Consider the following 115,343-nt stretch of genomic DNA (forward strand, 5'->3'; position numbering starts at 1 on the left):
GATGGTATGGGGCTTAGGTTGCTTATTTTATTTTTACGAATGCCTTTTACAAGTTTCACCTAGCGTTATGAGTAACGAATTAATGAGAGATTTCTCAGTTACTAGCCAAACATTAGGAATTTTATCCGGTGTCTATTTTTATTCTTATGCGGCCATGCAATTACCGGGCGGGGTATTAATGGATTATTTTGGGCCCCATCGGTTGCTTACTTTGGCAACAGTTGTATGTGCGGTAAGTACTATTGCATTTGGAATGACGGATAATTTTTTTATGGCCTGTGTGGCTCGTTTGATGATAGGCTTTGGCTCCGCATTTGCCGCGGTAGGCACTATGAAACTTGCAGCGAATTGGTTTCCAGCTCAACGTTTTGCCTTACTTACTGGTCTCATGGTCACAATAGGGATGCTCGGAGCTATTGGTGGAGAAGCGCCTCTTGCTTTATTAATTGAGAATTTTGGATGGCGCCACAGTATGCTCATTATGGGTACTATTGGACTTATTCTTGCAGTCTTACTTATTGTTATAGCCAAAGATACTCCTAAAAATCACGAAATAGTTCACTCACATCATCCTATTGAAGAAGAACATCTCATTCCCAGCCTATTAGCACTGATGAAGAATAAACAACTTTGGTTAGTGGCATGCTATGGCGGTCTGATGTATATGGCAACTCCAGTTTTTTGTGGCCTCTGGGGAGTCCCTTTTTTGATGAATAAAATGATGATTACTAAGACGACTGCGGCAAACTATATTTCGCTAGTTTTCATTGGCTGGGCAATTGCTAGCCCCTTATGGGGATTACTTTCCAATCGTATTGGATTGCGCAAACCACCTATGTACATTGGATGTATTGGCGCACTTATATGCTCTCTACTCTTTATTTTTGTTCCAATTAGTACCGCAATTTATATGGAACTTTTATTATTTGCATTTGGTATTTTTTCAGCGGGGTTTCTACCTGCATTTACCGTGGCCAAAGAATTATGTAATAAAAAATATGTTGCTACAGGTTTAAGCTTTATGAACATGATGAACATGGTAGGTATAGCAATTGCACAACCGCTCATTGGTTATATTCTTGACAAGATGTGGGAAGGTGAAATGAATGGAAATGTTAGAGTTTATCCCTTGGAGGCTTATCATACAGGACTAGCGATTCTCCCGCTAGGAATGCTCGTTGCCTTAATTATTTTACCGAAAATTAAAGAAACTTATTGCCAAAGTGTACATTAATGAAATAATACGGAACTTCCTAGAATATAGTAGCCTGGGTGCAGCAATGGAACCCGCGTCCCCTGTCACGGATTGCGCCCCTCACTCAGGCACGTTTTTAAAGTAGATTTGATATGGCTAAAAAATTATACATCAAAACCAACGGCTGCCAGATGAATGAATATGATTCAACTAAAATGGCAGAAGTTTTGTTGCAATCACATGGCTTAGTCAAAACTGAACGTGTTGAAGAAGCCGATGTAATATTGCTCAACACCTGTTCTATTCGTGAAAAAGCACAAGAGAAGGTCTTTTCTCAATTAGGTCAATGGCGAGAATATAAAGCTAAAAATCCCCATGTGGTTATAGGTGTAGGTGGTTGTGTTGCTAGCCAAGAAGGTGAAGATATTATTAAACGCGCACCTTTTGTTGATATCGTGTTTGGTCCACAAACCTTACATCGACTTCCAGCATTACTAAACCAACGAATGGAAAAGAAAAAGCCTGTTGTTGATATCAGTTTCCCTGAAATCGAAAAGTTTGATCATTTACCAGCACCCAAAGCTGAAGGACCAACTGCATTTGTTTCGATAATGGAAGGCTGTAGCAAATACTGTAGTTTCTGTGTTGTACCCTATACACGTGGTACGGAGATTAGCCGTCCATTCGATGATGTGCTTGCTGAGTGTTATCAATTAGCAACTCAAGGCGTCAGAGAAATCAATTTATTAGGACAAAACGTTAACGATTATCGTGGGAAAATGGAACAGGGTGATATCGCCGATTTGGCCCTTTTAATTCATTATCTTGCTGCCATAGAAGGAATAGGTAGAATCCGTTTTACAACATCGCACCCTTTGGCATTCTCAGATAATTTAATTAATGCCTATGCAGAAGTACCTGAATTAGCAAATCATCTACATTTACCGGTACAAAGCGGTTCTGACCGTATTTTAGGTCTAATGAAACGAGGGTATACGGCATTAGAATTCAAATCCAAGATTAGAAAACTGCGTAAAGTACGCCCAGATATTCGTTTATCTACGGATATTATTGTTGGTTTTCCAGGTGAAACAGATAAAGATTTTCAGGACACCATGGATTTAGTTCATGAAATAGGGTTTGATACCTCATTTAGTTTTATTTACAGTCCAAGACCAGGTACCCCTGCAGCGAATTTACCCGATGACACCCCTCTCGAGGTAAAAAAACAAAGATTACAGATCTTACAAAATAGACTGCTATTACAAGCATCTCGTTACAGTCAATCAATGACTGGCAGCATCCAGAAAATATTAGTTACCGGTCATGCTAAAAAAGACTCTCAACAACTTTCGGGTCGTACCGAATGCAATCGAGTGGTAAATTTTGACGGTCCAGCTCATTTAATAGGGCAATTTGTTGATGTCCAAATCAGTGAGGCATTACCTAACTCCTTACGAGGTCGTCTCACCGCAGTTGAGACTGAAACGATTTGATGATAGAACATATTCATAAACAATTAACTGTACCTCGCGAGTATCACAATCAAAGAATTGACAGTGTGCTCGCGCATCTACTTCCAGATTACTCTCGTTCGCAACTCAGTAATTGGATTAAAAGCGGAACAATAATACTCAATCAAAGACCATGCAAACCCAAAGACAAGGTTTTAGATGGCGATGTGATTGAAATTAACGTTGATTTTACCTTTACAGAGCAGGATTTTAATCAATGTGCGGCCGAAGAAATTCCTTTAAACATAGTTTATGAGGACGAAGAGATTTTAGTACTCAATAAACCAGAGAATATGGTAGTTCATCCTGGAGCTGGGAATAGAGAGCATACCTTAGTGAATGCTCTGCTGCATCATGCCCCCTCCTTACACCATTTACCGAGGGCGGGCATTATTCATCGATTAGATAAAGATACAACAGGTTTATTGGTCGTAGCAAAAACTTTACCAGCACATACCTCTTTAATACGACAAATGCAAGCTCGCGAAATTCAGCGTCATTATGTTACTTTAGTCCAAGGTCATATTATTTCTGGCGGGACAATTGATACTGGTTTTGGACGACACCCAAGAAATCGATTAAAAATGGCTGTTCAGGAGCAAGGACGACAAGCAATCACCCATTATTCGGTAAAAAAACAATATCAGGATTTTACTTTATTAGACGTCAATTTAATGACTGGGCGAACCCATCAAATAAGAGTTCATTTAGCTTACATCCACCACCCCGTAGTCGGTGATCCATTGTATGGTGGTCGCATGCGATTTCCAACTCATGCCACCGAAGAGTTACGTACCCTACTCCAAGATTTTAAAAGACAAGCCCTGCATGCCGCCACACTCTCATTTTATCATCCCAAAACGGAAAATGAGTTGACGTTTAAGGCTCCCCTGCCTGATGATTTTACCCTTCTTCTTAACACATTGGACGCGCATTATGAAGACTAACTTAGCAAATTGGCCAGCGCCAAAAAATGTCATGGCTTTGAGTACAACACGTTTATCAGGATATAGCCAAGCTCCTTATGACAGCAATAACATGGGATTGGGTGTGGGGGATCGTGAGGAACATGTGCTAAAAAATAGACAACAACTTGTGGAGATGTTACATCTTCCAGGTGAACCTCAGTGGTTATCCCAAACTCATAGCACTCGCTGTGTTATTGTTGAAGACGACTCCAATAGAAATGTAGATGCCTCCATAACTCGTTCAGCAAAATTCCCTTTAGTGATCCTTACTGCCGATTGCCTTCCTATTATGCTTTGTAATGTGCAAGGCACTGAGATTGCAGCAATTCATGCAGGCTGGAAAGGCCTGGCTCAAGGTATTGTTGAAAATACACTTGATAAAATGAAGAGCACTCCATCTGATGTATTGGCTTGGATAGGGCCATCAATTTGTCAAAAGTGTTATGAAATTGGAGAGGAGGTATACCAAACATTTACCAACCATTACCCTTTAAGTAAGCAAGCTTTTAAACCTGCTAACGGAAAATGGCTGGCTAATTTACCTCTAATTGCTGAAATTGTTCTGATCTCTAAAGGGATTAAAGCGGTTTATCAGTCTGGTTTATGTACTTTTGAGTTAAAAAATGAGTTGTATTCCTATCGAAGAACGTCACAAACAGGTAGAATAGCTACCTTAATCTGGTTTAATGATCAACCTCAGGACTAATAATATGATTAAACATATCAAATTCATTATAAGTACCCTGCTTCTTTTGACAGCCACATTCACCTATGCGGCTAACGAAGCAGCTCCCGCTCCTATACCGAGTTTAGCTCCGGTCTTAAAAAATATTATGCCCGCAATAGTCAATGTTGCGGTACAGGGTTATTTACCCCCTAATGCTACGTCACCCGGTTCTGCTGGCAATGATGAGGAAGCGCAGAATAGTAGACAGCCTAATCAAACTGCTCCTGAAAAAGGGCGTAAATTTGAAAGTATAGGCTCTGGTGTTATCGTAGACGCGCAAAACGGAATTATTATTACTAACGATCATGTAATTCGCAATGCGAACCTTGTTACCATTACGCTACAAGATGGTCGACGTTTAAAAGCGAAGCTGATTGGTAGTGATAGCGAAACAGACTTAGCTATCTTAAAAATCAGCGCAACAAACTTAAAATCATTGCCTATAGGGGATTCAGATCAATTACAAGTAGGTGATTTTGTAGTTGCTATTGGTAACCCTTTCGGCTTAAACAGTTTTGGTAACAGTCAGTCTGCGACCTTTGGTATTGTTAGTGCATTAAAACGTAGTGACCTAAATATCGAGGGAGTAGAAAACTTTATTCAAACTGATGCAGCAATTAATCCAGGTAACTCTGGGGGTGCATTGGTTAATACAAAAGGAGAATTGATTGGAATTAATACTGCAATTCTTTCTCCTTATGGCGGTAATGTCGGAATTGGTTTTGCTATACCCATTAATATGGCAAAAGATGTAGCGCAACAAATTATTAAGTTCGGCTCAATTCATCGGGGCTTAATGGGTATATTTGTTCAACATTTGACACCTGAACTTGCCCATTCTTTAGGATATCCCGAAGATTTCCAAGGTGCATTGGTATCACAAGTTAATCCAAATTCACCCGCAGAACGAGCTGGGTTGAAATCAGGTGATATTATTACTCAAATTAACAATACAAAAATAACCCAAGCAACTCAGGTAAAAACAACCATTAGCCTCTTACGTGTCGGTTCTAATGTTAAAATGGTTGTTCTACGTGACGGCAAAACAATCTCCCTTGATGCAGTGGTAACTGACATTAAATCACACGAACAAAAACTCCAATCAGAAAACCCTTTTCTTTATGGGCTTGCATTAAGAAACTTTGAGCAAGAAACACCACCTCATGGTAATGTCATTGGTGTACAAGTCGTGGGGGCTTCAGAAACAAGTGCTGGATGGCGTGCTGGTTTAAGACCCGGAGACATCATTATCTCTGCAAATAAGTCACCTATTAAAGACGTTAAATCACTACAGCAAGTTGCTCAACAGAAAAAGCAAGAATTGTTAGTTCAAATATTACGTGGACCCGGAGCCATGTATTTATTGATTATTTAAACCTTCTGCACATTAGCCTGGGTGAATGTGATACACCCAGGCTCTTCCAATATCCTCCTCTCCTCGAGTAACCTTCTTAAGAATTTAATGCCGTCTTTCTTAGATTCTAGTAACGAGATTCTAATTATTGAAGAACTAAAATGAGCAAAAAGGAAATATTAAATATATTATGGATTATGTAAATTAATGCTTTTTTTGCTGCATCTTTTAGCAACCTAGGTATTCTCCTCTTAAGAGTTTGAAAAAATCTTTATTGGAATTGCATAAGGCATCAGAATTAATGAATCCTGATGGGATAGACTATTATGGAATAATGAACTATCTAAATTTAATCTATTAATTAACAAATTAAATTTGGCATAAAATGTGAAGACGAGTTTAATGATTTCAGACGTTAATTTGATAATTTTTCCTCCAATGATGAATTCACCAAACGGTATCAAAAAAACCCTACGTCAAGCTGATGACCAAACGTACAATTAAACTTATCAATTTGAATGCTGAAAGATGTTATGCCACCAGGATGAGTAATTTATTTATCCTGGTAGCATGGTGAATTTAAGGAAGAAATTAACGATGTAATCGTCTAGTCTGAGTATAGTCGCTAGGAAGACCTTTGATGTAATTAACTTTTTCTACATGATCGGTCTTACCGTAGGTTACTTCTACTTGTACATTGCGACCATTTGCAATCCCTTCCAGAGGGGTGCCCGCAACTTCCCATAAACCTAAAGTGAAAACATCAGCTACACCATGTCCAATTGCTCTAGCCGCTTTATTGCCCTTAGAATATCCTTGTACAAAACTGTAAATATCTGTTCTTTTTCCATTATGAATTTGAGTATTCACTGGCTTACCCAACTCTGCAATAACATGAGAACGAGGTGTATGAAGCCGTAAAACAGATAAATCTTTTTTTCCAGGTTGATTAGTCGCCTTTACTACAGCGCAAGATGACAAACTCACTAATACAATTACGCCACACACAAGTTTTAAAATACACTTCTGTAACATTAAATCTCCTTTCTGAATAAAATTTCGGCGCATTATACTCTAGAATACCAGCCAAAGAAACATTTTTTGCGCTAGTTGTTTAAATGTTAGATAACGACCTGCAGAATATTGAAAATATGGTTCACTTATCCCTAAGTTTCAAATTTCGAAATTACAAACACAAGGCAAGTAAAATCATCTATCCATAGAAAAAAAATCAAAAAAAACACGCTACAGACTTGACATCTTTCCCTTAAAAAGACAAAATCACGCGTCTTGTGGCTATGTAGCTCAGCCGGTTAGAGCGCGGCACTCATAATGCTGAGGTCGGTGGTTCGAGTCCACCCATAGCCACCATCAAATCAATAAGTTACAATAAAAAACCAAAAATACTTTTGGACACAAAAATGAATAAAATTTCATTTATGTCCCCAAAAACCTCCTCATGTTGGCTTAAATAATAACTCAAAATGAATCAGACTCAGTCTTTTATCTTTAAACCATTGAGCGAAAATGACCTCACATTGTTATATCACTGGTTCCAAGAACCCCTCATCAATCAGTGGTACGCTCGAGATCAATCCTGGTCATTTGAGAAGATTCAACAAAAATATCTCCCTCGAATTTTAGGCGAAGATAAAGTACCAAGTTTTATTATTTATTCTGGAGATCTTCCTCTTGGCTTTATCCAATATTATTATCTAAGTGATCATCTTCCAGAAGGTGTACATCACAATAATCATCCATTGTTTCATTGTTATTCACCTCATAAATTAGCAGGTATTGACCTCTTTATCGCGTCCAGTAATCAACGTGGAAAAGGATTAGGTAAACAGATTTTAGATTCGTTCGTAACAAAGCTTCCAAATACCATTGATGCCATTCTTGTTGATCCACAAGTGTATAATCATCAAGCAATTCATTGTTATGAAAAAGCAGGTTTTACGCGTACCGATTATAGTGAAGACAACGCTTATTTAATCCTAATTAAACCTCTATCTTAAAAGGTTGAATAGCATGACAGTACATGAACAAAAAATTAATCCCAATGTTTTACAAAAAGCGATTCAAATACTTCAACACCATTTTAAAACGGTTTTAGAAATAAGTTCTCTTCACTTTTTAAGTGAACAAGAACGGCGAAATATAATCGTGCGCATCTTCCTTAGAAGCAACTCGGACTCTGTACCTAAAAGCATCATTCTCAAACAGTCTCTACCTGAAAAATCAGATTGTGATGACGAAAATGCTAACGCCCGATTTGCTCGTGATTGGGCTGGTCTTGAGTTTGCAAATCAAATTCATCAAAGCATGCATAATGTTCCCTACTTTTACGGCGGTAACAAAGAGCACCGATTTATTCTTGTTGAAGATTTAGGAGAATTACATATAAGTTTAGTCGACTCATTGACCAGTTCAAATAAAAAACAAGCGATTGGGGCATTAAGTCGTTTTATGAAGGCATTAGGAAGTTTCCATGCGGCAAGCTTTGGTAAAACGGCTATATATGAAACGATTTTAAAAAAAATTCATAAAAGTGCCGCAACCTTGCAAGAAGATCTAGATTCTACTCAAGCTGATTTACTTGAAAAATTACAATCTGCTAATAAAAAATTAAAACTATCTCTCACAACTGAATGTATTGATGAGGCAATGTTATTAATTCATTCTCTTTTCAAGCCAGGTCCATTTACTGTTCTAACTCATGGTGATATTTGCCCAGATAATGTTTTCGATCATGAAAAAACATTTGAGTTACAACTTATTGATTTTGAGTGGTCTTTTATTCGAAATGCGCTATTGGATGGTACCTATCTGAGGATGAGCATGCCCACGTGTTGGTGCGCCAAGGCCATCCCAGAAGAAGTCATCGATTCTTTAGAAATTATTTATCGAGAAGAACTCAAACTAACCATTCCTGCGGCATCAAATGATTTAGCTTATGCCAAAGCCTATACTGAAGCCTGTGGTTTTTGGTTATTACAACAAACGCTCCCTTTCCTTGATTCAACTTTTGAAAAAGACAGACTAGGTCCTTCAGGTCCTGTTCCAGAGGATTCATTGTGGAAGGCTGAAGAAAATTGGGTACGACCGAGAGTTTTATCGCGTTTACAAGCATTTATTCATATTGCATCCAGAAACAATTTATTGCCTCACTTAAGAAAAATGGCAGAAGACATGCTCTTTGAAATCAAACAACTCTGGACTGATGCAAAACTCTTAGAATTCTACCCTGCCTTTAAAACATCAATTGCAAATCAAAAATTTTATATTAGAGCTTATGAACAGGGAGATGAGGCAGAAATTTATCAACTCTTTTATGATACCGTCCATTATGTCAACTGTAGGGATTATAACAAAGAACAACTCGATGTATGGGCACCAAAAAATCCCGATCTATCCCAATGGAGAAAATCTCTAGCTGAAAACTATACCTTTGTTGCTATTGATAAGAAAAATGGCAAAATCCTTGGATTTTCCGACTTAGAAAAAAACGGTTATCTCAATCGAGGTTATGTGCATAAAGACTATCAAAATCAAGGTATTGGTAAAGCATTGTTAGAAGTTCGCGAACATTTAGCCATAGCATTAGGAATTCCAAAACTCTTCGCTGACGTGAGCATTACCGCCAAAGCATTTTTCGAACATTGTGGGTATTTTACTGAAGCGAAACAAAATAAGGAGTTGTATGGTATTCAATTTAAAAACTATCGTATGATAAAAATATTAACCTTTGAGTAACCAATCGGCACAATGGTTAATGAATGGAGTCTGTGCAAATGATTGATTGAGCAAGACTCAGAGAGCGGTCATTAATTACAATAACCCTAGATACTTTAAATTGATTTTTTGTTATGTTTAGTAGGACAATTACTTAGGGCCCACAATCATAAGATTGCCAGTGCCTTTAAATTTTCTTTTAAATACGAGAATAGAATACTATGGAACGGTTAAAGTCCTATTTTCTCAAAGACACTACCTTGAGAACTGAAATCATTGCGGGAATTACCACTTTTTTAACCATGGTATATATCGCCTTCATTAATCCAAGCATACTTCATGATGCTGGGATGGATCAGGGAGCCGTCTTTACAGCCACTTGTCTGATTACTGCTTTCGCTTGTCTCATTGCAGGAATATTTGCCAACACTCCTATAGGGATTGCGCCTGGTATGGCATTAAATATTTTCTTTTCTTATACGGTAGTTCAAGGCATGGGAATACCTTGGCAACAAGCCTTAGCCATTGTATTTCTTTCAGGTGTCTTATTTTTTATAATGTCACTTACCAGTCTGAGACGTCTTTTAATCGAAGCAATTCCCCATAATTTACAAATTGCTATCTTAATAGGAATCAGTTTATTAATTGCTTTAATTACCTTGCAAAACAATCAAATTATTATTGAGGATCAGCACAATTTAATGCGTCTTGGTGAACTCAATCGTCCGGAAAGCGGCTTATTTTTCTTAGGTTTTTTACTCATATTGATTTTAGATTATTTTCAAATTCCAGGAGCAATAATTCTTGGAATACTCAGTATTTCTCTCTTAAGTTTATTGCTGGGTTTATCGACCTGGCAAGGATTAATTTCCATGCCCCCTTCCATGGAACCTACTTTTTTAAAACTTGATTTTTCTGGCCTAAATACCGCTCTTGCTTTAAAAGCCACATTTACCTTTTTTTTAATTGCTGTGTTCGATGCTACTGGGACGTTGATTGGTTTATTAAATCCATCTGTATTTAAACAACAAGAAAATTATTCAAAACGTCTTAGCAATTGTTTAACTGCAGATGCAGCTGCTTCTGCTGTAGCAGGATTATTAGGCTCTGCGAGTACCTCTCCCTACATCGAGTCTGCTGCAGGAATTGAAGCCGGTGGACGCGGCGGAATAACAGCTATAGTGATTGCTATCGGATTTCTTCTTATGTTGTTTTTCTCACCATTGGCACGGATGATTCCTAACTATGCAGTAGGTCCCGCCCTTTTGTATGTGGCTTGCTGTATGATGAAACATCTCACCGATATGAAGTTGCATGATGTCAGTGAAACCGCTCCATGTATGGTAACGATTATGATGATCCCTTTTACTGCTTCTATTGCTGATGGAATTGGTGGAGGTATTATTCTATATACTTTATTAAAGCTTTTAACACGACAAAAAATTAATCTTTTACTCTTATTATTAAGTATTGTTTTTGTAATATTTTTCCTAGTAAGTTAAGCCTAGATTCAATGACTCAGTTCACAAGTCAAAATTATTTCACAAGGAATTTTCGCATGTCCATGAAGTGCTCCGTATTTATTGCCACAACTGTGGATGGATTTATCGCTCGAGAGAATGGTTCTATTGATTGGCTTAACCACTTTAATTCTCTAGTGCCCCCAGGTGAAGATGGCGGTTATCAATCATTTATTTCTACAGTCGATGGATTGGTTATGGGAAGAAACTCCTTTGAACAGGTCCTATCATTTGATGAATGGCCATATGGGGATCTTCCCGTAGTGGTCCTGAGTAGCAAAACAATAAATATTCCCAGACATTTGCAAAAATGCGTTTCTTTATCTGCTGAAAAACCATCCGTCCTTGTTGAACGCTTGGCAGAAAAAGGAATGAAACATCTTTATATTGATGGAGGAATCACCATTCAAAGATTTATTTCTGAAAATCTTATCGATGAATTAACAATTACATTAATTCCTATACTACTTGGTTCTGGGCGTTCATTATTTGGTCCGCTAAAACAGGATATCGATCTCGAATTGATGGAAACGAAAAATATAGGTTGTGGAATTGTTCAATTGAAATATCAGGTCGTGACTAAAAAAGTTTGAATAATAAAGTAGCACCTCTATAGGATTGTTGACGCAGTAATCGGGTTCGTGTAGAAAAGTTATTGACTGGACTTTTTGCATCAGTCCAATTGATGTTGTATGTAATCACCACAAAACCTATTCATCTGGAGATTATCATGACAAAATTTTTTGATAAGAAAACTAAAACGTTGTTTATTACCGGAGGAAAAACTGCCGTAACGGATCTATCAGACAATCCGTTAATTCAATTACCTGATCCTGAAGAAATGCCTCCAACTCCTCAACTTCACAGACAAAATGCGTCAGCAGGAAAATATTTTCAAAGGCATTATATAAGCGCATTAGGAGAAGAATATCACGGCAATTTTGATTTAAAGCATCCAACTAATAAGGATCTGGAAGAAGTTCAAGATACAATTTATTGCCCTTAATCCCCCAAAAATAAAATTTCTACAAAGCCTTCTGCATAATGAAATCGAATAAAAGTCGAAGGCTACTCTCTGCCATTCCAGTTAAAGGTTCAGGAAAATCATATACATTTACCAAACCATCTGTTTATAATGCGTTAAGATGATATTTAAAATGTACAACTGTGCATTATCATCTAGGACACGAATTAATAAATAAAATCGATTTCTTTTATTTAGCGAGGACGAACATATGAAAAGAACAGGACATCAGCACCACAATCACCAACATAATCATCCAACAACTACCCAGCCGCAAACTGTAGTGGTTGTTACGCCTCCATTGCAAGGTGCACACCCTAATGGGTTCTTTCAACCACATTTTCATGCCCATCCCCCGTACCCACAAGTACAACATTTACATCAGCCACACGTTCATCATCATGATCACGAGACTCAGACAAATACGCATCATCACTTCTAACAAAAATACCCGGATTAACCTCATGGAATCCGGGTCGAAACTACAATGTTTATAATGTAAACCCATCTATTAATTATGTCTAATAGTGGATGCACTTGTTATAGTGAGCGCACTTGTTAATGATTCTTTACCTTGTGATGGTTTTTCAGCCCTAAAAAATGTAAGGTTTGAAGGATTTGTTCTAGCATACACAGGGGCTCGACTTTCTTCCTGTCCTACCACATCTCCTGAAGGAGTATTTTTTAATATAGCTTCCACTTGATCATTAAATTGTTCTAATCCAATGACATTATCGGATGATAACAATGAATCCAGGCTCATTAGCTGCAATCCATCAATCGTTTCATCTTCTTTTCCATATGAAATATTGCTTTCAGCATACTGATCCTGCGAGGCAGTTTGTTCCTTAATTTGCATGCATTGTGGAAGTTCAGATAATGATTCCTCTAAGGATTGCCCGGAGGGTGTATTCTCCTCAGCGATAAAAAGAGAACTATCCTCATCATCAGAGTCCTCAAGTACAAGGGGTTCTATCATTTTGTCTAATGCTTCACCTTTGGTAAATCCAACAATCGAGATACGATGCCATCTTGAATCAGAGGTTCCATTAGTAGGAATCAATTTTGTGTTGCAATGGAAATATTTATCAAAATCCCATAACAATATATCCCCCTCTTTTAAGTCAAAATATATGCCTTCAAAATAAGACTGAGAGTTATTTGCCAAAATACCCTTTACGCCAGGAAAAAAAGTGTATGCCCCTTCATAAGTTCGTTGAGGAGCACCCTGCTCGCCATGATTAGTGGGGTAGATAATAAAGAGTGGATTCAGACTGTGGATAGGAAACTTATTGCTGTCCAAGTGAGCACTGGTTTGTTTGTCATAATTTGCTTCGGCGGACAAAAGATAACTCGAGCCCTTGAGGGTAAAATAAGATGCATAATCCATCATCCGACGGCGGGTTGCATATTCAACTGGAGCACATTCTGCATAGAGCTTTTCAACCATTTTAAAAAGAGGCGCTAGCCCTTCTTCAATTTCAAATTTTGTCTCTGAAAATTGAGTAGGTCTAATTCTTCCCGTTTTTTTTCCTAGCACACCAAACGGAGCTGAACGGATCCTTGCGTGGGTTTTTTCTTTATTTTGCTTTTTTGTAACAGCTTCTTCTGAAGATACAGCGCCCATCCTACTTAACTGTGTTTCGTTTATCGAAGAAAGTTCTTTACGAAATTTATCCGCTATCATCTCGGGTTGAATCGCACCAATACGATATACACCTATTAATCTTCCTTTGTTATCATAAAAATTAGTATCTTGAGTAATTTTCGTGGAATTAGGAAAAGGTTCATCGAACCTATCATTTATTTTAACTGTTTTTAGAGGATTATCGTGCAATACTAATGTAGCAATCTTAGTCCCATCAGGAGTTCTATCCTGAGGTCTTTCCGCAGGAAGTTCAACTTGAAGCATAGGTGTTCGCATAACAAGATTATCAAAAGGCTTCTTGCGTTTAATAAGAGCGTAACTCGAATTGATAGCCGATTTTAATCTTTTTATTTCTGCTTTTTCTAAATTTAAACCCAATTTTTGCAAATGATAAATTAGGATTTCACCTAAATTTTCTCCTGATTTACGTTGTAAATAAATGCTGTACATCAAATGATGCTGATATAAATAAATTAAATTCTGGGCAGCCATTGAGGGAGACGTTTTTATATAGGGAGTAATTTCTTTAGAAACAAATTCTCGTCTTGATTGTTCATTTTGGTAGAGAGCTGATCGTTTCAGGCTATGGTCGCTTTTTTTTACAGTAAAAGGAAAACTGACATGATGGCTATAGATAAATTTATTTCTAAGCTCATCAGGATATTTTGCTTTAATTTCGTTTTTTAAATCCGATCGCCGTCCTATAGACGATATGTGCTTCATTGAAATCTGTTGATTATAACGCTCATTTCTTTGCATCATTTCACGTTGCACTTGATAATATTCTTTAGGATCGCCTTCCGCCATTTGTTTAATATATTCATTTAAAAAAGGTGAAATTAATTTTCGTTCTATTTTAGCTGGCTTTGATTTAATTCGATTTACCGTCATAGCCTGAGGAATTTCTTTTTCTTTTCCTTTTTCTTCTGGAGTATGCTTTTTCTCTGCATGAGGATGTGTCGTTTTAGATCTTTTAATTAAACCAGAAGTGTCTTGTGGTTTCATCGTGGGTTGGGGGATGAACCGCTCTCCATTTCCAATATCTGTTCTGGGATCAACTATTTCGGAGTGCTTTCTTTTTTTCACAGGAATAATATCGATGATAGCTGTCTTTGACGGGGTTATTGTTGAGGTTGCCATTGGTGTATCAGGATCATTAACAGATGTTTGCATCGTATCCATCCTGATAATCTCACTTCCCATAGAAAGCATTTTCTGACATTCCCCAAGACAATGCGCAATAAATGCTGGATCTGCAGTGGCCTTAATATCATCTAGAATGGAATAAAATTTTCCCTGAAGGGAACGAATAAGATTGAAATCCGGCCCATATTTTATTGTATTTTCATCAAATTTTTGTTGCATGTGTTAAGCTCCTTTGTTGTTTAAAATATTTGAATGCTCTAACGGGGCGGAAGTATTATCAAGAAAGACAAAAAAAGTCGAACTATTTTTGCGCTAGTCAGTATAAAATCTGTAAGCAAAGAGAATACGATGCACAATGGAGATTCGTGACAAAAATCAACACATTCTAGATTTTTTTACCAATTAAGATAATCTTGAAGCAGAATTGCAAAATGCTTCAAAATACATTCAGATACTCGCCAAAAAAGCTATGGTAAGTTTATAAATTTAGTTATTATGTTATTTACCTAAGATTTTACGATTTTTTGATGCGCTCGATAGTCATTATAATTTTAACATTTATTTGCTCAGCATTAACTTATGCAAACGAAATTAATATTTCCACGACCACTAAAAATGGGAATACTACTTTTTATCTGCAAGCTGGCGCATTTAATTTGGAAAAAGATGCAAAGCAACGTCAAAAAGAATTATCTGCACTGGTCAGCGAACCTGTTGAAATTAAGAATCTATCCGATAAAAAACTTTATTTGATACAAATAGGACCAATTAGCGATTACCTCACAGCACGAGAATTACAAAATAAGCTATCCCAAAAGATCAGTTCAAAGAAAAATGAGCCCAACGAGAATCAACATCCTTACATAAACCAATCCACTCCGCCTGAAAGCTCCAGCAATCCAATTGAAACTCCGCCAATAAATGGCAAACTATGGAATTTAAGGAATGCTGATATTAGAGCGGTTATCGCTGAGGTGTCACGAGTTACTGGTAAAAATTTTGTCATTGACCCCCGAGTGCAAGGGAAAATATCAATCGTATCGGCAACACCAATGAACAATAACGAGCTTTATCAAGTATTTCTTTCAGTCTTACAAGTCTCAGGCTATGCTGCAATACCCAGTGGTGCAATCATTAAAATTATTCCCAATATTGATGCAAAAACACAATCTCCTGATATTTTAAGCGGCATAAAACAACCTCCTAGAGGCGACGACATGATGGTGGCTGTAGTCCCTGTTCATTATGTTCCATCAGAGCAATTAGTTCCGGTTTTACGCCCCTTAATGCCACAATGGAGTAGCATTTCTGCTTACGCTCCTTCAAATATGCTTATTTTATCAGGAAGAGCAAATAACATTCGTAGTCTTGCAGACATCATAAAGCAAGTGGATAACTCATCTGCAAATGGCATTGATATAGTTCATTTAAGACACTCATTAGCAATGGATATTGCTGCCACCTTAAAAGATCTTGTTAAAACCCAGCCCAACATGGGGGGGACACGCACTCAACTCACTGTAGCGGCAGATGACCGCTCCAATTCTCTATTAGTCAGCGGCTCTAAAACCGACAGAATACGCCTTAGAATGTTGATATTAAAGTTAGATAGGGAAAGTTCCGAAGGCCTTAACTCAAACACGCAGGTAGTCTATCTAAATTACCTTAGAGCTGAAGACTTGGTCCCCATCCTGGCCGGAATTGCCCAGGCAAATTTTAGTGGGAATGTTGGAACAACCATTGGTACCATTACTCGCCCTATTTTGGATAGTACTAATCCCGCTTCCAATCTTGCCAGTAACTCAAATATACAAGGCTCTACCACCACTTCCACTTCTCTTTACTCAACCGGATCAGGTGGCGGTGGGGGTGGTTCTTCATTAACTGCTTCAGGAGCTACTGCAAATACTACGACTACCACGACACAAAATGAAGGAACGACCAAACCCTCAGTACAAATTATTGCTGAACCCAATACGAACTCTATCATCCTTAATGCGCCAGCATCGGTAATCCGTATTCTGAAAAGGGTAATTGCCCAACTGGACATCAAACCAGCCCAATTACTAATTGAAGCGTTAGTTGCCGAAATTAATCAATCGGATGTTAATGACTTAGGTATTGAATGGGGAAGTGATCAACAAACAGGAAGACCTGACACCTTTAGACCAGGATTTGCTATAATTAACAGCAGTACAAGACTTGATGATTTTCAAGCACAAATATATGCTTTAGCAAGAGAAAATAAAGCGAATATTTTATCAACACCTTCAGTTGTAGTTCTTGATAACCGCCAAGCTAAGATATTAGTGGGTAAACAGGTTTCGATAGCGTCCACCACTCAACCTGCAAATGCCGGAGGTACAACAAATAATGGGGTCCCATTTACCACATTTGATCGGGTCAATGTTGCATTACATCTCTATGTCAGACCACAAATTACACGCGGAAATGGAATCCAACTGCAAATTGATCAAGGAAATGACACGTTGGATCCCCCCGTTGTTGCACCAAACTCAACCACACCGACATTTAGAATTAGTAGTATCGTTACCTCGGTTCATGTTGAGAGCGGTGATATAGTTGTTTTAGGAGGTTTGACGCAAGATAGTTTAGGTAATGACAATAATCGTTTACCTGTTTTGGGAGATATACCGGGTGTGGGTCGTTTATTCAAACGAAATATAAATTCTCGGGAAAAACGAGTACTTATGGTCTTCATAAAGCCAATTATTTTGCGTAATGAACGAGAAAATATGCTTATGACCAGTCAAAAATACAATAATGTACGCCAATTCGAACTGGATTGGTTAAAATCGCAAGATGCTTTTGTACAAAGCAATAACGCAACGGTATTACCCGCTTTGAAACGCGCCGAATTACCAAAACCGTTTAATCGTCCACCTTTGTTAGTCACGAAATAAACCATGGACAGCGAAGAAAAATTACTAAAAATCCCCTACAGTTTTGCAAAAAACCATGGGATTGTTGTTGCCAATGAAAAGAGTGACAACCAAGCTCTCGTTTATCATTTACCCAATACTTCATTGCAATCTCTTGCCGAAATAAAACGTTTATTACAATGTGAATTTACTTTAAAACAGGTTGATGAATCAGCGTTTCAACAACATTTAGCTCATGTGTATCAATCAAAATCATCGATACTCGAAGCTGCTGGAGGTATGGAGGAAGATATGGATCTTTCACTACTAGCGAGTCAATTGCCAGTCAGTGAAGACCTATTGGAAAATCAAGATGATGCACCAATAATTCGCTTATTGAATGCATTGTTTACTCAAGCAATTAAACAAAAAGCATCTGATATTCATATTGAAACTTATGAAGATAGAGTACTGGTACGTAATCGAATTGACGGCGTTTTACATGAAGTTTTAGAGATTCAGCGCGCTATCGCTCCTTTAGTTATATCTAGGGTCAAAGTGATGGCTAAACTAGATATCGCAGAAAAACGTATTCCACAAGATGGCCGTATTTCTCTACGTATTGGTGGGCATAATATTGACGTCAGGGTATCAACCCTTCCCTCTAATCATGGTGAGCGCGTGGTGTTAAGGATTTTAGACAAACAAGCGGCTCAATTGGATTTAAACCTGTTGGGAATGCCTAAATCCACAGTCAAAAATATGCGAAAAATGATCGCAGAGCCACATGGCATTATTTTAGTTACTGGGCCCACCGGCTCCGGAAAAACTACTTCCCTATATGCTATGTTAACTGAATTAAATCAAGTCACACGTAATATTCTAACCATTGAAGATCCTATAGAATATGATCTGGAGGGTATTGGTCAGACCCAGGTTAATACCAAAGTTCAAATGACCTTTGCTAAAGGGTTAAGGGCAATTCTAAGGCAAGATCCGGATGTAGTTATGATTGGAGAAATTCGTGACCTGGAAACTGCAGAAATTGCAGTTCAAGCCAGTCTTACAGGACACTTAGTACTATCCACCTTACATACCAATAGCGCACTAGGAGCCCTGACTCGTTTGCGTGATATGGGAGTAGAATCTTTTCTTCTATCCTCAAGTATTGTGGGACTTATTGCCCAGCGTCTCGTTAGAAGATTATGCCCTCAATGCAAAACTCCCCATCAATTACGAGATGATGAAAAGGAACTTATGGGGCTTACAGCAGACACAGATATCTCAAAAGTTTTTGAGCCTAAAGGTTGTGACTTCTGCAATCACTTAGGCTATAAAGGAAGAACAGGAATTTATGAGCTCATTACGGTCGATGAAGTACTTAGAGGAATGATTCATCGACAGGAAAATTCACAGACAATGGAAAATTATTTACGGCCCACCACACCCAGTATTCGAGATGATGGATTTAAAAGAGTTCTTGCCGGTGATACATCCCTTGCAGAAATTCTTCGAGTAACCACTCAAAATTAATCCTTAATAGCGTTATAATTTAAATCACTGCCTAATAGCTCATTACTTCCTAAACCTTTATAGTAAGTACACTCGAGCTATAAAACTTTAGATACTAGAACGAAGTTTGTTAAGTACTAGATATGCTAGGAACTTTCCACCTATAAACACCATAAAATTCCTTTGAAAATCAAACGTTAATGGTTACTATATAAGGTAGCTTAGAAGCCTGCCAACAGCTTATGTTAATACGGAATTAAAGTTTACTTTTAAAGATGTCTTGGAAAATAAAATGGGATTATTATGCGGCTTTGGATCAGAGGATTTATTTTTTTTAGTTTATATCCATTAGTATCCTGTACTATTTCGCTACCGCATCAAAGCCAGATTAAAAATATAAAAACAGTTCCAAGCATGAAGCACTCCATTGAAAAAAGTTTACAAAAAAAAGAAATTTTCTCTAGAGGTAATTGGCCAAATAACCACTGGTGGTTGTCTTATAATACCCCGGAACTCAATGTGCTAGTAACAGAAGCTTTAGCAAATAATCCTTCCATTCATGAAATCAAAAAGCGTATTGAAGTTGCTCAGCAGCAAGCCATCGTTACCCGTTCATTATTATCACCTTTAGTTTTTTTTAATGCCCATGAAAATCGACAATATGTCAGTGAAAACGGTTTATATCGTGCATTCAATCATAACTTTCCTTTAAACGTTAGACTCTTAGATCTTTCGCTTTCGTTTACTTATGAGTTTGATTTTTGGGGAAAAAACCGTAATCTTTTTTATGCTGCATTAGGAGAAGCAAAAGTTCGAGAGGCTGAAGCTGCAGAGGTTGAGTTAATTACTAGCACTGCACTGGCTCAAACTTTTTTTGCCTATAAAACAAATCTAATTAGAAAAAAATTATTTTCCCAACTCATCGAAGTACGACAAAAAATAGCTAAATTACAAAACTTAATGGTACGAAAGGGACTTTCGTCGAAATTGCCCGCCTTAGAAACCTCAGAGAAATTACTCGAATCCCAAAAATTACTTTCAAGTATTACCGATGAATTAACTGCCAACAAACATTTAATCAATATATTAGCTGGCCGTGGACCAGACGAACACCTATCAATTAAACCCACATTACCCTCATTACCTAAAACACTAAATATCCCCCAAATACTCCCATTGGATTTTTTAGCTCGAAGGCCTGATCTAATGGCACAAATATGGCGAGCTAAAGCTTTAGCCTACAGAGCAGGGGCAGCAATGGCAGAATATTATCCTGATATTAACCTCGCTGGTCTGATTGGGCTGGAAAGCACAAGTTGGAGAAAGTTCTTTGATTTATCGAGTGGGACGGCAGCAATTAGACCTGCTTTACAATTACCTATTTTCACGGCAGGTGCAATAAAAGCAAACATCAATTCGACTAAGGCACAATTTGATGCAGCAATCGAAGCATACAATAGTTTACTCTTATTCAGTACCCAAGAAGTACTTGATGTATTGGCTTTCGCTGAGAATATCTATCAACAAAAAATAGAACAAAAACAAGTTGTAGAGTATGCAAAACAACGTTATCAATTAAGTTCCCTGCGTCAAAAAAAGGGCTTGGATAGTTTATTTGATCTTTACTTTTTACAAGAAGAAGTGATTCAAAAAGAACTTGTAGATGTTACTCTACTTTATAACCAGTACTTAGCCTCTATAAAATTAACCAGAGCTTTGGGAGGAGGCTACTATCAAAATACGATTCCGTTGGTGAACAACTCATGAAAGAACGATCCGCCTCTTTTTATTTTACAGTCATTCTTATTGTTCTATTTATTTTCTTTTTTGTGTATTGGCTTATTGTATGGAGCCGGCAAGTTTATACCAATGATGCCTACGTACAAGGGAATCAGGTCTATATCAAATCGTTACGCCCAGGATTTGTTACAGGGATCTATACTGACGATAGTTTTCTGGTAAGAAAAGGACAGCTCCTTGTTACATTAAATGAAACCGATTCACATATCGCTTTGGAAAAAGCGAAAAAGAAACTTGCCAGTACGGTACGTGATATATCCCAGGCATTTCATGATGTGTTTATACTGGCAGCAGACATTGAAATGAGAAAAGCGCAACTTTTAAAAGCACAACAAAACCTTAAACATCGCCGTGATCTCATTGGGGCTAAAGGTGTTTCTTTAGAGGATTATCAAAATGCACAAGATGATCTAAAGGCTTCCATTGCTTCATTAAAAAGCACTCAAAATAAATATCAAAAGATGCTCGCCTTCGTACAAGGCACATCCATAACCGAGCATCCATCGGTGCAGGCAGTGGCGCAAGAAGTACGTGATGCATGGGTCCAATTATATCGAACTAAAATTTATGCGCCCGTAGATGGATTGGTAGCACAAAGAACAATTCAAGTCGGGATGTGGATTTCACCAAAAGAACCACTTATGTCTATTATCCCTCTCGATCAAATATGGGTAAATGCTAATTATAAAGAAACCCAACTGAACAAAGTGCGCATTGGACAAAACGTTAAGATAACTTCTGATCTTTACGGTTCTGGGGTGGTATTTCATGGAAAAATTGTGGGTTTACCAGGAGGGGCAGGTAATGTTTTTTCACTATTACCCCCCGAAAACCTTTCAGGGAACTGGATTAAAATCGTTCAAAGGTTACCTGTTCGGATTGCTCTAGTACAAGATGAATTAATAAAACATCCTCTGCGAATCGGCCTTTCTTTGGAGGTTACGACAGATCTCTCTGATCAAAATGGCCCCTTAGTGCCCACCACAACCTCAGAGTCTCCCCATTATGTTACTGATATTTTCCAAAAAGAAGAGATAGGCAATGAAAAGTTAATCGCTGAAATTATTAAGAGTAATTTGGACCCTAATCTTAAGCACTATGCAAAATCCCCCCTCATCATAAATAAAATCAACCTAAAAGAGATGAATAAATAATGATTCTCTATATCTTACTTTTATCACTTGCCGCAGTAATCTTTAATCTTACTTTACCCATAATGGCAGGTTTATATATTGTGAGTGATCTGGGTGGCAGTTCTTATATGACTTCGTATACAGTCAGTTTTTTCTGCATTGGAAATCTTCTAGGGGTACCTTTAGGAAAACCCGCCGTAACATGCTTAAGTCCTATTCAACTTTTTGTTGTCTGTTTCAGTCTTACTGCATTTTGTTCATGGGGATGTGCGACAGCGGAGGATTTCTTTACGTTTATCTTATTCAGATTTTTAGAAGGGTTTGCTTCAGGACCGATGTTTCTTCTGATCGCATGTACGCTTATCCCTTTGCTCTCCCCTAATAAAGATAAAGTCTATATTGTCTCCTTGGTTTTAATGTGTCTTTCAATAATCCCTGTAATCGGCGCTTCATATGGTGCCTGGATTGCGTACAACTACCATTGGCGATTCCTTTTTTTCTCAAACATTCCTTTATGTATTTTTTTAATTTTGTATGTTGGTTTTGGATATAGAAGATATCATGAGCCTGTAAAAAAGATATATTTTGATAAAATTGGATATTTTTACTATTGCATCAGCATGGTGTTTATTGGAACCGCTTTAACTACTGGCCAAGAGTTAGATTGGTTTCGCTCTTCTTTAATTACTTTTTTATTGATTTTCGGTGTAATCAGTCTTGTATTCTTTATTTTACGCAGCTGGTCAGCTCAGCATCCTGTCATTGATTTGAAATTACTTAAAAATTTTTATTTTTGCTTTGCAATGATTTATATCGCCCTATTTTTCGGACTCTATTTTGGAATGGTTATCTTATTGTCTTTGTGGTTAAAACTTTATGTTAATTATACTCCTGATTGGATCGCGCTGATCATAGGAACAATGGCATTTTGTGGATGGATTCCAGTACTTATTAATAAAAGAAAATATGAACCATTTTATCCTTTATTCATTGCTTTACTGTTCTTTGCCTTATCCTGTTTTTATACTGCCTACTTTAATGTGGATATAAATTTTAATCGCATTGCATTTTCACGAGGTTTAGCAGGTATAGGCCTAGCATTATTTTTATCTCCCCTCTTTCATTTATCAGTAGCCACTTGTCATGAAACAAAGTTCGCTGAATGCCTTTGCTTGTTTCATATTTCACGTTTGCTTGGAAGTGGGCTAGGAGTCTCTTTATTTCTTATTTTATGGCATAGACGCGAAGTTTTTTTTCATCTTCGATTAGGAAGCAGTCTGACTCCATTTTCCCATGAAACTCAAAATTTTTTACAACAAGCAAAACTATTCCATATTTCAGGAAAGCATGCTTTCGCTCAGTTAAATGACTACCTTACACGTAAGTCTATTGCTTTGGCACTTGATGATTGTTTTTATCTTATGGGATATATGGCTCTTTCAATGCTTTTTGTATTGGTTTTCATTTACCTAATGCGTACAAAGAAACTTCGCACTCGTAGAGGCTTTATATTTAATCAGAATAAAGAGGGAATCTAAAACAATTTTGGGACCTATCTTCAAATCGCTTAATCCTTCGGAACAATTAGAAAATTTTGTCCATTAATTACTCTCTTGAATTGATAGTTTATAGTTTTCACAAAATCCACATATTCCTGAAAGCTTAAATTTAATTCCTCCTCAAATAAATATTCATACTCAAAAACAATTGGCATTTTATGTTGCGCTATTGTTTTTACCGCCCCTTGCATTGCAAATAAATCTCCTCCTTGAATATCGATTTTTATAAAGCTAACTGGTTTTTCAAACTCAAGATCATCAATCATTAGGGATTTGACCGGTCGCCCTTTCCCATGGACATAATCTATTCCGTAAGAACCGTAGGTAGAAAATCGCTCAAAATCTTGTACTGGAAAAAATAGAATCTCATCACTACGATTATGGACTGCACCAAAATGACTTATTATATTTTGGGCATTTACTGATATATTTTTAACCAATAAAGCATGAACGAAATCATCTGCTTCAAACGCATGTACCACACCTTCATCACCTACTAATTTAGAAAACAAAACTGCCATTTGACCAAAGTTAGAACCTATATCTAATACGGTAGTCCCTGGTTTAATATAAGACTTTGCCACGTCATAAATAGGCTTATCAAAAATGGTTCCAGCAATGATGGCATTCGCAATAATATCTTCATGCGCATCGGTTGGCAAAAAATAATTTCCGGTAGCAGTGATATGGTAGGTAAGACTATCCGTTTTTTGACTTTTCTTAACAACTGACTTTTTTATTGATTCTATTCTTTTTTGGAACTCACCACAGTGCCAAAATGAATTCAACATTTCAATTAAGGAGTGATACAAGGCATAATGATAATCTAATACTTCCATATTTTCCGGTTCACGTCCTAAAAAAATATGGTACATAGTGCATATATCTTCTTTAGTAAAATCTTTCACTGTCTTTCCCTAGATCAGTGGAGCCCAGATCGTATCCCCGACCAAATTGAGTTAAAATTTGAAATCAATGACCTGGTTTCCGCTCACATGTTTAAAGCTAAAGAGAAGCTAACTCTAACTTGCTCCACTAAAAATATTAGGAATTAATGTTAATTCCTCTGAAAAAAATGGACCGTCCATTAATCTTTCGGGCCATTTAAAAAGCATCACTGTAAGAATATTTCGATGTTCACCAAATATAAAATCTACTGAATTAGTGCGGGCAGGAATCATCTGATGTTGCGGGTTATACACTGTTTCTAAATGCTCCCTTATTTTTTTAATCCCTGGAGAGTCTTTTTTATTTAATAACAATAAACAAACCCCTACTTCAGCAATAACATCATTTTCAGCCCGCTCCATTATTTGTTCCATATTACGCTCAAAATAATCGCTTATCCAGAAAAAGGAATCGTCGTTAACAAAGTTTTGATAATAATGACTCGCCGCAGTTATGAAATGCGTCATTCCATAAAGTTTTGCTTCATATTCCCATTCAGATAGTTGACTATCCATAGAGTCTGGAAAAGTTTGCTGGAAAAGTTTGGTATAGGATTTTCTTAAATCAACAATATTTAAATCATATAAATAATAAACATAATTAACTAATTGAGCCCCATAAATTCTAATATTTTCCTCATTAACGATAAACTCCTCCAAGCGAGGGACTTGAGTTTTTAAAACGTCAATAACTGTATTTGTTTGTGGGAATAACGAAGTATTTTCCAAATGGTATGAAAAAATCTTATTAGTTGTCTCTAATAAATAAAGATAAAAAAACAAATCACCATATTCTGATATCTTTTTGATCCGTAACTTATGCTTATGTGCAAGCTTTTCGTTAGCATCTAATAATAAATTCTTTGATTTTTGGAGAGTGAGCTCCGGTTGGTCAAGACCTGAAAATAGATATTGATATTTGTTGCTTAAAAAATACACATAATCGACAACAGAATTCAAATGCTTTTTGTCGCCTGTTATGCGATACATTCGGATTGAAAAGTGTTCTTGTCTTATTATAGGCAATTTATCTAAATTGGTTTGATAATTATCTAAGATCGAATCAGCAATTTCTGCATAACTTACAGCAGAACAAAATAATATTAAACAAATTAAAAATTTCACAGGTACACTATACAAAAATAAGTTCCAAAAACAGTCATTAAAAATAATCGGGGTGATTATAAAGTAATCAAGAGTTAATTCAAAATAGCAATTGGAAAGAGGTTCCCATCCGTTGAAACTTTATAATTTTGATGAACTATCGTGAAGCGAAACCTGGGAGTTCTATTTCATAACCCCCGGTTTCTCTATTTTGAACTCTAAACCTATTCGACTCGACGCCAGGTGGTCCCGTTAACTCCATCCTCTAGCTCAATGCCACGATGTAGTAAGTCTGCTCTTATCTGGTCAGCACGTTCCCAGTTCCGATCAGCACGTGCTTGAAGCCGCTCAGCAATTAATTGCTCTATTTCTACCCTATCCTCTTCAGCAAATCCAGACTGTAAAAACGAAGCAGGATCGGCCTGTAATAGCCCCATGATCCCAGCTAAATACTTCAATGTGGCCCCTAAAACAGCTGAGTTATTCTTATTTACTTCATGACTAAGTTGAAACAAAACAGATAATGCAACGGGGGTATTAAAGTCATCATTCATTGCCTGGTTAAATTCATTAATCCAATGATTATCTAATTCACCGTCAGCAATATCATGGATGTCTTTTATGGTTTGATACAAACGAGTTAGTGCTTTTTTTGCATTCCCCAAGTTTTCTTCAGAGTAATTCAATGAACTACGATAATGACTACTTAGAAGAAAATAACGGACAACTTCAGGATGATGTTGGGCCAAAACATCAGCTATAGTGAAAAAATTACCCAATGATTTTGACATTTTTTCATTATTAACTTGCAACATTCCTACATGCAACCAGTAATTTGCAAATTGTTTTTCAGTAGCTGCTTCACTCTGAGCGATCTCGTTTTCATGATGAGGAAATTGTAAATCCAATCCTCCTCCATGAATGTCGAATTGCTCGCCTAGTTCACTCATAGCCATTGCAGAGCATTCAACATGCCAGCCTGGACGTCCTTCCCCCCACGGAGATGGCCAGCTAGGCTCACCTTGTTTTGCTTTTTTCCATAAAACAAAATCCAATGGAGAACGTTTTTCTTTCACAATTTCCACCCGCGCTCCAGCGACTAATCCCTCTAAATCCTTGTGGGATAATTTTCCATAGTCAGCGAATGAGTCGACTTGATAACATACATCACCATTATCACTGAGGTACGCATTTCCTTTCGCAAGCAATCGTTCAATTAATCGAATAATACTGTCTATATGTTCTGTAGCCCGAGGCTCTACATCCGGTGCTAAAATATTTAAAGCTTGTGTATCTTCATTCATTGCAGCAATATATTGAGCAGTCAGTTCATCTATTGGTATTGCACGCTCATGTGCCCGGGCAATAATTTTGTCATCAATGTCGGTAATATTACGCACATACTTCACCTCATACCCTTGAGACCGCAAATAACGAACAATAACGTCAAAAGCTACCATAGAGCGAGCATGACCTATATGGCAATGATCATATACAGTAATGCCACAAACATAGATCCCAATTTTTCCCGGTGAAATGGAAACAAATGGTTCTTTTGTTCTAGTTAAAGAATTATATAAATGCAACATATCTGCCCCTCTAGCTTACCCTAGTTTTCCCCAAGTATCTTTCAAGTCAACGACACGATGAAATGTGCTTACACGTCCATCTTTTAATTCATTAACACCATAGTATCCTAATCGCTCAAACTGAAACACCTCACCTAGTTGCTGGTTTGCTAAAGCGGGTTCACAATAAGCTTGTTTTATTTGCAATGAATTATGGTTTAAAAATTGGAAAAAATCGTCCTCTCGACCTGGGTTTGGATCATTAAATAGACGGTCATATTCCAATACGGTCACAGGGTAAGCATGCGCACACGATACCCAATGGATGACGCCTTTTACTTTCCTATCTTCAGGATTTTTTCCTAAAGTTTTTTCATCATAGGTACAGCGCAATTCAATAATATTACCCTGTTCATCATGAATCACTTCATTACATTTAATTACATAAGCATGACGTAAACGAACTTCAGCTCCGGGAGATAAACGAAAGTATTTTTTAGGCGGCTCTTCCATAAAATCTGAACGTTCAATAAAAAGCTCTCGAGTAAACGGTAAATCACGACGCTCCGAATCAGGATCGTGCTGATTATAAGCGGGTTTTAGTATTTCTACCTTATCTTCAGGATAATTTTCTAAAACTACTTTTATAGGGTCCATTACGCATAAAGCTCTTTTCGCTGTTTTATTTAACTCGTCACGAACACATTCCTCAAGTATGGACATATCAATTACAGAATCACTACGAGATATTCCTATGACTTCACAAAACTGACGAATTGCAGCCGCTGGATAACCCCGTTTTCGCATTCCACGTATAGTAGGCATTCTTGGATCATCCCATCCATTGACAGCCTTTTGTTCAACCAGCTCACGTAATTTTCGCTTGGAAGTAACTGTGTGAGATAAATTTAACCGAGCAAACTCCGTTTGGACTGGTTTTGCAGGTAACGGCAAATTATCAACACACCAATCATATAGCGGTCGGTGATCTTGAAACTCTAAAGTACATAAAGAATGAGTAATTTTTTCTAAAGCATCAGAAATAGGATGTGCATAATCATACATCGGATAAATACACCATTCGTCACCTGTACGTTGATGATGTGCATGTCGGATGCGATAGATGACTGGATCACGCATGTTTAGATTACCGGACTGCATATCAATTTTTGCTCTCAATACATGGGCACCATCAGCAAACTCCCCTGCCTTCATGCGTGCGAATAAATCCAAACTTTCTTCGATGGGTCGATTTCTGTATGGACTTTCCCGCCCAGGCACTTGTAGGGTTCCGCGATAAGCACGAATTTCTTCCATACTTAAACTATCTACATAAGCCAAATCTTTTTTAATGAGTAACACGGCAAAATCATACAACTCATGGTAGTAGTCTGAAGAATGTGTCATGTCATGCCATTCAAATCCTAACCAGCGTACATCATCAATAATAGCGTTGACATACTCTTCCTCTTCTTTAATTGGATTCGTATCATCAAAACGTAGGTAACAGATCCCACCAAACTCTTGTGCCAAACCAAAATTCAAACAAATCGATTTAGCATGCCCTACGTGCAAATATCCATTAGGTTCAGGAGGAAAACGAGTCACTACAGATTTATGTTTGCCACTCGCCAGTTCATCAGTAATCAGTTGTCTTATAAAATGAGCTCGTTTTTCAGTTAATTCTATCATTGGGATTTTTCCGTCACTGTTATTACTAAGTAGCTTCAGTAAAATAAGCTATAACTCGATTAAACTTATATTCCGGTTATGGAACCGGATTCCTAGGGTACGCTTGGAAGTTCATTCAAGCCCACCCCATAATGCATTTTTTTACAACTCAATAAACTGGAACAAATTTAAAGTAGCCTTTTGTTACTATTTTAATTCTTATTCATTGCATGCCGCATAGAGTAAATTAAATCCGCTCCCGCTTCCAACATATCTTTGTTCAGGTTATAAGCTTCCAAAACTCGCGTAATCAGGGCAGCACCCACGATAACCCCATCTGCAAATCTTGCAACTTCTGCAGCCATTTCCGGTGTTTTAATGCCAAAACCTACCATTAATGGAAGCTTAGTTTGTGCTTTTCGGTGTTGATACTGTGCTTGTAACGAGGATAAATCCAACGTATCTGAACCCGTAACACCTTTTAAAGACACATAGTATAAATATCCTTTTGCGAATTGGTTTATTAATGACATTCGCTCATCTGAGGTCGTAGGAGAACAAAGAAAGATACTGTATAAACCATATTTTTGCCAGATTTTAGCTACTTCTCCACTTTCCTCTGGGGGTAAATCTACCAGGATTGTTCCATCCACCCCGGATTCTATTGCTTGTTGCGCAAAACGTTCATAACCAAAATGTTCAATAGGATTTAAATAACCCATTATAACAACGGGCGTCTCTTGATCCTGAAAGCGAAATTCTTTCACCATATTCAATACAGTCTGACAGTGCACGTCCTGAGCAAGCGCTCGTTCCATGGCTCTTTGAATAACTGGTCCTTCCGCCATAGGATCAGAAAAAGGAATACCTAGTTCTAAAATATCAGCCCCGGCTCTAACTAGCTCATGCATAAGTTTCACCGTGATTTCAGGATAAGGATCTCCGGCAGTAATGTACGGGCTAAGCATTTTTTTATCATTAGCATTAAGGCGCATTAATGTTTTGTCGATTCGATTCATACGGTAATCCCATCAATTTGTGCCACAGTGTGCATATCCTTATCACCGCGACCTGATAAATTCACGATGATACTTTGATCCACTGACATCTTCTTGGCAAGTTTCATTGCATAAGCCACTGCATGACTGGACTCAAGAGCAGGAATAATTCCCTCAACCCGTGTTAAAGTACGAAAAGCATTCAATGCCTCATCATCATTAATTGCTTCATAAATTACACGCCCAGTATCTTTTAAATAAGCATGTTCAGGACCTACCCCAGGATAATCAAGACCAGCTGAGACCGAGTGAGTATCTTTAATTTGACCGTATTCATCACAGAGTAAATAAGTCCGGTTACCATGCAACACACCTGGTTTTCCGGCAATCAACGAGGCCGAGTGTTCTCCACTTTCTAAACCTTTTCCTCCTGCTTCAACTCCATAGATAGCAACCGTTGAGTCACTTAGGAAGGGATAAAATAAACCGATTGCATTAGAACCACCCCCTACGCAAGCAACTAAAGCATCGGGTAAACGTCCAGTTTTTTCCATAAATTGAGCTTTTGCTTCAATGCCAATAACCGATTGAAAATCTCTAACCATCTGCGGATAAGGATGAGGCCCGGCAACTGTCCCGATAATATAAAAAGTATCATCCACATGGCTAACCCAATCACGCATCGCTTCATTTAATGCATCTTTTAATGTTTGAGAGCCTGATGTAACTGGGACAACTTCCGCCCCTAACAATTTCATGCGATAAACATTGGATGACTGCCGTTTTATATCCTCAGCCCCCATATAGACCACACATTCCAAACCCAATTTAGCCGCTACTGTAGCAGAAGCCACCCCATGTTGACCGGCGCCTGTTTCGGCAATTACCCGAGTTTTTCCCATACGTGTAGCAAGTAGGGCTTGGCCTACTGTATTATTAATCTTGTGGGCTCCGGTATGGTTTAAATCCTCACGTTTTAAATAGATTTGTGCACCTCCAATTTCCTTACTTAAGCGTTGTGCATGATAAAGTGGATTGGGTCGTCCTACATAATCTTTTAATTCAGCATTCAACTCGGCTAAAAAATTGGGATCTTTCCGATATTTTGCATAAGCTTCTTCTAATTGCTTGAGTGCATACATCAAAGTATCTGCTACAAAAATACCACCATAAGGACCGAAGTGTCCGTGCTCGTCAGGAAGTTCTTTTTTGTTCATGTCTACCTTCATTAACTTCTAAAATATAGCCTGGGTGAAGCGCAGCGTAACCCGAGATCAACGATCCAAATTTCCCAAGTTACGCTGCGCTTCACTCAGGTTACTATACTACCAATGTAACAATTTCTGCATAAATCGGCTCATTTTGTTATGATCTTTAATCCCAGGTGATACCTCAATACCACTGCACAGATCTACGGCATAAGGATGACATGATTTAATTGCTTCGAGTACATTAAACTCATCCAATCCACCCGCCAATATATATGGTTTTTCTACCCTTTGTGGAATAATGTTCCAATCAAACGTACATCCAGTCCCACCCCGCGCATTCTTTGAAGGTGTATCTAACAATAGCGCCTTCGCCATTGCAAAATCTTGTGCGGCCTGATGAATATATGCTTCTGAATTACACTGTATGGCTTTAATAAAAGGCTTATTAAATTGAGCGCAAAACTCAGAAGATTCATCACCATGAAACTGCAATAATTGAATAGGTAATTCTTCTACTATTTGATGGACGAAATCTCGCTCAGGATTCACCAAAACAGCAACAGAGTCTATAAATGCAGGCACATCTTTTAATAAAGCTTTTGCTTTATCTATTGAAATGTGACGTGCACTTTTCGGGTAAAAAATCAAACCTATAGCATCAACCCCTAGATTAATCGCATGTGCGACATCTTGGCTACGCGTCATACCACACATTTTGACTCGTATTCGTGCCAAATTCATTATTTCTCCACAAGAAAAGAAGGCCCCGGATTATTCTGTAATATAGAAAATGTCTGAGGATAAGTCACTTGTACTAAATACAATCCATAAGCAGGTGCTGTTTCAGCACCTAGTCTTCTGTCTTTTGCTTGTAGTACTTCATTTACCCAAGATACAGGATGTTTTCCTGACCCTACTGCTATGAGTACACCAGCAATATTTCGTACCATATGATGTAAAAAAGCATTAGCAGTAATATCTATTATCACTAAATCACCAGAGCGACTAACCTGTAATTTATGGATATTTCGCATAGGCGTATTCGACTGACATTCAACAGAACGGAATGAAGTAAAATCATTCTCGCCTAACAAAACCTGGGCTGCTTGATGCATCAGGCGATGATCTAATTGCCGATATTGCCAAGTTATATTACTTCTAAATAAAGCGGGGCGAATGGCGCCATTATAAATAACATAACGATACCTTCTCGCTGTAGCAGAATATCTTGCATGAAATTCTTCGGTTAATTCTTTTCCCCATTTAACACAAATATCTTTGGGCAAAAAAGAGTTCACACCATGAATCCATGCACGAATACTGCGCACTTTATCACAGTCAAAATGAATAACTTGGTTGGTAGCATGTACTCCAGTATCTGTCCTACCTGCACACACTACAGAAATAGGGCCATCCGCTACCTTTGATAAAGCATGTTCTACGGCTTGTTGCACAGTATGCAAGCCTGTTTGTGCTTGCCAGCCATGATACTGGCTACCATCGTACTCAAGCACTAAGGCGATACGCATGAATATTCCTGATAAAAGGGTCAATTTATAATACAGTATATGTTTTGTCTATACCTTAATATAATTGATTTACAAGTTTATTAAATATTATAGTAATTTCTTTTGTCTCAATTCTGTTTTATTAATTAAAGATGTTGCTTAATATAAATTTACAGCTGTAATCCCTTTTACAAAGTGTGTTCGACTATTTTATTGATTTGATTCATTCAATTATGATACTTTCTCATGCCGCAATTAATTGGCGCCATTAATTTTGCATAACATTATAATCATTAATTGAGACCTATATATGAAAAGGAATTTATTTTACTTTGGCATTACTACTTTATTATTTGTCTGCCAAAGCCCCTCTTTCTCTAAAAATATCGATAATATACAAAATTCCTTACATCACTCCCTTTCCAATGCACAAGGTAGTTGGTTTATATCGCTTGGAGGCGGCGCACAATTTCCTGAATTAAATTCCCATACGAAAGTAAATAATGGATCTGGGTTTCCAGCTCCTTATGGTGCTGATCGTTATTCAATTAGGGATAATAATGGAGGAGTTGTTGCTGTATCTGCTGGCCGGCGTTGGCAAAATGAGAGTATCTGGTTCCCTTCTTATTCATTAAGCATCTTTTGGCAGTATTTTTTTACAACACATATTAGTGGCGAAATTACACAGTATTCTTTACCTCAATTTACAAATTACAAATATAATCTCGACTTTACTTCCAATCTCTTATTAGCCTCGGGAAAAATAAATGTAATGCGATATGGAATATTTTCACCGTTTGTTAACGGAGGAATAGGTAGTTCTTTTAACAATGCTTCTAACTATAATGAATCAGCTTTCGCAGGAGTTAACCCCAGAGTTAGTCCTGAATTTAGAAACTCTAATACAAGTGAGTTCGCATACAATATAGGTGCCGGGGTGGATGTGCAACTCCTTCCACAATTGTTTCTTTCAGTGGGTTATATTTTTCAGGATTTAGGGCCACTCGCCTCTGGTAACGGGGTTAATACTTGGACGGGGGAATCATTAACTCTGGGTTCCTATCGTACAAATGAAGTCCTAATTACAGCCACCTATCTTTTCGGCAAAGAAAAGAACTTTATTAAATGAAGAAATAAAGCATCGTCGCCTGGATTTCCAGGTTACGGCTGTGTATGCAACTAGGCAACCAGTAAATTTAAGATTTTCCTTTGATTTCATCAATTAAGCGTTGTGCTTCTTCTTTTTGAGACTTAGTCCCATGCTCCATAACTTCATTTAATGAATGCAATGCGGATTCTATATCTTCCATTCCTATATAAGTTTTTGCCAGTGCTAAAAGGGTATCTAAAGCCTTTTTATTTTTTAACAGCGAGAGATCATTATTCTCTTCTTTCTTCGGGGTTTGAATTTCATCATCAGAGGATGAAAGAGTAAAATCTAAACCATTGTCTTCATCAATATGTTCTTGAGAATTCTCTTCTTTAGCAGGCGACTTGGATGTAAGTTCATGATGTAAGCCCGATTCAAACTCAAGTAAATTATCCTCTTGCGGTTTATTTTTTGTGCCCTCATCAGTTTGCTTAGATGATTCAAGTTTCTTTTCCGTAGGTATAATTTCCAACAAGTGCTCTTCATCTGTTGCCAATAATTGAGACTTAGTAGCATTCTCTACATTAGGCGAAGTTTTTATCTCTGTTTCAAATTTTAACTCAGGCTCAGGCTTTAACTCAGGCTCAGACTTTAACTCAGACTCAGGCTTTAACTCAGGCTCAGACTTTAACTCAGGCTCAGACTTGAACTCAGGCTCAGGATTTAACTCAGGCTCAGTATTTAACTCAGGCTCAGGATTTAACTCAGGCTCAGGATTTAACTCAGGCTCAGGATTTAACTCAGGCTCAGGATTTAACTCAGGCTCAGGATTTAACTCAGGCTCAGGATTTAAGTCAGGCTCAGCCTTTAACTCAGGCTCAGGATTTAAGTCAGGCTCAGCCTTTAACTCAGGCTCATGATTTAACTCAGGCTCAGACTTTAACTCAGGCTCAGCCTTTAACTCAGGCTCAGACTTTAACTCAGGCTCAGACTTTAACTCAGGCTCAGGCTTTAACTCAGGCTTTAACTCAGACTTTAACTCAGGCTCAGGCTTTAACTCAGGCTCAGCCTTTAATTCAGACTTAGGCTTTAATTTAGGCTCAGGCTTCAATTCTGTCTCAGGCCCAGATTTTAATTGAGATTCAGCTTTAAATTCCTGTAAGGGTTCTTTCGTAATGAGTTGCTCATCTGCACCAATAGTTGGTTGAGTTGGAGTAGAATGTATGATGGGTGGAGTATTAGTGACTGAACTCTTGGCTTTTTTTCCTTGATCACGCCATTTAAAATAAAAATATGCAGCAGCACCACTTGTCCCTCCCGCTACAAACAATAAAAGGAATAACATCCAAAACTCATAGGATGGATCTGAATTGTTCATGGAGCTGCTTTGTCCTGCAATGGCTATCCGCTCTTTCATCATAGTTTGAATTTGATTACGAATTAATTGAAGCTCATGATCCCGTATATCTAATTGTTTTTGTAATTTTTTATTTTGTGTTTGTAATAAACTAAGTTGTTCTGTTAATAGTGCATTAGATTCCCTCAAAGAATCTACTGCAGCAGATGTAATTGATATTTCAGCCTTCAATGTTCTATTCTGCTCGGGACTTACTTGTTTTTTAGTATCCAAGGACGGAATGGAACTGGGCACAGTAAATCGAGACAATGTTTGACTGGGCATCAAAGTTGAAACATCAGAAAACTTTGGCACCGGAGGTATTTGTGAGTACTCAGAGGCTGCACTGGAGGCTTGTCCTGTTATATAAGGCGGAGCTAATACATGATTAATTGATGTTTTTTCGTTCCATGCTTTGTCATGAGCCATTACTTCAACTGTAGCTAAGTCAGCAGGAACTTCCTGAAAATCTTTATCAGAAGGAACTTTAAGGCGAACTCCCGTTTTTAATCCGTTTAAATTTCCATCCGTAAAGGCATCTGGATTTGCACCCACAATTGCAAGAACAATTTGCGGTAAAATAGCATCAGAAGTTTTATATCTTTGTGCAATTTGCCAGACATTTTCATTAGATACTGTCGGGCCATATACTGCTTTTTTCTTCTGTACAACATGACTTACTTCACGATATTTTTTAGTCGAACTCGTTGCATTTTGATGATAACTTGTAAATTTTCTCTGATAGGTTAAACCGCTTTGTGCAGTGGTACTTGCTAGTTTATAGCCAGGTGGATCCAACAATACTGTATAAACTTTATTAATTTGCCCTTTAGACCAGATCAAATCAACCACAAGTTGCATATAAGGGTCCGTCATTCGGTCGGTTGAATGAACCACCACCACGAATTTTCCCTGTTTATTTTTTCTAATATCAAAGAAAAGAGAACCAATTATTTCAGATTGCTCAATACCTAGACTTCGATAGCTTTGTGGATCCGCAAGTCCTACTTTGATACCTGACAAAGAAACATCGTGTACATCAAGTAATTCAATCTCAGCCAGAAAAGGCTGGTCTAACGCTGATTCTACTTTCATTTCACCCAAACCTAAAGTGTACGCACTTATTGGCAAAGTAAGGGAAAATAGAGATGAGAATAAAACCGTTTTTTTCAATCAGAGCTCCATGCCCTTTGGGGTTGAAGACAGGAAATTAGTTTAAAAAAAATTAACATTCTTTACTAATCCATTCAAGTAATTAGCGTTCTTATGAGCATCTTACATAGAATTCTTCCATTTTAAAATATTCTACTTGGCTCACGAAGCAAAGCTCTATTAAAATGCATTATTAATTTGATAACTCTACTTGTAATGCAGACAAGAGTCCATGGCTATCTCTATAAAATTTCTAATAAAATTGAGCTTCCCATCTCAAAAGGAATAATTAATAATAGCATGAATTATTATTAAAAATAGGATAAAAATCATGGAATTCAGCAAAATAAACCCACTTGCTTTAAGTATTTCTATTAGTATTCTATCAGCACTTGCTTCATTTTTTATGGGTTTGGCGGCTTTTGTTTTTTATACAGGTAAACCCTTTGTAGCCATGGTTGGAAGTATATATCTTTCATATACTCCTTCCGTGGCTAATGCGGGTCTAGGTGCAGGCATAGTACTTATGAACACTTTTGTTAGTAGTTATATTGCTGCTTGGGTATATAACTTTTTACTCGATTACATTAGATAAGGGTGGGTTCCTGAGTGTAATCTTGTATCCCATGATAATGGGATGCAGTATAACAGTCTTCAATGGAAATAAAATCAAACCAACAGGTTTGAAGTAGCATTAAAGTCTTGTATCCCATTTCAACATTAGTTTCAATCAATTGATCTATAAGTAACTCTAATTGTTCATGCTGATGCGATGGTTGTTTTGATTTAGGCTTTTCCTTGCACATTTTAGCAAACATAGCCTGGAACCTTTCTTCAACCATTTTAGGTACGGTCGAATTACCATCAAAAATACGATGATCAGCGCTGATTGATACAGGCAACATATCCTTAGGTACAAATGACTCAGTTTCATGTTGCCAAATAGGTCTTCGATCAACTTCCATTATAGTAAAGCGCATGGACTCAGTTTTACGAAGGGGGGCCATAGATTGGGTATAGCCAAAAACGCCAATATTACTTAACGAAATATACGGTGTTCCTGCTAGAGGATAGGGATAAGTGTTATATGCATATTCATAAACCATATCTTTCATAAGTTGCTGTACACGTGGATTTGTTTTTTCTAATTGTTCACGTTTTTTATAGCAATAAACCATCATGCCGACTATGGCGCGAATTTTTGCAGATAACTCATAAAAGCTAAGATTATGACAATTTTCGAAAACAATTGTACCTAAATGATCCCCACATCCCGGTAGCAAGACAACAAGACCGACATAAGCTTCTTTCGTTTGAAAAATTTTTCTAAAACTCAAATAATTTCTAAATGAATCCGATAAAGTCATCCAGGAACTAACTGCCTGCAACATTAAAGTAGTTAATGTCTCTGAGGCAAATTTTTTATTAAAAAAATCAAGACATGAGACATCGATACTAAACTGCCCAGTCATAGTTGGATCGCTAGGATTATCCCACTGCGTCATGAGTGCTTTGCGAATTGGAGTCATCTCAACTTCGCGATTTGACTCAGTATAATTTCGAACTCTGGGCAAAAGTTCATCTGCAAATTCCATGAAATTTTTCCAATTTTCACTGGGTTCAAGATTGACTTTATTTAGCTGCTGAGTATGTTTGTTATTCAATGATTCTTTAAAATGCATCACTCCATCAACACCCAACAAAGCACAAACAGAAGACATATATTTATATTGCATAAAAATATTGGTGATTAATTGTTCTTCCAGATAAGCAATTTTCGGTTTTATTTGCTCAACATCTGGCATGCCAATATCACGATATAAATCTGCTTCACACACATGACGATGCTCATCTTCGAGAATTGTGGTGAACACTTTTGGTGCAACACCATAGCGGTGTAAACTTTCAAAAATTTCCTCAATCCATCCTTCACCAATGAGGTTAAGCAACATAATTGCTACTTTAGGGCAGCTTTCTGCTCGAATAAAGTTGCAAATGATTTCAATATGTGGGCTGTAAGGAGGTGGCGAAGCATATGGAGCACAAAGCATGTAAACGATTTTAGTGAATACTAAGCCATGAAATATTTCGTCAAGCAATTGTTGACGCATACGCTCTCTGTATTCAACGGTTGACATTTTTGATTCAAATTTCAGGGGAATTTGAACTGCCAATACTTCGAGCTGTGCTAAAAGTGAAAACGTGTAAATATAAAATAGCTTGTCAGATTGAAGTTCAAAAGGTAAACCATCGCAAAATAACTCATCTATTCTATTTTTAATGAGTTGTTTCTCATCTGCGGTAATCTTGTTCCATCCTTCTAAAATCCATTTTTCTGCACCCCAAGATGGTCTAAGTAATTCACTAAGTTCTTCCACGATATTTACCTTAAAATCAAAGGGATTTCAGTATAGAGATAGCAAGCTTATGAGTCAATCATGCTCTCTAGCAAAACTTTTAGTAATTTAACCATGGCTTTCCTGAACAAAATATACTCAATTTTTAATCCTTCTTGCATAAAGTAAGATGCTTCACATAACAATCATAATAATGAATAATGGTACGAATTATTTGGAAAATAATAGGTAACTATATGAAATTCGGCAAAATAGATCCAATTGCTTTAGGAGTATCTCTTGGCGCTCTATCGGGAATCTCTACATTCTTCATGGGATTGATGATTTTAATTTTTAATAAAGGCAAACCCTTTACTGGGGTAATGGGGACAGTATACATGACCTATGATCTTTCCTTACTTCAATGCGTTCTTGGTGCAGTCGGAGTATTTATTAGTACATTTATTAGTAGCTTTCTAATCGCTTGGCTCTACAACACGTTAAGGACAAAGGTTTGAACTAGGACCTAAAATATTAAATTAAAAACGGGGTAAGTATCTTTAAAATTCTGGATAATTACTTCAGACATCATTAATCTATTGCATTACCCCTACCTCTAATTCATAATTTATTACCTTGCTTTTCTTATGGGTAACTATGTCAGCATCATTGATTGAAGGAAAGGTTGTCGCCTCTCTTCGTCGAGAAGAACTAAAACACCATGTGCATGATTATGTACAAAGATATCATCGCGCCCCCGGTCTTGCTGTAGTTCTCATTGGCAACGATCCTGCTTCTACTGTCTACGTTGCCAATAAGCGTAAAGCATGTTTGGAAGTAGGTATAATTTCCCATTCCTACGATCTGCCAGAAAAAACAACCCAGAAAGAACTTATCAAACTAATTGATGAATTAAACGGCTCTGATCAAATTGATGGGATCCTCATCCAGCTGCCTTTACCGAAGCATATAAACGAAAGTGTGATTATTGAACATATCAAACCAGAAAAAGATGTTGATGGCTTTCATCCTTATAATTTGGGCCGACTGGCACAACGTAACCCATTATTACGTCCATGTACGCCTCTTGGCATAATGCACCTCTTACAACATTACCAAATTGAAGTGAAAAGGAAACATGCTCTGATTATTGGTGCGTCTAATATTGTCGGACGCCCTATGAGTTTAGAATTACTCCTTGCTGGAGCGACAGTAACTATCGCCCATAAATTCACTCAAGAATTAGAAAAATTTGTGCGTATTGCTGATATTGTCATTATAGCCACAGGAAAAATGGATGTTATTGATTGTGAATGGCTTAGTAAAAAACAGATCATCATTGATGTAGGCATCCATAGACTCGCAGATGGCAGCATTAGAGGTGATATAGATTTTAAAAATGCCGTAAACAAAGTCTCATGGATAACCCCCGTACCAGGTGGCGTAGGACCAATGACCATAGTCACATTACTCGAAAATACCCTAAAAGCAGCCACATTAGTTCATCAATAGACGACTTTTCTTGTGATAATAAGATACACCGCATGTTGTTTCAAAGCGTTTTTCATTTGAGCATCAGTAAGAGAGGCTCAATTACTTATCTAAAATATCCCAGTCAAAATCTCCGCTCAACTCATCGAAATCATCTTTAAATTCCTCTTTTAAACGTTTACGCTCCAATTTCTCCTCAAGCATACGTCTAACATTTTTTCGATGAGCTGTAGATTCGATATCATCATCGTAATTATAATCAGAGAATGATTGGTCATCATAGTCTTCGTGAAGATCCATAGATTTCCCCTTTTATACTCTCTTAAAAAGAGTATAGTAGACAATTATAAAAATGTTTTAGGAACACCATGCTCAGTTATCAACACGGATATCATGCAGGAAATTTTGCGGATGTCATCAAACATATCGTTTTAACCCATCTTTTGGATTACTTAACGCGTAAAGATAAACCTCTATTTTATCTTGAAACTCATTCCGGGAAAGGGTTGTATGATTTAAAGAATAAGCAAGCTGAAAAAACTCAGGAATACAAACAAGGCATTCAATTAATTTGGCATGACCGACAATCCCTGCCCTCTGTTTTTCAAAACTATTTTCAATCGCTCAATCAAATCAACTCTACTCATTCATTGCGATATTATCCGGGTTCACCGTTCCTCGCGATTAACATGCTCCGCATGCAGGACAGGATGTATTTTTGTGAGCTTCATCCTAGAGAGTTCGAAGCTCTAAGTCAGCTTAAGTGCATGAATAAAAAAGTACATTTCAGCAATACTGACGGTATCGCAGCGATGAAAGCACTACTTCCCCCCCCAGAAAAGAGAGGATTAATTTTTATTGATCCTTCATTTGAAATAAAAGAAGAATATAAAGAGATTCCTCTTGCAATTAAACATGCTTATTCTCGTTTTGCTACAGGTGTATTTTGTCTTTGGTATCCATTGGTCGATAAAAAACTAAATGATAGACTTAATAGAGGGATGAAAGAAATCAATCCCACAAATGCGCTACGTATTGAATTCAATCTGACTTCAACACCAATGAACGGTATGGGGGGTTGTGGTCTATGGATAATTAATCCACCCTTCACTTTAGCAGAAGAAATGAAAACAGTCTTAAATACCCTTAAAACTTATTTTAATTCAGGTAGTTCCTCTTTTCTCATTGAGGCTTATTCATGAATATCTACCCTATTCCTGCTTTTTCCGATAATTACATTTGGGCAATTATTGATAAAGCTGCAGGAACATTTGATTGTGTCGATCCTGGTGATGCAGAACCAGTAGTGCAATTTGCTCATACACACCAACTGCAATTGGATTCTATTCTGCTAACTCACCATCATCATGATCATATTGGAGGAGTAAGTCAATTACTCAAAGTCTATCCCTCATGTGTTGTTTATGGTCCAAACGATCCTCGCATTCCGAATGTAAATAATAGGCTATGTGAACATCAATCCCTTCGAATCGGACAATGTTTTTTCACAATTTTATTCAATCCGGGACATACCTCAAGTCATATTAGTTATTATGAGTCAAGTAAGGGATTATTATTTTGTGGGGATACCCTTTTTTCTGCGGGCTGTGGCCGTGTTTTTGACGGAACAATGGAACAATTACATCAATCATTGCATCTTTTCAAAACCTTACCACCTACCACAAAAATATTTTGCGCCCATGAGTACACAGAACAGAATTTACGCTTCGCTCAAACAGTGGAACCTAATAACCAGGTGATTCAACAATACTTAAACAACATACATAATTCACCCCGAGCCTGCACCCTTCCATCGACATTAGAACTCGAATTATTAATTAATCCTTTTTTACGTACCGATGAACCTGAAGTACATAAATATGCACTCGCACATGGAGCAGCATCAAAAAATTCGTTTGAAATATTTAGAATCTTAAGAGAAGAAAAAAACGTATTTTAATAAACTTTGAATGGTTTATCGAGATGACAACGAAGCATGCCCTATCAATTGCTGTACTTGTAATTCTTGATCGATAGATGTGGGAGGTAATTTATTCTCCATTATTCCTTTTTCATTTTTTTGTATTTTTCCTCTAAAAAAACCTAATTTTGCCTCTCCAATACCAGAGAGTGTGCTTTCTTTCACTTCACGTACAATATTATTTGTTTTACCTGTTATTAACTGTGATTTAAGGTCTTCCTTTAAGATAAATGAAGGAACATCTTCCGAAGATAAGGAATTTTCCGATGATTTTACAAGTTCATTTTCTTGTTGTGAAAAATGATTGAGAACGGTGGGAGCGAGTATCCACGCAGCAAGAGCCAAACTTACTAATGCAATGGGAATAGAAAAATATAAAACACTATAACTTATAAATGCTGCTACTGCCAATAGAAAGACCAAGTTCTTCATGTCAAAAGGTTTAGAAGAATCTTTAACCTCTGGCTCTGGCTTTAATCCCCCTGGTTTGAACACAGGCTTCAATTTTTCAAGTTCGTCTTTAAACTTACTAAGTGTTAAATAACTTTTTTTACGTAAATTTAGTATATTTTGCTTATTTTCTTCAGCAATTCGTTCATGATTTCTTTGGTAATCCAGGAGCTCTTGAATCGTTTGTCGAGTCTCATTGGGCAGATCCTCTGGGATGGATTCTAACCATTGGGCCAATTCTACAAAGGTAGTTTTTTCCGGGAGTTTTTCCATTAATATAAAGAAATTGGGATGAGCGGCAATCCTGATTAATTTGATAAAATCAGTAAAAGAAAGGGTACTCATTTGGTTTACAAATCTTGAGTCTAACTGACTTAATCGCTGGAAACTTTCGTGATACGAGCTATTTTTAAGTACTTTTAAAATCAACTTTGAACTTGCGGCCTGTTTTAAAAACAACATTACAGTATTAACTTTCAGCAACTCATCAGGTTTATTGTTTCGATAACGTTCAAACATAGCCAGTACATCCGGAATAGCTTCCAACCATGGAATGTATTGCGGCTTTTCAATAAGCTCCAAATATTTTGATAAAGCCAACAGAAGTGCTTTATTTCTTAACAACGGGCCAAACTTATCTAATAAGAGTCCTACTGTAATATTTTTTTCTTTATCTAAAGTAGTAAGGGCATTAATTGCTTCCGATAAATCATTGCCTATGTCATCGATACCAATAAGTATTTGTGCAACCAGTGATTCTGAATTTGCAAAACTACGTTTAAGCGCTTTTTTTATCCATCCCAATATAGTGGGTATGATAAAACGTTTTATAACAAAAGACATTGGTCCTCCAATTAAAATGGAGCCCACGGAAAGTATTTGACTTACTCCTTGAAACCAATTAGTGATACTAGAAATATCTATGGTCGGAGGACTTATCTCATCCCATTTTTTTTCTCGAATTTGATTTTTAGTTACATCAAGGTACTGCTCCACATATGTTCTGATACTTACGACAGGAACTAATTTACCAATTACAGGAATGGATTGGGCAAACTCCAGCATTTCATCAATACTTTCTTTAATAACAGTAAATTGAGCGTTTATTTTTTCTGTTTCAAGAAGCTCCTTTTGATTCAATGCATGCCCCAGTGCAAACTTAAAGCTACATCTCTTTTTAAAATAAGGCTCAAACAGCTCCGCTAATTCATCCAAACTATCCAAGTGTTGTTTGGTTTGTTTATGTCCATCTAATTTCCATTTGCGGTGAAAAATTTCGGCAAAATTCCGTAATTGCCCCACTGAAGTTTTTTGCAACTTTAGTGAAAGCATTTTCAAGGATTCAAGTGGAATCGATGGTTGGACGAATTGCATCTGACTAAATTGATCTTCTGGAAGCCAATTGTCCAAGACCTGCTGGTAATCATTAATTAGTGTGAAAAGAAATTCATTGGTTGTTTCATCATCTATTTCAGAGTGTTGCTCCAATAACTTTGCATAATGTTTTTCTGCTCTCCGATTCAATGAACTCAAGGAACGCATTAATTGTTGATGATCCGCAATAGAATGCTCTTCCCCAAATTGAGATGCTAATATTTTGTCAGCAGCTTCACGTAGTTTGAGAAGATGACTCACTATACAATAACGAGACTCCTCCAATAAGCGACTTTTTGCACGCATTTTTTGTTGAGATATACTAATATCGAGTTGATGTCTTTTATAAGCAGCCGCCAAAGATTCGGCGGAGTCAGAAGGAGAACCTAGGTTCTGTGCATCAATGATCGAAATGAATTGTCCAGGTTTTCCATTACGAGCAGCTCTTCCTTGAATTTGACGCAATTCGCTCGGTGTTAAATCAGTACATGTATTGATGGCTAATAAACCATACTCATAGTCAGGATCAATATCTGCACCCCGAGCCAGGCTTTGATTTGCAGCAGTGAGAACATCATCTTTTCCAGCTGTATAAATAATGTTTTCTTCTGATTTTCCTGCATCTTCGAGGCCATGATAACTCTGAATTTTCCAGTCCGTTTGAGACATAATAAAATTCTTGAATTGCTCAGTAGCTTGCGGTGAACGCGTAATTAACAAAATAGGTTGAGTGGGATTTTGTTGTTTGTGTTGTTTAATCCATTCGAATGTTTTTTGAAGAAGTGGCTCTTTTCCAAATACCGTTATTAATCCCAAATCTGTAGACCGATCTGGGTAAAAGGAAGGATAACTGTATGCTACTAAACCCTGTTGTTCAAAAAACTCAGCACGTTCTACACAGGCTCCTGCGGTTGCAGTCAAACCAATTATAGGGCCTTCATGTAATCGATAATAGTCAAAAAAATTTTTGGAACTAGTGGCAAGGATCGTTTCTGTATTTGGTTCTATTTTGAATGGATAAGCTGGAGGTGGTTGTTTATTATTGAGTAAGGTATGCAACAACTGTTGAACATAATCAGAATAGTTTACATAGGGAGCTGGTCTTTTAGTGCTGGCAATAATTGGGGCGGCATAGAAGTATTCATTTTTGCTATCCTTCTTTTTAACAATATAATAATCTTCATTTTCTTCCAGCTCCTGAGCTATCATCGCTGATTCAATTAATATCCCTAAAATCTCATCAGAAACTTTTTGGGTAAAATCAAGAAATTCTTTACTAGGATTCTTGGCAATAAAATAATTTTTTAAATTAAGGATATCGTCCGTTTGGCTGCATGGGTTATTTAAATAGATCTCCTTTTCTTTGACAAAATCAAGGACCAATTGATTCATTTGGTGGCAAAATTTCGTATCATTAGATATAAAATCTATTGGTGCTGCCAAACGAAATTGCACTGTTGAAGTTAAGGTTGCATCAATCTCATCCCCAATTAGGGAGGGATTGGTTGGCATTGCTCTTTTCTCCAAAGCCATCCGCATACGAAATAAAGACAAATCAGATGCCGTCGAATAGTTGATCCCATTAGGGATATATTCCGAATGGGTGCTTTGCGCTGATATAATGCTCGTTCCATGAGGTATTCCCAAATACTGATAAAATGGCGCAAATTTCTCCAGAGCATTTTTAGCTAATTGCTCATTTTCGGTGACAATATCAACCGTCCGACCATTCCCACATAATAGAACAGCATGCATTGCAGCAACGATACTCTTCCCTTCTCCAGTTTTAATTTCATGTATGATGTTACCTGGATGGTGAAGATGTTTGAGAAGAGTTAATATTTGAGTATGACGAGGAAACTTGTTTGTAGTTCTATAAAGAGCTTCAGCGCTTAAAGCAATTAAGAGTAATTGGTTACGATGGACATTTAGTCCATTTTTAATTTGTTCTTGGAGTTCCTTAAATAAAAGCTGAAACTCTTTCTCAGTCAACTCATTAATAGTGACTTCTTTATTGGATCCCCGAAAATTAATTTTGATAGTCTTCTTTGCCAGAAAGGACATTAAAAATTGATAGTCATGCCATAACTCTTCTTGTTCCTGATGGCTCAATGGTAAATCGGCATCACTTTCCGGAGATTTTAATTTAATTTGGGCTATGTGTTCTCTTACTCTTTCAGAATGGTAGTCGTATCGCTCGAGATTGTGTTGATATTTTTTACGCAAAAATAATGCAATTCCTTCCTCTAAGGAAGATGTGCTCAATAATTCGACTACTTCTTCTGCATTTGCAGTTTTTAGCTGATAAAGAGATACAATCTTCTTTAAAACCTGTATGGGTTTATTATTTAACTTATGCAATTGAGTCAGTAGCGATTTATCTTTTTTCTGATAAAGGATTTGACCAAGAAGCAATAAGCAACGGATATCTTCCTCATCCTTTTGCTCAAACAATGAAGTCATTCCAGTCAATTCTTTGGAAAGACCCTGTTGAAAAAGCCATTCCAGGGCACTCAAGGCAAGTGCAGTGGATTTCACTTTTTGTGCAAATAGTATTATTTCTTTGAGTTGAGTTGTATTTAAATCAGAGTGAAACTTTAGAAATTTCCTCCCTTCTTCACTAGCAACCATAGGAAGAAGCTTTTTAAAAAGTTGCTGAGCTTCGTCCATCCCTAATGGCAATAAAATTTCCATTAGAGTGAACAGTAATTTAGGGCTTTCTGTAATCTCCATTTTGAAAAAAGTATCCAGGAGAAGACTTATTAAATCCTTTGTTTGTGGGAGTCCTTGGTAAAGTTGTGAACTATTCCTAAGAATCAGTAAGAAACTGTTGGTTAACTTATCTTTTGACGCTGGATTCTGATGTTTCGCCATCTCATTCATTACAAGTTCACTGAGAGAAAAGAAGGCTTCTTTGTTCGGGGTTTTATCAAGAAATTGATCAAAGACAAGATAAATTAAACTTCTCGAGTTCATTTGGTAAACTGAAGTAATGGAATGTAAAAACACAGCAATCTTATCAATATCCCTCAATAAAATTCCCATATCCATCTCTGGATAAAGCGTCATTAGGTAATGCCTAACAATTTTTTTATATTCTGGGGAGCTATTTAATTCATCACACCAAACATTGATGAGTGACCAGGCATTCTCACCAACATCATTTATATCAGGGAGTGACTGAATTAAATTTTCTTTTTGCGTTAATAAAAAATGCTCTATGTTGTTTCTTGAAAATTTCCTTAGGAAAATTTCGGGAATTGGTTTTGTTATCTTATGAGAAAAATTTTGCTGTTCTCGCCAGAGACACCATATGCTGACAGTTCCTTTTAGTTTGTCGGTTGTTGATTGACTTAATGAAAGAAATAAATCGTCTATGAGTGAATAAACTTTCTGAGTTGGAAATAAATGGTATAAATTTTGGTTCTTTAAAAAGAGAATTAATTGGTTTGTGAATTTTTCTTTATCAATATCCCGATAATATCCTTTCCCAGTAAACTGAATAACATAGAAGCTGAATAACAGTTCTGCAATATCCATCTCGTTCGGCTCTATCGCTTTTTGAGTCAGTGACTGGTATAGGTTTCTATAAAAACTAAGATGTTCACGTAAGTTTTGCGTACCCAAATATCGAAAGACAGCTACTTTAAGATCATCCTTCCCTCGTTGATGAGAGGACATAATTTGTAAGAGTTCATCCGGGGAAATTGAATAAGCTTTATTTTCAGGGTTGATTGCTGAGGAATAAATCTGCATTTCAGAAGATACAAGACGAAATCCATTCCATTCACAAGCATAAGGTGCATCCATGGGTAACAGGGAAATCCCTTTAATTTCTTCAATTTGTTCTTCCAACATCTGCTTTGACATGGCATGGTCAAGTAAATATTCTAAACCCGTACAAAATGTGTCGAGTTTACTTACTGGAGCAATGCATAAGCTGTGCTCATCTATTAAATTTAATGTGAGCTGGGATAATAATTTTTGTGCCTCTGTTTCTTTGTTTCCGCTATATGCTAAAAATTTTGCATATAAACGATGCCATAAGTTTTCGACCGTACGTAAATCATTCGCATCAAGTTGGAAATTATTCTGCGCTGCAAATAAACTTAAGTGCAAGCAAAATCGTTCAAAATCAGGCCACGATTCTTTTGATTTTGCTGTAGGAATTCGTGCCGCTAATCTTAAAAAAATAGATCTTAGGGGAGAGTTAAGGAGCTCTTTGAGTACTGAAGTATCAACTGCATACTGGAAATAAATTTTATAAAAATAAGCTAATAACCCTCTATCGTTTAAAAATGATAACAATTTTAATAATGAGTCCAGTCCTTTTTTGTGATTGCAAGTAAGTACATGTAATAGAATTTTTAGATTGTCTTCATTATGGGTGGGAAAACATTTTATAAAATCTTCTATTTGCTCAATTTCCTCATTACGGTTCATACAATAAAAACGTATCAAAACGAGCATTTGCTGTTCAAGAATACGAATCTCATCAGGATTGCAAGGGGGATGCGGTTTGAACAGTTTTAGCAGGGATTCAACACACTCAATGAGCTCTAGTTTTTTTCCGCTCTCTACAGAAGCCAGTTCTTCTTCACTAAGCAATATATTATATGAAAGAGAGGGTACGAAGGGTCTCGCAAGGTGCTCCTCTTGACTTGTTGTAGACATATTCCACAATTGAGAAAGAGCAAGACGGGGTATTATATGGCTTCGGTAAGAGACTAGTGTGTAATTATCAATCGTCTGCCCAAATAGATAGTAATTCTTAACTTCTCGATATTTTTCAAACAGTCCATCTCGTACTGATTCAATATTAGTGATTAACGAATTAGCTACCACAACTTCAATATTATCAACGGCATAATGAGGTAATTTAATTTTAACTAAGGAGGATGAATCATGCTTAGAGACCAATGCGGTACCAAATAATTTAGCAGCCATTTGCAAACGGAAGCCTTTATCATTGGCAAGTTGATTGTAAAATTGACTTCGGCTGTGGTGCTTAAGATAAAACTCTGTAAGACAACCGGCTTGCTTTAATAATTGTTCTTCATCAGTTACTTGCGATAAATATTTTTTGGCACAACTTTCCAATCTTTTACAAAAACTATCTAAATTAACTTTTAAATCCCACGAAGATTTTGAAGTCATTTGGGTAGAAATGGCTACATTTTGCATGGTTTGCTGGTTTAAGGTCTGCTGATGTGTCTCTTGTACTTGTTGATTAACCACTTGGGTCTGCGCAACAGATTGTTGTTGGGTTACTGATAATCGTGCTTTTGACTTGAGTTGGCTAATAGTCATTGTCTTTGATTTGCGTATATTATTGCTCACTTCTTTCGCATAAATATAAGCTCCTGGTTTTTTTTTGGCTCTACCCTCATAAACTTTATCCAACACTCGTAGCTCTTTATCAAACAACTCAGAAGATAATGCTAATGATTGGATGTTTCTGTAGGTCAAAGATAGAAGTTTGCTTGAAGAGAGGTAATATCCCGCATCTTGAGGAAGTGACTCATAGAGTGAGTTTTTTTCCTGGGATTCAGGTTTAAGTGAAAGTAGATTCGCATCGATATCATCTTTTGTTATTAAAAAGAGGTGTATCATTGAAGTACACTTGCTTTCTTTTATTAACTGAGCAATCTCTTCATAAACACTTTGTCGTATGGATTTATCTTTATATTGACTCCCTTTAAGAACAATGGTGAATTCTTGATTACCGTACGCTGTACTATTTTGAAAAAAAGGCAACAGTTCGGTAACCTGCACCGGATATGTCAGTGCAACAACTTTAGAGATGGGACGAGACGCTGATAAGTACTCATAGGAGAGAGGCATTTTGTAAGCAATAAAACAGGCAAAAGCAGAATCAAAGAAATGATAATTTTTCAGAGAGGTGGTGTAATCAATATAAGGTTTATTCCAAGTTGAGCAAAAAGGATTATTGGAGTAATAGTCAATAATGGTTTGATTTACAGAATCTTTTGTACGATCCGAGGAAATGAACGGTTTATAGCGATAAAATATCGCCTTGCCGAGTTGATAAGATAGTCGTCCCGTCATTTCTTTGTATTCGACATGGCTTCTTACACACAGATCGATACCCGGCCGAAAGTGAGAAGGTGGCTCTTCACCCTCCGGCACAAGAAATATTTCACGAAAATTTATACCAATTGTAAAACCTTCTTGGAGATAAAGATTAAATTCATCAAGAAGGATATTGATTAAAAAAGATTTATCCCGCCAATTTCCAATATCATCAAGTTCGGCAATAGTTTCTAAAGAAATATATCCTTTTCTACTTTTCCAAAATTGCTTATTGTCATTTTTTTTTATGGCTTGAGTATCTTTAGGTACTAGAGCAGAAATTTTTTCGGTAAATGGATTTTTATACCAGCTTAAAACACTTTTCAGCAAAGTAAAACTTACATCATTTATTACCCCAGACTCAGAAGAACTCCACATATATTTTGGTTTATCAGAGCCAGAAAAAAAAGAAGTAGGCTGTTTTTTTATGTAAAGAAAAGGAACAACTGAATCATGCATCCACAAATCACTTTTATTTTAATATCTAAATTTGAGTAATTATTCTAATTTGAGTATTTATGCCATGTTATAACAAGAGCTATCAATTCAAGCACTGATTATTCAATGAGCAAGGTGATATTATATTTTTCTTGAGTGTTACACAATAAAGAAGGTATTAAAATTGCAGCGAAACAGGCTCGATTGTTTCATGCATCTAAATAATTATCAAAAGGATTAGTTGCGTTCTCAGTGAAGGGTTTAATCCTGAGGTTTATTTTAGTAAACTCAGTAACCAATTTATTCATCGGTAATTATCATTGATATTTAAGCTTTTCAAAACAAAAGTTTTTTTATTCTGCCTACTCATTTTTTTTGGTATTACTAATGATACTCTAGCGTTTGCAGCGGCTGATTCATGGGAAGTGTTGCGCGCCCAATTTAGCTTAAACCATGAAACATCGCGGCCTGAAGTACAGGAGCAAATCCGTTGGTTTTTAGCTCATCCGGGCTTTCTTACTAAAGTATGTCGTCAATCTGAACCCTATCTTTATCATATTATTTATGAAGTAAAAAAGAGAAATCTCCCTGGAGAGTTGGCCCTGTTACCTATGATTGAAAGTGCTTATGACCCGTTTGCTTATTCTGTTGCAGGTGCCGCTGGACTATGGCAATTAATGCCTCAAACCGGTGCAGGCTTAGGATTAAAACAAGATTGGTGGTTTGATGCGCGACGTAGTGTTAGTTCCTCAACCGATGCTGCGCTCAACTATCTTCTCTATCTTAATAAATTCTTCAATGGTAATTGGGTATTGGCCATAGCAGCTTATGATGCAGGTGAAGGAACTATAGACCGAGCCATAAAAGCTACAGGGGGGCGCGCTTTAAGTTTTTGGGATTTGAGTGTGCCTAGAGAAACTCAAGTTTATGTTCCTCGTCTTCTCGCCTTGGCTGAACTAATTCAAAGTCCAGCACAATATAAATTGACGCTACCTGAGATACCCTACCTCCCTTACTTCGTGGAAGTAAATATTGGAAGTCCAATTGATTTAAACCATGCGGCCAAAATGGCAGGGATCAGCTATAAAGAATTAATCAAATTAAATCCTGGTTTTAACCGTTGGACTACCGATCCAAACAAACCGATTAAATTACTTATCCCTGCGGAAAAAGTGCATCAATTTAATTTTAACTTAGCTAATCTGCCTGCAGAAAAACGGGTTAGCTGGGAAAAACACATAGTACAACCCGGTGACAACTTGGATAATATCGCTGTTCGCTATCATACGACCGTGAATTTAATAAAACAATTGAATCAACTCAGGAGCAATCATGTAGCGCCCAATCAATTCCTTTTAATTCCGAGCACTCGAAACGCTCCTGTTATAGTTAGAAAAGAGCCCTCTACTCCTGTCCAACAAGTGCCGCATCAAATAGCTATGCCGCAAAATCAACGTGTAATTCACATTGTTCAAGAAAATGAGACCTATCAAACCCTGATAAAAGCTTATAACGTCAGTGCTAAAGACATTCAAATTTGGAATAAATTAGCAAACAACCAATCATTGCAAAAAGGCCAACAACTTATAATTTGGAAAAAAGTAGTCCAACCCATTCAGTACATTGTAAAAAAGGGCGATAGCCTCAGCACTATAGCTCAACAACATAGAACCAAAATAGAACGTATTATGGCATTAAACCCTGGCCTCAACCGGAATGAGCCTTTATATAGTGGACAAAAGATATTAGTGGGTTAATTAATTTATAAATTCAAAAGGAATTTATGACTTCTCATCGATATCTGTTCTTGTACTGAACTAATCGTTTTAATCAATACATAATGTCCTTCTGCTAACAATTATTTTGCATTTCTAGTATAAAGCAAGGAGGTGAGCACAAAAACTTGTGTTATACTGAAAGTAACTTATTTTATTGCATTAAATTATATGAAATTACTATTTGATTTTTTTCCTATAGTTTTATTCTTTATAGTATACAAATTTTTTGGTATCTATACTGCGACGGCTATTGCAATGATAGCCTCTGTGAGTCAGGTCGCTTTTTACAGATTAAAATTCCAGCATTATGAAAAAATGCATATTATCAGCCTTGCAATAATTATGATTTTGGGAGGAGCTACTCTCTTTTTCCATAATCCCTGGTTTATTAAGTGGAAGCCAACCGGTATTTATTGGCTCTCAGCTTTAGTCTTTTTTAGTTCAGGTTACATTGGCAGCAAACCATTGATCCAAAAAATGATGGAAGCGAATGTAACGCTACCTGGACGGATCTGGTATAGACTGAATACAGCGTGGGTATTGTTTTTTATTTTAATGGGAGCCGTAAATATTTACGTTGCCTATAATTTTAATACGGATGCCTGGGTGAACTTTAAGTTATTTGGTGGGGTTGGTTTTACTCTGCTTTTTGTACTAATTCAAGCTTTTTATCTAACAAAACACATGGATGAGACTGGCCTTGAAAAACAATAGGAGCAAGAATGAGACTATTGCTAGTAGAAGACGACGAATTACTGGGTGATGCGGTAAAAACCGGATTAACCCAATTTGGTTATATTGTCGATTGGCTTAAAGATGGGGAAGCAGCTCGAGCTGCTTTAAAATCTGAATCATTTGAGCTAATTATTCTAGATTTGGGATTACCCAAGCTATCTGGACTCGCATTATTACAAAGTATACGTCATGATGGCAATCCGACCCCGGTTATTATTTTAACTGCCCGAGAATCAGTTGAAGATCGTGTGAAAGGATTGGATAGCGGAGCAGATGATTACTTAATTAAGCCCTTCGATCTCAATGAACTTAGCGCGAGAATCAGAGCACTGGTCAGACGCTCACAAGGTCGGGCTGACTCCGTTCTGCAATACAGAAATATAACTCTGGATCCCGCAGCACACTCGGTATTCGTTGATGATGTTTTAGTTAATGTCCCACGTAGAGAATTTGCATTACTCCAGAAACTTCTGGAAAACAGCGGTCAGGTTTTATCACGCGAACAGCTCATGCAAAGTATATATGGTTGGGAAGAAGATGTAGATAGTAATGCACTGGAAGTTCATATACATAATTTACGTAAAAAACTTAATGCCAATTTTATTCGAACAATTAGAGGTGTAGGATATATGGCAGAAAAAAATGATGGTATTGCTGTATCGTGAAATCTTCTATAAGAAAGTTTCTTCTAATCAATCTATTGTTGGCCATTACTATAACGACCACATTAACTGCTATAGGTAACTATTATCTTGATCAAAAGGATATTCAAGATCACTTGGATAGTTTAATGGCCGTTTCGGCACTTTCGTATCAAGCATTACTAGGTGATGATCTCCATCAACGCCCTCTCGCGAAAATTCAAGAAGCCCTTGAAACAATTCCTCAAAAGATTGACACCTACTATCAAAAAAGATTTCTAAATGAAGAGCCCCCGGAAAATTATCTGGATAAGTTTAATTTTCAGGTTTGGACCAATGGTGGAAAACTCTTATTGCATTCCTCATCAGCCCCCAAAATTCCTTTAACTTCTGAAATTGACGGCTTTAGTGATAAAAAAATATCCACTCAAGATTGGCGTGTCTTCACTACGTACAATGATAAAGCAGGAATTCGTACGGTTCTAGCTGAGCGCTACGATACACGAAATGAACTAGGTCATAGAATTGCTCAAGATGACCTCTATATTATGCTTTTAACATTCCCATTATCTGGCTTATTAATATGGATTATTATTGGACGAGGCTTGGATAGTCTGGATAAGGTTGCAGAGGAAGTAGCTAACCGCGCCCCCAGCCATCTTGAACCGGTTGATTTGCATGAAGTTCCAGAAGAAATTAAACCCGTAATTGATGAATTAAATAAATTGTTTTTCAGGTTAAAAGAAGGATTTGAACGGGAAAAACGGTTTGCTGCAGATGCAGCGCATGAACTACGTACCCCACTTGCCGCCCTGAAAACACAAGCTCAGGTTGCGTTGCACTCTAATGATATTGAAGAAAAAAATCAGGCACTACAAAAGCTTATTGCAAGTGTTAATCGCAGTACCCACATCGTTCAACAGTTACTTACAATGAGCCGACTTGTACCAGAAGCAGCGCACATGGACGAGAAAGATGAAGTTAACTTAAGCCGATTAACTCGCGAAATACTTGCTATGCTTGCACCAGCTGCAGTAGAAAAACAAATCGATCTTGAATTTGAAAGTGACGCAGAAAATTTAACTGTTTATGGTAATTCCACTGCCTTAGGGATATTAATTCGTAACCTTGTTGATAACGCCATACGCTACTGTAATGCGCATGGAAGAATCATCGTACGTTTGGCAAAATTGAATAATGAAATAATGCTTGAGGTCTGTGATAACGGACCAGGTATTCCAGCTGAATTACAATCACGTGTGTTTGAGCGTTTTTTCCGTGTCTTAGGAAACAAAAGTCCAGGAAGTGGTCTTGGCTTAGCAATAGTCCAGCAAATTTCCGAATTGCATGGGGGAAGACTTATGCTTGACACCCCTAAAGAGGGAACAGGCTTAATTGTAAGATTCTTTATACCTGTCCAAGAAAATAAATAAGGTTTAATCGGGTGCGTATCGCATCAGAATGAATAAAATGTCGTTCCAATTCATGCAATTAGTTAGCGGGCTGCTAAAACTTGCAATGCGTCTCGGATAAGTTGCTCACAACTTTTAGAGCTATCATTGACTTTATTAACTGCTTTTAATGCTTCCTGAGGCTTATAACCCAATGCTTCTAAAGCACACACTGCCTCATCTTGACCACTCATTATAGGAATTGATTTATTTGGGGAAACCGAAGTGGATCCAGAAAACTGCTTCATGCTATCGCGCATTTCAACTACCAAACGCTCCGCGGTTTTTTTGCCTATGCCAGGTAACTTCATCAAAATGGAAGCATTTTCTTGTTGAATGCATTGAACAAACTCATGCGGAGTAATACTGGAAAGAATTGACATAGCAAGTTTTGGACCAATACCATTGACTTTAATTAACGCTCTAAATAGCTCTCTCTCTTGTCTCTCCAAAAAACCATACAAAAGCAAGGCATCTTCACGAACTACAGTGTGTATATGTAACCCGACTGAGCCATTTAAACTATCCAGCTGAAAAAAGGTATTTAATGAGGTTTCGACATCATATCCTACACCATGGACATTAAGAACCAATTTCCCTGGTTGATGTTTATCAATAATTTGTCCATCCAACCAACCAATCATCTCTTTCTTCTCCTTAATCCTCGACGTCCAATTACTGAGGACAAATTATGACGCATATGACTATGGCAAATCGCTATGGCCAATGCATCGGCAGCATCTTTCTGTGGCGCCTTATTAAGGGCAAGCAAATGCACAACCATATGACTTACTTGTGCTTTTTCTGCAGCTCCGTAACCGACCACCATTTGCTTTATTTCTCGAGCCGAATATTCACTCACTTTAACACGATGAGATGCAGCAGCAACCATAGCAACCCCACGTGCATGCCCTAATTTTAGAGCTGAGTTTGGATTTTCATGCATAAATATTTGTTCGATAGCTACTTCAGTAGGCGAGTAATGATCCATTAATTGACAAATACCATTATATATTTGCAATAATTTTTGGCTTAGCTCACCCTCCGGAGTTGTACGGATGCACCCACTATCAACGTACTCGATTTTACGGTCTGATTCTTTTATCAGACCGTAACCCGTAATCCTTGATCCGGGATCTATCCCTAAAATAATAGTCATTAGTTCATGGATTCTAAGAGTTTTGTTGAGAATTCAGCATTACTGTATACTTCTTGAACATCATCTAAGTCTTCCAACATATCGATTAATTTCAAGAGGCTTTCTGCTGATTCATCATCGATAGAAACTAAAGTTTGTGCACGCATGGTTAAATGAGATTGCTCAATATCCACACCTGCTTCTGTTAGCGCATTCAATACACTATGATACGCTTCTACAGGAGTAATTACTTCAATCTGACCCTCATCCACAGAAACATCATTGGCGCCAGCATCTAGAGCAATTTCCATAATCTGTTCTTCAGACTGTCCCGGGGCCATAAGAATCTCTCCTTGATTATTAAAGAGATAAGATACTGAACCATCGGTCCCCAAATTGCCGCCGCACTTAGTGAAAGCATGACGAACTTCGGATACAGTTCGATTTTTATTATCAGATAAACAATCCACGAGGACTGCAACTCCTCCTGGCCCATAGCCTTCATAACGCATAGCCATCATTGTTTCGCCTTCTAGTCCGCCTACACCGCGCTTGATGGCATTATCAATTGTGTCGCGCTTCATATTTGCAGCAAGCGCTTTTTTAACTGCATCCCTTAATCTTGGATTAGAAGACTCCTCTCCTCCCCCCATACGAGCCGCAACGGTAATTTCACGAATTAACTTAGTGAATATTTTTCCACGTTTTGCGTCTTGAACTCCTTTACGGAATTTAATATTTGCCCACTTACTATGACCTGCCATACACTACCTCAAAACCATATTTAATTTTGTATAAATTATACATGCTCTTTTGTTAAAAAGAATAACTTAACTTACATTTGGACTCGACATTTTTAACTTTTTTAGACTATAGTAGCCACCATCATTACGTTTTTAAGCTATCGAAAATAAATGCAGCCTGGGTGAAGCACGTGAACCCTAGGTTAACGCTAGAGTTATGTTTCCCTGGTTTCTGCTGCGCTCCACCAAGGCTACTCAATGAACCATAAATACTAAAGGAGATCACAGTGTATTTGCAGGGATTTGGTAATCATCATCAAACTGAAGCAGTTCCAGGCGCTTTACCCAGTAGCCAAAATTCACCACAACACTGTAGCTTAGGTCTTTATGCGGAACAATTAAGTGGAACTGCCTTTACTCGTCCAAGACAGAATAACTTACATAGCTGGCTTTATCGCATATTACCTTCTGTGGCTCAAGGTACTTATCAAGCCTATGAAATGGAGCTGTTTAAACCCTATTATGCGGAACAATCTCCAAATCCCTTACGGTGGTCCCCAATTGAACTATTTAATGAAGAAGATTTTGATTTTGTTGACGGCATGTTTCATCTTGCCGGAAGCCCACATGTGAATGCATACGTTTATCACTGTACTCGATCTATGCAGAATAAATACTTTGCCAATAATGACGGAGAAATGCTTTTTGTTCCTTATCTTGGGGAAGTAAACCTACACACTGAGTTTGGAAAATTAAATATATGCCCTGGCATGATAGCTGTTATCCCTCGAGGTGTTAAATTCAAAATGGAAGTCATTGGTAGCGAAACAAAGGGATATTTATGCGAAAATAGTGGTAGCCCACTTACTCTGCCGCCGTTAGGAGTTATAGGTGCAAATGGTTTAGCTAATCCACGGCATTTTCAATATCCCGTTGCAGCGTTTGAACAAGGGATTACGCAAGCAACTCTTATTTGCAAATACCAAAATAAATTATGGATAGCTAAATGTGATCACTCCCCTCTTAATGTAGTTGCCTGGCACGGTACTTATGCCCCTTATTGTTATGATCTAAGCTTGTTTAATACTATAAATACAGTAAGTTTTGACCATCCGGATCCTTCCATTTTCACCGTATTAACTTCCGAAAGTGATACACCCGGTGTAGCGAATTTAGACTTTGTCATTTTTCCTCCTCGTTGGATGGTTGCCGAACATACATTTAGACCTCCCTATTACCATCGAAATTATATGAATGAGCTCATGGGTCTTGTCCGTGGTGAATACGATGCTAAAAAGGAAGGGTTCTTGCCCGGCGGAGTAAGTATTCATAATTGCATGACACCCCATGGACCCGACCAAGTAAGTTATGAACAAGCGATAGCACAAAAATTAGAGCCTGAATTGTACTTGAATACCTTGGCTTTTATGTTTGAAACCAGAGATGCATGGAAGGTTACTGAGCTAGCAATGCGTATTCCTCAAATGCAAAAAGATTATACTGATTGCTGGAAAGGACTTAAAGCAAATTTTAAATACCCCTAATTTTGTAGCCTGGGTGAAAGGCCAAAGCCTTAACCCAGGGTAATAGTATAAACAAACTTTCACGAGGCAATTGTTTCTCAACTAAAAACTTTAAATCCTTTATTTAAAGTACAATTAAGCTGATACGTTGCAAGTTGTTTAAAATTCCCAGCGTCCATTACAGTATTTTTTATAGAAATGCTTCCATCTGAATGAATATTATATTTAACAAATTCAAAGATGGGATTACCGCGCGCAATAGGATTATCCAAAGTAAAATGCTTTATTGAAGTAGTAATTCGATCGTTATCAATAATAAGAAAAGAAGCTGGTTGTACTGAGGCGATTACAGAGTTCACTGGCATTTTTTGTGAGCTGCATTCTTGAATATTCATAACTAAAGTAATTTTTTTCCCTTGGGAGATTGTATCAGCGATATCCATAAATGTGGTTAATTGTTCTGCACGAACACTTGATGTTAAAACAACTAAAATCAATAAAATCATTTTCTTCATTACAACTACTCCTTATCTTTTTGTTATGACATAAAAAATTAGCCTGGTAAAAATGAAGCAGTTCCTTCATTTTTACCAGGCTAAAATAGTAGCTTTGAGATTTTTCATTAAAATTTAAAACAAATCTTCCTGCGTTAATCCCATTTTTTCCAATAAGCCACGCAATGTTTTCAATGCTTCAACTTGGATTTGACGAACGCGCTCTCGAGTCAAATCAATTTCTTTACCTACATCTTCAAGCGTGGCTTTTTCAAACCCTCTTAAACCAAATCTTCTTGCAATAACTTGTTGTTGATTTTCAGTCAGCTTATCCAATAAAGATTCTATATGTAAACGTAAATTTTCGTTAGTTAGAAGCTCTGCGGGATTCACGCTGTTTTCATCAGCAATAGTATCCAATAATGATTTATTTTCATCAAAGCCAATGGGTGTATCAACAGAAGTTACTTTATCATTTAAACCCAACAGCTTTTGTACATCTTCCAATGGTTTATCTACCATTTCTGCAATTTCTTCAGGTGAGGGTTCATGATCTAGTTTTTGCGTGAGCTGTCTTGCAGCCCTAAGATATACATTCAATTCTTTTACCACGTGTATGGGTAAACGGATTGTGCGCGTCTGATTCATAATAGCACGCTCAATGGTTTGTCTAATCCACCATGTAGCATAAGTTGAAAATCGAAAACCACGTTTAGGATCAAACTTCTCGACTGATTTCATTAGGCCTAAATTTCCCTCTTCAATTAAATCAAGAAGAGGTAGACCCCGGTTAAGATAGCGACGTGAAATTTTAACTACGAGACGCAAATTGGATTCGATCATCTTTTTACGAGCAGCAACATCTCCTTTTAAAGCAAGAGTTGCATAATGCACCTCTTCTTCGGCGCTGAGCAAAGGAGAAAATCCAATTTCACTTAAATAAAGCTGGGTCGCATCCATCATTTTTTGTGCATTTTTGCCCCGAAATGAAGGGAACGCGATATCATCTGAAAAATCAGGAAACTCGGAGACTTCTTCTTCGCCTTTTTCAATAAGCGAATCAATGTCCTCCTCTATTAAGAGCGATTCATCGTCTGGTTCAGACCAATCTTCATCCTTAAGTTCCGGTTCTTTAATTGACTCATCGTCCTCGTGCATTGTTTTTCACCTATAGTGTTTCGTTATGTTGAAATATTTAATCCATAACTACATTATACTTCATAAAAATATCATTGTTGCTATAACTATAAGTTATCTGTCAACCTTTTGGTAGATAATTCAAAGGATTGACGGGTACACCCGACCTTCTGATTTCAAAATGTACACCTGTATACTTGCGATCTATAACACCCGCTATTGCAATAATTTGTCCTGCTCTTACATGTTGTCCTTCAGAAACCATAATTCGTGAGTTATTACCATACGCAGTTAAATATCCCTGATTATGTTTAATAATAATCAAATTACCATAACCAGCTAAACCACTTCCAGCATAAGCGACCACACCACTCGCCGCAGCAATTACTCGCTCACCTTTTTTACATGCAATATTTATGCCTTTCTTACCTTGCTCAGGAACAAATGATGCAACAACACGTCCGCTCACAGGCCAAATCCAACCCGAAGCAGAGCGAGCATATCGATTTGCGGGAGAATAAATTACAGCAGGCCGTGCTGGTGTTTTGGGTGCAATATAATAGTTTCTCTTTTGAGTTGGCCGACGGGCCATTTGTCTATGTCTTGGAGTAATGCCTCGCAAATTAATGACTTGCCCTACTCTCAAAGAATAAGGGGGATTAATACGATTCAAGCGAGCTAGAGTTATATAATCAGTATCATAGCGAAATGCAATAGAAAACAGGGTGTCTCCCCGTTTCACGACATACACTTTTTGATGGCGCCAATATGGATTCCATCTAGATTCCATAACGGGAGCTAAATTATTTCCGCAACCTACTAAAGTTATAATGAGGAAAAGACATAAAAATCTTTTGCAAAATGTGACTATCATTTATTACCTCAAGCAAATTGAATGTTGATCCCATCGAGCCAGTTAGCTAATTGATCGAACAATTTGTAATTCGTCATATCCAAATGAAGTGGGGTAATTGAAACATACCCTTCGCTTATTGCATAAAAATCAGTTCCAGGTCCGGCATCAGCTTCCGCCCCAGGCAAACCTATCCAATAGATTGGGCGTCCTCTGGGATCCTGATCTTTTACTACAGGCTCAGCGCCATGTCTCGTTCCCAAACGAGTTACTTGCATCCCTTTAATTTTGTCCAAGGGCAGATTAGGAACATTAACATTTAAAATGGTTTGGGAAGGCAAGCGATGTTTACTTAACTTCATCACCAACTGTTTCGCAATTGTCGCTGCCGTATCATAATGCTGGATATTCTCCCCTACCATGGATATCGCCAGGGCAGGCAATCCTAGATAACGACCTTCCATGGCTGCAGCTACTGTGCCTGAATAAAGAATATCATCGCCTAAGTTAGCCCCATCATTAATCCCAGAAACAACCATATCGAACTCAGTATCCAAAAAACCAGTTACTGCTAGGTGCACACAGTCAGTTGGGGTTCCTTCAACACTATAATAGCCATTATCCAATTTTTTGACTTTGATTGGACGTGACAAAGTTAAAGAATTACTCGCGCCACTTCTGTTTCTATCTGGAGCAACTACTTCAATTGATACGAAAGTCGATAGTTCATTGGCTAGTTTATTAATTCCAGGTGCATAAACCCCATCATCATTACTTATTAGTACTTTCATTTTTAACTCGTAGGTGATTCAAACCATCTAACCACTGCTAAATGGTCAGCTAAGTCGCGTTTATTTTGGTTTAAATTGGCTTGTAAATTTGCATTGTTATTTTCAGCTTTTAATTGTGCTTGTTCTTTAATAATCGTCTCTTGTAAGGCCATAATTTTTTTCCCAAAACCCTGGGGACTGAGTTGCAACTGGTATGCTAGTTTATTCATACGATTGGCAAGCACTTCTAATTCTTTACACGTCATACCCTGTGGTTGTCGTTCAGGACAAGCTTTGATCGCTTGTTGCAATTCATTAGGATGTGATTTGTAATAATGTTCATTTTTCGCTGAGCAAGAGGTTAATCCGAAAATGACCCATAGTGCTATCAAACATTTATTCATAAGCAACCTATTGTAAACTACAAAAAACCGATATTATCATTACACAACTGCTAACGCCATCTTATGAGAGACCCATGCTTGATTTTAAATTGCTACGTGATCCCCAAACAGGAGAACAATATATAGAAACTTCTCTTTGCGGCAAACCACTTCTTACCACTCCTCAGTTGAACAAAGGTACGGCGTTCACAAACGAAGAAAGAAAAGAGTTTGGCCTATTAGGAAAGCTACCACATCGGGTTGAAACATTGGATGAACAAGTCAAGCGCGCTTATTTACAATACTCCAGTTATACAACACGTCTACAACAAAATATCTATTTAAATAATTTGCACGATAAGAATCAGATCTTATTCTACAAATTAATCAATCGTCATTTAGGTGAAATGTTACCTACAATATATACCCCTATAGTAGGGACTGCGGTAAAACGATTCAGTCATGAATACCGCCAACCCCGCGGCTTATATATTTCGCATTCAGATAAAAATCAACTCGAAGAAATATTAAAAAATCGTTCTAATCCAGAAATTGATGTGATTGTTGTTACTGATGGCGAAGGAGTTTTGGGTATTGGTGATCAAGGGATCGGAGGGATGGATATTCCAGTTGCCAAACTGATGGTCTACTGTTTATGCGGCGGTATTGAACCAACTCGCACCTTACCGATATTTCTTGATGTAGGTACAAACAACCAAGATCTCCTCAATGACCCTATGTATTTAGGTTGTCGTCATCCTCGCATCAGTCCAGCAGCATATGATGAGTTTATCTCCACTTTCGTTCATGAGATACACAAACAATTTCCCAATGCTTTTTTACACTGGGAGGATTTTGGTCGAGGTAATGCCCGACGCATCTTGGAAAAATTCCAAGATCAATTGTGTACTTTCAATGATGATATCCAAGGTACTGGTGCTGTAACATTAGCTGCTTTATTAGCTGCCTGTGATGTAACGGGTTCAAAGCTTCATGAGCAGCGTATTGTAGTTTTTGGTGCTGGATCAGCAGGAACTGGTATAAGCGATCAAATTATTGATGCGATGGTACGGGAGGGGATTAGCCCAGATGAAGCCTATAAACGATTTTGGCTAATTGATCGTCAAGGTTTATTGCTCAATACTGATCCCGAGCTTACCGAAGCACAAAAATGCTATGCGCGGGATCCCAAAGAAATAAATAAATGGGCTATTAATGAAAAACAACATCCCTCTCTTACGGATACTGTACGACATGTAAAACCCACAGTACTTATTGGTTGTTCTGCGCAACCAGGAGCGTTCTCGCAAGACATCGTTGAAACTATGTCAGTCAATTGTGAGCGCCCTATTATTTTTCCTTTGTCTAACCCAGATGAAAAATGCGAAGCTAAACCTTCAGACATACTAAACTGGAGTCAAGGTAGAGCTCTAATTGCTACCGGTACAGCTTTTCCTGCAGTTGAATATCATAATCGCATGGTACAAATTGCCCAATGCAATAATGCATTGGTGTTTCCTGGAATAGGATTGGGAGTCCTCGCGGTAAACGCTACAAAACTAACAAAAGAAATGATCCTGGCCGCAGCACATGCTTTATGTAAATTTGCGCCCAGTAAAAAAGAAAGTTATTTACCTTTATTACCCTCTTTAGATGATGCACAAACCGTAGCTAAAGAAATTGCCGTTGCGGTTGCACGTTGCGCTATCGATTCAGGGCTTGCGCAAAAAAATAAGGATGCTGATTTAGAAAAACTTATCGAAGATATGTTTTGGGAACCAAGATATTTACCATTTAAATATAAAAAAGGATAACATTAGTAGGCTGGTGCGGCGCAGAGTAACCCTGGTTTTTATTATGCTAGACCGTGCTGCGCCAGGATATCTAATTCCCATTAGACTTAACAAAATTTACTTGAATACTTTTCAACGTAGCCGTATCCGGTTCCCAAGAACGCGCGTATTTAAGAACAATAACCGTACTTTCGGGATAGCTTTTACCCTTCTGTCGAGTAAAGGTAAAATGCATCTGTCCACCCGCACCAATTAGGTTAGTTTTCGGTCTTTCATAATTGCTACTACGTAGTGTTAATAAATTTTTATCGAAGCGTACAATCGACCATTGAAATCCGGTGGTTGGGTTTGCGGGTAACGTTACTACAAAACTCGGATCATTCACATCAACGTTCATGGACGAGTTATTATCTGCATAAATCAACGTGGAAGAACTAAGAAGCAATAAATAGAGTACGGTTTTCATGAACAACTCCCTTTGGATATTCTACAATCAGTTTAGCCTATTTCGTTGGGTTCTGTTATCTTAAGTTCTTCATTCTGCCCAAAAGATTGTCAAATGCGATTGCGCAGAAACTTATCAAATTGCAACTGCACGAATAAATTTTAACTATTTGACTCTATTAAAAAAATTGGATACTCTGCCCGAAGCTCAATCACCGAGAGGATTTTATGTTAAATTTAATTGGCTGGGATGAAATTTGTGAAATACTGGATTTAAAAAATGAAGCAGGAGATGAAAATTACCTTTCAGGAATTATTGAGCGAACAACAAGTAAATATCGAGAACGTCCTGGTTTTTTTACTCCGTATCAAAATGGCCAGGAGTTTGCGGGAGAATTATTAGCACCGGTTTGGTATCCTTTAATTTCTTCACTGGGTAGTGCACTTATGGCATTTACTGCAGTTGTGGCTGCGTGCTACTTCGTTGGATGCATGTTACTCGCGCTTTTATCAATTATAATGATGAGTGCCGAATACCGTAACACTGCTTTAGAAGGAGCTACAGACAGTCTTGCCCTAACGGGTTTAATGCTTCTTGGGACGGGAGCAGGTGTGTTGGTTGCCCTTCTCAGTATTCCACATAGCATTTTTTCGCTTTTTAGCCGTCCAGTCGCCACAGCAGTTTCAGCAACAACCGATGGTTGTGATGATGGTTATCAATATACTCTTTAACGTATGGTTTAAGCTAGGCTGACGCGTTATGCACACCCTAAAAATGCAATATAAACCATCCCGCATTTTCAATACGCGTCTCCCCACTCCAAAGTACATTAATTTTAAATATAAATCTTGATATTAGCGCATAGAAAAGCGATTATTTTATCTTTTTATAATCACAGTAGGAGCGCGTGTGGAACACGAGACCATGGAATTTGATGTAATCATCGTCGGTGCAGGACCGGCGGGACTATCTGCCGCGATTAAATTAAAACAGCTGGCTTTAGCTGAAAAAAAGGAATTATCTGTTTGTATACTAGAAAAAGGGGCACAAGTTGGGGCTCATATTCTTTCCGGGGCGGTTCTGGAACCGAGAAGCCTAAAAGAATTACTTCCTAATGTCTGGCAAGAGGCACCACTTGATACTCCTGTAAGCGAAGATCTGTTTTATTTTCTAACTCAAAAAAACTACTATAAGCTCCCTACTCCTAAGCCCATGCATAATGATGGCAATTACATCATTAGTCTGGGTGAACTTTGCATGTTTCTTGCCCAACATGCAGAGTCTCTGGGTTGCGAAATTTACCCTGGATTTGCTGCAGTTCAAGCGCTTTACAATGATCACGATCAAGTGATTGGCGTTGCAACTGGGAGTGTAGGTCTCGATAAAAATAAAGAGAAAACAAACAATTATCAACCCGGGATGCATTTACTAGCTAAGCAAACTCTGCTTGCTGAAGGATGTCGTGGACAACTTAGCCAAAGCCTAATGACACGTTACCACCTGAGGGATAAAGCAAATCCCCAGACCTATGGGTTGGGTATTAAGGAAATATGGCAGGTCAAAGCAGAACACCATAAGCCCGGGCAAGTGATTCATACTGTGGGATGGCCAATGGATTATTCAACCTACGGTGGTTCATTTATCTATCACTTATCAAAACAACGTATTGCCCTTGGCTTTGTAGTGGGTTTGGACTATAAAAATCCATGGTTAAATCCATTTGCAGAGCTTCAACGTTTCAAAACCCATCCTTTGGTGCAACCTATTTTAACTGGAGGCGAACGAATCAGTTATGGGGCACGCGCACTTAATGAAGGGGGATGGCAATCTTTACCCAAACTCACCTTCCCGGGAGGAGCATTAATTGGTGATGCAGCAGGATTCCTTAATGTCCCTAAAATTAAAGGGATACATACAGCAATGCAATCAGGAATGCTTGCAGCAGAAGCATGCTTCGAAGCTTTACAACAAGAAAGTAAAGTACAATTTGAATTAACCCGCTATTCAGAAAAAATCAAAAAATCCTGGTTAGAGAAAGAACTCTATTCGGTACGCAATATAAGACCAGGGTTTAAATATGGTTTAATTCCTGGCTTGATCAATGCCGCCTTTGAAACATATATTACCCGTGGACATTCCCCTTGGACACTGACAAATCATGCCGATCACACGACTTTACTTCCAGCAAAAAAAGCAAAGAAAATAGAGTATCCTAAACCTGATGGTGTGCTTACTTTTGATAGGTTGTCCTCTGTTTTTTTATCGAATACTTATCATGAAGAAAATCAACCTTGCCATCTCGTATTGAAAAAACCACAATTGGCAATAGAGATTAATTTAAAGACTTATGCATTTTCAGAGGGCCGATATTGTCCTGCAGGGGTATATGAAATTATTGAGGAAGAGCAAGGCCCAAGATTGCAAATTAATGCTCAAAACTGCATCCACTGTAAAACGTGCGATATCAAAGACCCTCGACAAAATATTGTTTGGCATGCCCCGGAAGGAGGGGGCGGACCCAATTACTCAGGAATGTAACCATCGAAACAGGTTGGGTTTAAAATTCAACCTGAATTTATTCATTTATTGCACACTCTTTCAAAAAAATGCCATTTTTTTAGTGTTTTTTTAATCATTCTCAATCATAATTCGCCACGAAAAATTAATAGTAAAAGCCTCGTGCTGTTTTTTACATTAAAACATATTAAGGTGTACCCATGTCCAGACTTACAAAAATACATAAAAAGATACTTACTAATTTTAACAATTTTGTTTCCGACACAAATCAAATTCAGTTATTAGCTAACAATATTGAACTATTCGAAGCCATACCCAATAAATATCTAGATAAACTCTATAAAACTATCACAACCTTTGAGTTTGCGAAAAACAATGATGCTTTATTAATTATGGCCTACAGCTATATCCATTATGCTTATGAAAATAAAGAAGCAACCAACCTTAATGACGCGCTTATTATGTTAAACAAAGCGAATCATTGTTTTCAAAGAATTATTGATTCCTATTTATTGCTCCACCCTTCTCAATTAAATGAAATACACTCAGAGCACATACTAAAAGCTAATTTTCATCTCCATAAGATTAAATTACTTAAAGCGGAGATGCAGCTCTTTTATATTCAAAAAGAAGAAGTAAATAATATGTCAAATGTTGCTTCAATCAGAAAAGAGCTAACAAATATTATTGATGAATACATTAAGTTTAAAAGAATTTTAGAAAGTAAATATAAAGATAGGACTCACCAAGCTCAACTTTCAATAAACAACCACCTCTACTCATCAATTGAAATGGGACTCCAGCAGGCAAGGGATTTATTAGAGAAACTACCACGAAATCCAACCGCAAAACGTCAGCTTTCTGAAACTGTTTCGGAACCTTCTCAAGAGAAAAGTCCGGTAGTTACACCATTAAGAAAGAAAATGAGGCAAACCGTAGCAAACAAGAATGAATCTAGCCCAGCAGATCAAATTCCATTACAACCGGGTTCAAATAGTGAATACTTCAAGCCTGAATGGGATGGTTTAGCTGCATTAATTGTAGCGGCGTCGAATTCAGCTCCCATGGAAACTCCTCAAAAACCTGAGATGATGATCCCTAGCGCTCCCCAACCTTCCTTACGCTATATTGAAGACAGCAAAACATTCCTGGATAAGTTTCAAGTATGGTCTAAGATGTATTTTGATCGACATGACCATTACTCAAAACTGAAACAAACTGAAAAATCTTTAGAGAAAATCGCTCATTCCTTATTATTAGCAGCTGTTCGATTAAAAAAAGAAAGCCCTGTATTTAAAGACAAACAATTTAATCCAGTGGTTAAGGTGGCAGTGCAGTTTCTTTTATTTATATGTGGAGTAGGAACACAATCAAATTTTGAAGCATTAGAAAAACAAAATTTATTATCAAAAACCTATGCTCCACTTCTGAAACCGTTTATTCGTTCATTTCTTGATGTTCCTCATGAAAGATTGATTGGACATCTAAGAATGCAATTTGCTTCTGAGGCGCCCTCTAATATTTCATTTCGTGGCTTAGAAATTCAAGAAATTATTGAACAATTATTTAAACTATTTGATACCCAATTAAGTTTTGATGATTATCAAAGAGTAACAGAAGATTGTCTCAAGGGTTTAATGCAAGCAAATGAGCGATTAGTTGAACAAAATGAAGTTGAATCTCATTTCACAGTATAGCCATATAACTAATAATGAAATGGGTGAAGCGAAGTTTTAAATTGACTCTCGAGCTAAATTCAATGAGTCACGTCGCTTCACCCGGTTACTAAGGTGTTATCCCTCATCGATATAAATGAGACTGATCAGGAACAAAAACTTTGCATGAACACCATTGACTGTTCAATTGTTTTACATTAAGATGTAAATTTAGTTTAAAAGGCCAATAAAAATTAGGTTTAGAGCGTCATAAACACTACATCTTAAAACGTTCATCCATAGGAGAATGTGAACATAGTCTTTTTTGACTTTTTATTTTACTGCCCTGAAGGGCAAACTTAAGAGTAAATCATAAACTATAAACTGAACTCAACTTCGATGTTTAAGTCTTGTCTATTCTCCTAGATCCGATTTTGAACCCTTTATTTGTAACCTATGTCTATGAATTTGGTTGAACTAATTATCCGTAGTGAAACAGATAAGTCGATACTACTGAACGTTCACTGCGACCGTTGGTATGCTGTGGGAGTTAGCAAATGAACAACACCAATTTACCGAACCATTTAGGATCTTTTATAGGACATTTTTTAAAACCGTATCGTAAAATGGTTGTTTTATTTATCTTCATAGCCATCTTAGCTGGATTTTGGGGTCCATTTAATAGTCTATTGATTAAATCCTTCATTAACGCGTTAGCATCTGAGCAAAGCATTGATACCTCCTATCTTTATTGGATAGCAGGATTATTGGTTTTGAACTTTATCGTGTTTGATAATATCACCTGGAGAACAATTGGTTATCTAAATTACAAGTTTGAAACGCTCATCAAAAATGAAGTTATTAGCCAAACTTTTAATTATGTCTTAGGTTCTTCTCATCAATTTTTTCAAGATAACTTATCAGGGCGAATTACGGATCAAATTACAACACTTGCAGATAATCTTGAAATTATACTTCATAGAGTAACTGTGGATTTCATTCGGGGAGCCTCGTTACTGATCGTTTCGTTTATCACAGCTTATTATGTCAACCCCCTGTTTTTTTATATTTTGTTGATTTGGTTCATTGCCTTTGCATCATTTAGCATTTGGATGTCAACACGACTAGTGCTCTTGTCTGATAAACATGCAAGCAGTGAGTCTCAGCTTTCTGGCCAGTTGGTCGATGCATTAAGTAACCAATCAAATATCCGCATCTTTTCACAAAAGACTTATGAAATAAATCGCATGAACACCTACTCTGAGCGGGTCCAAGAGGCCTTTCAGAAAAAAGAACGTTTCATTATGTTATTAGGAAGTGTTCAAGGCGCCATGATTGCAGTGATGATGGGAGTGGCAGGATTTACATTAATCCATTTATACAGCAAAAAACTAATAAGTATTGGAGATTTTGCTTTAATTATCGGACTATCAATGGAGTTGGGGCATATGATGTGGTACACCATGTTCCAAGTGGATTTATTTAACCAAGCTCAGGGTAAATGTAAGCAAAGTTTAAAATCCTTGGTTATACCTCATGAAATTAAGGATAAAAACAACCCATTGGAATTAATTGTACCTCAGGGGGAAATAAAGTTTTCTAAGGTTAAGTTTCATTATCATGGCACATATTCGCTATTTCAAAATAAGTCAGTGACTATCAAAGCGGGTCAGAAAGTTGGATTAGTTGGATATTCAGGAAGTGGCAAATCAACCTTTATTAATCTGATATTAAGACTTTACGATGTAGTGGATGGTCAAATTCTCATCGATGGCCAGAATATCACAGAGGTCACCCAAGAAAGTTTAAGACGAGCCATTGCTATGATTCCACAAGATCCAACGCTTTTTCATCGAAGCTTGACGGATAACATCCGCTATGGAAAGATTGATGCGACCGAGGCGGAAGTTATTGATGCCGCCCAAAAAGCTCATGCTCATGAGTTTATTAAAAAATTGCCAGAAGGCTACAGTGCATTAGTAGGAGAGCGGGGAATTAAGCTTTCCGGCGGTCAGCGCCAGCGCATTGCAATTGCAAGAGCCATATTAAAAAATGCCCCGATCTTAATGCTTGATGAAGCCACTTCGCAGCTTGACTCCATTACCGAAACGAATATTCAAGATAGTTTATGGCAACTAATGCAAGAAAAAACAACTTTGGTTATTGCCCATCGCTTGTCTACCCTTCTCCACATGGATCGTATTTTAGTATTCGATAACGGACATATTGTTGAAGATGGAACTCACAGTGAACTACTCAAACAAGGTGGTTTGTATAAAACCTTATGGGATGCCCAGGTTGGTGGTTTTTTACCCGAAAACCAGGAGAAACAGTCTGATGAGGTTTTGGAATAGGTATGAATTCAATATTCATCATTTCGTGTAAATTCTTATATTTCAGCAAGGAGCAACTGTCTTGAAGAGAGTTGCTATGCTTGCTGAAGTAAAATATCCCTCAGATTTTTAAAGAAATAGGTTTAACAGCCCAAAACCCGAGACTCAACCTTTTCCTGGTTTTCTTGAGGCTCTAAGGTTGCATTCGCTTCTAACATCTTTTCAGCAATTTTTTGTGCCAATTTTGGCAGATTTTTTGGAACCTCTTTATAGGTCTTTTTAAATCCTTTTGTAAAAGAAGAAATTTCATTCTTTATCGCTGAAAGAAATTCACTATCCTTGCAAATAAAAAAGTCTGTCTCAGAAGAAGAACATGTGGGCTTAGAATCCTTCTGCTTTAAGATCAAACTTATTTGACTTATGAGAAGCCTCCGAAACTCATCATGCTTCGGTAACAAGGAACTAAAGCTAATAAATCCAGGAGGAGTAAATTTATTTTTTATAGCAGAGTCAAAAGTAGCCTCCTTGATTCGTAGCTCCTCCAAATAATCATATACCTGAACTATTGAGTGACCTAATTTCTCTAAGGCATTAACGTATGCTGGCCCATGATAAACATTCACATAATGTGCCAAAAACGGTAAAATTATTGCCAGGGGTTCATTAAATTGTTCTGTTTGCAAGAAATCCAAGGCAGCTGTTTGAATTTCCGCTCTTAATTCATATTCTTTCTTTTGGATTCTCTTCATTGTTATTAAATTACAATCTATCTCTTTAGGAAAAAAATGACGTTTGTCTTTATAAGAAAGACCTTTGACGAATGGGTAATTATCAAATTGTGTGAGCCCCATTACGGTATCGATACGTTCTCTTAAAAAATCACAAAATTTATCGACTTGCCCTGCCTTATCACTTGTCTCTATTAAATACACAGTTAATGCTTTATCAAGTATTTGGCAAAGCTCTTTTATTAGTTTCACCTGCTCACCTTGCGCATGTTGAAGGAGTCTTTGAGCTTTTTCAGTGTGTATAGACTTTAAGCTTGCTGCTGTGTACCACTGGCACTCAGCTAACGATTCGATATAGGCATTGTAATGCTTCGCTAAAACGATACATGCGATCGTTCGACGATATAACTCGGGGTACTTTTCTTCTGAAATTAAATTATCCAGGCTAAGCACACCAAACACAGTTCGATGACTTTCGACTTTTTTTAATACGGGCACCTCTACCTCTTTAGATTCTGAAACCTTAGCCGTTTTTTTCTTACTTTTTATTATTTCACTACTGAGCGCTAAAGGTATCGCTGGTGGAGTATGAGAAGGAGGGGCTTGAGGAGTGACGGAGGGTAAGATTGGGAAGGATGTGGATTTTCCACTTCGAAAGAATTTTAAAGCCTGGGTAATTGATCCTTTACCCGCGGACGTCTCTGAAGACCCATTCTTCTCTTTAATTGATTCGTCAATAAGGGGAGGGTCACCTACTTTTATTTCTCCCTGAGAATCAGGAACATTAATCTCTCGTGGCGAGGAAGGCCGGGATTTGCTTCTGGGGGTTTGGGGAGATTCGTAATTGCGGGGAGATGAGGGTTGCGATTTGCTAACAAAAGTTTGTTTTTTCATAATACTCTTCCTTAAATTAAAAAACAGGCAAATTCTAGTTGAGAATACCCCCTCAGATCAAATAAAAATCAAAATGTTCTTCTAGCACAATTATTAAATTTTTAAACTTAATGTAGCAGGTCACTCACTCAGATTAAGCAATTCACCTAGGTTTTAAGGGGATAAGCGTTGTAAATTCCATTCATTACGCTTTACATACTCCCAAACATCGGATAGTTCGTCTTGTCGGTAAGAATAAAATACCATGCGTTTCGGCTGAATCCGAACACCGCAATATTCAGGACTTAGAGGGATTGCTTTATTTAAAAACGAATCTTCTATCTTCTGGCGCTTGTTTTCTATTATTTGTTTATTCTCAATCAATTGCATTGACGTAGGTGCATAACTTAAAAAGCGAATTTGAGACCATCGCGGATAACTATCCCAATAATGTTTATTCTCCGCATGGTTTAAAAATAGGCTTTTTCCTTCAATTATCACTTCTCGTTGCAAAAGTTCCAGCCAGAATACCAGACTTACCTCAGGATTATTTTTTAACTCGTTTACTTTGCGAGTATTTTTTTGTGTAAAAAATAAAATACCTTCATCTGAAATTTCGCGAATAGCCACGACACGACTATGTGGGACACCCTCTAATGAATTTGACGACAACACGGCGTGGCTTGGATTAGGAGCTCCAGCTTCCCGTTCTCTGGTCAGCCAAAAACTCAGTTCAATAATAGGATTGGTTTGCATTCGCGGCTTTTCCTTTGGACTTAAAACGTCTAAACCATTGTACCTGAATCAGTTGCATATAGGCTATGAAGTGTCAAATCAAGTTTTTTTCAACTACTCATATCAAATAGGCATGCACTATATCATTGTCATCAATGCTTCCGCTTGGTTACTATTAAAAAATATTTGTTTATTATATTCTACACTCCAGTTGGATTGGATCTATAGGGACGTAAAATTAACTACTCTACAGGAGGGTAAATATGTTTAATTCGTTCCACTTACAAGGTGTAGAAGCCCTTAATAAAGGAGACCTTACACAAGCCAAAAAATTCTTACTTCAAGCAATAGAACAAAATCCCGAAGTTCACGAAACCTACTTTTTTTTAGGAAAAACCTGTTTTTTAGCCGATGAAAAAAAGGAAGCCTTATTTTTTTTAAAAAAATTTATCGAATTAACTCAGGATTTAAAAGACGAGCCAAATAAATCGTATGCTTTTGATCTGTTAGGACAATGTTATGCCGCTGACAATGAGGACGAGATAGCCATCACTTGTTACTTAAATGTTATAGAGATTGATCCTTCCTGCGCATCCGTACGACAAAATTTAGGTTTGCTTTATATGAAGCAAGCTCAGGAATACCTTGAGCTCAATTTAGAAAAATGTCTTACTTTATTACGTGATGCTCAAATTGCGCTTAAATCATCTCTGGAATTATGTAGTAATAATCCTATGTTTTTGCATTCTATTGCAAGTTGGTATGAACAGTATATCGAGCTACTGAAGAAATTATCGGAAGAGAACAGTCTAGCAGAAATGATAAACAAACAGTTTAATCATGCAATTCACTATTATCTTGAAGCTCTAGCTCACTGCCATGAAAATGACCAATTACTGCACAGTGCAATCACAGAAAATCTTACTGAATGTTATGCACAATTTGGCCATTATCTGTATCAGAACCAAGAATATGCAAAAGCACAGGAATTATACCTAGCAGCTCTTGAGTTGGACCAAACTCATATCCCCGCACTCAATCAAATGGGTATGTGTTTATTTAAACAAGGTAATTATGCTGAAGCCAGAGCTCCGTTTGCAAAACTAATTGACCTCTCTGAGGACAAACAGGATAAAGCGGATGCATGGTTAAATATAGCCTGTTGTTATCGATTAGAAAAAAATTGGGAAAAAGCAAAAGCATCTCTCAATGTAGCAAAGAGATTAGCACCTCAAGATCCAGAGATAGTTAAAGAAATGGAGAATCTAAAACAATCAAAATCTCAATCTGTGCTTTCATTAACTGACCAAGCTTTCTTTGACCCTCTAGTGAATAACAATTCTTCTTTGATATCCCCAAATACAGAAAGTTTGCAGTTTAAGTAACTGATAATTGTAGTTTAGAAATACCTTCTTAAATCCTGGGTTATGGCATACCCTCACCCAGGTTACCTATTTATTAATTCTTCTGGGCAAGCCACACCGTAGCTCCGCCACAATCTGGATCACTCACTTTATGGACCAATATCTTTAAATGGTTCGCATGCAAAATCCTTCCATATTCTTTAGCATCCAGTGAAGCATGGTATAAATCATGGCCACCATTGTCACTCCAAACCTCTCCAGCGTCAGGACCGGTAGTAAAAAGCAATAGACCGTTGGTTTTGACTAATGAAGAAAATAAATTCAAGGCCTTACGTTGATCAGCTTGTGGTAAATGAAAAAAACTATGCCAGGCAATGACCACATCAAACGGTTCAGCAAATTCCATTGTCCTCATATCCTTTAAGAGCCATCGCGCCTGTGGGAAGTTATGTTTACAACGGTCTATCATTTTTTTGCTGGCATCAACACCGGTTAATTCGAAACCCGATTCTATTAAAAATTTTGCAATAGGTTCTCCTGTGCCACAACCAATATCCAACACACGTCCCCCAGGGGGTGCATATTTTTTTATTTGTTGCAAATAAAATTGCTCCATGATGAGCTCTTTATTGCGATGCGCATCATACCAATCAATTATTTCATCATAAGTTTCATAGACTTTATTTTTATTTGATTTTTTTACCATTGCGTTCTTCAGTTGAAAATTTAAATAAGGGTTTAAATGCCATATGCCTTAGCTCATTGAGCCACTGCTCCCTTGGTTTTCCACCTGGTGCCGTAGATTCATACCAATTATTTTTACACCAAAGATAAATCTCCAAGCTTTTCATTTGGCTAAAATCATTAATTGCATGTAATAAACCAGCATCTATAGGTAAGATCCGCTGGTATCCTTCTATCATCCATGCAAATTTTTCAGCCCATTCAGAATAAGGGGTGCCGCATAAATCTAAAAAAGGTTTAGCAATATCCGCTATAAACCAATGATAAACGGGTTCATCGAAGTCAATAAAATGAATTTGTTTGCCGTCGAACAATACATTCCCTGGACGATGATCCCCATGTGTGAGACCAAAATTAACATTATTTATTGTAAAATTTCTGAAGTGCTCCTCGATCGTTTGGAACAAATCCTGGATAGCTGAGTCTTCATGAGTCAGGTAGCCCGCCGTTTCGCTCCATAAATCCTGCCAATTTCTAAAATGATGGCCATTCGCTTTATAACTCTCTGCAGCGCGATGTAAACGAGCCAATGCTTCCCCCCAATGAACGTATGCATTTTTATCCGGATACCCGAAATGCATGATCGTTCCCGGTACCTCAGAACATACTTGGGTTAAAAAATGGAGTTCCTCCTGTATTACAGTTTCAATATAAGCTCCATTTTTTGAAGGAAGTACTTCACAAATTGGGGCTTCATTCCGAAACAAGTGCTGTTGAAAATCGATCGCAGCTAGTAATTCTTTTTGAGGACGAATTTTTTCATGAGTTATTCTTAAATAGAATCTATTGCCCTCCGCCTCAAAACGATAAACACAATTGATTTGGTTATTAACCAGTTGCAAATTCTCAGGATTTTCTACCCACTGCAAAGCGGCTTTAAAAGCTGTCTCAGTACTGATTCTTTTTAAAGTATTTTCCCAAACCATCACTTTAACCTGATAAGTTCTATTATGCTTAAACTGAGATTATGCTTTTCGTCACACATTTCTTCATCCTCATTTGGGATACCTTCATTATAATCTATGTTACATACAGCAGATATGTGTTTATCCCATGACTAGGCTTATTCGAGTATACTGCTCAATTTGCTGCTTCTTCTGAAACGCAATGATTGCATCTAATATTTGTTCCACCTCACCGGTTTCAGACCAAAAACTCTGAAAAGCTAAAGGATATGTAGCCCTTACATCCTTTTTAGAAATTTCTTGGGAATGTTCTATTTCTTTTGATAGCATTTTTAATAATTCAATCTTATCTTTTATTTTATCATTCCCGGAATTGAATTTTTGCTCCAATAGTTTCAATTTGTTTTGCATCAGCTCTACAAGATAAAGCTTAGCTACTCCTCTATCCATTGTTCGAATGACTGCACTGTAATCACAAGAAGTAAACATTCGGTAATGTTTCGGTTCCTCTACCTTATTTTGCGGATTAATTGCTTCCCTATTCACAATTGCGTCTTGCGTTAGATCAGGTTTGCTCAGGTTAAGCCAACCTTTGATAAGTTGTTTTATAGAATATGGAGCCATACGCCACAATAAATCTACACCAGTAAATAAAACTGCTGTAATTGAAAAAACTGTACCTGCAGCTGGAGCCAGAGGAAAAAGCAATACAAAAACCACTGCACCTAACGCCGCAGCTAAAAAGGCCATTGCAAACGTGTTACTTAAAGCTGCCTGCATATAACGCATGCGTTGAATACTGTCTTTGGGAGATTCAAAAGCCCTATATAAATTGAGTCCAAACATTATGAGCTGATGACTCAATGCTACCATTAAACTACTAAAGAAAAACCAAGGGCCTGCTACGAAGCTAAAATCAAAAATCTTTGATATTGCAGCCCCATAAAGTGAGATACTTGCTAAAACAGCACAAACAGCTGAAACAGCGAAAAGTAACCACCGATCTACATTTTGATTGCTGGCTTTTGCGAGGTGATACCCATTGATTAAGGCACTTACAGTTAGTAAAAAACCAATAAAAGGCAAAATGATATAAAACAAAGGAGAAGCTCTAAATGCTGCGGATAGCCTTGCATCAGCCATCGTAGCAAATAAAGCTATTTCCTGAGTTTCTCTAATGTATGTAATCGCCTTCTGGAAGTGAGTAACAAACATAAGCCACCTGATAAATTATTATTATTCCTTTGCATGGGCTTAACCCAATTAGAGCGCCTAAAAATAGCCTGACTTGAAGAAAGCCATAAAGTGGTTTGTGATAATCACAAAACCTAGATTATGAACCCATCAATAGTCAGGCTATAGTTCTGGCTTATTGCTGTTATTATTGCCGCAAATGTGGGAACAAAATAACATCACGGATTGATTGAGAGTTAGTAAATAACATGACCAAACGATCTATCCCTATACCCTCTCCTGCTGTAGGAGGCAATCCATACTCCAGTGCTTCAATGTAATCGCTATCAAAATGCATGGCTTCTAAATCACCGGCATCTTTTTCTTCAACTTGCTTACGGAAACGCTCGGCCTGATCTTCTGCATCATTCAACTCAGAAAATCCATTGGCAATTTCTCGACCCGCAATAAAAAATTCAAAGCGATCAGTCACATCCGAATCATGATCACTACGACGGGCTAAAGGTGAAATTTCAGTCGGATAACCCGTAATAAACGTGGGCTGAAATAATTGATGTTCCACTGTTTCTTCAAACAATATGATTTGCAGCTTCCCTAAACCATCCGTTGCTTTGAAAGGAAACCCTTTTTTCTGCAAAATCTCACGACAACTAACAATGCTTTCCAGCTGTTGCGGGTTAATTTCTGGATGATAATATAAAATTGCTTCTTTCACTGTCATACGTGTAAATGGTTTATTAAAATCAATAATTTGACCTTGATATTCAATCTGCCGTTTTTCCATCACGGTATCACAGAGATAACGTAATAATTCTTCAGTAAAATTCATCAAGTCTTTATAGTCTGCATAGGCTTGATAAAATTCCACCATAGTAAACTCTGGATTATGACGGGTTGAAATACCCTCATTACGGAAGTTACGGTTAATTTCATAAACACGCTCAAATCCACCCACCACGAGACGTTTTAAATAAAGTTCTGGAGCGATACGTAAATACATAGTCATATCTAAAGTATGATGATGTGTCACAAAAGGACGTGCCAAAGCTCCACCCGGGATAGGATGCATCATGGGTGTTTCTACTTCTAGATAATAGTTTTGATCCATAAACTGTCTAAATGCTTGAATTAATCGCGACCTAGTTAGAAAAGTAAGCCGACTTTCATCATTGGCGATTAAATCTACATACCGTTTACGATATTTAACCTCTTGGTCAGCTAAGCCATGAAATTTATCAGGTAAGGGGCGCAATGATTTAGTTAATAATTCAATATGCTCTGCGTTTACAGTAAGCTCACCTGTATTGGTCTTAAATAATTCACCTTTAACCCCAACAATATCGCCTAAATCCCAATGCTTGAATTCCTCGTACTGCTCAGGGAGATCATTGGCGCGGATATATACTTGGATCCGACCGGAGAAATCTTGAATATGAAAAAAACTCGCCTTGCCCATAATACGTCTCAACACGATACGACCGGCAACTGTTACCTTCACATGCTCTTGCGCTAAGGTTTCTTTATCTAATGAATCATAATGTTTTGTGACTTCTTGAGCTAAATTTTCACGACGAAATTGGTTTGGAAAATTAAAACCTTTTGTCCGTAACTCAGCCAATTTTTGTTTACGAATATAATAAACTTCGCTTTCATCTATATGTTCAATTTGTTCTTCACTCATGCTGCCCTACTCCTGCCTTTAAACTGGCTTCAATAAATTGATCCAACGCCCCATCTAATACAGCTTGTGTATTGCTTGTTTCCACATTGGTTCGTAGATCTTTAATACGAGATTGATCCAATACGTAGGAACGAATTTGGGATCCCCAACCTATATCTGATTTACTGGCTTCTAACACCTGCTGTTCTGCATTTTTCTTTTGTATTTCCAGTTCATATAACTTAGCGCGCAGCTGCTTAAATGCCTGATCTTTATTACGATGCTGGCTTCTATCATTCTGACATTGTACTACAATTCCACTGGGAGCATGAGTAATACGAACTGCAGAATCAGTCCGGTTAACGTGCTGGCCCCCCGCTCCGGAAGCTCGATACGTATCAATACGTAAATCAGCTGGGTTAATTTCTATATCAATATCATCATCAATTTCAGGCGAAACAAATACTGCTGCAAATGAAGTATGTCGTCTATTACCTGAATCAAAAGGAGATTTTCGCACTAACCGGTGCACACCGCTTTCCGTACGCAGCCAGCCAAAAGCATACTCTCCCTTAAAATAAATAGTGGCACTTTTAATACCGGCAACCTCTCCTGGAGAACACTCAATTAGTTCTGTAGTAAATCCATGTTGTTCGCCCCAGCGTAAATACATCCGCAATAACATTTCTGCCCAATCTTGAGCTTCTGTACCCCCAGAACCTGATTGAATATCTAAGTATGCATTTGAATCGTCCATTTTTCCGGAGAACATCCGACGAAACTCTAAATCAGCAACTTTTTTCTCAATGGAAACTAATTCGTCACCAATTTCATTAATGGTTTGTTCGTCCCCTTCCTCACGTGCAATTTCAAACAACTCATTTAAATCAGTTATGGATTGACCTAATTGCGTTAAAGTTGAAACAATTGCTTCCAGTTGGGTTCGTTCACGACCTAAAGCTTGGGCAACTTCCGGATTATCCCAAACATTAGATGACTCCAACTCGCGAACGACTTCTTCTAAACGCTCACTTTTAGCGTCAAAGTCAAAGATACCCCCTAAGCGCTTCTATTCGCTTAAGAAGATCCACCAGATTAAGATTAATTTGGTTTACTTCTAACATAGTGTCTCTTTAAAAAATATTAATTGGATCAATACCTTATCATAAGATAGCCTGCGTGCGGCGAAGCATGCCCTGGCATTCTGCCATCACCCCGAGTGAGGCGAAGGGATCGCCCATCGTAGCCTGGTACTAAAGCGTGGTGATACCTCGCAGCACTTGGGGGATGACGAGAGCTCCGCTTCGCGGCATCCAGCTACATTACTGGGCTCCATGATGATTTAGTATGACTCGTAAAAATAAGTTTGAGATTTTACCGTGAAAGTAGGCAAAAAAACAGCTATGAAGTCTTCATTGCTGTTCGATATGCTTGCAAATTCATTAATAAATCTGCTTCTGCCAGTGATAAATGACAACTTTCGACAATTTCATCGCGATTACCCCCCATTTCCAAAATACGCAAAGCATGACGATACCCGCCATCATTAGCTCTTTTATTTTCCAAATCCTGAATTTGGTTATCCATACTAATCATTTGGGTATTTATCTCTTTTAATTGTTTTGAGAATAACAAATCAGCATGGATTAACATGGGATGATCTTTGTTAATTTGATCAATTAGCTTTTGTTGCATATCCAATCGTCCTTGAAAATCAATTAATTTCTTCCGCTGGCTAAATAAGTAATTCAGTACGAATAGAAAAATAACCCCATTTAAACTTAAAAGAAAATTAATCATTTTGTATCCTTATTGCCGATAACTACACGATGAGCTGCTGGATGACTTAATGCTGGATTTAATAGGCGGGGAACATTTCGGTCCAAAGCAATGATAATAATCACTCTACGATTTGCAGCCCGTCCTTGCTCTGTAACATTATCAGCAACTGGATATTGTTCTCCATATCCCGTTACTAAAAGGCGTTGGGTTGCAATCCCAAATGAGTTTAGAATTCGGCCAACAACTGCTGCGCGCATAGCTGAAAGCTCCCAATTTGAGGGGAACTGTGGGGTTTCTATAGGAATATTGTCTGTATATCCCTCTATGGCAACAATAGAAGACGATTTTTTAATTTTACTGGCTAATCGCATCAATTTAACAAAAGCTTCTGGTTTTAAATCGGATTCGCCCGAGTCAAATAAAGCCCCAGATTTAATATCCAACTCAACCCAACCTTCTTGTCGATTGATTTTATAATTTCCATCTTCCAATTCTGCTAGTGATTGATTTAATTCATCAAGTCCATCATTAAAGGGACTTTGAAATGGTGTCGTTTGTGGTCCATCTTTTATACTCTTCGTTGATTTAAGTGCCCGAGCTTCATCTTTTTTATTGAACGCTGATTTCATCCCCTCAGAAAGAGAGCGATACTTTGAAATATTTACAGAGGAAATAGCATACATCACTACAAAGAATGCAAATAGCAAGGTAATAAAATCAGCATAGGAGACAACCCAACGGTGATTATCGTTATGTTGCTCATTTCTTTTTTTTCTTTGTTTCATCTTTCTTCTGTTGGCCAAAATTATTGAGTTTTAACAGCAAAATTCCTGGACTTTCTCCGGAAGCTATGGCAACTAACCCTTCTACAATCATTTCATCGTAGTGAACCTGGCGCGCAATATAACTTTTTAATTTATTTGCCACGGGTAGAAAAATTAAATTAGCCATTCCTACTCCATAAATCGTAGCTACGAACGCTACTGCAATACCTAATCCCAATTCGCTCGGTTCCGATAAATGGCGCATCACTTGAATCAATCCCAATACAGCACCCAAAATTCCTATGGTTGGACTATACCCCCCCATACTTTCAAAAACTTGTGCTGCGTGCGAATCATGTGTCTCCACACGATCTATCTCTTCCTCTAGAACTTGTCTTATGGTGAATTTATCTACGCCAATAACCAACAACTCTAATCCTTTACTGATGAGTGGATTTTTTTCAACTTCTAAATGCTCCTCCAAGGAAAGCAAACCCAGCTGACGGGCTTTACGTGCCAAATCAAACATCTTATTACGGCAGTGTTCAAAATCGAGTTTTGGTGGTGTGATAACCCAGGGCAAGATTTTAAAGGCTCGTTTAAAGGTACTCAGTGGTGTTTGCACCATCACCGCACCAATTGTTCCTCCCAGAACAATTAACAACGCAGAAAAGTTGAGTAGGGCTTGCATGTTTCCACCTTCCAAAACTTGCCCTAGTGTAATCGCTAAAAAACTGACTAACATCCCAATTAAAGTTAACGCATCCATTCTTTTTTATTCCGGTAATCTTGATTTTATACGATGTGTTGCTTGGCTAAGGATCTGTGAGACACGTGACTCACTAACGCCAATAACCTCACCAATTTCTTTTAAATTTAAATCTTGTTCATAGTATAAAGAGAGTACCATTCGTTCTTTTTGAGGTAAGCCGCGAATCACCTCAGATAAACGTCGCATTAAATCACTATGAAATACATTGACATGAGGTTCGGTAGAGGCGTGCCCATCTTCAGCCTGTAGGGCATCATCAGTCACACCCAAATCTTCAAAACCATACAAATGGCTGCTCACTGAGTCTTGTAACATTTCATGATATTCATTCAGGGCTATTCCAAGTTCAGTCGCTATTTCTGAATCTTTGGCCTCTCTTCCTAATCGATGTTCAACTGCTTTCACTGCTTCAGAAATCATTCTTGCATTACGATACACTGAACGTGGAACCCAATCATTACGTCTTACTTCATCAAGCATGTATCCTCGGATACGTATTCCCGCATAGGTTTCAAATGATGCTCCTTTGGAAGAATCATAATGTCTTGTTGCTTCCAGCAAACCAAGCATTCCCGCTTGTATTAAGTCATCCAGTTGTACACTTTGCGGCAAACGCCCCAATAAATGATGTGCTATGCGCTTCACCAACAAGGCATGAGTTTTTACCAGCGTTTCCTGAATTTGCTGGTTCACTTTGCTATAGGCAGCCAAAGCATCCACATTAATCTCCTTAAAATTCACCCGCAACTAAACGTTCTAAAAAGAAACTGGTATTACCCCCCAACAAAGAGCAAGGTGGCCATTCAGATACTTCGTCTGCTAATTGCCTCATCGCTAAAGCAGCGGCAGAATCTGGATAAGCAATTAATACGGGTTTTTGCATTTTCACTGCCCTGTGTATGTGTTCATCAAAAGGAACTGCTCCTAAATAGTCTAGCTGAACCTCAAGAAATTGCTCGGAAACTTTGAATAATTTATTAAATAATTCACGTCCGTCCCGCTCATTTCTCACCATATTGGCGAGAATATGAAATCGTGTCCATTCATACCGCTTACTCATTACTTTAATTAAAGCATATGCATCGGTTAATGACGTAGGCTCATCGCATACAACGACAATTAATTCTTGCGATGACCGGGTAAAACTTAAAACGGTGTCTGATATACCCGCCGCAGTATCAATAATCATGTAGTCCAAATCATCAGTAAGCTCATTAAACGCATCAATAATTCCAGCTAACTCAGGTGGAGAGAGTTGGGTCATAAATTCTGTTCCAGAAGCGGCAGGAATAACACTAATACCATTAGGTCCAGGTAAAATAATGTCACTTAAATGGCAAATTCCCTGAATTACATGCGATAGATTATATTTAGTATGCAGCCCTAACATGATATCGATGTTTGCCAACCCCAAATCAGCATCAAGCAACATTACTTTTTTATGAAGTTGAGCCAATCCAACCGCCAAGTTAACAGAAACGTTGCTCTTGCCGACTCCACCCTTTCCAGCAGAAACTGCAATTACTTTAATTGGCTTCGCACGCGATAGACTCCTCAGCCCCGAAGCTTGATCACTTATATTTCGTCTCACTTTAGACATGATATTCTCTCCCAGCACTCTGATGTGCTTTCTTAACATTATCTGCCAGAAACAGTTGTGTTTCCTGTTCAGCAAATAACTCAACGAGCTGATGGCGTGTTGCCATTTTAATGTCTTCGGGTACACGTTGTCCGTGTGTCAAATAGCTCACACCCAAACCCGATTCAATAAGTGCACTTAATGCTCCGCCCACAGCTAACGATTCATCCAGTTTAGTCAAAATACACTGATCAATTTGATTCGCTTCATAACGTCTAATAGCATCAATTAATACTTGATAATGACTTGTTGCCGGTAAAACTAGAACCTTAGAAACAGACTGTAAATATGTGCCTAACACTTGCATTTGTTTAACCACTCGCTCATCTGCAGGGTTCATTCCGGCTGTATCTATCAAAATGAGTTTCTTATCACTTAATTGCCGTAACACTCGGGCCAAAGAAACCTCATCTTGAGCAACACACACCTTAACTCCTAAGATTTTTCCATACATCATAAGTTGCTCTTGTGCCGCGATTCGATAAGTATCCATAGTGACTAGACCTAACTTATCTGCTCCAAATCTTAAAGTAAATCGCGCTGCAATTTTAGCGAGTGTTGTTGTTTTCCCAACACCAGTTGGTCCAACAAAAGCATAAACACCCCCCTCTTCTATTCTACGTGTGTCACAAATGCTTAATTGATCCGTAATAATATTTAGTACAGATTCCCACCCTCTCTGTTGGTTTAAATCAGATCGCACGGAGCATGCCCAAGTCGCAGCAGTTGTATGACTTACTCCCAGATACAAAAGTTTTTGGAGTAAAATAGTATGCAAGGGCTCATAGACACCCACATTCCCTCTTAATTGTGCCTCAAGCATCCCTCTTAATGTTTGAATCTCTTGACGCATATCATCAAGCGGAGTTTGCATTTGAAATTTTGGTGTTTGGCTGATCGGTTCAGCACAAGCTACTGCTGCTGAAGTTGATAGAATGGTTTCATCAAAATCAATCGCAGCAACAACCTCCACACCTGCATCAACATGATGGCTGGATAAAATGACAGCATCGGCACCAAGTGTCTCTTTAATTTGTTTCATAGCGCTGCGTGTATCGGCCGCAACAAAACGTTTTAATTTCATAAAGCCTCCTGCTTATGAAGAAATTTGTCACTATTCACGCAATGCCTCTTTAGAAATTGTAGCCTGCTTGTAAGAAAACTGAGAAGTTTGTAACTTGTATTGCTTATTACATTATATTCCACATCTACAGTTCTTCATTTTTATCCTACTGTGCCTACTATTCTTATTTGTTTATTATCAGGGATCTCCTGATAAGACAAAACATGAAAGTCATAGGATATATTACGCACAAATCGTGCCAACACTGCGCGTATCCCGGGCTGTACCACTAATACAGAGCTCTCTTGTTTTGCCTGTTGTTGCATTGCTAATTGAGTCAGTGAATGTTGTATTTTATCTGCCATTCCTGGCTCGAAATTTACACCTCCAGATCCACTACTCTGAATAATGTTTTGCAATAATTGTTCCAACTCAGGTTTTAACGTAATAATAGGTAACTCTTCATGAACACCACTGATTTTTTGAGTAATTAATCGAGATAAAGCAATACGTACTTGACTGATTAAATACTCAGTATCCTTAGATTTTGGCGCTAATTCCGCCAAAGTTTCGACTATGGTGCGAATATCTGTTAAAGGAATATGCTCTATTAATAAACCTTGTAAGACTTTACTCACCATTCCTAAGGACAAGCCATCAGGTACTAATTCTTTCACGAGTTTGGGTGAGCTCACTGCAAGTTTATCTAAAAGTTGTTGGGTTTCTTCATAACCTAATAATTGTTGGCTATTCTGCTCCAATATTTGGCTTAAGTGTGTAGCAACGACTGTTGAAGAGTCGACTACAGTATACCCTAACGTGTGGGCTTGCTCTCTTTGGCTTTCATTTATCCAAACCGCTTCCATACCAAAAGCGGGATCACGAGTTTTTATCCCTTCTATTTCGCCAAAAATTTGTCCAGGGTTTATCGCCAAGCAACGATCAAGATGAATCGCCGCTTCTCCCATTATTACTCCCGCCAAACTAATTCGATAATGGTTAGGTTTTAGATCCAAATTATCACGTACATGTACTGAAGGAATCAAAAAACCCAACTCTTGTGATATTTTCTTCCGTACCCCTTTAATTCGAGAAAGTAAAATCCCTCCTTGTGCTTGATCCACTAAAGGTATTAAGCGATATCCTACTTCAAGACTTATCACATCAACAGGATTCACATCATCCCAAGACAATTCCGTAGAGAGATTTGAATTTGGAACAGCAAGAGATTCATTTTCCTGGGTAAGCTGCTCCTTTTGTTTTGCTTTGTCTTGCTTGAGAAATAGATAAGCAATTCCTGCCAAACCTGCAGAAAGAAGAATAAATGCAACATGAGGCATCCCAGGAATAACACCAATTAATCCAATGATACCCGATGCAATAATCAATGAGCGTGGGTTAGCTAATAACTGAGAAATTACCGCATGCCCCATATTTTGTGCACTGGAAACACGAGTCACTATGATGGCGGCTGCAGTGGATAAAACAAGCGAAGGCACTTGCGCCACTAAACCATCCCCAATAGTTAGTAGAATATAATTATGCAAGGCATCCGAAACACTCATTCCATGCTGAAAAACTCCAATAATCAATCCGCCGATAATGTTAACAACTAGAATTAAAATCCCGGCAATTGCATCGCCACGGACAAATTTACTAGCACCATCCATGGAACCATAAAAATCGGCTTCCTGCGCAACTTCCAATCGACGTTTTACCGCTTGTTCCTGATTAATTAATCCCGCATTCAAATCTGCATCGATAGCCATTTGTTTTCCAGGTAAAGAATCCAAAGTAAAACGTGCACTTACTTCTGATACCCGACCAGCACCTTTAGTCACCACCACAAAATTGATGACTACTAAAATTATAAAAACAACTAAACCTACAGCATAGTTTCCTCCAATAACAACCTCACCAAATGATTGAATTACATGACCAGCTGCATCAGTACCTTTATAGCCATTTAATAAAACCACTCGCGTTGAGGCAACATTTAGCGACAAACGTAATAAAGTTGCGAGTAAAATAACCGTTGGAAATACAGCAAAATCTAAAGGTCTTTCGCTATAAATCACGGCTAACAAGACTACAAGTGACAAAGCAATATTAAAAGTAAAAAACACATCCAATAAAAATGGAGGCAAAGGTAACATCATCATGCCAAGCATTGTGATTAGGACCAAGGGTGTACCCAACCCTTGATGCATCCAATATTGCATATACTGTAATGCCTTATTCATTATCAGCCTCCTCTGCATCACGGACTAACTCTGTTGGAATAGGAACATTCTGTAGTACAGTAGGTTTATAGTCATAACGTTCCTTGTCCCGCAATTGAAATACATAAGCCAAAACCTGAGCTACAGCAACATAAAGTCCTCTTGGTATTTCTGCATTTAATTTTGTAGAAAAGTAAAGCGCTCGAGCCAAAGGTGGTACTGAAATAATGGGAATTTTATGTGATGTTGCAATTTTGTTGATTTGAAAAGCAATCAAATCTTTGCCTTTTGCTACGACTATTGGTGCTTTATGGCTTTTTTCTTTATAACAGATTGCTACCGCGTAATGGGTAGGGTTTGTTAACACCACATTTGCTTTAGCAATTTCATTCATCATACGTCGTCTTGATATCTCTTGCTGCGCACGACGAATAGCGCTTTTTATTTCGGGCTTACCTTCTATTTCTTTGTATTCATCTCGCAATTCCTGCATGGTCATTTTCATATTTTTTTGATGTTCATACAATTGGAAAGGTACATCAAAGACAGCGATCAAAATCAAACTAGCAGAAATCAATACAAATGATTTCACTACGATTAAGCTACCGCTGCCAATTGCTGTCTCTATAGGAACATGAGCTAAATGGAGTAATGCAGGAATTTGTATTTTAAGCACTGCTATGGCAACCACTGCGACTAAAAGAAATTTAAAGAATGATTTGGACATCTCGACAAAACCTTTCAACGAAACCATGCGTTTGAGTCCTTGAAATAAATTGAGTCGAGAAAATTTGGGTTGTACTACTTGTGCACTAAAAACCCACCCCCCCATTAGCAAAGGGGCGGCTAAGGTAATGAGAAAAATAACTAGCAATAGGGGCATTAAAGACCAAAATCCCATTTTAGCTAAAAAAAACAAGCGCTCCGCACTTACCACAGAAGTCTGCGTAACTTGCGTATTAAATTCAAATGCATCTCGCATCAGGACTGCTAATTGCATGGCTAATTGTTTTCCGAAAATTAAAAATCCTAAGGCAGTAAAAAGTAAGGTTACTGTAGTATTGAAATCCCTCGAGCGTGCAACTTGCCCCTTTTTACGGGCATCTTTCAGTCGCTTGGCCGAGGGTTGTTCTGTTTTTTCTTGTGTTTGCTCTTGATCACTCATCAGGGTACCATCCCCACCATAAAACGCATCCCTTCTTTGATCAGATCTGCCATCTGTATTGCAATACTCGACAAACCTACCTTAATCACCACCATTCCCATAATTAAGGTAATGGGAAATCCTAAAGAAAAAATATTTAATTGAGGCGCTGCTCGCGACATAATTCCGAATGCTAGACTCACAATAAGCAAAGACAGCAATGCAGGAATTGAGATGAGTAGCGCCTGTTTAAACATCCATCCCGAAAATAACACAACATTCCACACCATCGATGGGGTTACAGATAACTGCCCTATAGACATTACTCTAAAACTATCTAACAAGGTTTCGAAAACGGTTAAATGACCATTAAGTGACAAAAATATTAGGGTCATCATCATAGAATAAAACTGACTTACTAAGGGAACACTTGCTCGGCTTGATGGATCCACCATCAAAGCAAAACTGAGACCTGCCTGCATCGCAATAATTTGTCCACCCAAAACAAAAACCTGAAAAACAAGCTGTAAGACAAAGCCCATTAACAATCCAAACAGAACTTCTTGGATAATATAAGCTAAAAAAAGTCCATTGAAATTAAGGAAAGAAAGCTCTTTAGGAACCATAAACGCACAGACACAACTTAAAACAAAAAGTAAAATAATTTTAATGCGAGTGGGTACCAAGATAGAAGAAAACACAGGCACAGTAAGCAGTAATCCACCAATGCGCCCCATTGGCCAAATCACCTGGCTTATCATATCTATTATTGTTGGATAATCCAGCTTCATCTTTAGTTAACCGATTAAATAAGGAATATTGGTAATTAAAGAATCGGTGTAATTCACCATAGTCTTCAATAACCAAGGACCGGCAAATACAAGCATTAAAAAAGTAATAAATAATTTGGGTATAAAGCTTAGGCTTGTTTCATTTATTTGTGTTGCTGCCTGAAACATAGAAACGATCACACCAACAATCAAACCAGGAAGAATGAGTACCATGATCAATAACAGCATCAAATACACACCTTCACTGAATATAGAAACTACAGAGTCTGGAGTCATATTATTTCCCTATAATTTTTATTTCCTTTGATTCATGATCTGAAAGCGAAAAGTTTTTAGCTCATAGCAAAACTCGACGCCAGCGATCCCAAAATAAGGGTCCACCCATCGACCATAACAAACAGCATGATCTTGAAGGGTAATGAGATAATCAAAGGTGATAGCATCATCATACCCATAGCCATTAGAACACTAGACACCACCATATCAATAATTAAAAAGGGTAGAAACAAAATGAAGCCAATCTGGAATGCTGTTTTTAATTCACTAGTAATGAATGCAGGAATCACTACACTCATTGGCACCTCGTTAAGGTTGGCTGGATTTTTTTGCGCAAATTTTTCAAATAAAGATAAATCATTTTTACGCGTTTGATTTAACATAAACTCACGCAAAGGAGCCTGTGCATTGGCTAAAGCTTGAGGGAATTTCATCGTCTCTGCGAGATAAGGCTGCACTGCCGTATCATTGATTTTATTAAAAACCGGAGACATCACAAAATAAGTCATGAATAACGCAATACCAATTAAGATTTGGTTTGTAGGCGTCTGCGCCATACCTATAGCTTGACGTAATATAGACAATACGATGATGATCCTTGTAAAAGCCGTCATTGCCATCAACATCCCTGGCAAAACAGTTAACAAGGTCATAAAAATCAAAATTTGCAGATTAACACTATAAGTTTGTTCCCCGTTTGCTCCAGGTTGAACCGTCATTGCCGGTAAGGATAAAGGGGCAGCCTGTAAGACTAAGGGGAAAAAACAAAATAGCATAAGAAATAATGTAGTCTGGGTGCAGCGCAGCGGAATTCGGGATTTAAATTCTCTATCTCCCTCTGCTATTAATCTTGTTATTCCCGTGCAAACAGAAATCCATTTGTGAATTAGCATCGATTTTCGATTGGAAAATGATAACCCTTTTTGTCCATATACATTCATCGTCATTTTATGATTTCTTAACTGATTTAAGGAGATCGGCAAACGAAGCTTTATTTATGGACTCAAATCCTGTAGGTAATTGTTCACCAAAATCATGAAGCATGGTGACATATCCTGAACCCGATCCAATCAACAAATAACGCGTTCCCACTTTTAACAAGGTAATTTTTTCCTTAGGACCTAAAATCATACTCGCTACGGATTGAAATCCTTTGGCCGAGCCCATTTGCATACCATGTAACCTCTTCACCACCCAAGACAATATAAGAATGATCAATAAAACCAACAATAAACCCATGAGAACCCGGATGAGTTCCCCATGATTGAGTGTAGAGTCCATCATCTTAATCGCTTAATACGTTCTGCTTTACTGACGATATCGGTTAATCGAACTCCAAATTTATCATTAACCACAACCACTTCCCCATGAGCAACTAAAGTCCCATTGACTAGGACATCAAGCGGATCCCCTGCCAAACGATCCAGTGCTACAATTCCTCCTTGGTTTAGTTGGAGTAAATTACGAATAGTCATTTTAGTGCGGCCGATTTCTACGGTCACTGAGACTGGGATATCCAAAATCAAATCCATTTTTTCACTGTCTGCTTCCTGGGGAAGAGTATTCGATGGTTTGGGTTGTTCAATTGCTTCTTGAGACATTACTTATCTCCTAATAACTAATATTTTTTATTATTTTCACAGCACGCTTGTCATTTGCAGTACCTTGAGTTGCTGTAAATCCTGGGGTCCCTTCAATATCTAAAGTAACTATTTCTTTCATTTCCATAGGTATAAAATCTCCTACTTGCCATGACATTACCGCTCCGAGAGAGCTTTTTGTTTCAGCCATTATCGAACTTACAGTTAATTCAACATCCATTAATTCTTCTTTGAGTGATTTGACCCAGTTCGGATCAATTTCGTCATCTGGACGAGAAGCACCAAGCTCTAGTTGCTCTTTAATTGGCTCAACCATGGAGTAAGGCAAAATAAAATAGAAAATACCTACTTCCTTACCAAAATCCATAGAAAAACGTGCCACCAATAGCATTTCTTCAGGTTCTGCTATATTGACTAATTGTGGGTTTGTTTCATCATTAAATTTAGTGATATCAAGCTGAATAATAGGCTTCCAGGCTTGGCTCAGATTGGCAATAAGCTTTTTCGTTATCACATCCATTACACGCAGCTCGGTAGCAGTAAAATCAGTTCTGTCTTTTTGGGCAAAGAATTGAGAGCTGCCCCCAAAATAATAGTCGACAAGATCATAGACAAAAGTACTATCAAAAAGAATTATCCCTTTGCCTCGTAATGGTTTAAATTTAAAAATACTCATTAAACTTGGGTTGGGCAAACTCTCCATAAAATCGCGATGTTTTATAATAAGTAATGAATCTTGCTTGATCTCAAAATCCTTGGCTGTGACATTGTAGATATCTGATGCAAATAAGCGCACCGCCCGATCATAAATTCTATCTAATACAGGCAACTTACCTTTGACGATACGTTCTTGAGCAGTAAAATTAAGTGTTTTAACATCATTCTCTTTTTTTATTTCAATAGGCTCAAATGCAGAACTTGCGACATCATTTTTATCCGCTTTTGCTTTTTTATCCGATTTTTCCTTAGTACCTGCTGCACTTTCTAATTCTAGATGTTCCTCTTCAGAAGACTCCCCCACTGTTTTTAGTAATGCATCTATTTCTTCTTGTGATAAAACGTTTTTATCAGCCATATAAGCTATCCATACTAATTTTTTTACTTGAATTCACTAAGGGAATTCAAGTAATCCACATGATTTTTTATTGAATACCATTATGCAAACTATATGCCATTTATAAAATGAGCTGGATAATTATAGCCAGTGTGAGGCGTCCATCTTTACCCGGGCTACAGACTCTTGAAAAGATAAGGTATAAGCCACCTTATGGACTCATGATTTGACAGGTTATAAAATCACCGCCAATCATTTGACAATCAAACCAAATGGTTGAAACCATTCAAAAAATCCTACTCATTAATATCTTGCTGACATTTTGACTTTGCCATCTTTCGACAATTTTCCTGACAATCAATCTCATTTGAATTCAGACATTGCGAGTTGATACAATCTTGGCTTGCGTTGTGGAAACACTGGGTCCTGTCATATTTTTGTGCACCCAAATAATCTTGCGGAATATCGGCTGCATAAAGCGAAAGGGAAAAGAGAAAGCCAAAAACGATTAAAATAGTTTTCATCATCATAATTCCTTTTGATATATCTCTAAATGAATTATAGTCTTAAATATTGGAAATAATGAAACAACACATACAATGCACAGCAAAACCAAAATATTCACCAATTTTAGCCGTGCGCACTTTAGCCAGTCGTTCTGTTTACGTCCAGATAGCGAAGAACAACTTGTTGAATACCTTTCTTACAATCATCAGAACAACATTCTCGTACGTGGTTCAGGACTATGTTACAACGACAGTTGTTTTAATACGGATGGTTTTATTATTGATAGCGAACGCCTGAATCATTTTATCGATTTTAACCCTGAAACGGGCATTGTAGTGTGCCAGGGGGGCGTGCCGCTTAAAGATTTATTTTTAGTGCATCCCGATTTTATTCCTCCTGTTCTCCCTGGCACTGTCCATGCTACAGTCGCAGGTGGAATTGCTCATGATGTCCATGGTAAAAATAATCATCACGAGGGTAGTTTTGGACATCATCTCATTGAATTCGATTTATTGATCGGAAGTAAGAAAGTTCATTGCAGCCGTAAAGAAAATAGTGATTTATTTCATGCCACCATTGCCGGATTTGGTCTTACAGGAATTATTACCCGGGCGGCACTCCGTCTAAAAAAGGCTCCTCGTTTTGTGCAAACCACACATAAACAATTTGAATCGCTGCAAACACTTGTGGAATGTATGGGAACAGAGGGTATTCATCATGATTATCAAGTCGCCTGGCTTGATCTTCTTCATCCTATTCCCCGTGCTGTTTTTTCTGTGGCAGATTATTGTGAACCGTTCGAGGATAAGAAATTAAAGATCCACACAGTACCAAAAACTCCATTTTCTTTAATCAAGCCGTGGGGTATCAAATTATTTAATCAGTATTTTTTTAATCATAAAAAAGGGCAAGAAAAACTAGCTCTTGAGCAATTTAATAATCCACTAGATAAACTCCTGCATTGGAACCGACTTTATGGTCCCAAAGGATTAGTTCAATTTCAGGCAGTTTTTAATACAGAGCATGCCTCAGAAATTTTAGATCGATTAGTTCAATTGATGCGGCTTCATAAAGCCACACCCACTCTTGCCGTACTCAAGTTGTTTACCCAATCAGGAGAAGGTTTGCTTTCCTTTTGCAAACCTGGATTTACCCTAGCGGTGGATTTTATTCATGATCTACACTCGAAACAGGCAATTTATGCAATGAATCAATTAATCAGTGAACTTAATGGTCGAGTGTATCTAGCTAAAGATTTCCTTTTAACCGAAGACCAGTTTAAAACGATGTATGATCAACATGAGCAATTCTCTCAAACTCTTGAACGTCATGCATGCCCTATGAACTCTGACATGGCACTACGGTTAGGAATTAAAAAATGATACCAAGGACGTGGGTTATACTAGGTGCAACTTCAATCATTGCGGAAAAATTGGCTCACATTGCTGCCCAATCAGGACACCCATTAATTCTTGTAGGACGTCAGCCAAATCAGCTCCAACTCATTGCAAATGATATCAAACTTCGATATCACGTGAGTTGTGATGTACTTGTTTTGGATTTGGTCGAGCAAGTTAATGATCTGATCGAGTTTTTTAAAAATAATCAGCACGAACTCGATTTATTGATCGCACACAGTGACTTCACCGATAACGATCATTTGAATATCGAAACAATTTCTCACCTCATCAAAGTAAATATTTTGGCTACTACTTTGTTGATCCACACCTACTTAAATCGTCAGCAAAAAGAATATAATTTATTGTTTTTAAGTTCTGTTGCTGCATGTCGTGGACGCGCCAAAAACAGTCTTTATGGAGCAAGTAAAGCATGTATTGAAGTTTATCTGCAAGGGCTGCAACAAACAGCTCAAAGTAATTTAAACATCACCATTGCTCGCTTGGGTTTTATTGACACCAAACAAACCTATGGCATGCCCGGAATTTTTTATGCAGCCCCACCGAACTCTTGTGCAAAAGCCTGTTGGAACGCACTGCGAACTAGAAAAAGACTATTTTATTATCCTTTTTTTTGGCGCTTTATTATGGCAATTATTACCCGATTGCCATTCTTTCTTTATAAGAAAATGGGAAAGATGTAATACCCCTTAATTACCAAAGTACGCTATGGCCAAGTGCATTGTTTTCTAAATTTCTTTGGCGCATCCCACTCGTTTACTTCATAATTTTAATCATGGGTAATATTGTTTTTATGAGCCCAAAAAATTGTAAAATATAGATAACCAAAATAATAAGAACTAGCACATTCAGTAAGCTTTTAATTGAAGGCGGCATAGGTATAAACCTATCTATCAGCCATAAAACCACCCCGAAGACAACAATTATAGCAATTAAATTCAAGAGCTCGTTCATAACTGTCCTTATTTATTATGATTTTCTGTTTTAAATTATAGCAGATTTACAAAGACTTAGGAGTTTGATACTGGAGACAGGGATAATGAAGGACAAGATTACAGAAAATCATTCGTTTTTTACATTTTTTTCTTTCAACAGATCGCGAATTTCAATTAATAATCTTTCTTCTCTAGTGAGTTTTTCTTTCTTTTCTTCTTTTTTTCTTAATAAGGAAAGTGCTTTAATTGCGATAAAAATTGAAAATGAAATGATAGTAAAGTCAATTACTGCCTGAAGAAACTCACCCCACTTTACAATTGCATCTCCTACAGTAAACGTTTTCTTTGCGACATTCACCCCACCTAATAATAAACCAATTAATGGCATAAGAATGCCGCTAACTAATGAACTAATGATTTTGCCAAATGCCGCCCCGATAACAACAGCCACTGAAAGATCAATTACATTTCCTTTGATCGCAAATTCTTTGAATTCATTTATAAATCTCATGCCATTTCCTTATGCAATGATTATTCTACAAATAGTAGCCGGGAGAAGAAAATCCAGGCTACACAAATACCATTTATGAATGACGCACCATCTCCCTAATTTCCTCTATCTTTTTCTCCAAATCAGCCGGAACCTCTCCTCCTCCTTGAGCCATATCATCTCGACCGCCACCTTTTCCACAGAGATGTCTTACCAATGTAGCTGCAGTGGGAGCTTTCCCTAAAATGCTCTTGCTTACACCGGCAATTACATTCATTTTGTTTTGATCCACTGTAAATAAAACGATTACAGCTGAATCAAGTCTAGATTTTAATTGATCCAGAGTAGTTCGCATGGTTTGGCTGTCAACACCCTCCAATTGTTTAACCAGCAAACTAATTCCATTGATTTGTTCTACTTCATTAGCCAGATCTGCCCCTGACTTTTGTGCTTTTTCACTTTGCAGTTTGGCAATTTCTTTTTCTAAACTTTTACTTTCGGCAATAAGTTGCTCTAATTTATCCGGTAAGTTATTCGGGGTGGTTTTTAATAATGAAGCCAACTCACTTAAAAGCGATTGTTGTTCATTAACCCAGCCTAATGCATAACGACCTGTTACCATTTCGATACGTCGTACCCCACTTGCAATTCCGTATTCAGCAACAATTTTAAACAACCCAATATCACCTGTTCGTCGTGCATGGGTTCCGCCACAAAGTTCTTTAGAAAACTCACCCATAGATAATACACGCACCTCATCGGTATATTTTTCTCCAAAAAGAGCGACTGCACCACTTTTTTTGGCAGACTCAATATCCATAACCCGGGTAACTACTTCGTTATTGGCTCGAATTTGATTGTTAACTAATATTTCAATTTCTTTTATTTGTTCTGTAGTCAATGATTCAAAATGGGAAAAGTCAAAACGGGCGCGTTCAGCATCAACCAAGGATCCCTTTTGTTGGACTTGTGGTCCGACTACTGTTTTTAATGCAGCATGTAATAAATGAGTTGCTGTATGATTTAAACGGATTGCTTCTCTACGCTCGTTATCTATTTCAGCTCTCACCAATTGATCTAAAGTTGCAGAACCTTCCACAACTTCACCATAATGCACTATGGCTAAACCTTTTTTTTGTGTGTCATCCACACGAAACCGTAAACCTGTACTTGTTAATATTCCCTTATCCCCTACTTGCCCACCACTTTCTGCATAAAAAGGTGTATGATCTAAAACTACAGCTCCTTTTGCACCTTTACTCAAGACTTCGACTTCATTTCCATCTCGAAGCAATGCAATAATTTTTGCTTCGGTCTCTTTTTGCTCATACCCATGAAAATTGGATTGATAATCCAATTGGGCATTGTTGCTATAATCCACGCTGAACTGACTTGCTGCTTGAGATTGCTCTCTTTGCTGTCGCATCAATTGATTGAAACCATCCATATCTACATAGAGCCCTTGTTCTCGAGCTATATCCGCGGTTAAATCCACTGGAAATCCGTAGGTATCATATAGTTTAAATGCGATTTCCCCTGATATTTCGTGCCCTCCAAGAGAATGCATCTGGTCTTGCAGCAGACGTAACCCCTGATCAAGGGTGCGGGCAAACTGATTTTCTTCTTGGCTAAGAATTTTTTCTATATGCGCTTTAGCTTTTATCAATTCCGGGTATGCATCACCCATTACCGTAATTAAAGGATCTACTAATTGTGAAAAGAATGGCGTCGGTAAACCTAACTTATTCCCGTGCCTTATAGCCCTTCTTATTATTCTTCTTAGCACATAGCCTCGTCCCTCATTTCCAGGGATTACTCCATCAGCAATTAAAAATGCACAAGAACGAATATGGTCAGCAATTACTTTCAAAGAAGTGTGATTTAGATCGGTAACAGATCCAAGTTTCGCTGTTGCTTGAATCAAATACTGGAATATATCCGTTTCATAATTACTATGTACGCCTTGAACAACTGCAGCAAGGCGTTCAAGTCCCATTCCTGTATCCACAGAGGGTTTGGGTAATGGATGCAGATTTCCATCTTTATCCCTATTAAATTGCATGAACACCAGGTTCCAGATTTCAATATATCGATCCCCATCCTCATCCGGGCTGCCTGGAGGACCTCCTGGAATTTCAGGGCCATGATCATAAAAAATTTCAGTGCATGGACCACAAGGACCTGTATCCCCCATAGACCAAAAATTATCCTTTTCACCACAACGAGAGAAACGTGCAGCCGAAACATTCATTTCTTTTAACCAAATATCTTCTGCTTCCTGATCTTCTTTATAAACAGTTACCCACAACCGCTCTTCAGGCAAATGCAGCACTTGAGTTAAAAATTCCCAAGCAAATTTTATTGCTTCTCTCTTGAAATAATCACCGAAACTAAAATTACCCAACATTTCAAAAAATGTATGGTGTCTTGCTGTATATCCTACATTTTCCAAATCATTATGTTTACCACCTGCACGAACACAGCGCTGTGCCGTAACCGCTCGCTGATACGAGCGTGTTTCAAGTCCCAAAAATAAATCCTTAAATTGCACCATCCCCGCATTAGTAAACAATAAAGTCGGATCATTAGCAGGAATTAAGGAGCTGGATTCCACGAGTTGATGACCACGTTGTGTGAAATAATCAAAAAATGCTTCTCTAATTTCAGAACTTTTCATTTCGAATCAACACCAATTTGAGTTAATTTTAATTTCGGTCGTACTATGCAAATGCGCAGCACAATCACTACACATCGCCCAGGCTACAAGCACCTAGGCTACGATTTCATTTTTATTTTTTTAATTCTTTTTTCACTTGAGCAATGGTATCCATACCAAATCCACGGTAAAGCAAAAAACGCTGATGTTTTTGAAGTTCATCAAACGATAAATCACATTGACCTTTAGTTTTTTTCTGCCATACATCTAAAGCATAAGTCAGCCAATTATCTTCTTCCTGCTGTAAGAATTGATTAATTAATTCCTTATCAATCCCTTTACTACTCAATTCCTGGCTTATTTTTAAAGGTCCATAACCTTGACGTATTCGTAAGCGACAACATAGTTCTACAAAGCGTCGATCACTTTGTATATCCAAGCGTTGGCATTCATCCAATGCTTTTTTTGCTTCTATCGCACTATATCCTTTTTGCTTTAATTTATCACAAAGCTCTAAGGCACTGTGCTCGCGCCTGGACAACAGACGCACAGCACAATCAAATGCTTTAGTCATCAACGGCCTCAAATTCTTCCGCACTAGCTGACGCAAGCATAGGGAGTTTTTTCTCTAAAAGCTCCGTACGAATTTGATGTTCAAGAGTTGCTGCAATTTGAGGATTCTCTTTTAAGTATAAGCGAACATTATCTTTCCCCTGGCCAATTTTCTCACCTTTATAGCTGTACCAAGCTCCAGATTTTTCAATCAGATTGAGTTGGACACCTAAGTTGATAATTTCACTTTCACGAGAAATACCTTCGTTATACAGTATATCAAATTCGGTCATCTTAAATGGCGGAGCCACTTTATTCTTAACCACTTTAACTCGTGTTTCACTACCCAAGATTTCCTCGCCTTTTTTAATTGATCCAATACGACGAATATCCAGGCGCACAGAAGCGTAGAATTTTAATGCATTACCTCCAGTGGTGGTTTCGGGACTACCAAACATTACGCCAATTTTCATACGAATCTGGTTAATAAAAATGACCAGCGTATTGGAACGTTTAATATTAGCAGTCAATTTCCGTAACGCTTGGGACATCAGTCGAGCTTGTAAACCCACATGTGAATCTCCCATTTCTCCTTCAATTTCTGCTTTCGGGGTTAAGGCAGCAACAGAGTCCACGATAATGACATCAACTGCAGCGGAACGTACCAGCATATCGGTAATTTCTAAAGCTTGCTCCCCGGTATCAGGTTGAGAGACCAATAGCTCATCCACATTTACACCCAGTTTTTGCGCATAGCTTGGGTCCAAAGCGTGTTCTGCGTCAATAAATGCGGCAGTGCCTCCTATTTTTTGACATTCGGCAATAACTTGTAATGTTAAAGTGGTTTTACCAGAAGACTCTGGGCCATAAATTTCAACGATACGTCCTTTGGGCAAACCGCCAATTCCCAATGCAATGTCTAATCCTAAAGACCCTGTTGAAATGGCCTCTATATCTCGAGAGACAGTACTGTCACCCATACGCATCACTGATCCCTTGCCAAACTGACGTTCAATTTGCGAGAGGGCTGCGGATAATGCTTTTTGTTTATTTTCTTCCATAATAGTTCCAGATAGTTATATGCAAGGGTAAAATTATCACACAGATAGGAATAAGCAGCAATTGATTCACCCTATTTAAGGAGTTTTTTGCCTCAAACTCAAATGAAGTAAAAATAAACTATTGCATTCAGGCCAAAAACCAGCGCGCTACTGAAAAATCGACAGGCATTGAACAAACATTAATCATTTGGTAAAATTTAAGAACATATTTTTTTGAGGTTGAGATCATGCAAAGTAAAAGCGAGGAACTGAGTTCTAAGGTAGCAGCGAATTCATTATATGCAGCACGCCTAGCAATAAATATTTCTAATGCAGCCAAACATATATTTTTTCAGACACCCGAGGAAGCTAATGTACCCTTTAAAGATCGTATGCAAGTTCAATTTGAACGAAAAGCACTCCCAATAGCTGAAGATTTGACCTCCATAACCATAGGAAAATAAATAAATGCACTAGAGGTTTTAACTAGAGTAAATATCAAATTTACATAGATCGGAATTACTATGGGCTAAGATATTCCTGTCTAGATTACCTTATCGTCGTAATATTTATCGGTTTTTGATATAAGAAAGAATACCAGATAACGCCTCTTCGCATGCAGCCAAACGTATATCGTTCCGACTTCCAGTGAATTGCTTTCTTAATATTTTGGGTTTCATGTCCCTAGCTACCCAACCAAAACACACCGTTCCTACAGGTTTCTCAGAGCTGCCCCCATCAGGTCCAGCAATACCCGTAACCGATACAGCTACATGCCCTACACTATGTTGTAACGCACCAGTCGCCATCGCCAGGGCAACAGGTTCACTGACCGCACCGTATTCTTCAATCAATTGCTTAGGCACTGAAAGTAACTCTTCTTTCGCGAGATTGCTGTACGTAACAAATCCACGCTCAAACCAGACTGAACTTCCAGGAACTTCAGTGAGATAACTTGCAATGAGCCCGCCAGTACATGATTCAGCCGTAACTAATTGCCAATTCATTTTTTTAAGAATTGCTGATATTTGTTTGATAAGTTTCTCAAAAGAACTCATGACAGGTCGTAATTTTCCTGGGTTACGGCCTAAGCCTTCACCCAGGTTAAAGATTTACTGGTTTTGAGTTTGATTTCCACCAGCAGGTTGTTGTGCTGGAGCTGGTTGTTGTTGTGTTGTAGTAGTTTCAGTAGTAGTGGTAGCAGTAGGTTGTTTGTTACTTGACTCACCACATGCAGTTAGCGTTAACGCTAAAAAACCAGTTGCAGCGATTAAAGCGATACGATTCATTTAATTTCTCCCTATAAGTTTAATATTTTTTTTAAATCCCTTTAGATTCTAGCAAATAAATTTGACTTCAACCATGACCTATTGATATTTCAGTAAAAAAGTATGCCATTATCTTATTTAGATATTCAAAAAATTAACAACCCACTTAGCAAATACCCTGTCATCACAGTGTTGCTGCAGCGATTTTAATCCCTGCGCAGCTACTTCTTGGCTTAAATTATTTTTGCGAAGTTCAATTAAGGCCCGGGAATAACTTTTGCTGTATTCAGGGTGACCTTGTACAGTAAGTAGGTTGTCGCGAATCTGCACCATGTAAAATGGACAAAAGTCACTCGCTGCCAAAACCTCTGCTCCCTCCGGAAGGAGTACCACTTGATCCTGATGGCTAACGATTAGATTTAAAATTCCGAGAGATGGCGACATCCATGGCTTGAGTTGCGTAATTTTATTTACGGACACTCCAATACCCCACCCTTGATGAGCTTTTATAACCTTTCCTCCTAATGCCTTTGCAATAAGTTGATGACCAAAACAAATCCCTATGATTTTTTTCCTTGCCGCATGAAGGCATCGAACAAATTCTTCAAGCGCTCTAATCCAAGATAAATCCTCATTAACGCCATAGCGACTTCCAGTAATAATATAAGCATCCACGACATCCATATTGCTAGGTAATTCACCAAAACGAACATCAAAAACAGTGAACTTTAAATTGGGTTCTTCTACTTGTAGGAGCTGGATATACATTTCAAGATAGGTTCCATGTACAGCAATTAACCTTGAGTCTACTTGGTCACATTGCAATATTCCAATTTTCATGGCAGTCCTTAAGGTGCTTCTGCCAATCGCTTCATTATTGTCTGTGAAGGATGGGGATAATTGCCGCGGATTGCTCCCAACAGAATGCGTTCATATTGTTCTGTATCGAAGAGAATGGGATTGCTCTGGGCAGAAGGATCTTCTGTGGCCATATTTGCAATACGTTTCACTTGTCGTTCATCAATACCAATTTCAATTAAACAGTGCTCGATACCTAACTCACGTCGCAACTGGATTATCCACTCAAGAAATCCATCAAACCCACTTTCAATCTCTAAATAGGTTGCTAACCTACTTATCTTATATTCAATTTCAGATCGATTCGCGAGTAGCACATACGGCATGAGAATGGCATTTAATCGTCCGTGATGTGCGTCATAAATTGCTCCCAAAGGATGAGCAAGTGCATGCATAGCCCCTAACCCACGTTGAAAAGCCGTTGCCCCCATCGAAGAAGCTACGAGCATTTGGGTCCGCGAATTGATATCAGTACCATTTTGCATTACTCGGGGTAAATGTTCTTTTATTAGACGAATCCCTTCCAGAGCAATTCCTTCGGCAAGCGGGTGATAACTAGGAGCACAATAAGCTTCCAAACAGTGAGACAGTGCATCCATCCCAGTTGCTGCCGTAATGTTCGGTGGTAAAGCAACAGTCAACCCCGGATCTAAAATAACCATAACTGGCATCATTTTTGGATGAAAAATAATCTTTTTGCGTTGCTCTTGGGTATCGGTAATTACCGAAGCACGTCCCACCTCTGAACCAGTACCTGCTGTAGTGGGTACAGCGATTATGGGCGCTACGCCTGCAGCATTCACCCGGCGCCAATTATCTCCTATGTCTTCAAAATCCCATAGTGGACGATCTTGTCCAACCATCAAGGCAATGGCTTTACCGGCATCAAGCGCAGAGCCTCCACCCAAAGCAATAATCCCATCATGGTTCCCCTTTTGATACGCATCTACACCGGCCATAACATGTTCTCCCGATGGATTGGCTTTAACATCGGCGAATACAGAACAAAACAACCCCGCATCTTGGCAATGTGCCAGGATGGACTCAACCACCGGCAATTTTGCGAAATTACTATCGGTGACTAGGAGAGGCGCATTCATTTCTAAGGTATGACATACTTCGACAAGTTCACGAATACGTCCTGCTCCTACCTTTATCGAAGTAGGATAATTCCAATTAGCCGTCAGTGAGGTACTCATTATGATAGATTCCTTTCTAAATTAACCGTTTTTAAATGATACGATTTGGGTCTAGTCAATACGTCATATCCTATAGAAGAAAGCGTACATCCACGCCCAGAATTTTTAATTCCAGTCCAAGCCAAGGCAGGATCTAGATAATCACAACGGTTGATAAAAAATGTTCCTGTATGAAGTTGTTCACCAAGAGCCACTCCTTGGGGTATATCTTGAGTAAAAACAGCAGCGGTTAATCCATACTGGCTGTCATTCATCAATGTAATCGCTTCTTCATCATTATCAACAGCCATGATACCGACCACTGGCCCAAAAGTCTCTTCTGTCATTATCCGCATGTTGTGATTTACTTGCGTTAAAATTTGGGGCGCCATATAAGCAGTTCCAGGTTGATCCATCAAAAAATCTCGACTATCAATATGTGCTATAGCCCCTTGCGCCAATGCTTCGTGAATCTGTGCCTGCACAAAAGCGACAGAAGAAGGACGAACAAGGGGTCCCAAGGTTGTTTCCGGATCATCGGGACGCCCAAGTTTATATTGTTTAACCAAGGCTACTGCCTTATTAACAAATTGTTCGTAAATACTCTTGTGAACGTAAATACGTTCAATACCGCAACAGGATTGACCGGAGTTAAAGAAGGCCCCATCCATCAGTGTATCTACGGCATTATCAATATCCGCATCACAACGAACATAAGCGGGATCTTTCCCTCCAAGTTCCAAGCCAATACTCAAAAAACGCCCGGCGGTTACTCGTTCAATCATTGTCCCACCCGCAACCGAACCTGTAAAAGCGACATTGTTTATAGACGAATCACGCAAAATTTTTTCAGTATCTGAATGAGTCAGATGTAAATACTGAAACACTCCTCGAGGAAGATTTGCTTCTCTAAAAGCTTGATCAAATCGCTCCGCTACAAGTGGTGTTTGCGCTGAATGTTTGAGTAAGACCACATTTCCAGCCATTATAGCTGGGATGATGGCATTGACGGCAGTGAGGTAAGGATAGTTCCAAGGAGCAATAACAAATGTCAGCCCTAATGGTTCACGTTTGATGTAACGAATAAAGCCCGTTTTTTCAGGTAATGAGATAGGCCCAAGTGCATCGCGTGCAGCAGCGATCATATAACGAGCTCGCTCCTCAAAACCATTTATTTCCCCAGCAGCATAACGAATTGGTCTCCCCATTTGCCAACAAATTTCTTTGGCTATCTCATCCTTTTTAGCTACCAAAGCCTCTACTGCTGCAATACAGTAACTCTCACGTTCGGATAAGGTAGTGGCTGCCCATTGTTTTTTTGCACTTAATGCGCTATCCAAAGCAAATTGAATCTCATTGTCTTTGGCAAATGCACGCTCTACATATAGAGAATTATCTATAGGCGAATAGGTTTTCAAAGTGTCGTTCATAATCGAGCAAACCCTGGTTAAATAATTTCAAAGTAACGATCCAATTCCCAATCTGTAATATGACGACGAAATTCGCGCTCTTCCCATTCACGAGAACCGGCAAAATGTTCAACAAATGAATCGCCAAATAAAGAACGAGCGACCTTTGACTCTCTAAGACGAGTCGCTGCTTCCCAAAGAGTTCGTGGTAAAGCAAGCTCAACTTCGTGTTGTTGTGTATAAGAATTGCCTTTAATTTCAGGATAGGGTTCTAGTTTTTGCTCAATTCCATACAAACCAGAGCCCAAAGCGGCAGCCAGAGCTAAATATGGATTCGAATCTGCAGAACCCAAACGATATTCAACTCGTTGGGATGTGTCACTTCCGGGTATAACTCGTATAGCCGTGGTACGATTTTCTACACCCCAGGTTGCATCAGTTGGAGCCCAGAATCCTGGAACCAAGCGAGAGAAACTGTTCACAGTGGGTGAAACCATTGCCAAGAACTCGGGCATGAGTCTCTGTTGGCCTGCGACAAAATGCCGTTGAATTTCACTCATATTATAAGGCATAGAAGGTTCATAAAATGCACTAGCTCCCTCCTCTTTATGACGTAAAGAAAGATGAATATGCCCGCTTTGACCAGGATAATGCGGCGACCATTTAGCCATAAAAGTTGCCATCATATTGTTGCGCTGCGCTAAAATCTTCATAAACGTTTTAAACAAGGCAGCCTTATCCCCGGCTTCAATGGCCTTATCTACAGCAATCGCTGCTTCGATCACCCCAGGCCCTGTTTCCGCATGCAAACCCTCAATAGGGAAATCCATAATCTCACTCATATTAAGGATCTGATGATATAAATCCGCATGAACGGTATTGCGAATCATAGAATAACCAAAGAAATCAGGTGTTATAGGTTTTAAATTGCGGAAACTTTTAGAACGCACACTGTCAGGTGTTTCATCAAACATAAAGAATTCATATTCTAATGCTGCATAGACGGCAAACCCCATTGAATCTGCTTTATTAACAACCCGACGCAGCAACGCTCGAGGACATATGGTTTCAGCCTCTCCAGCAAATTCAGCCATAAATAACAACTGATTTTCTTCAAAAACGAGATCGCGACACGTTTCGGGAAGAATACGCACTAAAGTATCAGGGTAACCCGTGTGCCAACCGGTATATTTTCCATTATCGTAAAGTTTATCTTTGGAGTCCCACCCCAAGATCACATCACAAAAAGAAAAACCATTATCCAGAGCCGAGAAGAACTTTTTACGGCTCATGTACTTTCCAAGCATTACCCCATCGATATCAAATAAACCAACTTTGACGTGGGTTAGATTACGCTCCTCAACAATTTTTCTTGCTGCTTCAACGGTCTTTACATCCTTTGGATTTAACATAGCATTTCCTTTGCCTGTTCATGATGAATCGTTAAATTAGTCTATTTGATAATATCCAGATTCTGTTCTTGGATCCAGGAGTATTTATTGATGTTTAAGATGGCATAAATGTAAAAATTGCACCCATTTTATCTCTACAACTCGTATTAACGCATCTTCTCATCAGTCACTTCAAATTGAGTCTACTCTACCTTATGTGATTTTGTTAAAATCCCCGAAACTTCAACTTGAGTGTAACCATTCATGACTACTTCCCATACCCCGATGATGCAACAGTATTTACGCATAAAATCAGAATATCCTGATATGCTTCTGCTCTATCGTATGGGTGACTTTTATGAATTATTCTTTGATGATGCCAAACGTGCATCACAATTATTAGATCTTACCTTAACCCATCGTGGCCAATCTGCTGACAAACCCATTCCCATGGCTGGTGTTCCTTATCATGCTGTAGAAAATTATTTGGCTCGATTGATTAAAAAAGGGGAATCAGTAGCTATTTGTGAACAAATAGGAGATCCTGCAACGAGCAAGGGACCTGTAGAACGAAAAGTTACCCGTATTATTACTCCGGGAACTGTGACTGATGAAGCGCTTTTGGAAGCTAAAAAGGATAATTTACTTTTAGCTGTTCACCACCAAAAGCAAAAAATCGGTCTTGCATGGGTTGAATTAAGTAGTGGCCGTTTTCATTTACTGGAATTCGCAGAAGTTAACCAGCTGAGCGCAGAGCTTACGAGGTTACAACCGGCTGAACTCCTCTTAAAAGAATCCTCCTTTCTAGAAGAATATTGCCAAAATTTTCCCATAAAACAAAGACCAGGTTGGGAGTTTTGCTTCGACAATGCCAAAAAACTTTTATGCGAACAATTTTCAGTACATGATCTTACTGCATTTGGGGAAAATGAATATACCACCGCGTTGGTCGCTGCCGGTGCTTTATTGGCTTATTTACACACCACACAAAAACAAGCGCTGCCTCATTTAACTACTATAACCCTCGAAAATACGAAGGATTACTTGCAACTCGATGCTGCAACCCAAAAACACCTAGAATTATTTGATAATATAAGTGGTAATTATGAAAACAGCTTGTTATCTCTTTTGGATAAAACCGCCTGCTCCATGGGGAGTCGTTTACTCAAACGCTGGTTAGGTAGACCACTTAAACATCGTGACCAGATCATCGCCCGTCAGGATGCAGTCATGGAAATAATGCATTTACAAAACGATGCATCCATCCATGAGTTATTGAGACAAACCTGTGATGTGGAACGAATTATTTCACGCATTGCTCTAAAATCAGCTCGACCACGTGATTTAGTAGCTTTAAGTCATACTTTAGCCCTTCTTCCCCAATTGAATGCTGTATTAGTACACAACAAAAGCGAGCTCACGTTACACTTAAAAAATCATCTTAAACCAGTACCAGTACTCCAGGAATTGCTTCAAATCGCAATCATCGAAAACCCACCCGTATTAATTCGTGATGGCGGGGTTATCGCTCCGGGTTTTGATGAAGAGCTTGATGAACTAAGAATGCTCAGCACACGTGCCAACGATAAACTGATGCAACTGGAGTTGGAAGAAAAACAAAGAACGGGACTTTCCTCTCTTAAATTTGGCTTCAATAACGTACAAGGCTATTTTATTGAACTGTCCAAAATGCAATCAGAAAAAGCTCCTCCTCATTACCATAGAAAACAAACTTTAAAAAATGTAGAACGTTATATCACTCCAGAATTGAAGCAATTTGAGGAAAAGGTATTATCGGCACAAGTAAAAGCCTTAGCACGCGAAAAATGGTTGTATGAGAATTTACTGGTAGAAATCCAGAAAAATATAAGGGAATTAACACAGATAGCCCAGGCTCTAGCACAACTGGATGTGATAACCACTCTAGCGGAGCGTGCACAAAGTCTCCATTGGTGTTGTCCAAATCTCGTGACGGAGCCCCAAATAATCATTGAGGCTGGTCGCCATCCAGTCATTGAACATTTGCTACAAGAACGATTTATCGCCAATGACCTCCACCTGAAACCCTCGCAAAATATCTTACTCATCACCGGTCCAAATATGGGCGGTAAATCCACATACATGCGCCAAACTGCGTTAATTGTACTTCTCGCTCATATAGGCAGTTTTGTACCTGCTAAATCAGTAACTTTAGGACCTATTGATAGAATTTTTACTCGTATTGGTGCTAGTGATGATTTGGCCTCGGGACGTTCAACTTTCATGGTAGAAATGACTGAAACAGCACAAATTTTAAGACAAGCCACCCATGAAAGTTTGGTTTTAATAGACGAAATCGGTCGTGGCACCAGTACGTACGATGGAATGGCGTTGGCTTATGCTGCCTGCACTTATTTGGCAACAACCATCAAAGCCTATACATTATTTTCCACTCACTACTTTGAATTAACCAAGCTTCCCCAACAATGGTCCTGTATTCGGAATGTCCATCTACAAGCCTCATTAGATACTGGCCGCATCATCTTTTTATATCGAGTGGAGCCAGGAAGTGCAAGTCGAAGCTATGGGCTTGAAGTCGCTGAGCTGGCCGGGATACCAGCTGAAGTTTTAAAAATTGCTCATACGCACTTAAATCAAATACAAAATCAGACCCCTTCAATAGTTCAAGAACAAGCAATAGTCCAGGTAAATCCTAAATCACCTATTTTACGTGAGTTGAGGCAAATTGATCCCGATCAATTGACGGCAAGAGAAGCTCTCGATTTGATTTATAAACTTAAAGAGATGGAAACCGCGGATGTGTAATAAAAGCATAAACTCATCGAAACCCCGGGAGCAGAATTTTATTTAATTTCAGAAATCGTGAGTTTCGCTGCGCTACATTATAATGCGGCTAAGTTTTATTCTAGCTCTGTATTTCGATTAAGTGTATATTCGTAAAAGCGTTTTATACGCTGAACAAGAGGATATTTCTGGTGAAACGAGTACTGAGACTATCATGAAAAAATTAATTTATATGATACTTCTCATTACCTGTTTTACCTTATTTGCTAAAAGTAATAACCTAGCATCCATTACAATTCATGGAGTCGCTGGGAAAGTAGAAGCAAACGTTGAAAAACGATTGAGTGAATTACAAAAATTAAAACCCCTCTCTCAATTTAGTTTGGAAGAATTGAAGGAACAAGTAATCCAAGCAGTGCAACCTTTTGGCTATTTTAAAGCAGAAGCAATACTTCAAAGACCTAACACGCAGCAGTTGATTATTTCCATCCATCCTGGCCCTCAAATAATGATTTCACAGCTCAAAATGGAAGTCATTGGCGAAGGCTCACATAATCCAATCTTACGTGATGCAATAAAAAATGTACCGCTAAAACAAGGAAATCCCCTTTTCACGGAACAATATGAACAGACTAAATTAAAGCTTCTAGATAGCGCAGAAACGCAGGGTTACATGCGTGCAGGATTTCAGAAAAGTGAAATTTTAATCGATGAAGATAACTATACAGCAGAAATCACAATCATTCTTGACACTGGACCTCTTTATTATTTTGGACAAATACAATTTAATCCTACCTACATTAATCCCAAATTACTGCATCGTTTTGTCCCTTTTCATCCAGGACAAGTCTATTCCGGAGATAAGATACTCAAATTAAATAATGATTTATCAAACAGCGGCTACTTTAGTTCCGTTCTGGTTAAACCACAAATTACAGAAAACCCCACAACTCCTGTGCAAATCTATACTGAACCCGTATCCAAGTACTCCTATACCCTTGGTGCAGGTTATGGAACCGATACAGGGCCTCGTGGCCGAGCTGCTTTGCATGTAATACCTGTCAATAGGCAAGGACATAAATTCAATCTTATGGCGCAAGGTTCTTTTGTCCAAAATGCCTTGCAAGCCCAGTATGTTGTTCCAGGAAAAAATCCTGTAAATGATCAATACACTCTAACCGGAAATTTCTCGAATTTAAGCTACAGTGCAGGCTATAGTAATTCTTTTCTTATTTCATTGGCGCAACAGCATCGTGTAACTAATTATCAACGTACTTTATCAGTAAATACCTTATATGAGGGCTTTCATTATGCGTTACAGCAAAATACAAAACAATTTTTACTCTACCCTAAAGCAAGTTTAACGTTTAGCAAAACACAAGATCTGCTTTTTTCACCATCAGGATATAACATCACCCTAAATGCGCTTGCTGCAAACCAAGCTCTTTTGTCCACGATTAATTTTGCTCAAGCTTCAGTAGATATGAAAGCGGCGATGCGAATAGAACCCATCCGTTTACGGCTCTACGGACATGCAATTCAAGGGGCTACTGCCATCAATAACATCAATGAACAACCCTTGTCACTTGCATTACTTTTAGGAGGAGCAGATAATTTAAAAGCATTTAGTTTTAATTCAATAGGTCCAGGCAGAGTAATTAGTTATGCTGGATTTGAAATTCAAAAAGAAACGAAAAAAAATTGGTACCTCGTTGCATTTTATGATGCAGGAGCTGTGTACAATCCTTCTCCTTTAGCTAGTTATTACGATGCAGGCGGTGGATTAATGTGGGTTTCACCAATAGGCCCAATTAAAGTAGGATTGGCTCAAGAAATTAATAAACGTTGGCAGCGAAATAGCAGCAGTCCACGATTGGTGATCAGAATGGGACCAGACTTATGAACCGGATTCTGGTTAGAACGCTGCAAGTGTTAGTCAAAGTACTTTATATTAGCTTGATATTCCTTATTCTATTGGGGGGTATTGCTTTATTTTTATTAGGAACCAAGTCAGGACTCCATACTGTAATTCAATTCAGCCGCTTATATCTTCCCGGAAGTATAAAAGTTCAACAAATTGAGGGAAGTTTATTAAATCACTTCACTGTGAGCGGAATCGAATATCAAAATAAATCACTTACTCTAAAAATTGAACAATTGAATGTCGAATGGCATCCTCATTATCTACGAGAAAGTCAGTTAATAACGGCTCAGTGGCAAGGTTTGCAATGGAATACTGCGGAAGATAAAATCATCGATAGCAAAAGCGGAACGATTACAGCAACCGGGGTCTTTCCTAATCTACAAATTGCTATACGCTCCCAAATACTCACTGCCCCTGAGGACCATTGGCTTATAAAAGCAAAAATTCACGGAAGATTACCTTGGCAATGGACTTTTGATGCCAGCCTAAGTCCTCAGAATCTCCCCCCAAAAAATGCTCGTTTGTATACCAATTTATCAGCGCAAGGTGAGATCACTGCTAAGGATCAGGGGGTTTTATCACTTACAATACGCCCTGGTTTTTATCGTGAACCTAGTAATGACATTCTCCCGGTTCTTCAATTCAAAGGGGGTTCTTTAAAGATTCTCCTCTCACCTCAATCTCTTAAAGGAACAGGTCTTTTGACAATTGATGAACATAAAGATTTAAAATTGGAGTTTCAATTACCTAAATTTGCACTGGATACCGGTCTGAAGGAGGAACAATTAATTAACAGTGAAGTAGTATTGGAAATAAATTCTATGGATTTTTTACAAAAAATTAGTCCTGAAATTAACAAACTCAAAGGGCAATTAATTGCTTCATTAAAAGTAAGTGGTACTTTGAATAAACGCAAAATCGAAAGTCAAATAAAACTGATTAATACCAGTTTTGAATTACCTAGATTAGGACTTAATATAAATGCTTTGGAAATGAATGTGCACGGAAAAGAACGCTCTTGGGAAATGGCCGGCTCAATCAAATCCTCAGATAAACACTTATCACTGACTGGGAAAGGGACTCTTACCTCCCGATATACAGGTGATATCCTACTAGAAGGCAATGATTTTCCACTGGTGCAAACCCGCGAATACAAAATTGACATTTCACCAAAACTCAATCTACATTTTACACCAAAGATACAATCCATTTCAGGTACTATCTTGGTTCCTTATGCTGAAATAAAACCCCGCTCCTTCCATAACAGTGTATCCTTGCCCGATGATGTGGTTTTTAAACGTAAAGATAAATCATCCCCTTCTTTTAGCCTGTTTAACAGTATGGATATTGATCTGGAGATGGGAAAAGAAGTTACAGTCAATATCAAAGGATTAAAGGGTTATTTGGATGGAATACTCCATTTAAAACAATCGCAACAAAGCTCAATCAATGCCTATGGTGAGTTATCAGTAAGACAGGGTATTTATAAAGCTTATGGGCAAGATTTAGCCATACAACAAGGACAATTAATTTTCACAGGTGGCCCCATTAGTAACCCGGGAATTAACCTTCGAGCTGCGAAAAAAATTACAACCACCTCAACCTCCTTCTCCAGTTCAAGTCAACTTTTAGACTTTAATAGTAGCAATCTACAAAATATGAATTATGGGGAAACCATGATTTTAGGCGTAGAAGCCACAGGGCGATTAACTCGTCCCAAAATACAATTATTTTCTGATCCAGCAACGCTTCCTCAAGCAGAAATTCTTTCCTGGCTTGTTTTAGGTCGTCCAGCAAATCAAGCAGACAAAGCTGGAGGACAACTACTTTTAGCAGCGATTTCTTCAATGAATCTTGGTAGTAATACGAACGGTCTTCAACTTTTAGAGCAACTCAAGCAGACTGCGGGTATTGATTTTAATGTACAAACGAATACCAATTACAATCAACTCACCAATACTTCAAGCGACACGACTTCTTTTATAGTAGGTAAATCTATTTCAAAGCGGCTTTATTTAAGTTATAACATCGGGCTGTCACAAACCGATACGAATATGTTGACACTGAGGTACTTACTCAATCGATTTTTTAGTATTCAAATAAGCAACAGTGATACCAGTAGCGCTATTGATTTTTTATATACTTCCAATAAGAAAATAAAACGACGAAAACCTAAAAATAAGCTGGTTAAGAATTCGTAAAAGTACCCCAGCGTTTACGGATTTACGCGCCTCCACTCAGATCGCTACGAGTTGTGTTAAAATATCCACAATTTGAGGCTCTACGATCTTTAAGACACAGAGTGAACTATATGATTAGGATGAATTCCATGACCAATTATCAGATGCCATTAAGATTAACTCGTTTAAGAAGTAATGCAATGTCTCGAGCTTTAGTTAAAGAAACACGCTTACATCCGCAGCAATTTATTGCTCCTCTATTTATCAGTGAACTACTCAATGAACCTCAAGAAATAAATGCAATGCCTGGTCAGTTTCAATTGAGTCTTGGGTGCATCCCTAAGGAAATTGAATTGCTGAGTTCCCTAGGGATTCCTGCAGTACTTCTATTTGGCATTCCTAAACATAAAGATGCTTATGGAAGTGAATCATTTAGTAACGAAGGAATTATTCAAAAAGCGATAAAAGAAATTCGTGCTGTAAATAAAGACATCCTCATTATTACCGATCTTTGCTTTTGTGAGTACACAGACCATGGTCATTGTGGTGTGCTTGATGGAGAATGCATTGATACTGAAAAAACCTTAGCATTCCTCGCAAAACAAGCCATAAGTCATGCGCAAGCCGGTGCTGATTGGGTTGCACCGAGCGGAATGACTGATGGAATGGTATATGCAATTCGCGAAGCCTTGGACACTCAAGGATATCAACATATTCCTGTTTTAAGTTACAGTGCTAAATATTGTTCTTGCCTATATGGCCCTTTTAGAGAAGCAGCCCAAGGAGCGCCAAAATTTGGTGATCGCAAGGCCTATCAGATGGATCCTGCAAATGGAGCTGAGGCATTAAGAGAAACAGCCCTTGATCTTGAAGAAGGTGCCGACATGATTATGGTAAAACCTGCTGGATTTTATTTGGATGTTATCGCAAAACTAAAACAAAACTTCCCTGAAGTGCCCCTTTGTGCTTATCAGGTAAGTGGCGAATATTCAATGATTAAAATAGCCGCTCAAAACAAACTTATCAATGAAGAACACGCTATTATAGAAAGCTTGACTGCAATAAAACGTGCGGGAGCAGATTTTATTATTTCTTATTTTGCTAAAGATATTGCCCGTATGTTAAGTCAAAATAATGCATCCCTCTAAGACTCCCATGCGACATTTATTCTTACAACAAAAACCCACCCAGAGAGTGTTTACGAAAAGCTTATGGTGATAGACACTTAGTTATTTTCCGATATACTCTTGATGGGTTTTAGATGTAGAACAGCCGATTGGTGCGAATATTTGACTGTCCACTAGTCATAGTGGACACGATAACAACTAACCAATCAATTATAATTAAACGGAGAAAAAGATATAATGAATTTAATATTTAAAGGTTTTTCAGCAGTAGCTTTAAGCATTAGTGCTTTAACAGCTTTTGCAAGTCCAACTTATTTGATCACTCATAATAATACTTCTGAAGAATCAAACGCTTATATAGCAGGCGTACCTTCTGCATACCCAACTCCCGCCAATTCAACTCAACGAGTTTATTGGAATCTAGTAAAATTGGCCTGCTACGGACACACAACTGGTAGACAATGTTCTGCAGTAATTAAAATGGCCACTAATACATCCAATCCTATAGAGGTTGGCGAGGTTCATATGGATCTTGATACTGGAGATATCACTCCAAAGTTTTTATCTAAAAACGGATATACACTTACGGTAAATGGCCTCGGCGAAGCAACCATAACTAAAAAATAATTTATTTTATTTTAATGAGTTTAGGGAACAAAACTCGTCTCCAATTGAACTCATATGTACTCAGTAAATAAAAAAGCCACTTTTAGTGGCTTTTTATTTATATCTAATAAATAGTTATTTTGTAGGCGCTGGTGGGGCTTTATCAATGATCCATGTCAATTGAGCACCGACCAAATCTGCACCAAAATTACCGTCATCCACGTCCACATTATATACAGAAGTTTGTGAGAGAGCCTGTTCAGAATGAACGTTTGGTTTGTTCCCAGCAAACAAATGGGTGTAGCCCACATCAACACCAACATTTGGACGCCATTGGTAATGAGCACCTACAGCCACGGCCCAACGATCTACGTCAGGTAAACGAACATTTCGATCCGTATCATTTGTTGGAGTCTCATCATAACCGCCACCTACACGAAGCATTAGCTTGGGATTTACATGATAATTTGCACCAAGCGCAACACGCCAAGAATCATGGTAATTTTGGGGTACATTGCTATTAATATTTGCCTGAGTCACAGGAAAAATTGGTGCATGTCCGATATTGGGTACAGCCACATTATTTAATTGGATTTCTTTAAAAACACCCCATCCGGTATAAACAACAGATCCCAATAAAGCGAGTCGCTCATTAATATCTTGATAAGCACTTAGAGTAAGTACATCTGGAAATTCTTGTGGGTCACTGAATAAATCATTATTTGTTCGAGATGTTGAAGGAGGTAATACAGGGAAAACCAGATTAAAATTATTATTGGCTAAAATTCCAGAAAA

Annotated in this window: 97 protein-coding genes and 1 tRNA gene (2 of these 98 only partly in view); 42 read left to right on the plus strand and 56 right to left on the minus strand. The window is 38.0% G+C overall.

Going from position 1 to position 115,343, the window contains the following annotated elements:
- From ACWTE2_RS31225 to ACWTE2_RS31245, 5 genes are all read left to right on the plus strand, one after another.
- A protein-coding gene (locus ACWTE2_RS31225; protein ID WP_454785819.1) for an MFS transporter crosses the window boundary here: on the plus strand, positions 1-1,234 show its 3' portion. Its footprint begins 65 nt before the window's first position; 1,234 of the gene's 1,299 nt are visible here — the last part of the coding sequence; its start codon lies beyond the left edge, outside the window; the stop codon is at positions 1,232-1,234.
- 113 nt (positions 1,235-1,347) lie between these two features.
- The gene (miaB, locus tag ACWTE2_RS31230; protein WP_182393340.1) at positions 1,348-2,691 is read left to right on the plus strand and encodes a tRNA (N6-isopentenyl adenosine(37)-C2)-methylthiotransferase MiaB; all 1,344 of its coding nucleotides are present in this window, start codon (positions 1,348-1,350) and stop codon (positions 2,689-2,691) included.
- Positions 2,691-3,656, plus strand: coding sequence for a 23S rRNA pseudouridine(1911/1915/1917) synthase RluD (gene rluD / locus ACWTE2_RS31235; RefSeq protein ID WP_454785820.1), 966 nt, complete (start codon positions 2,691-2,693; stop codon positions 3,654-3,656). Before miaB ends, rluD begins: the two co-directional genes overlap by 1 nt.
- On the plus strand, positions 3,646-4,383 hold the full coding sequence (pgeF, locus tag ACWTE2_RS31240) for a peptidoglycan editing factor PgeF (RefSeq protein WP_454785821.1): 738 nt from the start codon (positions 3,646-3,648) through the stop codon (positions 4,381-4,383). The genes rluD and pgeF overlap by 11 nt, the downstream gene beginning before the upstream one ends.
- Positions 4,384-4,387: 4 nt before the next feature.
- Complete coding sequence (locus ACWTE2_RS31245) at positions 4,388-5,779, plus strand: Do family serine endopeptidase (RefSeq protein ID WP_182393334.1); 1,392 nt, start codon at positions 4,388-4,390, stop codon at positions 5,777-5,779.
- A gap of 570 nt (positions 5,780-6,349) precedes the next feature.
- Here ACWTE2_RS31245 and ACWTE2_RS31250 read toward each other — a convergent pair.
- A complete protein-coding gene (locus ACWTE2_RS31250) occupies positions 6,350-6,793 on the minus strand; it encodes a hypothetical protein (protein ID WP_220471010.1) in 444 nt (147 codons plus the stop codon).
- A 259-nt stretch (positions 6,794-7,052) separates the two neighbouring features.
- Here ACWTE2_RS31250 and ACWTE2_RS31255 point away from each other — a divergent pair.
- The 7 genes from ACWTE2_RS31255 to ACWTE2_RS31285 all read left to right on the plus strand — a co-directional run bounded on the left by ACWTE2_RS31255 (position 7,053) and on the right by ACWTE2_RS31285 (position 12,479).
- A tRNA-Met gene (locus ACWTE2_RS31255) sits at positions 7,053-7,129 on the plus strand.
- A 113-nt stretch (positions 7,130-7,242) separates the two neighbouring features.
- The gene (locus tag ACWTE2_RS31260) at positions 7,243-7,776 is read left to right on the plus strand and encodes a GNAT family N-acetyltransferase (protein WP_454785822.1); all 534 of its coding nucleotides are present in this window, start codon (positions 7,243-7,245) and stop codon (positions 7,774-7,776) included.
- Positions 7,777-7,789: 13 nt separating this feature from the next.
- The gene (locus ACWTE2_RS31265; RefSeq protein ID WP_454785823.1) at positions 7,790-9,514 is read left to right on the plus strand and encodes a GNAT family N-acetyltransferase; all 1,725 of its coding nucleotides are present in this window, start codon (positions 7,790-7,792) and stop codon (positions 9,512-9,514) included.
- A 200-nt stretch (positions 9,515-9,714) separates the two neighbouring features.
- Positions 9,715-10,995 carry an NCS2 family permease gene (locus ACWTE2_RS31270; protein ID WP_454785824.1) on the plus strand — a complete coding sequence of 427 codons (1,281 nt, stop codon included), beginning with the start codon at positions 9,715-9,717 and terminating at the stop codon, positions 10,993-10,995.
- A gap of 56 nt (positions 10,996-11,051) precedes the next feature.
- Positions 11,052-11,606 (plus strand): dihydrofolate reductase family protein, encoded by a 555-nt coding sequence (locus ACWTE2_RS31275; protein WP_454785825.1) that lies wholly within the window; start codon positions 11,052-11,054, stop codon positions 11,604-11,606.
- Positions 11,607-11,743: 137 nt separating this feature from the next.
- Positions 11,744-12,019 (plus strand): hypothetical protein, encoded by a 276-nt coding sequence (locus ACWTE2_RS31280; protein WP_182393328.1) that lies wholly within the window; start codon positions 11,744-11,746, stop codon positions 12,017-12,019.
- Positions 12,020-12,248: 229 nt separating this feature from the next.
- Positions 12,249-12,479 (plus strand): hypothetical protein, encoded by a 231-nt coding sequence (locus tag ACWTE2_RS31285; protein ID WP_454785826.1) that lies wholly within the window; start codon positions 12,249-12,251, stop codon positions 12,477-12,479.
- A 69-nt stretch (positions 12,480-12,548) separates the two neighbouring features.
- Here ACWTE2_RS31285 and ACWTE2_RS31290 read toward each other — a convergent pair whose 3' ends face one another.
- The gene (locus tag ACWTE2_RS31290; RefSeq protein WP_454785827.1) at positions 12,549-15,050 is read right to left on the minus strand and encodes a hypothetical protein; all 2,502 of its coding nucleotides are present in this window, start codon (positions 15,048-15,050) and stop codon (positions 12,549-12,551) included.
- Between the two features lie 308 nt (positions 15,051-15,358).
- Between ACWTE2_RS31290 and lspD the strand changes: the two genes are divergently transcribed.
- The 5 genes from lspD to ACWTE2_RS31315 all read left to right on the plus strand — a co-directional run bounded on the left by lspD (position 15,359) and on the right by ACWTE2_RS31315 (position 23,696).
- Entirely contained in the window at positions 15,359-17,755 is a 2,397-nt protein-coding gene (gene lspD / locus ACWTE2_RS31295; RefSeq protein ID WP_454785828.1) for a GspD family T2SS secretin variant LspD, read from the plus strand.
- A 3-nt stretch (positions 17,756-17,758) separates the two neighbouring features.
- A complete protein-coding gene (gene lspE / locus ACWTE2_RS31300; RefSeq protein WP_454785829.1) occupies positions 17,759-19,246 on the plus strand; it encodes a GspE family T2SS ATPase variant LspE in 1,488 nt (495 codons plus the stop codon).
- Between the two features lie 282 nt (positions 19,247-19,528).
- Positions 19,529-20,992 (plus strand): efflux transporter outer membrane subunit, encoded by a 1,464-nt coding sequence (locus ACWTE2_RS31305; RefSeq protein WP_454785830.1) that lies wholly within the window; start codon positions 19,529-19,531, stop codon positions 20,990-20,992.
- Positions 20,989-22,179 carry an efflux RND transporter periplasmic adaptor subunit gene (locus tag ACWTE2_RS31310; RefSeq protein ID WP_454785831.1) on the plus strand — a complete coding sequence of 397 codons (1,191 nt, stop codon included), beginning with the start codon at positions 20,989-20,991 and terminating at the stop codon, positions 22,177-22,179. The genes ACWTE2_RS31305 and ACWTE2_RS31310 overlap by 4 nt, the downstream gene beginning before the upstream one ends.
- Positions 22,179-23,696, plus strand: a complete 1,518-nt coding sequence (locus ACWTE2_RS31315; protein WP_454785832.1) for an MFS transporter — start codon at positions 22,179-22,181, stop codon at positions 23,694-23,696. The genes ACWTE2_RS31310 and ACWTE2_RS31315 overlap by 1 nt, the downstream gene beginning before the upstream one ends.
- Positions 23,697-23,725: 29 nt before the next feature.
- Here the strand turns inward: ACWTE2_RS31315 and ACWTE2_RS31320 are convergent, their stop codons facing one another.
- The 8 genes from ACWTE2_RS31320 to truA form a co-directional block, all read right to left on the minus strand.
- Positions 23,726-24,625 (minus strand): FkbM family methyltransferase, encoded by a 900-nt coding sequence (locus ACWTE2_RS31320; protein ID WP_454785833.1) that lies wholly within the window; start codon positions 24,623-24,625, stop codon positions 23,726-23,728.
- A 114-nt stretch (positions 24,626-24,739) separates the two neighbouring features.
- On the minus strand, positions 24,740-25,789 hold the full coding sequence (locus ACWTE2_RS31325) for a DUF3541 domain-containing protein (RefSeq protein WP_454785834.1): 1,050 nt from the start codon (positions 25,787-25,789) through the stop codon (positions 24,740-24,742).
- Positions 25,790-25,992: 203 nt separating this feature from the next.
- Positions 25,993-27,357 (minus strand): cysteine--tRNA ligase, encoded by a 1,365-nt coding sequence (gene cysS, locus ACWTE2_RS31330; protein ID WP_454785835.1) that lies wholly within the window; start codon positions 27,355-27,357, stop codon positions 25,993-25,995.
- A gap of 15 nt (positions 27,358-27,372) precedes the next feature.
- Positions 27,373-29,028, minus strand: a complete 1,656-nt coding sequence (locus ACWTE2_RS31335) for a glutamine--tRNA ligase/YqeY domain fusion protein (RefSeq protein ID WP_454785836.1) — start codon at positions 29,026-29,028, stop codon at positions 27,373-27,375.
- Positions 29,029-29,219: 191 nt separating this feature from the next.
- Positions 29,220-30,026, minus strand: coding sequence for a tryptophan synthase subunit alpha (trpA, locus tag ACWTE2_RS31340; protein WP_454785837.1), 807 nt, complete (start codon positions 30,024-30,026; stop codon positions 29,220-29,222).
- Positions 30,023-31,222, minus strand: a complete 1,200-nt coding sequence (gene trpB / locus ACWTE2_RS31345; RefSeq protein ID WP_182393315.1) for a tryptophan synthase subunit beta — start codon at positions 31,220-31,222, stop codon at positions 30,023-30,025. Before trpB ends, trpA begins: the two co-directional genes overlap by 4 nt.
- 108 nt (positions 31,223-31,330) lie before the next feature.
- Positions 31,331-31,957, minus strand: coding sequence for a phosphoribosylanthranilate isomerase (locus tag ACWTE2_RS31350; RefSeq protein WP_454785838.1), 627 nt, complete (start codon positions 31,955-31,957; stop codon positions 31,331-31,333).
- On the minus strand, positions 31,957-32,745 hold the full coding sequence (truA, locus tag ACWTE2_RS31355) for a tRNA pseudouridine(38-40) synthase TruA (RefSeq protein WP_182393313.1): 789 nt from the start codon (positions 32,743-32,745) through the stop codon (positions 31,957-31,959). Before truA ends, ACWTE2_RS31350 begins: the two co-directional genes overlap by 1 nt.
- Before the next feature lie 289 nt (positions 32,746-33,034).
- Here truA and ACWTE2_RS31360 point away from each other — a divergent pair, with 289 nt between their 5' ends.
- Positions 33,035-33,853 (plus strand): outer membrane protein, encoded by an 819-nt coding sequence (locus ACWTE2_RS31360; RefSeq protein ID WP_454785839.1) that lies wholly within the window; start codon positions 33,035-33,037, stop codon positions 33,851-33,853.
- Between the two features lie 67 nt (positions 33,854-33,920).
- Here ACWTE2_RS31360 and ACWTE2_RS31365 read toward each other — a convergent pair whose 3' ends face one another.
- Positions 33,921-36,383, minus strand: coding sequence for a FimV/HubP family polar landmark protein (locus ACWTE2_RS31365; protein ID WP_454785840.1), 2,463 nt, complete (start codon positions 36,381-36,383; stop codon positions 33,921-33,923).
- A gap of 310 nt (positions 36,384-36,693) precedes the next feature.
- Here ACWTE2_RS31365 and ACWTE2_RS31370 point away from each other — a divergent pair, with 310 nt between their 5' ends.
- Positions 36,694-36,957 carry a hypothetical protein gene (locus tag ACWTE2_RS31370; RefSeq protein WP_182393310.1) on the plus strand — a complete coding sequence of 88 codons (264 nt, stop codon included), beginning with the start codon at positions 36,694-36,696 and terminating at the stop codon, positions 36,955-36,957.
- Here the strand turns inward: ACWTE2_RS31370 and ACWTE2_RS31375 are convergent.
- A complete protein-coding gene (locus ACWTE2_RS31375; RefSeq protein ID WP_454785841.1) occupies positions 36,950-38,740 on the minus strand; it encodes a 2-oxo acid dehydrogenase subunit E2 in 1,791 nt (596 codons plus the stop codon). The two genes, ACWTE2_RS31370 and ACWTE2_RS31375, sit on opposite strands and share 8 nt — an antisense overlap.
- A gap of 215 nt (positions 38,741-38,955) precedes the next feature.
- On the opposite strand from ACWTE2_RS31375, the gene ACWTE2_RS31380 reads away from it, so the two are divergent.
- Positions 38,956-39,216, plus strand: a complete 261-nt coding sequence (locus ACWTE2_RS31380; RefSeq protein WP_182393308.1) for a hypothetical protein — start codon at positions 38,956-38,958, stop codon at positions 39,214-39,216.
- Between the two features lie 139 nt (positions 39,217-39,355).
- On the plus strand, positions 39,356-40,210 hold the full coding sequence (gene folD / locus ACWTE2_RS31385) for a bifunctional methylenetetrahydrofolate dehydrogenase/methenyltetrahydrofolate cyclohydrolase FolD (RefSeq protein ID WP_454785842.1): 855 nt from the start codon (positions 39,356-39,358) through the stop codon (positions 40,208-40,210).
- A gap of 81 nt (positions 40,211-40,291) precedes the next feature.
- Here the strand turns inward: folD and ACWTE2_RS31390 are convergent, their stop codons facing one another.
- Positions 40,292-40,489, minus strand: a complete 198-nt coding sequence (locus ACWTE2_RS31390) for a PA3496 family putative envelope integrity protein (RefSeq protein WP_182393306.1) — start codon at positions 40,487-40,489, stop codon at positions 40,292-40,294.
- A 68-nt stretch (positions 40,490-40,557) separates the two neighbouring features.
- Between ACWTE2_RS31390 and ACWTE2_RS31395 the strand changes: the two genes are divergently transcribed.
- A complete protein-coding gene (locus ACWTE2_RS31395; RefSeq protein ID WP_182393305.1) occupies positions 40,558-41,391 on the plus strand; it encodes a 23S rRNA (adenine(2030)-N(6))-methyltransferase RlmJ in 834 nt (277 codons plus the stop codon).
- Positions 41,388-42,149, plus strand: a complete 762-nt coding sequence (gloB, locus tag ACWTE2_RS31400; protein WP_454785843.1) for a hydroxyacylglutathione hydrolase — start codon at positions 41,388-41,390, stop codon at positions 42,147-42,149. Before ACWTE2_RS31395 ends, gloB begins: the two co-directional genes overlap by 4 nt.
- Positions 42,150-42,164: 15 nt before the next feature.
- Here the strand turns inward: gloB and ACWTE2_RS31405 are convergent, their stop codons facing one another.
- Positions 42,165-50,546 (minus strand): preprotein translocase subunit SecA, encoded by an 8,382-nt coding sequence (locus tag ACWTE2_RS31405; RefSeq protein WP_454785844.1) that lies wholly within the window; start codon positions 50,544-50,546, stop codon positions 42,165-42,167.
- Positions 50,547-50,848: 302 nt separating this feature from the next.
- Between ACWTE2_RS31405 and ACWTE2_RS31410 the strand changes: the two genes are divergently transcribed.
- The 4 genes from ACWTE2_RS31410 to ACWTE2_RS31425 all read left to right on the plus strand — a co-directional run bounded on the left by ACWTE2_RS31410 (position 50,849) and on the right by ACWTE2_RS31425 (position 55,112).
- Positions 50,849-52,282 (plus strand): lytic transglycosylase, encoded by a 1,434-nt coding sequence (locus ACWTE2_RS31410; protein ID WP_454785989.1) that lies wholly within the window; start codon positions 50,849-50,851, stop codon positions 52,280-52,282.
- Positions 52,283-52,471: 189 nt separating this feature from the next.
- Complete coding sequence (locus ACWTE2_RS31415) at positions 52,472-53,017, plus strand: septation protein A (RefSeq protein WP_182393636.1); 546 nt, start codon at positions 52,472-52,474, stop codon at positions 53,015-53,017.
- A gap of 8 nt (positions 53,018-53,025) precedes the next feature.
- Positions 53,026-53,703 (plus strand): response regulator, encoded by a 678-nt coding sequence (locus ACWTE2_RS31420; protein ID WP_182393300.1) that lies wholly within the window; start codon positions 53,026-53,028, stop codon positions 53,701-53,703.
- A complete protein-coding gene (locus ACWTE2_RS31425) occupies positions 53,700-55,112 on the plus strand; it encodes an ATP-binding protein (RefSeq protein WP_454785845.1) in 1,413 nt (470 codons plus the stop codon). Before ACWTE2_RS31420 ends, ACWTE2_RS31425 begins: the two co-directional genes overlap by 4 nt.
- Before the next feature lie 62 nt (positions 55,113-55,174).
- Here ACWTE2_RS31425 and ruvA read toward each other — a convergent pair whose 3' ends face one another.
- From ruvA to ACWTE2_RS31440, 3 genes are read right to left on the minus strand one after another with little or no spacing between them, the layout of a single operon-like run.
- A complete protein-coding gene (ruvA, locus tag ACWTE2_RS31430; protein ID WP_182393298.1) occupies positions 55,175-55,774 on the minus strand; it encodes a Holliday junction branch migration protein RuvA in 600 nt (199 codons plus the stop codon).
- Positions 55,771-56,289: a crossover junction endodeoxyribonuclease RuvC gene (gene ruvC / locus ACWTE2_RS31435; RefSeq protein ID WP_182393297.1), complete on the minus strand. Its 519-nt coding sequence runs from the start codon at positions 56,287-56,289 to the stop codon at positions 55,771-55,773. Before ruvC ends, ruvA begins: the two co-directional genes overlap by 4 nt.
- Positions 56,289-57,032 carry a YebC/PmpR family DNA-binding transcriptional regulator gene (locus ACWTE2_RS31440; protein ID WP_454785846.1) on the minus strand — a complete coding sequence of 248 codons (744 nt, stop codon included), beginning with the start codon at positions 57,030-57,032 and terminating at the stop codon, positions 56,289-56,291. Before ACWTE2_RS31440 ends, ruvC begins: the two co-directional genes overlap by 1 nt.
- Before the next feature lie 266 nt (positions 57,033-57,298).
- Between ACWTE2_RS31440 and hmgA the strand changes: the two genes are divergently transcribed.
- Positions 57,299-58,555: a homogentisate 1,2-dioxygenase gene (gene hmgA, locus ACWTE2_RS31445; RefSeq protein ID WP_454785847.1), complete on the plus strand. Its 1,257-nt coding sequence runs from the start codon at positions 57,299-57,301 to the stop codon at positions 58,553-58,555.
- 77 nt (positions 58,556-58,632) lie between these two features.
- On the opposite strand, the gene ACWTE2_RS31450 is transcribed toward hmgA, so the two are convergent.
- From ACWTE2_RS31450 to ACWTE2_RS31470, 5 genes are all read right to left on the minus strand, one after another.
- Positions 58,633-59,049: a VirK family protein gene (locus tag ACWTE2_RS31450; protein ID WP_454785848.1), complete on the minus strand. Its 417-nt coding sequence runs from the start codon at positions 59,047-59,049 to the stop codon at positions 58,633-58,635.
- 114 nt (positions 59,050-59,163) lie between these two features.
- A complete protein-coding gene (rpoS, locus tag ACWTE2_RS31455; RefSeq protein WP_454785849.1) occupies positions 59,164-60,186 on the minus strand; it encodes an RNA polymerase sigma factor RpoS in 1,023 nt (340 codons plus the stop codon).
- Positions 60,187-60,286: 100 nt separating this feature from the next.
- Complete coding sequence (locus ACWTE2_RS31460) at positions 60,287-61,039, minus strand: peptidoglycan DD-metalloendopeptidase family protein (protein ID WP_454785850.1); 753 nt, start codon at positions 61,037-61,039, stop codon at positions 60,287-60,289.
- 8 nt (positions 61,040-61,047) lie between these two features.
- The gene (gene surE, locus ACWTE2_RS31465; RefSeq protein ID WP_182393291.1) at positions 61,048-61,809 is read right to left on the minus strand and encodes a 5'/3'-nucleotidase SurE; all 762 of its coding nucleotides are present in this window, start codon (positions 61,807-61,809) and stop codon (positions 61,048-61,050) included.
- A gap of 2 nt (positions 61,810-61,811) precedes the next feature.
- Positions 61,812-62,192 carry a hypothetical protein gene (locus ACWTE2_RS31470; protein WP_182393290.1) on the minus strand — a complete coding sequence of 127 codons (381 nt, stop codon included), beginning with the start codon at positions 62,190-62,192 and terminating at the stop codon, positions 61,812-61,814.
- Positions 62,193-62,266: 74 nt separating this feature from the next.
- On the opposite strand from ACWTE2_RS31470, the gene ACWTE2_RS31475 reads away from it, so the two are divergent.
- Complete coding sequence (locus ACWTE2_RS31475; protein ID WP_182393289.1) at positions 62,267-63,985, plus strand: NAD-dependent malic enzyme; 1,719 nt, start codon at positions 62,267-62,269, stop codon at positions 63,983-63,985.
- A gap of 70 nt (positions 63,986-64,055) precedes the next feature.
- On the opposite strand, the gene ACWTE2_RS31480 is transcribed toward ACWTE2_RS31475, so the two are convergent.
- Positions 64,056-64,430 carry a protease inhibitor I42 family protein gene (locus ACWTE2_RS31480; protein WP_182393288.1) on the minus strand — a complete coding sequence of 125 codons (375 nt, stop codon included), beginning with the start codon at positions 64,428-64,430 and terminating at the stop codon, positions 64,056-64,058.
- Positions 64,431-64,636: 206 nt separating this feature from the next.
- Between ACWTE2_RS31480 and ACWTE2_RS31485 the strand changes: the two genes are divergently transcribed.
- The 4 genes from ACWTE2_RS31485 (at position 64,637) to ACWTE2_RS31500 (ending at position 70,935) form a co-directional block, all read left to right on the plus strand.
- The gene (locus ACWTE2_RS31485) at positions 64,637-65,140 is read left to right on the plus strand and encodes a hypothetical protein (RefSeq protein WP_454785851.1); all 504 of its coding nucleotides are present in this window, start codon (positions 64,637-64,639) and stop codon (positions 65,138-65,140) included.
- Positions 65,141-65,318: 178 nt separating this feature from the next.
- Positions 65,319-66,947 (plus strand): electron transfer flavoprotein-ubiquinone oxidoreductase, encoded by a 1,629-nt coding sequence (locus ACWTE2_RS31490; protein WP_454785852.1) that lies wholly within the window; start codon positions 65,319-65,321, stop codon positions 66,945-66,947.
- Positions 66,948-67,126: 179 nt separating this feature from the next.
- Entirely contained in the window at positions 67,127-68,623 is a 1,497-nt protein-coding gene (locus tag ACWTE2_RS31495) for a hypothetical protein (protein WP_454785853.1), read from the plus strand.
- Between the two features lie 515 nt (positions 68,624-69,138).
- A complete protein-coding gene (locus tag ACWTE2_RS31500; RefSeq protein ID WP_454785854.1) occupies positions 69,139-70,935 on the plus strand; it encodes an ABC transporter ATP-binding protein in 1,797 nt (598 codons plus the stop codon).
- Positions 70,936-71,057: 122 nt separating this feature from the next.
- Here the strand turns inward: ACWTE2_RS31500 and ACWTE2_RS31505 are convergent, their stop codons facing one another.
- The gene (locus tag ACWTE2_RS31505; RefSeq protein ID WP_454785855.1) at positions 71,058-72,536 is read right to left on the minus strand and encodes a hypothetical protein; all 1,479 of its coding nucleotides are present in this window, start codon (positions 72,534-72,536) and stop codon (positions 71,058-71,060) included.
- Positions 72,537-72,689: 153 nt separating this feature from the next.
- Positions 72,690-73,271: a pyridoxine/pyridoxamine 5'-phosphate oxidase gene (locus ACWTE2_RS31510; RefSeq protein WP_454785856.1), complete on the minus strand. Its 582-nt coding sequence runs from the start codon at positions 73,269-73,271 to the stop codon at positions 72,690-72,692.
- A 242-nt stretch (positions 73,272-73,513) separates the two neighbouring features.
- Here ACWTE2_RS31510 and ACWTE2_RS31515 point away from each other — a divergent pair, with 242 nt between their 5' ends.
- Entirely contained in the window at positions 73,514-74,635 is a 1,122-nt protein-coding gene (locus ACWTE2_RS31515) for a tetratricopeptide repeat protein (RefSeq protein WP_454785857.1), read from the plus strand.
- A 73-nt stretch (positions 74,636-74,708) separates the two neighbouring features.
- Here the strand turns inward: ACWTE2_RS31515 and ACWTE2_RS31520 are convergent, their stop codons facing one another.
- The 19 genes from ACWTE2_RS31520 to fliM form a co-directional block, all read right to left on the minus strand.
- On the minus strand, positions 74,709-75,320 hold the full coding sequence (locus ACWTE2_RS31520) for a class I SAM-dependent methyltransferase (protein ID WP_454785858.1): 612 nt from the start codon (positions 75,318-75,320) through the stop codon (positions 74,709-74,711).
- Complete coding sequence (locus ACWTE2_RS31525; protein ID WP_454785859.1) at positions 75,301-76,284, minus strand: phosphotransferase enzyme family protein; 984 nt, start codon at positions 76,282-76,284, stop codon at positions 75,301-75,303. Before ACWTE2_RS31525 ends, ACWTE2_RS31520 begins: the two co-directional genes overlap by 20 nt.
- A gap of 120 nt (positions 76,285-76,404) precedes the next feature.
- Positions 76,405-77,478: a hypothetical protein gene (locus tag ACWTE2_RS31530; protein ID WP_454785860.1), complete on the minus strand. Its 1,074-nt coding sequence runs from the start codon at positions 77,476-77,478 to the stop codon at positions 76,405-76,407.
- 166 nt (positions 77,479-77,644) lie between these two features.
- The gene (gene lysS, locus ACWTE2_RS31535; RefSeq protein WP_454785861.1) at positions 77,645-79,138 is read right to left on the minus strand and encodes a lysine--tRNA ligase; all 1,494 of its coding nucleotides are present in this window, start codon (positions 79,136-79,138) and stop codon (positions 77,645-77,647) included.
- Positions 79,131-80,241, minus strand: a protein-coding gene (gene prfB, locus ACWTE2_RS31540) for a peptide chain release factor 2 (RefSeq protein WP_454785862.1) whose coding sequence is annotated in 2 segments (ribosomal slippage) — positions 79,131-80,165 and positions 80,167-80,241 — 1,110 coding nt in all. Because the reading frame shifts where the segments join, the coding sequence is not laid out codon by codon here. The genes lysS and prfB overlap by 8 nt, the downstream gene beginning before the upstream one ends.
- A gap of 277 nt (positions 80,242-80,518) precedes the next feature.
- Positions 80,519-80,917 (minus strand): DUF2802 domain-containing protein, encoded by a 399-nt coding sequence (locus ACWTE2_RS31545; RefSeq protein ID WP_454785863.1) that lies wholly within the window; start codon positions 80,915-80,917, stop codon positions 80,519-80,521.
- Positions 80,914-81,684 (minus strand): flagellar motor protein MotB, encoded by a 771-nt coding sequence (locus ACWTE2_RS31550; protein ID WP_182393274.1) that lies wholly within the window; start codon positions 81,682-81,684, stop codon positions 80,914-80,916. Before ACWTE2_RS31550 ends, ACWTE2_RS31545 begins: the two co-directional genes overlap by 4 nt.
- Entirely contained in the window at positions 81,659-82,432 is a 774-nt protein-coding gene (locus tag ACWTE2_RS31555) for a flagellar motor protein (RefSeq protein ID WP_454785864.1), read from the minus strand. Before ACWTE2_RS31555 ends, ACWTE2_RS31550 begins: the two co-directional genes overlap by 26 nt.
- A gap of 6 nt (positions 82,433-82,438) precedes the next feature.
- Positions 82,439-83,155: an RNA polymerase sigma factor FliA gene (locus ACWTE2_RS31560; protein ID WP_182393272.1), complete on the minus strand. Its 717-nt coding sequence runs from the start codon at positions 83,153-83,155 to the stop codon at positions 82,439-82,441.
- A gap of 10 nt (positions 83,156-83,165) precedes the next feature.
- The gene (locus ACWTE2_RS31565; RefSeq protein WP_182393271.1) at positions 83,166-84,035 is read right to left on the minus strand and encodes a MinD/ParA family protein; all 870 of its coding nucleotides are present in this window, start codon (positions 84,033-84,035) and stop codon (positions 83,166-83,168) included.
- Positions 84,028-85,158 carry a flagellar biosynthesis GTPase FlhF gene (gene flhF, locus ACWTE2_RS31570; RefSeq protein ID WP_454785865.1) on the minus strand — a complete coding sequence of 377 codons (1,131 nt, stop codon included), beginning with the start codon at positions 85,156-85,158 and terminating at the stop codon, positions 84,028-84,030. The genes ACWTE2_RS31565 and flhF overlap by 8 nt, the downstream gene beginning before the upstream one ends.
- A gap of 140 nt (positions 85,159-85,298) precedes the next feature.
- A complete protein-coding gene (flhA, locus tag ACWTE2_RS31575) occupies positions 85,299-87,380 on the minus strand; it encodes a flagellar biosynthesis protein FlhA (RefSeq protein WP_454785866.1) in 2,082 nt (693 codons plus the stop codon).
- Positions 87,373-88,524: a flagellar biosynthesis protein FlhB gene (gene flhB / locus ACWTE2_RS31580; protein ID WP_454785867.1), complete on the minus strand. Its 1,152-nt coding sequence runs from the start codon at positions 88,522-88,524 to the stop codon at positions 87,373-87,375. The genes flhA and flhB overlap by 8 nt, the downstream gene beginning before the upstream one ends.
- Complete coding sequence (fliR, locus tag ACWTE2_RS31585) at positions 88,524-89,294, minus strand: flagellar biosynthetic protein FliR (RefSeq protein ID WP_454785868.1); 771 nt, start codon at positions 89,292-89,294, stop codon at positions 88,524-88,526. Before fliR ends, flhB begins: the two co-directional genes overlap by 1 nt.
- 6 nt (positions 89,295-89,300) lie before the next feature.
- Positions 89,301-89,570, minus strand: coding sequence for a flagellar biosynthesis protein FliQ (gene fliQ, locus ACWTE2_RS31590; RefSeq protein WP_182393266.1), 270 nt, complete (start codon positions 89,568-89,570; stop codon positions 89,301-89,303).
- Positions 89,571-89,626: 56 nt separating this feature from the next.
- Complete coding sequence (gene fliP / locus ACWTE2_RS31595) at positions 89,627-90,346, minus strand: flagellar type III secretion system pore protein FliP (protein WP_454785990.1); 720 nt, start codon at positions 90,344-90,346, stop codon at positions 89,627-89,629.
- Positions 90,347-90,518: 172 nt separating this feature from the next.
- Positions 90,519-90,851 (minus strand): flagellar biosynthetic protein FliO, encoded by a 333-nt coding sequence (fliO, locus tag ACWTE2_RS31600; protein ID WP_454785991.1) that lies wholly within the window; start codon positions 90,849-90,851, stop codon positions 90,519-90,521.
- Complete coding sequence (fliN, locus tag ACWTE2_RS31605; RefSeq protein WP_076547449.1) at positions 90,851-91,171, minus strand: flagellar motor switch protein FliN; 321 nt, start codon at positions 91,169-91,171, stop codon at positions 90,851-90,853. The genes fliO and fliN overlap by 1 nt, the downstream gene beginning before the upstream one ends.
- 10 nt (positions 91,172-91,181) lie before the next feature.
- Positions 91,182-92,246, minus strand: a complete 1,065-nt coding sequence (gene fliM, locus ACWTE2_RS31610) for a flagellar motor switch protein FliM (RefSeq protein WP_454785869.1) — start codon at positions 92,244-92,246, stop codon at positions 91,182-91,184.
- Positions 92,247-92,824: 578 nt separating this feature from the next.
- On the opposite strand from fliM, the gene ACWTE2_RS31615 reads away from it, so the two are divergent.
- Together ACWTE2_RS31615 and ACWTE2_RS31620 are read left to right on the plus strand one after the other, a co-directional pair.
- The gene (locus tag ACWTE2_RS31615; RefSeq protein ID WP_454785871.1) at positions 92,825-94,114 is read left to right on the plus strand and encodes an FAD-binding oxidoreductase; all 1,290 of its coding nucleotides are present in this window, start codon (positions 92,825-92,827) and stop codon (positions 94,112-94,114) included.
- The gene (locus ACWTE2_RS31620; protein ID WP_454785872.1) at positions 94,111-94,833 is read left to right on the plus strand and encodes an SDR family NAD(P)-dependent oxidoreductase; all 723 of its coding nucleotides are present in this window, start codon (positions 94,111-94,113) and stop codon (positions 94,831-94,833) included. The genes ACWTE2_RS31615 and ACWTE2_RS31620 overlap by 4 nt, the downstream gene beginning before the upstream one ends.
- Before the next feature lie 73 nt (positions 94,834-94,906).
- On the opposite strand, the gene ACWTE2_RS31625 is transcribed toward ACWTE2_RS31620, so the two are convergent.
- The 5 genes from ACWTE2_RS31625 to recA form a co-directional block, all read right to left on the minus strand.
- Complete coding sequence (locus ACWTE2_RS31625; protein ID WP_454785873.1) at positions 94,907-95,104, minus strand: Thivi_2564 family membrane protein; 198 nt, start codon at positions 95,102-95,104, stop codon at positions 94,907-94,909.
- A gap of 108 nt (positions 95,105-95,212) precedes the next feature.
- Positions 95,213-95,596, minus strand: a complete 384-nt coding sequence (mscL, locus tag ACWTE2_RS31630) for a large conductance mechanosensitive channel protein MscL (RefSeq protein ID WP_454785874.1) — start codon at positions 95,594-95,596, stop codon at positions 95,213-95,215.
- 73 nt (positions 95,597-95,669) lie between these two features.
- Positions 95,670-98,252, minus strand: coding sequence for an alanine--tRNA ligase (gene alaS, locus ACWTE2_RS31635; RefSeq protein WP_454785875.1), 2,583 nt, complete (start codon positions 98,250-98,252; stop codon positions 95,670-95,672).
- A 112-nt stretch (positions 98,253-98,364) separates the two neighbouring features.
- Positions 98,365-98,805 carry a recombination regulator RecX gene (recX, locus tag ACWTE2_RS31640; protein WP_454785876.1) on the minus strand — a complete coding sequence of 147 codons (441 nt, stop codon included), beginning with the start codon at positions 98,803-98,805 and terminating at the stop codon, positions 98,365-98,367.
- The gene (gene recA, locus ACWTE2_RS31645) at positions 98,798-99,844 is read right to left on the minus strand and encodes a recombinase RecA (protein ID WP_182393259.1); all 1,047 of its coding nucleotides are present in this window, start codon (positions 99,842-99,844) and stop codon (positions 98,798-98,800) included. Before recA ends, recX begins: the two co-directional genes overlap by 8 nt.
- 227 nt (positions 99,845-100,071) lie before the next feature.
- On the opposite strand from recA, the gene ACWTE2_RS31650 reads away from it, so the two are divergent.
- Positions 100,072-100,287: a hypothetical protein gene (locus tag ACWTE2_RS31650; protein WP_454785877.1), complete on the plus strand. Its 216-nt coding sequence runs from the start codon at positions 100,072-100,074 to the stop codon at positions 100,285-100,287.
- A gap of 105 nt (positions 100,288-100,392) precedes the next feature.
- On the opposite strand, the gene ACWTE2_RS31655 is transcribed toward ACWTE2_RS31650, so the two are convergent.
- The 6 genes from ACWTE2_RS31655 to ACWTE2_RS31680 form a co-directional block, all read right to left on the minus strand.
- Positions 100,393-100,881, minus strand: a complete 489-nt coding sequence (locus ACWTE2_RS31655) for a CinA family protein (protein ID WP_454785878.1) — start codon at positions 100,879-100,881, stop codon at positions 100,393-100,395.
- Between the two features lie 54 nt (positions 100,882-100,935).
- Positions 100,936-101,112 carry a hypothetical protein gene (locus tag ACWTE2_RS31660; protein WP_182393256.1) on the minus strand — a complete coding sequence of 59 codons (177 nt, stop codon included), beginning with the start codon at positions 101,110-101,112 and terminating at the stop codon, positions 100,936-100,938.
- Positions 101,113-101,229: 117 nt separating this feature from the next.
- Positions 101,230-101,931, minus strand: a complete 702-nt coding sequence (locus ACWTE2_RS31665) for a glutamine amidotransferase-related protein (RefSeq protein ID WP_454785879.1) — start codon at positions 101,929-101,931, stop codon at positions 101,230-101,232.
- Positions 101,932-101,939: 8 nt separating this feature from the next.
- The gene (locus ACWTE2_RS31670; RefSeq protein WP_454785880.1) at positions 101,940-103,148 is read right to left on the minus strand and encodes an iron-containing alcohol dehydrogenase; all 1,209 of its coding nucleotides are present in this window, start codon (positions 103,146-103,148) and stop codon (positions 101,940-101,942) included.
- Positions 103,148-104,557 carry an aldehyde dehydrogenase family protein gene (locus tag ACWTE2_RS31675; protein ID WP_454785881.1) on the minus strand — a complete coding sequence of 470 codons (1,410 nt, stop codon included), beginning with the start codon at positions 104,555-104,557 and terminating at the stop codon, positions 103,148-103,150. Before ACWTE2_RS31675 ends, ACWTE2_RS31670 begins: the two co-directional genes overlap by 1 nt.
- A gap of 17 nt (positions 104,558-104,574) precedes the next feature.
- Complete coding sequence (locus tag ACWTE2_RS31680; RefSeq protein WP_454785882.1) at positions 104,575-105,948, minus strand: glutamine synthetase family protein; 1,374 nt, start codon at positions 105,946-105,948, stop codon at positions 104,575-104,577.
- Between the two features lie 243 nt (positions 105,949-106,191).
- On the opposite strand from ACWTE2_RS31680, the gene mutS reads away from it, so the two are divergent.
- The 5 genes from mutS to ACWTE2_RS31705 all read left to right on the plus strand — a co-directional run bounded on the left by mutS (position 106,192) and on the right by ACWTE2_RS31705 (position 114,569).
- Entirely contained in the window at positions 106,192-108,732 is a 2,541-nt protein-coding gene (gene mutS / locus ACWTE2_RS31685) for a DNA mismatch repair protein MutS (protein ID WP_454785883.1), read from the plus strand.
- 193 nt (positions 108,733-108,925) lie between these two features.
- Complete coding sequence (locus ACWTE2_RS31690; RefSeq protein ID WP_454785884.1) at positions 108,926-110,614, plus strand: autotransporter assembly complex protein TamA; 1,689 nt, start codon at positions 108,926-108,928, stop codon at positions 110,612-110,614.
- Positions 110,611-112,836 carry a translocation/assembly module TamB domain-containing protein gene (locus ACWTE2_RS31695; protein ID WP_454785885.1) on the plus strand — a complete coding sequence of 742 codons (2,226 nt, stop codon included), beginning with the start codon at positions 110,611-110,613 and terminating at the stop codon, positions 112,834-112,836. The genes ACWTE2_RS31690 and ACWTE2_RS31695 overlap by 4 nt, the downstream gene beginning before the upstream one ends.
- 128 nt (positions 112,837-112,964) lie before the next feature.
- Positions 112,965-113,963: a porphobilinogen synthase gene (gene hemB / locus ACWTE2_RS31700; protein ID WP_454785886.1), complete on the plus strand. Its 999-nt coding sequence runs from the start codon at positions 112,965-112,967 to the stop codon at positions 113,961-113,963.
- A gap of 216 nt (positions 113,964-114,179) precedes the next feature.
- Complete coding sequence (locus tag ACWTE2_RS31705) at positions 114,180-114,569, plus strand: hypothetical protein (protein WP_454785887.1); 390 nt, start codon at positions 114,180-114,182, stop codon at positions 114,567-114,569.
- Between the two features lie 114 nt (positions 114,570-114,683).
- Here the strand turns inward: ACWTE2_RS31705 and ACWTE2_RS31710 are convergent, their stop codons facing one another.
- Positions 114,684-115,343: the final stretch of an OmpP1/FadL family transporter gene (locus tag ACWTE2_RS31710; protein WP_454785888.1), read on the minus strand. The gene runs 798 nt beyond the window's last position; the window shows 660 of its 1,458 coding nt (coding positions 799-1,458); its start codon lies off the right edge, out of view; the stop codon is at positions 114,684-114,686.

The organism is Legionella nigrisilvae (assembly GCF_977063395.2).

What these genes read in the sequence shown, in the direction of transcription:
- miaB (WP_182393340.1), top strand. Translation starts at nt 1,348, where the DNA reads ATGGCTAAAAAATTATACATCAAAACCAACGGCTGCCAGATGAATGAA.
- flhF (WP_454785865.1), bottom strand. Translation starts at nt 85,158, where the DNA reads ATGAAATTAAAACGTTTTGTTGCGGCCGATACACGCAGCGCTATGAAA.
- truA (WP_182393313.1), bottom strand. Translation starts at nt 32,745, where the DNA reads ATGCGTATCGCCTTAGTGCTTGAGTACGATGGTAGCCAGTATCATGGC.
- cysS (WP_454785835.1), bottom strand. Translation starts at nt 27,357, where the DNA reads ATGTTGCATTTATATAATTCTTTAACTAGAACAAAAGAACCATTTGTT.
- ACWTE2_RS31550 (WP_182393274.1), bottom strand. Translation starts at nt 81,684, where the DNA reads ATGAAACAAAGAAAAAAAAGAAATGAGCAACATAACGATAATCACCGT.
- ACWTE2_RS31695 (WP_454785885.1), top strand. Translation starts at nt 110,611, where the DNA reads ATGAACCGGATTCTGGTTAGAACGCTGCAAGTGTTAGTCAAAGTACTT.
- ACWTE2_RS31420 (WP_182393300.1), top strand. Translation starts at nt 53,026, where the DNA reads ATGAGACTATTGCTAGTAGAAGACGACGAATTACTGGGTGATGCGGTA.
- ACWTE2_RS31655 (WP_454785878.1), bottom strand. Translation starts at nt 100,881, where the DNA reads ATGAGTTCTTTTGAGAAACTTATCAAACAAATATCAGCAATTCTTAAA.
- ACWTE2_RS31285 (WP_454785826.1), top strand. Translation starts at nt 12,249, where the DNA reads ATGAAAAGAACAGGACATCAGCACCACAATCACCAACATAATCATCCA.
- ACWTE2_RS31620 (WP_454785872.1), top strand. Translation starts at nt 94,111, where the DNA reads ATGATACCAAGGACGTGGGTTATACTAGGTGCAACTTCAATCATTGCG.
- ruvC (WP_182393297.1), bottom strand. Translation starts at nt 56,289, where the DNA reads ATGACTATTATTTTAGGGATAGATCCCGGATCAAGGATTACGGGTTAC.
- ACWTE2_RS31470 (WP_182393290.1), bottom strand. Translation starts at nt 62,192, where the DNA reads ATGAATAAATGTTTGATAGCACTATGGGTCATTTTCGGATTAACCTCT.
- ACWTE2_RS31680 (WP_454785882.1), bottom strand. Translation starts at nt 105,948, where the DNA reads ATGTTAAATCCAAAGGATGTAAAGACCGTTGAAGCAGCAAGAAAAATT.
- ACWTE2_RS31265 (WP_454785823.1), top strand. Translation starts at nt 7,790, where the DNA reads ATGACAGTACATGAACAAAAAATTAATCCCAATGTTTTACAAAAAGCG.
- ACWTE2_RS31245 (WP_182393334.1), top strand. Translation starts at nt 4,388, where the DNA reads ATGATTAAACATATCAAATTCATTATAAGTACCCTGCTTCTTTTGACA.
- ACWTE2_RS31260 (WP_454785822.1), top strand. Translation starts at nt 7,243, where the DNA reads ATGAATCAGACTCAGTCTTTTATCTTTAAACCATTGAGCGAAAATGAC.
- ACWTE2_RS31650 (WP_454785877.1), top strand. Translation starts at nt 100,072, where the DNA reads ATGCAAAGTAAAAGCGAGGAACTGAGTTCTAAGGTAGCAGCGAATTCA.
- flhA (WP_454785866.1), bottom strand. Translation starts at nt 87,380, where the DNA reads ATGAATAAGGCATTACAGTATATGCAATATTGGATGCATCAAGGGTTG.
- ACWTE2_RS31280 (WP_182393328.1), top strand. Translation starts at nt 11,744, where the DNA reads ATGACAAAATTTTTTGATAAGAAAACTAAAACGTTGTTTATTACCGGA.
- fliP (WP_454785990.1), bottom strand. Translation starts at nt 90,346, where the DNA reads ATGCTATTTTGTTTTTTCCCCTTAGTCTTACAGGCTGCCCCTTTATCC.
- lspD (WP_454785828.1), top strand. Translation starts at nt 15,359, where the DNA reads ATGCGCTCGATAGTCATTATAATTTTAACATTTATTTGCTCAGCATTA.
- recA (WP_182393259.1), bottom strand. Translation starts at nt 99,844, where the DNA reads ATGGAAGAAAATAAACAAAAAGCATTATCCGCAGCCCTCTCGCAAATT.
- ACWTE2_RS31270 (WP_454785824.1), top strand. Translation starts at nt 9,715, where the DNA reads ATGGAACGGTTAAAGTCCTATTTTCTCAAAGACACTACCTTGAGAACT.
- lspE (WP_454785829.1), top strand. Translation starts at nt 17,759, where the DNA reads ATGGACAGCGAAGAAAAATTACTAAAAATCCCCTACAGTTTTGCAAAA.
- folD (WP_454785842.1), top strand. Translation starts at nt 39,356, where the DNA reads ATGTCAGCATCATTGATTGAAGGAAAGGTTGTCGCCTCTCTTCGTCGA.
- ACWTE2_RS31440 (WP_454785846.1), bottom strand. Translation starts at nt 57,032, where the DNA reads ATGGCAGGTCATAGTAAGTGGGCAAATATTAAATTCCGTAAAGGAGTT.
- ACWTE2_RS31450 (WP_454785848.1), bottom strand. Translation starts at nt 59,049, where the DNA reads ATGAAGAAAATGATTTTATTGATTTTAGTTGTTTTAACATCAAGTGTT.
- trpA (WP_454785837.1), bottom strand. Translation starts at nt 30,026, where the DNA reads ATGAATCGAATCGACAAAACATTAATGCGCCTTAATGCTAATGATAAA.
- ACWTE2_RS31500 (WP_454785854.1), top strand. Translation starts at nt 69,139, where the DNA reads ATGAACAACACCAATTTACCGAACCATTTAGGATCTTTTATAGGACAT.
- ACWTE2_RS31485 (WP_454785851.1), top strand. Translation starts at nt 64,637, where the DNA reads ATGTTAAATTTAATTGGCTGGGATGAAATTTGTGAAATACTGGATTTA.
- ruvA (WP_182393298.1), bottom strand. Translation starts at nt 55,774, where the DNA reads ATGATTGGTTGGTTGGATGGACAAATTATTGATAAACATCAACCAGGG.
- ACWTE2_RS31660 (WP_182393256.1), bottom strand. Translation starts at nt 101,112, where the DNA reads ATGAATCGTATCGCTTTAATCGCTGCAACTGGTTTTTTAGCGTTAACG.
- ACWTE2_RS31380 (WP_182393308.1), top strand. Translation starts at nt 38,956, where the DNA reads ATGAAATTCGGCAAAATAGATCCAATTGCTTTAGGAGTATCTCTTGGC.
- trpB (WP_182393315.1), bottom strand. Translation starts at nt 31,222, where the DNA reads ATGAACAAAAAAGAACTTCCTGACGAGCACGGACACTTCGGTCCTTAT.
- ACWTE2_RS31370 (WP_182393310.1), top strand. Translation starts at nt 36,694, where the DNA reads ATGGAATTCAGCAAAATAAACCCACTTGCTTTAAGTATTTCTATTAGT.
- flhB (WP_454785867.1), bottom strand. Translation starts at nt 88,524, where the DNA reads ATGAGTGATCAAGAGCAAACACAAGAAAAAACAGAACAACCCTCGGCC.
- pgeF (WP_454785821.1), top strand. Translation starts at nt 3,646, where the DNA reads ATGAAGACTAACTTAGCAAATTGGCCAGCGCCAAAAAATGTCATGGCT.
- lysS (WP_454785861.1), bottom strand. Translation starts at nt 79,138, where the DNA reads ATGAGTGAAGAACAAATTGAACATATAGATGAAAGCGAAGTTTATTAT.
- ACWTE2_RS31555 (WP_454785864.1), bottom strand. Translation starts at nt 82,432, where the DNA reads ATGGATGCGTTAACTTTAATTGGGATGTTAGTCAGTTTTTTAGCGATT.
- ACWTE2_RS31625 (WP_454785873.1), bottom strand. Translation starts at nt 95,104, where the DNA reads ATGAACGAGCTCTTGAATTTAATTGCTATAATTGTTGTCTTCGGGGTG.
- ACWTE2_RS31475 (WP_182393289.1), top strand. Translation starts at nt 62,267, where the DNA reads ATGCTTGATTTTAAATTGCTACGTGATCCCCAAACAGGAGAACAATAT.
- ACWTE2_RS31335 (WP_454785836.1), bottom strand. Translation starts at nt 29,028, where the DNA reads ATGATAGAATTAACTGAAAAACGAGCTCATTTTATAAGACAACTGATT.
- ACWTE2_RS31405 (WP_454785844.1), bottom strand. Translation starts at nt 50,546, where the DNA reads ATGCATGATTCAGTTGTTCCTTTTCTTTACATAAAAAAACAGCCTACT.
- ACWTE2_RS31275 (WP_454785825.1), top strand. Translation starts at nt 11,052, where the DNA reads ATGTCCATGAAGTGCTCCGTATTTATTGCCACAACTGTGGATGGATTT.
- fliR (WP_454785868.1), bottom strand. Translation starts at nt 89,294, where the DNA reads ATGAAGCTGGATTATCCAACAATAATAGATATGATAAGCCAGGTGATT.
- ACWTE2_RS31390 (WP_182393306.1), bottom strand. Translation starts at nt 40,489, where the DNA reads ATGGATCTTCACGAAGACTATGATGACCAATCATTCTCTGATTATAAT.
- fliQ (WP_182393266.1), bottom strand. Translation starts at nt 89,570, where the DNA reads ATGACTCCAGACTCTGTAGTTTCTATATTCAGTGAAGGTGTGTATTTG.
- ACWTE2_RS31305 (WP_454785830.1), top strand. Translation starts at nt 19,529, where the DNA reads ATGCGGCTTTGGATCAGAGGATTTATTTTTTTTAGTTTATATCCATTA.
- ACWTE2_RS31665 (WP_454785879.1), bottom strand. Translation starts at nt 101,931, where the DNA reads ATGAAAATTGGAATATTGCAATGTGACCAAGTAGACTCAAGGTTAATT.
- ACWTE2_RS31690 (WP_454785884.1), top strand. Translation starts at nt 108,926, where the DNA reads ATGAAAAAATTAATTTATATGATACTTCTCATTACCTGTTTTACCTTA.
- ACWTE2_RS31525 (WP_454785859.1), bottom strand. Translation starts at nt 76,284, where the DNA reads ATGGTTTGGGAAAATACTTTAAAAAGAATCAGTACTGAGACAGCTTTT.
- rpoS (WP_454785849.1), bottom strand. Translation starts at nt 60,186, where the DNA reads ATGCACGAGGACGATGAGTCAATTAAAGAACCGGAACTTAAGGATGAA.
- ACWTE2_RS31315 (WP_454785832.1), top strand. Translation starts at nt 22,179, where the DNA reads ATGATTCTCTATATCTTACTTTTATCACTTGCCGCAGTAATCTTTAAT.
- ACWTE2_RS31520 (WP_454785858.1), bottom strand. Translation starts at nt 75,320, where the DNA reads ATGGTAAAAAAATCAAATAAAAATAAAGTCTATGAAACTTATGATGAA.
- ACWTE2_RS31615 (WP_454785871.1), top strand. Translation starts at nt 92,825, where the DNA reads ATGCACAGCAAAACCAAAATATTCACCAATTTTAGCCGTGCGCACTTT.
- ACWTE2_RS31360 (WP_454785839.1), top strand. Translation starts at nt 33,035, where the DNA reads ATGAAAAGGAATTTATTTTACTTTGGCATTACTACTTTATTATTTGTC.
- ACWTE2_RS31350 (WP_454785838.1), bottom strand. Translation starts at nt 31,957, where the DNA reads ATGAATTTGGCACGAATACGAGTCAAAATGTGTGGTATGACGCGTAGC.
- ACWTE2_RS31290 (WP_454785827.1), bottom strand. Translation starts at nt 15,050, where the DNA reads ATGCAACAAAAATTTGATGAAAATACAATAAAATATGGGCCGGATTTC.
- ACWTE2_RS31480 (WP_182393288.1), bottom strand. Translation starts at nt 64,430, where the DNA reads ATGAAAACCGTACTCTATTTATTGCTTCTTAGTTCTTCCACGTTGATT.
- ACWTE2_RS31510 (WP_454785856.1), bottom strand. Translation starts at nt 73,271, where the DNA reads ATGCAAACCAATCCTATTATTGAACTGAGTTTTTGGCTGACCAGAGAA.
- alaS (WP_454785875.1), bottom strand. Translation starts at nt 98,252, where the DNA reads ATGAAAAGTTCTGAAATTAGAGAAGCATTTTTTGATTATTTCACACAA.
- ACWTE2_RS31495 (WP_454785853.1), top strand. Translation starts at nt 67,127, where the DNA reads ATGTCCAGACTTACAAAAATACATAAAAAGATACTTACTAATTTTAAC.
- hemB (WP_454785886.1), top strand. Translation starts at nt 112,965, where the DNA reads ATGACCAATTATCAGATGCCATTAAGATTAACTCGTTTAAGAAGTAAT.
- fliN (WP_076547449.1), bottom strand. Translation starts at nt 91,171, where the DNA reads ATGTCTCAAGAAGCAATTGAACAACCCAAACCATCGAATACTCTTCCC.
- fliM (WP_454785869.1), bottom strand. Translation starts at nt 92,246, where the DNA reads ATGGCTGATAAAAACGTTTTATCACAAGAAGAAATAGATGCATTACTA.
- rluD (WP_454785820.1), top strand. Translation starts at nt 2,691, where the DNA reads ATGATAGAACATATTCATAAACAATTAACTGTACCTCGCGAGTATCAC.
- ACWTE2_RS31505 (WP_454785855.1), bottom strand. Translation starts at nt 72,536, where the DNA reads ATGAAAAAACAAACTTTTGTTAGCAAATCGCAACCCTCATCTCCCCGC.
- ACWTE2_RS31705 (WP_454785887.1), top strand. Translation starts at nt 114,180, where the DNA reads ATGAATTTAATATTTAAAGGTTTTTCAGCAGTAGCTTTAAGCATTAGT.
- ACWTE2_RS31545 (WP_454785863.1), bottom strand. Translation starts at nt 80,917, where the DNA reads ATGATTAATTTTCTTTTAAGTTTAAATGGGGTTATTTTTCTATTCGTA.
- ACWTE2_RS31415 (WP_182393636.1), top strand. Translation starts at nt 52,472, where the DNA reads ATGAAATTACTATTTGATTTTTTTCCTATAGTTTTATTCTTTATAGTA.
- ACWTE2_RS31675 (WP_454785881.1), bottom strand. Translation starts at nt 104,557, where the DNA reads ATGAACGACACTTTGAAAACCTATTCGCCTATAGATAATTCTCTATAT.
- ACWTE2_RS31250 (WP_220471010.1), bottom strand. Translation starts at nt 6,793, where the DNA reads ATGTTACAGAAGTGTATTTTAAAACTTGTGTGTGGCGTAATTGTATTA.
- mscL (WP_454785874.1), bottom strand. Translation starts at nt 95,596, where the DNA reads ATGAGATTTATAAATGAATTCAAAGAATTTGCGATCAAAGGAAATGTA.
- fliO (WP_454785991.1), bottom strand. Translation starts at nt 90,851, where the DNA reads ATGGACTCTACACTCAATCATGGGGAACTCATCCGGGTTCTCATGGGT.
- mutS (WP_454785883.1), top strand. Translation starts at nt 106,192, where the DNA reads ATGACTACTTCCCATACCCCGATGATGCAACAGTATTTACGCATAAAA.
- recX (WP_454785876.1), bottom strand. Translation starts at nt 98,805, where the DNA reads ATGACTAAAGCATTTGATTGTGCTGTGCGTCTGTTGTCCAGGCGCGAG.
- ACWTE2_RS31515 (WP_454785857.1), top strand. Translation starts at nt 73,514, where the DNA reads ATGTTTAATTCGTTCCACTTACAAGGTGTAGAAGCCCTTAATAAAGGA.
- ACWTE2_RS31530 (WP_454785860.1), bottom strand. Translation starts at nt 77,478, where the DNA reads ATGTTTGTTACTCACTTCCAGAAGGCGATTACATACATTAGAGAAACT.
- ACWTE2_RS31310 (WP_454785831.1), top strand. Translation starts at nt 20,989, where the DNA reads ATGAAAGAACGATCCGCCTCTTTTTATTTTACAGTCATTCTTATTGTT.
- ACWTE2_RS31565 (WP_182393271.1), bottom strand. Translation starts at nt 84,035, where the DNA reads ATGTCTAAAGTGAGACGAAATATAAGTGATCAAGCTTCGGGGCTGAGG.
- ACWTE2_RS31460 (WP_454785850.1), bottom strand. Translation starts at nt 61,039, where the DNA reads ATGATAGTCACATTTTGCAAAAGATTTTTATGTCTTTTCCTCATTATA.
- gloB (WP_454785843.1), top strand. Translation starts at nt 41,388, where the DNA reads ATGAATATCTACCCTATTCCTGCTTTTTCCGATAATTACATTTGGGCA.
- surE (WP_182393291.1), bottom strand. Translation starts at nt 61,809, where the DNA reads ATGAAAGTACTAATAAGTAATGATGATGGGGTTTATGCACCTGGAATT.
- ACWTE2_RS31670 (WP_454785880.1), bottom strand. Translation starts at nt 103,148, where the DNA reads ATGAGTACCTCACTGACGGCTAATTGGAATTATCCTACTTCGATAAAG.
- ACWTE2_RS31395 (WP_182393305.1), top strand. Translation starts at nt 40,558, where the DNA reads ATGCTCAGTTATCAACACGGATATCATGCAGGAAATTTTGCGGATGTC.